We start from the raw sequence: 115,343 nt of genomic DNA, 5'->3' as shown, positions 1-115,343 counted from the left end.
TTCCCCAAATGATTCCCACATACGGGAGAACCTGGGGTCCATTCCTAAATCCAATACCGGCGAGAAATTCCATGGAATTCCGCTGGCCCGGGTCTCATAGGCGGTTATTTCAGCTCCCCTTTTTACCAATCCGGGATTTCGGCTGGCAGCCTGGGCAATTTGCTGTGGAAACATGGTAGCGCCTACGGTATAAGTGGCACCATGAATCTCATCTACTCCATAAATGATAGGAATATTCAATTCATTCTCTTCGGAATTAATTTCCTGAATTTCAGAGATGATCTCATACCATTTTTCCCTTGGAAGGGCTCTGTTATTAGCTGTGTTCAGAAAGGATCCCACTTTATAATGGGAAACTGCTTTCCTCACCAGTTCTTTATCGAGATTAAAAGGTTCAAAACTGGAGTATATGTCTTCCCCTTCTCCAATAACATCGAGGGTGACCTGGGTCATTTGGCCAACCTTTTCTTCCAGGGTCATTTTACCCAGTAATTCGGTGGCCTTTTTATCTATTTCTGCAGGAGTAGGCTGTTCCTGAGCATAGGAATTGAACCCGGCCAATAAAATTCCAGCAGTAAATATTATCTTATTTATTTTCATAGTTATTTTTCTTAAAAGTTTAGGCTAGCCACAGATTTTGCAGGGAGGGAAACATTATAGCTCCTTTCTCCAATTTCGATGACTATATTTTTTTGTTCTTCATTTTTATTCTGAAGAATCATCACCACTTTTCCTTCGGGGGAAAGAAAGGCAACGTTGGGTACATTCTCAGGTATATTTGAAGCTACACGAACAGCACCGGGACGAACAAATTTGGAAGCCTGGGCTATAATGTAGTATGCCGGTTCTCTGGTTACTTCGTCGCCGGTTATTGTGATAGCGCCAAGGCAGCGATCACAGCCTCCACGGTCGGTGTGAGGTTGCTGGTTTTCATCGGCTGCAAGGTTCCATTCCAGTACGTTTTTACTCCAATTCCTGGTTGCACCAATAATAAGGTTTTCGGTATGCCATTCCATCTCCTGTGCGAAATTGCCGGGAGCTCCCACCCATTGTTCGGTGAAATAAAGATTCTTGTCTGGATGAGCTTCGTGTACTTTAGAGAGAGCACTAATATCCCCACCGTAGAGGTGGAATGCAGAACCATCTACATACTGTGCAGCATCTGCATCATCCAGAATAGAAATTGGATAATCGGGGCGATCGGCGTTATGATCGTACAGGATGATCTTGGTCTCAATACCCTTTTCTTTAAAAAGAGGACCTAAGTGATCTTTAATGAATACGGCCTGATCTTTTGCCAGCATCAAAAGACTTGGATTATTCCCGGGGTGTAAAGGTTCATTCTGAATGGTGATGGCATCTATTGTGATTCCTTCCTGGGCCATCGCCTGAATGTATTTTACAAAATATAAGGCATAGGCCGGATAGTATTCCTCCTTAAGGCTGCCGCCACGGGTATCTCCATTATCTTTCATCCAAACCGGAGGAGACCAGGGGGACCCAAGGATTTTAATATCAGGGGCGATCTCCAGAATCTCTTTTAATACCGGAATGAGGTGAAGGCTGTCCTTAGCCAGAGAGAATTTTTCAAGTTGCGCATCGGTTTCTCCCTCTTCCAGGTCGTTATAGGAAAACGGAGCCTCATCAAGATCGGATGCCCCAATGCTTAGCCGAAGGTAACTTACCCCGATCTGATCATTGCCGGTACCAAAAAGTTCCTGTAAGAGTTCATTTCTGGCATCATCGCTCATTTGATTTATATGCAGGGCACTTCCGCCGGTTAGGGTATATCCGAATCCGTCTATCTTCTGAAATTTCCTGGAGGTGTCTACAGTAATAGTGGCCTGAGCTTTGAAATCATTTTCCTTGCTAGCTGTAAGCTCTCTTTTTTCAAGAAGCGATTTTTTATCAAGACTTGTGAGCCACATTTCCGGTTCATCCGGACTATTATTTTTTTCGTTCTTCTGATCACAGGCTAATAATGTAAAGAGCATTAGCACCAGAAGTATTGGTTTATTAAAGGGTTTGTGCATTTCAATAGGGGTAAAAAGATGCCGCCATAGTAGCGGCATCTGTCTAATTAATAGTATTGGCTAATTACTGTAAAATGAATTCGTAAGTTCCGGTTTCATAATCATTGGCCACTTCGATATTCACCTCGTAGGTTGCCGAGGTTGTTATATTGGTTAAGTTTGGACCGCCATTGGTCATGGTTCCGGACAGGGCATCGGGATCGTCCCCACCTAACTGAATATCCCAGGGGGAATTAAATTTAAGGTGGTAACCAGCTTCCAGAGCCTGGGTCGTCGTAAATTTATGCGGATGCACATAGGTCATAAGGAACTCGTCCCTACTATCCCAGCCGCCGCCTTCTTCGTCCCAATGGAATAATTTTATGTTATAATATTTCCAGTTTACCGCTCCCGTGGCAAAATTAAATTCCAGGGAATAGGCCTGATCTCTTGCCGGAGAAATATTTCCAGGGCTTTCCAAAAGACCAAGGCTGCCAAAAGCTGAATCTCCGTCAGGGTTGGAGGTTTCTCCAATAATTCCGTCAAGTGAGTAGGCTGTTCCTGTACCGTCTTCAGCGCTGTTAAGTTGATAGCTTACTTCCGCCTGTAACGGAATATAGGTACCTGACATAAACTTATCATCTTCTTTATTGAATTCAAATACTACTACGCCATCGGCAAGAAGGTAAAGCGCATCAGGGGTTTCAGAAGGAGGATTGCTTACCTGGTTGCTTTCAAGGGAATAGGTGTAGGTATCTCCTGAAAGGTTTACAGTAACGGTATAATCTCCCGGAGCACCTAATGGGATATCTTCAATTTCAATTCCGGCATCTCCTGCCTGGGATTCCATATAAAGTTCATTCTGGGTGCCGGCAATTCTTTTAAAGAGGTAACCCCAGTCGCCATTAAGCCTGAAAAGGAATCCTCCAGAATTCAGAGAAAGCTCAGCTTCCCAAACGCCATTGCCGATGTATTCCAAAGGTTCATCTCCACCCCAACCGGCAGCGATAACATCGCCAACAACACTTAAGTGTTCTATCTTCAGAAGGTTGTATGTTCCTTCTGCAAGGTCTACGGTTAATCTGTATTCCCCGGTTTCATCAACTATAATCGGATCCCCATTTTTAACCAGTTCTCCTTCGCTACCCCCATAGGTATGAGCGGGAAGGGAAGTTTCACTATAAATCATAAAGGCTGCTCCTGCTTCGAGATGGGTATAGATTTCGAAAACATCGGTGGCGTTATTTTCGGTATCTTTCAGGGATCTCATTGATAAAGCCTGTGAAAGATCAGTTCCTGCTTCGGTGGCCTCTCCAGAAAGGTACAATTGCCCGGGAAGGTATTCGGATTCAAAACGTTTTACACTTAATTCCGCAGCATCGGTAGTTTGTTTATCAATACTATTTGCGAGTACTACAACTTCCAGGTCAACTTCTGTTCCGGCATTATATCCAGCATAAGATAATGCAAGGTCGATTTCACTAGCAGTAAAACTTCCATTGGTATCGCGGCCTCCATTTTCGGAAGCTTTACTAAGTAGAGGGGCCTCATAATTTCCCGGAGTACTTAAAATCAGGGTATACCTTACCTGATATCTCTCGGTTGAGACTGCCGGATCCCAGGTGAATTCGAAGGTCTCGTTGGGTTGGTCTTCATCTAAGACCAGGCTTTCGTTCGTGCTAAGTAAAGAAGGCTCACTAAGATCCCATTCTCCAATAGGGTCAAGGTTATCTTCTTCGCAGGAAAAAATAAATGCAAGCACCAGAATTGTGCTAAGAAGTATTTTTATTTTTTTCATTTTATTGTTATTTAATAGTTTGTTTTTTTATTACCACACAAATGTTGATACTGAATTAGCTGTACTGTTTATTTTCAGGTATTTATCTCCGGCCTGTACGTTTATGCTTCTGTTAGAAGAAGTTTCATTAAGAACGACCAGCGCAATTGTACCATCAGGGTTTTGAAAGGCTACATTGTAGATTCCGCCACTTAGTTGATTGGAAGCAATTCTTCTGGCACCAGGCCTGACGAATTTTGAAAAATGAGCCAGGGCATAGAATTCTTCATTATAAATTATTTCTCCTGAAGATTCTATGGTAACTACCCCTCGACAGTTCTGGCATCCATTATTGGTGGGCCCAGAATTCTCATCGAGGGCAAGGTTCCATAATAAGGCTGTTTTTGACCAGTTTCGTGTGGTTCCTATAAAGATATTTTTGATATTCCATTTAAGATTATCACCAAAGTCTGTAGCCCATTCCCCTCCGGAGATCTCCGTGAAATAAACTCCTTTTTCCGGAAAAGCATTATGAACCTGTGACATAGCAGAGACATCTCCCGCATAGGCGTGAAAAGCTGATCCATCTACATAAGTATAGGCTTCTTCATCACTAAGGACCGCGATGGGGTATTGGGGTTCATCGAAATTATGATCATAAGCAATAATCTTCGTTTCGATACCTTCACTTTGGAAAAGCGGACCCAGATGGTCTTTTATAAAATCAATTTGTTGCCCGGCTTCCATTATCATAGTTGGATATTGGGCCTGATGTAAAGGTTCATTTTGTGGAGTTATCGCATCGATGTTTATCCCGTGGGCAGCATAGCCTTCGATATATTTCACAAAATAATTAGCATAGCTATTGTACCATTCCTGTTTTAAATTTCCACCATAAAGTGAATTGTTGGTTTTCATCCAGGCCGGAGCACTCCAGGGGCTTCCCATAATTTTAAGTTTAGGATAAACCTGAAGAATATCTTTAAATACCGGAATCACATCTTTTTCATCTTCCTTCAGGGAAAACTTATCCAAATTGGAATCTGTCTCCCCGGAAGGCAGATCATTATAGGTGAAATCCTGCAAGGAAAAGTCAGAGGCACCAATACTCATCCGCAGATAGGAAATTCCAATACCTGTTTTAGGATCAAAAAGATCCTTTATTAAGGCGCTTTTTTTTCCAGAAGACAGCTCATTAATGAGAAAGGCAGAGGAGCCGGTAAGGGCAGCTCCAAAGCCTTCGATCTCCTGATATTTTTCAGTACGATCGATAATAAGTTCAGCCTCTGTGCTTAAAGCTTCTTCATAGATATCCACTGTGGGCATTTCTTCCAGTAATTGGGTTCCTGCTGCATTGGTGGTCCAGAGCTGGGCTTTCCCAATCACCTCTCCTCCAGGTTTAAGTGGAGGAGGGGGTGGGGTTGCCGGATCGTCTTCTGAACATTGGATATTCAGAAGACTCACAGAAAAGGCCAATATTAATGCTATTAAACGCTTCATTGTTAGTATCCGGGGTTCTGTGTTAGGTTAGGATTCCGGTTGATCTCGTTTTGCGGAATAGGCAAAAGAAGGTCGGTTTCACTAACATTATAATCAACCGGTTGATTGGTTCGAAGATCGATATCGTCTACAGCGTTCATGATTTCGACCGCCATTCCAGAGCGAATAAGGTCATCCCAGCGATAAGCTTCCTGTGCAAGCTCCAGGCGTCTTTCTTTTAGAATTGCCATTTTCATGGTTTGGTAGGAAGCCTTATCTTCAGCAGTCAATTCAGGAAGATTCACCCTTGCTCTAACAATATTTACCTGTTCGGCAGCTTCTTCGATCCGGCCTAATTCATTAAGAGCTTCAGCTTTCATAAGGATGATATCGGCAAGGCGGAAAATATAATCGTTATCAGAACTTGCCCAACCGCCTGCGTTTCTCCATTTATAGGCGAAAGGAATCTCGCTGTTAACAGCATTCCCCCAATATTCGTCTACCCATGGCACTGCTTCAAAAATCATCGTGGCATTCTTCCTGATCTCATCCCCTTCGTTATCAAAAGCTGCTACGAGGTCTTTGGAGGGAGTAACAAATTTTCTCCAACTATCTCCACTTAGCGATGGTGGTAAATGCATTTGGGGTGCCCAGGTACCTTCATCACCACCTAAGTATTGAATTTCTAAAATAGACTCCTCGTTATTATAGTTATTGCCGTCAAAAAGTTTATCATAATCATCTAACAATCTATAACCTGCAGGACTGCTTATAACAGCATTGGCAGCTTCCAGTACGGCAGGATAATCTGGATTTGGCTTTTGTGCATTTACCTTGGCCAATAAGGCATTGGCAGCTCCAATAGTTGCCCGTGCTTTATTGACGCTGGCGTCATTCCCATAAGAATGCGGTAAAAGTTCCCTGGCATCGTTTAGGTCGGTTATGATTTGGTCATAAACCTCCTCTGCAGAACTCCTTGGAATTCTCACTTCAGAAGGATCTACCGATTTGATGGGTTCCAGGATTAGAGGAACTCCACCCCATTGTTTTACCAGGTTATAATAGTTGTAGGCTCGAAGGAAAAGCGCCTGCCCGATAATTTGGGTGCGTTCTTCCTCGGTAATTTCCTGATCGATCTCCGGGGCTCTTTCAAGCACCAGGTTTGCCTTGGAAATAGCATTATAAATTGCCGACCAGGCATTGAAAACCCTGTTGTTGGTAGTAGATACATCTACGTCATCAAATGCGAATATTTCAGGGTTGTCTCCACCGGCATAGTGATTATCAGATCGGACATCCTCAAAAATAATTTTGTCCCAAACGTAATAATCATTCGATTGAAAAGATTCATAAACTCCGGTCAAAGCCGCGTTAAGCTGAGTTCCGGTAGTGTATGCATTTTCTGTTGTTTCTTCCGAAATAGGCATCAGGTCTAATTCATCATCACAGGAGAAGAGACTTGCTGCTATAAACAGTCCGGAAAAATATTTTATAAAATGTTGTTTTTTCATAAGTATTTTAATTTAAAAAGTAACATTCAAGCCCAGGATAAGGTTCCTTGTTTGCGGATAGGTTCCAAAATCTACACCCATTGCGGTGTTACTGCCTCCAAAGGCGTTCACTTCAGGATCAAAACCGGAGTAGTCTGTAATAGTAAACAGGTTTTCTCCCGTTGCATATAATTTTACTGCATCCAGGCTAATGGTTTCAAGGAATGTTTTCGGTAAATTGTAGCTTAGAGTAAGCGCCTTCATTCTAAGATAAGAACCGTCTTCAACGAAGCGGGTTGATAATCTTGAATTATCGGTATTTCCTTCAGAAGCCCTTGGGATTTCTGTGATATCTCCCGGTTCTCTCCAGCGATCTAACACAGCTCTGGACTGGTTCTTAGAATCGGTCATTCCTTCAATTTCAATTCGGGTTGCATTAAAGATGTCATTGCCTTGTGATCCTTGCAGGAAAACCGATAATCCGAATCCTTTATAAGATAGATTATTAGTGAATCCGTATTGAAAATCGGGATTAGCGTCACCTATTATTGTTCTATCATCTGCAGAGGGAGAGAAAGTGGTTTCTCCTTCGCTATCCAGGTAGTAAGCCATCCCTGTTTCGGGATCAACTCCTCCCCAAATATAGCCGTAAAAAGTACCCAGAGGTTCACCTTCTCTCACAAGGCTAACCTCTCCACGACCGGCAACTCCTCCAGCAAACATCTGTTGGCCAACGATATCAATTACTTCATTACGGTTGAAGGAGATGTTGAAATCTGACTCCCAGCTGAATTCACCTTCGAAATTTCTGGTAGTTAACTGAAACTCCAGACCTTTATTTCTAAGTTGACCAATATTTTGAATGGCACTATTAAACCCGGTTGAACGGGGTAGTGGTGCATTAAGAAGCAGATCGCGCGTATCTTTCTGGTAAGCATCTGCACTGAATCTAATTCGACTATTAAAAAATGCCACATCAAGACCAACATTAATTTGTTCTGACTCTTCCCATTTCAAGGTTTCATTGGCGATTGACGCAGGATAAGTTCCCGGTAGTACGATACCTCCTATAGGGTAATTACCACCGCTTCCAACGCGGCCAAAGTAAGCGTAATTACCAACCTGATCATTTCCAACCAATCCCCATCCTGCACGTAATTTCAGGTCATTTACAGTTTCCTGATTTTGCATAAAGAATTCTTCTGAGATTCTCCATCCGGCAGAGAAGGAGGGAAAGTAACCCCAGCGTTCTTTTGGTCCGAAATTGCTGGAACCATCGGCTCGAAAGTTTGCTGTAAGCAAGTATCTTTCATCAAACTCATAGTTCACCCTTACCAGGTAGGAAGCATTAGCTTTTTCGGCTTTTGTTGCGGTGGCAGCAATAAGTTCAGCCCCGGCATTTGGAGTGGTGATCTTATCTCCTGCAAAATTTCTTCTTTCCATAGAACTGTCTTCCCATTTGTATTTTTGAAAAACAGAACCTACAAGAGCTTTCAGATTATGTTTACCGAATTCTTTCTCATAGCTTAAGGTATTATCAAAAATGTAGAAGTTGGTGAGATTAGTATTGTATCTACCTATCCCTTTCATGGCCCGACCATAGCTTGTTCTAAACGGATCAAGGAAATAATCATAGTTTGCACTGCTATAATCGGTACCGATATTAGTTTTGAAGCTAAAATCCTGGAGGAATGAAATTTCAGCATAAATATTCCCCAGTAGTCGTTGATTTACGTATTCTCTTTGAGAGCCATCGGTAGATGCTACAGGGTTTTCCCAATCCTGAAAAGGGTTGCTGGTAAAGGTGCCATCTGGGTTATAGATCCCAATATTCGGTGGGGTAGATAAAACGCCCAGTAACACACCGCCGCTATTGATACTTTGGTTGTCGGCAACATCTACATCGGAATAATGGGTATAGGCGATGTTGGTACCTATCTCCAACCAATCGGTAACTTCCTGAGAGAGGTTAACCTTAAAGTTATATCGTTCCATCTCAGCACTTCTAACTGCGCCTTCCTGTTTGGTATACCCGCCGGAAACATAGTAAGAAGTTCCGTTGGATTTTCCGGACATCCCTAACTGATAATTAGAGGAAAGTCCGTCTCCAAAAATTTCATTCTGCCAATCGGTATTTTCGGTGTAGCGAGACCAATCGGTATTCCTACCCATTTCAGTCATTAAATCTCTATACTGTTCACTATTCAATACCGGAAGCGTGTTCCAAACCTGGGAAACCCCAACGTAAGTGTCGAAGGTAAGTCTCGGTTTTTCAGAAGTACCTTTTTTAGTGGTTATCAAAACAACTCCATTTGCACCCTGAGCACCATAAATGGCTGCAGAAGAAGCATCCTTCAAAACAGAAATGCTTTCCACATCTGCAGGGTTAAGCGATCGGGTATCATTTGTGGGAACCCCATCTACAACATATAAAGGTTCACTACTTGCATTAATAGAGTTCGTTCCTCTAATTCGAATGTTTAATCCGGAGGATGGCTTTCCAGAACCAGATACTACCTGCACCCCGGGAGCTTTCCCCTGTAAGAGGGCACCAACCTGAGTATTTGGCCTGTCATCAAAGGCCTCATCATCTATAATGGAAACTGAGCCGGTAATATCTCTTTTGCTTTGTGTCCCATATCCCACAACTACTACCTGGTCTAGGGTTTCAGAGTCTTCCATAAGTGTAACCTGGATAGGGTTTTCGGTAGCTGTCACTTCCTGGGTTATATATCCAAGGAAGGAAACAACCAATATATCCCCGGGCGTGGCCTGCAAGGAAAAATTCCCATCAAAATCAGTTTGGGTTCCGTTAGTGGTGTTTTTTACAATTACATTGGCACCTGGTAGGGGAAGATTATTGCTTCCATCTACTACAGTTCCGGAGACCTCGATGGTCTGTGCCCAGGAAAATGCCGTGAAACTAAAAAACAATACCCATAAGTATTTTTTAATTTTCATTGATAAAAAGGATTTTTGTATAAATTAATTATGATAGTTTATTGTGAAATCTAATTCTGACGAAAACGATTTCACAGGCCTAAGTTAAAATTTGGATTCGGGGGTTAGGACAAGTCGATTACATTTGAATTACGCCAGGGTAAATAAAAAATACATCAGAACTACGTCAATTTTTATAAGCTTCTGAATTTGAAAATTTTAAAAAGCTAATTATTTCTTAAATATTCTAAAATTTTCATAAATTTGGGCGAGCAATCTGATGCGAAAATTGCCTTTATGAAACTATTCCAGGGTGTTTTTTTAGCTGCGTTTTTAATAGTCCTTCCCGGGCTATTAAATTGTCAGGAATCTTCCGAATTAAGTATAACTTTGAGAAAATCACCCCTGGTCTCTCATTATTCTCAGCAGGATTTTCAGGGGGATACCCAGTTCTGGACTACTACAGAAGACCATCGGGGAGTTTCTTATTTTGGAAACAATGATGGCGTGGTCATTTTTGACGGCGAACGATGGCATAAGGTGAGCCTGCCCAATCACTCCTCGGTAAGGAGTTTAATCACCTCTTCAGAAGGCAAGGTTTACGCCGGAGGCTTCAACGAATTAGGGATTATAGAGAAACAAGCTACCGGAGATTATATTTACCGATCCTTGCTTAAAGACCTTGATCTGGAAGGAATTGAACTTGAAAATCTATGGCAGGTTCACGAGTATAAAGATTACATTATCTTCAGGTCCTTTAATGAATTAATAGCTGTTTCGGGGAATACCGCTACCCACATAGCAGCAAACAATTCCTTTGTGCATTCCGGAATAGTAAACAACAGATTCTTTGTGCAGGATTCAGATTTTGGAATCATGGAATTTAATCCTGAGGAAATGCGATTAAGCCGTGTTTTCGATTTTCGGAGAGGTTCGGTAGTTGGCTTTCTGCCCTCAGGTTTGCAAAATGAAGTGATGGCCATAACCAAGGCGGGAAGCATCTTCAAGATGAATCTGAAAAATAATGAAGTCTACCTCTGGAAACAGGTTTTTGATAAGGAAAATCAGGGTCAGGTAATAAGTGCTATTAAATTTGAAAATGATTATTTACTGGGGACCTTAAGCTCTAAAATAATAGTTCTTAGTGAGAATGGCTACATAAACCGGAATCCACCGGCCTTTAAGGATATAAGTGATTCCTCGATACTTAATTTATTTAAAGCCGGAAGTGGGTTATGGGTCCTATTAAACAACGGGTTATCTTTCGTGGATTTTGATTCCCCGGTTTCTCAGCTATTTGATGTAGGGTCGGTTTATGATCTATATATAGATACAGATAGAATCTACCTTGCGACCAACAAAGGGGTGTATTATTCAAAACTTCAGGAGGGAGAAATAGATAAATCCATGTTACAATTCAAGAGTATTCCTCACCTGGAAGGTCAGGCCTGGTCAATTTCTAACCTAAATGGTTCCCTAATTGTAAGTCATGACAGGGGATTATTTCTATTAGATGGATTAAAGGCTTCGCAAATTGGGGAGGTATCTGGTTTTTGGAAGGTAGTAGGCATTCCGGATTCTCCATATACCTATATCGCTTCCAATTATAATGGTATCTATTTACTAAAAAATAACGGGAGTCAATGGGAGCTTCAAAGCAAGATCAAAGGTTTTGATGAATCGAGCAGGGATATTCTAATTAGCGATAATCCTAATACCTTTTGGGTCTGTCATGGATACCAGGGTGTTTATAAATTGAAACTGACCGAAGATTACTCCCGGGTTTATGCGGTAGACCATTTTACGGATAGAAATGGACTTATCTCGCCTTTTAATGTGAATGTGACCCGATGGAATGATGATTTGGTCTTTACCAGCAATACCGGAATCTATGAATTTGATGAAGCTTCCAATTCTTTTAAACCTTATGAGAAACTAAATGCTGTCCTGGACTCTACCGTTAATACCCGAAAGCTAATTCAGAATAAAGATACTGCCTGGATAGTACAGGATAACGAAGTAGGCTTTATAGATTTTTCTCAAGCAAAGCCAGAAGTACAAAAAAATCTTTTCTTAAACCTTAAAGGTAAATTGAACCGGGGGATGGAGTGTATTCTGCCAATGGAGAATGGGAAGGTTCTTATTGGTGCTACAACCGGACTTTTTCTTTATGACACTAGGAGAGGTAAACAAACTGATAATCTGGAGACAGAGATTACCGGGATTAAATATGTTAAAGATTCAAGGGAGATGGCTATCGCTAATAATCCAGAAATGAATTTTCCGGTAGATACAGAAATCATTCGTTTTGAATTTGCTACACCTCGTATGTCTCCATCTTCTGAAATTGAATTTAGTTATATCCTTGAAGGGATTGATGAGCATTGGTCCCCCTGGGAGAAAACTCCATTTAAAGAGTTTACACATTTAAGACCCGGGGATTATACATTTAAGGTGAAAAGCAGGAATCTTATGGGGGATAAAGGCCAAATATCGAGTGCTGGTTTTAGTATCCCTCCTATTTGGTATCAAACCGATCTGGCTTTATTCATTTATTTCCTTGGCATAATTGCTTTAATCACTTTAATGATCTACGTATTCAGGGCAAAGATTATTTCTGAAAGAAGGAAAGCCAGGTTAGCAGCAGAAAAAGCGCAACGCTTATTAAAGCTTGAAATAGAACAGCTTAAGCTTGAAAAGGATAAGGAATTAATTAAGCAGGATAAAAAACTTCTCGAAGAAGATAATATACGGAAAAGCAAAGAGTTGGCTAATTATACCATGATGCTGGTCAAGAAAAAGGATGTGTTTACCGAGACTTATGAAAACCTTCAGGATTTTCAAAAAACCCTGAAAACTCAGGGAGCCAGAAGAAATCTCCGGAATATCATTCAAAAATTAAATAATCACCGGATCGGGGAAGAGTATATGAAGGTATTCGATGTGAATTTTGAAAAAGTTCATAAAAACTTCTTCAGGACATTAAAAGAAATTAATCCCGATCTTACCAAAAGAGAGTTGCGACTCTGTGCCTTTGTGAAAATGGATCTTACCAATAAGGAAATCGCTCCTCTTCTTAATATTTCGGTGCGTGGAGTGGAAACAGCCAGATATCGGGTGAGAAAGAAATTAGACGTGCAGGAACCAAATTTCCTGCATTTTCTTGAAAACTTACCTGTTCACAATAAGGAAGAAATTTTATGATATAAGCCTAAAGCCTGGTTTGATATTTTGATAGGGCGAAAGTTAGATGGGATTTTTCGGATTTATTTCGACAAATTTGGCTTTTAATGGAAACTGCGAAAAACTTTTTTAGGAAGCTGGAATTTCCGGAGCAGTTGGAAAAATAACAGCCACCGAAAACGGTGGCTGTTGTACATTTCGATTCAGCTGGATCTAACAAATATTTATAGGTTATCACCTCTAAATTAAATAGTAAAAAGCCTATTCTATCTTAGAAAAATCCAGGTCCTGGAAATCATAACTGAAGTCGGTTAGGGGCGAAACGGGTTCCATAGTAAAGCCTTTAGCCTTTCCTTCCCTGTCCAGGTTGAATATCACAAAGGCATCGGCATTGAGCGTGCGATCATCCCATTTTACCACAAAGCTATTCCCTTTATAATAGCTCATATTCCCCTGTAGATCTGATACATTCTCAGCCTTAAAATGAAGTTTTTCATCTTTCATGGTGATTTCCACCTTCCCGAACCAGGGATCTCTGTAGGTGCCGGTATAGTTAGACAGAATGCTCTTATCCAGTTGGCTGTTTTTCTGGGCAGCATTAACGTTCTTCCAAACTTCGGCCACTACAGAATCTGCTTTTTTCTCTGCTTTCAACCTGCTGTCGTTGTACTGTTTAATCCGGTTTTTTCCTTCTATTCCAAAGTAAGCATCTTTAATCGAATTGGTAATAGACCGGAAAGCCGCTCCCGATTGCTGATTGGTGAAGACAATAATTCCCAGGTCCAGTTCAGGGATCATGGTTACCTGGCTAACTATCCCCAGGAGTCCGCCGGTATGGGTGACTTCCAGATAGCCGTTTACATCGCTTAAAAACCATCCCAGGCCATAGGCTTTGAAATGTGTATTATAGTCGCCTTTTCCGGTTCCGGTGAGAGTTTGGGGTGTCCACATCTCGCGATGTGCTTTGGTGCTAAAGAGGCTGTCCTGCAGGTTTTCTCCATATTTTCCTTCATCGAGCTGTGCCTGTACCCATTTGCTCCAGTCTTTCACCGAAGAATAGATCCCGGCAGCAGGGTTTCCTACCCTGGTAAAGCTAAGACCTGTTATTTTCAATTCTCCATCTACTGGGGCGTGTCCGTCAATGACATTGGAGTAATCGTCGATCCTGTGCCAGGACATCGCAGTGCGATCCATTCCTAATGGCTCCAGGAAATTTTTCTTCACATAAGTTTCATACTCTGTTCCTGAAACTCGTTCCACCACTTCGCCTGCAACGATGTACAGCAGGTTATCATAATCGTATTGAGAGCGGAAAGAAGAAACCGGTTTCAAATATCTCAGGTTGTAGATCAACTGATCTATATCGGTTATATTCGAAGCAGGAAATACCATGAGGTCTCCGGCTCCAAGCCCGAGGCCGCTTCGGTGAGTTAGCAGATCCCGTACAGTAAATTCGCTGGTCACATAGGGGGCATATAATTTAAATTCAGGGATAATCTCGGTCACCCTGGTGTCCCATTCCAGTTTGTCTTCATCGATGAGGCGGGCAAGGGCAGCGGCGGTCACCGCTTTGGTGTTGGAGGCTACCCCAAAGAGCGTATTTTCGTCTACGTCTCCGCCTTCCTGGAGCGAGCGGGTGCCATAACCTTTCATATGAGCTACCTCCCCATCCTTAAGCACTGCAACAGCAATGCCTGGAACATTAAAGGTATTCATGGTTTTTTGAACCAGACTGTCTATTTCGTTTGTGCTAAGTTGCTGAGCCGTTCCTGAAATTCCGAAGAAGAAAAAAGCTATCAGGAAGCTTGTAGAAAGTAATTTTGTTTTCATGTAGTAATTATTTAAGCCTAAAGATAGTAATTTCAAGGTATTTTCCTGAGTTGGGTTTTGGCTATAGCCGGTTTTTCTGAAGAAGCGGAAAGCAGGTGTTTGTTTCCAGCTCTGAGCTTTTATATTTCTTTTTACCCATTAAAGATTAGACCGATGCTTCTCAAAAAACATGTTAATTTTTGGGTTAGGTATATTGAGATAACTATTTTTTTGCCTTGAAAACCATTTTTTGGAAGGCTTCTATAGGAAAGAGAGGAAAAAATTGATGGAGGGAGCAGCCGTAATTTCGTCGTTTGTTTTTTAATTTAAAATACTATTTAGTTTTGATGAATTATACTGAATTTTCAGGGAGATCACAATTTTCGGGGGGCCGTCTGCGGGTTTTTATATGGCTCAATCTGTTTTTGGTGATTTTCTTAGGTTCAACCGAACTTCGTGGACAGTTTTTCAACCCCGAGGATTCTTTTATTGAAAATTCAGGAGATGGCACATTATTACTGATCCCGGCATCTGCAGTGGCTACCAGCTTGATTCTGAAAGATTATAAAGGCACCTGGCAGTACACTAAAAGTCTTGCCCTTAATCTGGTGGTGACCGGTGCTGCCAAAGTAATCATCAATAAAGAACGGCCATTGAACGATGGAGGAAAAGCCTTCCCCTCGGGACATACTTCTGTAGCCTTCCAGGGTGCTTCTTTCTTTCATCGCAGGTATGGTTTTAAATACAGTATTCCAGCATATTTGCTTGCGGGATACACCAGTTTTAGCCGGCTTCACGCCACTCGTCATGACAGCTGGGATATTTTGGCTGGGGCGGCAGTAGGAATTGGCAGTACCTGGATTTTTACTACACCCCGAAAAAACAAAAATATGGAGCTCACCTTCAGCAGTTCTGAAGATCATTACCTGTTGGGGTTTAGGTATATTTTTTAGTTGAGTTAAATAGATTGCCCGGGTAGGTTACAGGATTTTGGAAGGGCCTGATAGTTCAGGGAGAGGGAAATTCTGAACCTTGTGCTATAAACTTTTTTCAAGGCTTTCCGGCTTTCTTCTTTTCCTCCCTTTCTTTGGCTTTTCTCACCTGTTTCCGAAGTTTGATGATGGTATAGATCACCACTGCGAGGAGAACTGCACCAGTGATCATAGCGTAACCTAAGGCGGTATCGGAAAGCTAAGCGGGCATAGCTGATATTTTATTTCTATCAATTTACCGAAAAAATAAGCTTTTCTTAAGCTTCTTTCACAATACTTTCAGGATTTAAATTTTTCCCCTGCGGGCTTGAGGCGTATCTTTATTAGTGCAACAAAAAAATAGATTATGAAAAATTTACGAGCAAAAGGAAAGAAATGGGCTAAAAGAGCTTTGGCCTTAAAATTAGGAAAAACCGCGGTAAAAAAAGGAGGGATCCTGGGTGTTGGCTTAGGTGCGGCTGCCGGTGCAGTTTACCTTGCCTGGAACTATAATAAAAAGTGCAAGAAGCTAAAGGCAGAAGAAGATGCAGCTAATGAGATTACCGTAAAGAAAGAGAAAAAAATTGTAGTCTGAAAGCAATAATATTCGGGGTTTAATCCCGGATTTTTCTTTAGGTTTGTCTGTAAAACCTGTTCTTATGGATGATCTAAAGACCCGTATCCTGGCTCTGCAAAAGATATCTGCCGGCCTGGAACCTTCTTCCGACCAACGCGATACTTACTTTCAAAAAGTAAATGACTATTCCAACAGTTTTCTGAACGGGCTTTCCACTTTTGGGACTTATTCTCCGGAAAAACCCAGAAGGGAAGCCTTCGCCTTTGGGGAGAAGCTCAAACCAATGGAAGAAATCCTGAAGATCTTTGCTGAAGAGGTGGCTGCGAAAGGCATCAAGCCTGCCTCGGGAGGTTATATGGGCTATATTCCCGGCGGTGGTATTTACGCCTCGGCCCTGGGAGATTATCTGGCCGATATAACCAATGAATACGCCGGGATGTCTTTTGCCTCCCCGGGAGCGGTGGCTATTGAACATGAGCTCCTCAACTGGATGAAATCCCTGTTTGGTTTTCCTGAATCGGCCGTGGGTAATCTCACTTCCGGAGGCTCTATCGCTAACCTGATCGCTCTCACCTCGGCCAGGGATAAACATAAAATTAAGGGAGCAAGAATCGAAAAAAGTGTGGTGTATCTTAGTCCACAGCTACATCATTGTAACCTGAAGGCATTAAGAATAATCGGGTTGGAAGATGTGATCATCAGGGAACTGGAACTGGACGAAGGCTCCAGAATTGTTGCTGATGATCTTGAACAAAAACTGGAAGCCGATAAGGCAGCAGGCTTAAATCCTTTCCTGTTGATCGCTTCTGCCGGGACCACCGACACAGGAGCCATGGACCCTCTAAACGAATTGGCGGACATAGCCCAAACAAATAACTTATGGTATCACGTGGATGCCGCCTACGGTGGCTTCTTCATTCTTAGCGAAGAGCGAAAACATCTTTTTAAAGGCATAGAAAAAGCAGATTCGCTGGCGGTAGATCCGCATAAAGGACTTTTTCTGCCTTTCGGACTCGGGGCAGTACTGGTTAAAGACAGGGAAGCTGTTTTTCATTCCCATCATCACAGTGCCAACTATATGCAGGATGCCGTCAAAAATGTAGACCTGGTAGATCCCGCTGATGTCTCCCCTGAACTTACCAAACACTTTCGGGCCATGCGCTTATGGCTCCCTCTGCAGTTGCACGGGACAAAACCTTTTGTGGCCTGTTTGGAAGAGAAACTTTTGCTTACCACCTATTTCAGGAAGCGACTTAAAGAAAAAGGTTTTGCCCTGGGGCCTGAACCCGATCTTTCGGTGAGTTATTTCTGGTGGCCATTTTCAGAAAATGAAACCGATTTTAATAAAAAGCTGTTGGAGGAGATCCATAAGGATGGCACGGTATTCTTCAGCTCCACCAATATTAACGGGCGTTTCGTGATTAGAATGGCCCTTCTGGCTTTTCGAACAAAGATTGGACAAGTTGATAAGGCAGTGGAACTCCTGGATGAAGCCAGGATTAGATTATTGGGAAGGCTTTAGCCTGTGTTTCTTTGGGTTTACTCTTGTGAGTTCTCTGTTTTTGTTCTGAACTTTGAACCTGTATCCTGAACCATAAACATATTCTAAACCTGGCCGGGTTGTGATTCCATGATATAGTACTTATTGGGTAATTGAAAAAAGGCACCCGATCAATCATTGATCACCGGGGATGGGTCTTCGTCATATTTCCAATCCCGGTATTTTTGCAGGTCCAGGCGTACATATTTCAGGAGGGCGGCGAATACCGCGGCATCGTCGAGGTATCCAACAAAGGGCAGGAAATCGGGGATGAGGTCAATAGGAGAGAGCACATACAGAAGTGCTCCCCCTACCGAGGAGATCACCAGCCAGGGCACATCTTTGTACCGGCCTTTATACCAGTCCTGCAGCAGGGAGAACAGATCGACAAAATCCCGGTAATATTCGTTGAGGTTTTCAATGTTTAGAAACTTTGAGAATAAGGAATTTTTCTCTTTAAAGAGTTGCTTGAGTTTGTCCCTAGAAAAGGTCTTTTGTCTTTTTTTTAGTTCCTGATCTGCTTTCTGCTGAGAAAATTCTGCCATTTAAGTTAGGTGTTTTATTTCGGCTAAAATTAAGAATTAATGTCGAGTCTGGTAAATGCCGCAAGCCTTATAACAGAAGATTATGAAATTAGATCGCCAATGTGGAGATTACCTAAATTACAGGAAAGCCCCTGTATGAAATCCCGACTTTTTCGTCTTACTTGCAGGGGTAATCATTTCATAAAGCCTGCCTGTCTCAAAACACTTTAGCGAGAGGCGGGCTTTTTTAGAGAAATCCCGTTAGTTTGATGAAGCCTTCATTTTCCAGGAACAAATTCTGATTAATTCATCTTTAATTAAAACCCCATCTTTCATATCTTTCTTTAATTCAGGATTTCCTTAACTTAGCCTGAAATTTCTTTGCCTTGCGATCAATATTCTCTCTGCTTTTTACCCTGTTCCTCACTGTGCTTTCTGCTCAGGAACTTCCTCCTGTTATAAATTTCAATTCCAATCTCTATGCGGGGGGCAACCAGAACTGGATGGTCTCCCAGGCTGCCAACGGCAATATTTATGTGGCAAACAGCGCAGGCCTACTGGAATATAACGGAGCTGAATGGAAACTCTATCCGGTACCCAATGAAAGCGTGGTGAGATCGGTGAATGTTGTGGGCGAGCTTATCTTCACCGGAGCATATAAAGAACTGGGTTTCTGGAAGCGCGATGAGAAAGGCGTACTCGACTATACCAGTCTTATACCCCAGTTTCCCGGCGAACTGAGAGACGGGCAGCAGTTCTGGCATATTGAAAATGTGGGCGAGATAGTAGTTTTCCATAGTTTTGAAGGCCTCTACCTCTATGATATTCAAAGTGGAAAGCTCTCTGAATTTCCTGTGTCTGAGGGCGTGGTTACCAACCTCTTTGAAACAGGAGGGGAGATCTATTACCAGGTGGCGCAGGGCGGACTCTTCAGTATAAAAAATGGAAAACCGGAAATGATTATCCCTCCTGAAACCCTTGGGAACCTGGAATTAATGGGAATATTCAGAGAGGACGAGACCCTGGTGCTCATTAGTAGGGATGCTCGTTTTTATAAATGGCAACAAAACCGATTGGATCAGTATCAGCAGGAATTAAGCAGGCAGCTAAGAGGAAGAAGTATTTTTTCGGCCTTACCGGTTGAAAATAAGGGCATGTTTCTGGGGACGGTAGAAGACGGGATCTTTCACGTGAATGCCGGGGGGGAGATCCTGCATCATTTTAATCAGGAGAACGGTTTTCTTAACAATACGGTGCTAAGGCTTTTCAAAGACCGGAATAATAATATCTGGGCGGCCCTGGACAACGGACTTAGCGTGATAAACCTGGATTCTCCCTTTAAGATATATCAGGATCTCTACGGAAAGCTGGGAAGCGTATATACTTCTTTTCAAAATTCGGAATATTTATACCTGGGTACTAATCAGGGGCTTTATTATCGCCGAAATGGGGAGGAAGAGTTTAATTTTATTGAAGGTAGCAACGGGCAGGTCTGGAATCTTAGTTTTGTAGATGGCAATCTTTTTTTAGGCCATAACACCGGTACCTTTTTAGTGGAAGGCACCCAAATAAAGGAAATCGCTGAACGCTTTGGTACCTGGATTACTCTGGAGTTAAAGAGCCATCCCGGATATTTCATTCAGGGGCATTATAATGGGTTGAGCTTGCTTAAACGCACGGCCGGGGGTTTTGAGGAACTACCTATGCTGGAAGGTTTTCCGCATTCCTCTAAATTTATTGTTTCCGAAGAAAACGGGGAAATTTGGGTGGGAAATGAACACAAGGGAGTGTTCAGGTTGAAGTTGAATGAAGAAATGGATGGCTTCTCCGAAATCAGGAATTATCCTTTCGAGGGGGTATCGGGAATATCTTCCAGTCTTTTCAGCTTTAAAGATGAACTTTATTTTACGACCAAAGAGCATGTGTTCAAGTACCTCCCGGAAGAAGATGATTTTACTCCTGAAAATGATTTAGCTGAAATTCTTAGTGCTGAAAAGCGTATTTCAGGAAAATTCGTCAAGGAAGGGGAGGAAGAACTTTGGGCTTTTTCAGCCAATGCCTTGCTGAATATCACCCCCGATCCTTTAAGCTCCAAATTTAAGCTGAATTCGCTTTACCTTTCAGAAGAGATCCAGAATATCACTCCCGGGTACGAAAATATAACTCCGCTTTACGATGGATCCCGTCTTCTGGGAATCGCCAATGGCTATCTTAAAGTGGAAGAACCCGATTATGAACAAGGTAATTACAGTTTGCGCATAAGCAGCGTTTACAATGCAGCGCTTGATGAAGAACCGCGCCTTCTTAACTTAAGCGAGGAAGAGCCTTTTCATTACAAAACCAACAATGTAATTTTTAATTATAGTATTCCTGAATATAAGAAATTTCTCACTCCTGAATACAGTTACCGGCTTACCGGCTTTACTTCTGTATGGAGCCCATGGAGCGAAACTCCCTCGGCAGAATTTAAGAACCTGCCTTTTGGGAATTATGAATTTGAGGTGCGGGCAAGGATTGGAGATCAAACCGGGCCTTCGGCGACCTATGAATTCAGCATTTCCCGGCCCTGGTATTTTAGCTATTCAGCACTGGTGGTCTATCTCCTTCTTTTTGCTGCAATACTCTACGGGGTAAATATTATCTATAAACGACGGCATGAAAAGTTTGTAGAAGAAAGTGAAAAAGCCCTTAGAATGAAAAACCTGGAGGCTGAACAGGAGATCATAAAACTCCAGAACAGGGAGCTGGAACAAAATATGGTTAGCAAGAATAAGGAACTGGCGGTTTCCACCATGAGTTTGATCAAGAAAAATGAATTCTTAAACATCATAAAAGACCGGCTTAAGGATTCAGAGCAATCCACCGAAGTGCGCTCGGTAATAAAAACCATCGATAAAGAGATAAGTGAAGAAGATAACTGGAAGTTCTTTAAAAAAGCCTTTAGTAATGCCGATAAGGATTTCTTTAAAAAGATGAAGGCAAAACATCCTGAGCTAACCAGTAATGATCTTAAATTATGTGCCTACCTGCGTCTTAATCTTAGCTCTAAAGAAATTGCTCCACTTCTCAATATTTCGGTGAAAAGTGTCGAGATTAAACGATATCGATTGCGGAAAAAGATGGATTTACCACGTGAAGTGAATTTAACCGATTATATTCTCCAGGTTTAAGGCTATACAAAACCCCTTAAAAACTCTACATAAACTCTACAACAGGCATAATTCCCTGTTATTGTTTGCAATAAGCCGTCTGGCATTTGCTCTCGCATAAGCCCTGTATTTGCCATTTTCAAGGCTCTTTTTTTTCTATTTCTCAATTTTAACGGCTATAATTTTCCATGTATACTTTTTGTAAAGGTGACTTTTTACCTATCATAATAATTTGTTAATAGATTGCAGTAACAAATTCAAATAATTATTCCAATGAAGAAATTTTTATGTTCAATACTGCTCCTGTTCGGCGGATTTTTCTCGATGCAGGCACAGACCTTTACAGTAGAAGGTAATGTGACCGATGAGAACGGGATGCCCCTTTTAGGAGTTAATGTACTTGTAAAAGGAGAAAGCCGGGGAACTACAACCGATTTTGACGGTAACTTTTCCATAAGTGAGGTAAGTGAAGAGAACGTGCTTGTCGTATCTTATGTAGGTTTTCAAACGATGGAAGTTCCCGTAACCGGAGATTCCTTTCTAAATATCGTTCTTAACACCGACGCTGGTGCCCTCGAAGAGGTAGTGGTGATTGGGTATGGAACTCAGCAGCGAAAGGATATCACCGGCGCTGTATCAGTAGTATCAGGTGAAACCATTGAAGAGATGAAGCCTATCAGGCTGGAACAGGCCCTGCAGGGTACTGCCGCCGGGGTAAATGTTACTCCTTCTTCTGGTGCCCCGGGAGCCGGGATCAACATCAACATTCGTGGGGTGGCCTCAAACAGTGTTAACGGCCCCTTAGTTCTTATAGATGGATACCAGGGAGATTTGGGAACTCTTAACCCTAATGATGTGGAGTCTATCTCTATCCTTAAAGATGCCCAGGCTGCCATTTATGGTATTGCCGGTGCAAATGGGGTGGTGCTTATCACTACCAAAGGAGGTAAAAAAGAAATGGCACCTACCGTACAGTATGATTCTTATGTAGGGATGCAGGAAACTTCCCGTAAGCTTCCTTTGCTTAATGCTACCGAATATGCTTTGCTTTTAAATGAAAGCTACGCTAATAACGGGCAGGCACTGCCTTATCCAAATGTAAGTGAGCTGGGAGAAGGAACAGATTTCCAGGATGAAGTATTTGATACTGCGCCTATCATAAACCATAACGTGACCCTTAGTGGAGGCTCAGAAAAGGTAACCTACTCGGTAGGTGCTTCGCATCTGAACCAGGAGGGGATTATTGGCGCTGATAAGTCTGATTTTCAAAGAAATACTGCCAGGTTTAATTTAGGGATAGATATTTCAGATGAATTCAAATTACAAGCTAATTCCATTTACACCAGTATAGATCGTCGCTCTATCAATGAGAACGGACTCGGGTCTGTGTTGTTTAACGCTTTGAACATCGCGCCTACTTTTGCTATCGATCAGGAAGACCGCGACGGATTTTTGGGTAATGAAATCATTAACCCGCTTTCCCAAATAGAAAATACTTTTAACGATTATAACCTGAATAAATTTAACGGGTCATTCAGTCTGGAATTTACTCCAATAGAAGAGCTGACATTTACTTCGCGTATTGGTTACAATCTTAGTAACAGCAAAGGAAAAGATTTTGCGCCTATTGTAGATTACGGTTCAGGGAAAGTGTTTAATGTACCAAGAAGTACGGTAAACCAAAACAGGATCAACGACAACTCTTATACTTACGACCTTTTTGGTACTTACGAAAACACCTTTGACGAGGATCACCATGTTACCGGTACAGCCGGGATGACCGTGATTCGGGACTGGGGGGACGGCTTGTTTGCTACCGGTTTTGATGTACCCAACAATTTCTGGGAATTTGCCGATATCAGTCTTACTACCGGAACCAATGATGGAAAAAACAACGGTTCTTATAAGTATGATGTCCGCAAGCTTTCTTTCTTCGGAAGATTACAATATGACTATCAGGGAAAATACCTGGTCTCAGGGATGCTTCGTAGAGACTCTTCTACGAGATTCAGTCCTAAAAACCGTGTGGGTACTTTTCCATCCTTTACTGCCGGATGGATCCTTTCAGAGGAAGATTTCTTAGCTTCTTCAGAAGTGATCTCTTTCCTGAAACTAAGAGGAAGTTTTGGGGTGCTTGGTAATGATGAAGCAGGAGGCGCCGAGTTTTATCGTTCGCTCCTGGATGGAGAGGCCACTTATGTTCTTGACGGCAACCTTGTTAACGGAACAGCAATGGGAAGGATAGCCAACCCACTTTCAGGATGGGAGGAATCTGAAAAAACCAACATCGGGATGGATCTTCGCTTATGGGATGGCCAGGTAGAGATAGAAGCCGACGTTTTTAGGGAAGACCGTAAAGATCTTTTGGTTTCAGGAATACCTGTATCAGGAATTCATGGAGGAGGAGCGCCGGGTTCCGGCTCACCAACCATTAATGCCGGTACCACCCGGAATGAAGGTTTGGAATTCGCCATCAAATACCGCAATTATATAAGTGACGACTTCAACTTTAATTTGAGCTATAATGCCACTTTCCTTAAGAATGAGGTAACGGCTATAAACGGTGTGGATTTCATTCCCGGAGGACAGTTTGGTGTAGGGCAACCACAGCCTTCGCGTTTTGAACCTGGCTTCCCTATGGGATATTTCTACGGTTACAAAACCGACGGAATCTTCCAGAACCAGGCTGAGGTGGATGCACATCCTTCTCAAAAAGACCTGGGTGCTGATGCCGCTCCCGGTGATTTGAGATACGTAGACCTGGATGGAGACGGAGTAATTACTCCCGATGACCGAACTAATATTGGGGATCCTATACCGGACGCCACTATGGGATTAAATATAAATGTAAATTATAAGAATTTCGATTTCACGGCTTATACCTACGCTTCTTTAGGAAATGATATGGTAAGAAACTACGAAAGAAGTCAGCCGAATGTAAACCGACACGCCTATGTATTGGAAAGATGGAGAGGTGAGGGAACCAGCACAGAAGTGCCAAGACTTACTTCCGGGGCGACCTCAAACAGGGTGCTTTCAGAGTTTTACGTAGAGGATGCCTCTTATGTGAGAATTCAGAATGTACAGTTGGGATATACTTTGCCTGAAACTTTTGTTTCTTCAGTAGGGATTCAATCATTGAGATTTTATGCGGCGGTAAATAACCTGTATACGTTTACTGATTACAAGGGATTTGATCCTGCTGCTTCAACCGGAGCACCTATCGGCGGAGGAATCGATTTTGGTTTCTACCCTGTTCCACGTATTTATATGGCCGGACTAAACTTAAAATTCTAAAATATTGAGCGATGAAAATATATAGTTTAAAAATTAAATCCGTTCTTCTGCTGCTGGCCGTGATCACATTCACCGGCTGTAGTGAGGATTATCTGGATAAGACCGAGGAGTATACCATAGACTCGGAGAATTATTTCAATTCTGAAGATGATTATTATAACGCCCTTATAGGAGTTTATGATATCCTTCAATCTACTTATGTAAATGTGCTGCTGGGCGAGATCGCTTCAGATAATACTCTTAGCGGCGGAGAAAGTGCTACCGATGTTATTGGTTTCCAACAGGTAGATGAAATGTCACACACCCCCATTAATGACAACCTGGATGATATCTGGGATTGGAATTTTGCGGGAGTTCAACGTGCCAACTACATCCTGGAATTTCAGGATAAAACCGATTTTGAAGGTAAGGAAACAATAATAGCTGAAACCAAATTCCTGAGAGCTTATTTCACTTTTGAATTGATGAAATGGTTTGGTCCTATTCCAATCAAAGGAGATGAGCGTTTTGTGCTTGGTGATGAGCAATCTATCCCAAGGGCTTCAAGAGAAGAGGTTTATACCCAAATCGAAAACGATCTTCAGTTTGCTATAGATAACCTTGATTACATAGCTCCTGAAACTGGACGTGCAACCAAAGGCGCTGCAATGGCTCTTAAAGGTAAGGTGCACCTGTACCAGGAAGAATTTGATGCTGCTGCAAACGTGTTAACCACCTTGATCGATAACGGGCCTTATGCCCTTTCAGATTTTGAAACGCTTTTTGAACAAGAAGGTGAAAATAATGAAGAATCAGTTTTTGAAGTTCAATATAGTGGAGAAGAAGGTGCCGGGTTTGATTGTCTTCAGTGTAGTGAAGGGAACGTAGCAGTAGGATTCCAGGGAATAAGAAACTATAGTGGACCATTGTTTGAGTCAGGCTTTAGCTTTAATGTACCTACCCAGGAAGCTTATGATATGTTTTCTGATAACGATATCAGGAAAGATTTATCAATCCTGGATATAGAAGCCTGGGCCGATCAGTATGATGTTGCCTATACCGAAGGGTATAAGCATACCGGATATTTCAATAGGAAATATCTTCCGCGGAAAAATAACAATATGGGAGATGCAAACCTTACCCAGCCTAATAACTACCGTGCGATTCGCTATGCTGACGTGTTGTTAATGGCTGCCGAGGCACATAACCGTAAGCCTAACCCAAACGATCAGCTTGCTCAGGAATACCTGAATATGGTTAGAGAAAGAGCAGGTTTAAGAGAAGTAGAGAATTCAGGCGATCCCCTTACAGAAATTATCTATCAGGAGAGAAGAAAAGAATTAGTAGGAGAAGGACACCGTTTCTTTGACCTGGTAAGAACCGGCAGGGCGGCAGCTAATATAGAAGGATTTACTGTAGGAAAAAACGAAGTATTTCCTATTCCGCTGGAAGAAATAGAATTTTCTCAGGGTAACTGGGAGCAAAACCCCGGATACTAAAAAATAATGATTATGAAAAAATATTATAAAATAATTTTTGCCTTACTGCTCACCATGCCTTTTGTAAGCTGTGAGAGTGATGACGATTCCCTGGTAGACCTAAACCAGATTGAGGCCCCAGCCGAATTAGGAGCTACCTTCCAGATCACTCAAGACAATTCAGGTCTTGTGACTGTTACTCCTAAGGGGGAAAGTGCTAATATGTTTAGTGTTGATTTTGGAGATGAAAGTGATGTTGCTTCAGGAATCAGGCCGGGAGAAAGCGTAGATCATGTCTATGCTGAAGGGGATTATGAGGTAGAAATCACCGGAACCAATTTAAATGGAGTTTCGGCAACAGGAGTACAGCCTTTAACGGTTTCTTTCCGTCAACCTGAAAATCTGGAGGTCACTATTACCAAGGATCCTGATGGGTATTCTGTTTCTGTGTCTGCAGCAGCAGATTATGCCGCAATGTTTGAGGTCTACTTTGGTGAGGTAGAAGATGAGGAACCTACGCCTTTGATGGTTGGGGAAACTATTACTTACACTTATTCAGATACCGGTACTTATAATATACGGGTTGTCGCTTTAAGTGGTGGTGCAGAAACGGTTGAATACAAAGAAACTGTAGAAAGAACAGGTCCCGTTCCTGCTCCTACTCCCAATAAATTACCTGAAAGCGTTATCTCCTTATTCAGTGATGTTTATACTGATGTACCAGTAGATATGTGGATCACTGACTGGTCTGAAGCTGAACTTGAAGAAACAGATATTGATGGAAATGAAATCAAGGTATATTCTAATTTGAATTATGTTGGAGTTATAACTGAAAGTACTCAGATTGATGCAACCAGCATGACTCATTTCCGTACCGATATTTTCACTCTTGATGCAGAAACCTTCAGAGTAAAACTTGTAGACTTCGGGCCTGATGGAGAATATCAGGGTGGTGACGATGTTGAGCATGAAATAGAGATAGAGGCTCCCGCACAAGGTGAATGGGTGACTTTAGATATACCTTTAGAAGACTTCACAGGATTAACAACCAGAGCACATATCTCGCAAATAGTATATTCAGCAGCACCTGCGGGTGAAACCACTGTACTTGTTGATAATGTATTCTTCTATGATGAGAGTGTACAGGTACCAACTTCGCCGGTAATTGCTGCTCCAACCCCAATTCATGTAGATGAGGATGTAAAGTCGATATTTAGTGATAAGTTTTCAGATCCTGAAAGTGTGAATTATTATCCAGATTGGGGTCAATCAACAACCTATGAAGTGGTCTCTATAAATGGAAATGAAGCGATTAAATATGGCAATGCAAATTATCAGGGAATTGCTATTGGTGAGAATATAGATGTAACCGCATTTGAAACTGTTCACATTGATGTTTGGTCTGGAGATTATTCTTCAATTCCATTCTTCCTTATTTCTTCTGGTTCAGGAGAAAAAAGTGTAAACCTTAATGTAACTCCAAATCAATGGAACAGCATTGAAATTCCCTTATCTGAATTTACCAGTCAGGATCTTGATATAAGCGATATTTTTCAGTTCAAGTTTGACGTAGGAGCTGCGCCTGGTGGAACATTTTATATTGATAATCTTTACTTTTCTAAAGAGAGTAATGCAACTACCGTCACATTACCGGTAAGTTTTGAAAATTCGTCTTTGGCCTATTCTCTTATTCCTTTTGAAGGCGCAGAAACTGTAATAGAAGCGAATCCGGTCCCTGGAGGTATAAACCCTAGTAGTACGGTGGTTAAGTTCACTAAAACTGTTGATTCTCAACCTTGGGCAGGAGCCACACTCGAACTTGAGGAGTCTATAGACTTTTCATCTACTACGAAAATTAGTGTGAAAGTATATTCTCCTAAAGCCGGGATTCCTGTTTTGTTGAAGCTTGAAAACAGCGATGATAACAGTATCAAAAGTGAGGTGTCTGTAATGACCACAAAGGAAAATCAATGGGAAGAACTAGTCTTTGATTTCTCGACAGTAGGAATAGATACTACGCAGGAGTATGGAAAAGTTATCATATTCTTTGAATATCCTACAGATGAAGGTCTACGTGGAGATGGAACAGTTTACTATTACGATGATATTCAACTGAAAAATTAAAATAGATATATAATGAAAAATATAATTAACACAGGTCTTGTAGCATTGTCGCTGGTATTTGCCAGCGCATGCTCCAATGACGATTACGATATCGGCGAAATAAGCGCCCCAACCGATCTCCAGGTAGAAACTACTGTGGTGGGTCAATCTGAGGATATGCCCGAGGGAGATGGTAGTGGCCAGGTGATCTTCAACGCGAGTGCAGAGGGCGCTATGACCTATAAATACGTTTTTGAAAATGGAAGTACAGAAACTACTGCTAGTGGAGAATACACCCATCAGTTTTCTGAAACCGGTACAAAAACCTATATGGTTACCGTAATAGCTTATGGACCGGGTGGTACTGCTACTTCAACAATTGTAGATGTGGAGGTACTTGTTACTTATTCGCCACCAGCCGATCTTCTTGAGAAGTTAGTTGGAGATGGTGCGAAAGAATGGCGAATCAAAGCGGAAGCTGCCGGTCACTTTGGTCTTGGTCCTGTAGGTGGAAATATTCCTACCGAATGGTATGGTGCAGGTCCAAATGAAAAAGCCGGGGTTGGAATGTATGACGATCGGTATATCTTCGAGGAAGATGGAACTTTTGTTCATATCACCAATGCCACTAATGATGATGAGAACGTAGACCCATCAGGAACTGTATTCGGAAGAGCCCCATTGGTTGACCAATTAGGAGTTAGCTGTGATTGTGAAACGGAGGGTGCGGATGTCCTTAATATCCCTTACGATGATTATACTGAAAACTGGTCAATCTCGGCTCCTGGAGGTAAGGAAACTATTAATCTTACCGGATTAGGATTCATTGGCTATTACATTGGTGGGGATCACCGATATGAAATATTCGATCGTTCGGGTACCGATGAGTTAATCCTTAGATCTACCGATGGGAACGGAGAATTCGACTGGTGGTTTATCCTTACTTCTGGCGATGGAGCCGAAGAAGAACCTGAAGAGGAATTTCAGTCAGAGTACGATGAATTACTTTGGGAAGCCGATTTTGATACCGATGGCGATCTTGACACTTCCATCTGGAACTTCGAAACCGGAAACAATGATGGCTGGGGTAACCAGGAGGCTCAATACTACACCGAAGATAACGCGGTGATAAGTGGTGGTAATCTTGTGATTACCGCCAAGGCCGAAGATATCGAAGGTTTTGATTATTCTTCTTCAAGAATAACCACCAAAGATAATTTTGAATTTACCTACGGAAGGGTAGAAGCCAGAGCCAAATTGCCGGAAGGCGCTGGCACCTGGCCGGCGATCTGGATGCTGGGCTCCGACTTTGATGAAGTGGGATGGCCGCAAACCGGAGAAATCGATATTATGGAGCATGCAGGGAACGAGCAGGACCTTATTCACGGAACCCTTCACTATGAAGGAAGATCTGGTGGTGATGCCGATGGCAATACTATTATGGTCGATGGTGTGAGTGATGAATTCCACACCTATACTATGGAGTGGTCTGATAAGAGAATTGTCTTCCTTGTAGACGGTGAGGTTTATCACACCTATGAGAACACCCCCGATTCCCCCTTTAATAAAGATTTCTTCCTTATCCTGAACGTAGCGATGGGCGGAACTTTTGGAGGCGATATTGACCCTGATTTCGCAGAATCATCGATGGAGGTAGATTACATCAGGGTATTTCAATAAAATCTGGAGAATTAGCCAGTAAATCTGGTTGCCAAATGAACCTGGGCACCCCCGGGAAATTTCGGGGGTGATACCGGGCTCATAGTCAATTAACTGAAGGATTTCAAACTTTGAAATCTTTCAGGATGGGTAACCTATAAAATTTAACAAGATGAAAAATATTCACCTGATTGTCCTTTTCCTCTTCGGAAGCCTTATGGTTACGGGACAAAATTCAGAAATACCCAGCTCGGTGAAAAATGTAGAAACCAAAGTGGATTCTGTGTTGGCACTTATGACCCTGGAGGAAAAAGTGGGCCAGTTGGTACAATATAACGGGAGTTGGGACCTTACGGGACCTGCTTCAGAGATGAACAATAAAGAAAAAGAAGATAATATCAAAAATGGCCGCGTAGGCTCTATGCTGAATGTCCTTTCAGTGGAGGCCACCGCGGAAGCACAGCGGCTTGCGATGGAAAATTCGCGACTCAAGATTCCTATGATGTTTGGTTATGACGTGATTCATGGCTATAAGACCATGTTTCCGGTTCCTCTGGGAGAAACTGCCAGCTGGGACCTGGAGGCCATGGAAGAATCGGCCCGCATCGCCGCATTAGAATCTGTTGCCGATGGTGTAAACTGGACCTTTTCTCCAATGATAGATGTTTCCCGTGATGCCCGCTGGGGTAGAATTATGGAAAGCTCGGGGGAAGACCCATATTTAACCGCACAGGTTGCCGTAGCCAAAGTAAAAGGTTACCAGGGCAATGACCTTGCCGACGAAAAGACTATTGCCGCAACGGCAAAACATTTTGCAGGTTACGGTTTTGCCGAAGCCGGTAGAGATTATAATACGGTGCACGTAGGTGAAAATGAACTTCATAATACCATCCTTCCTCCTTTTAAAGCTGCGGCCAAAGCCGGGGTGGCAACTTTTATGAATGCCTTTAATGATCTTGATGGCACCCCTGCTACGGGGCATAAGGTACTTCAAAGAGATATATTAAAAGGAGACTGGAATTGGGATGGTCTTGTAGTTTCAGACTGGGGCTCTATTATTGAAATGGTAGACCACGGTTTTGCCAGAGATAAAAAACATGCCGCAGAAATTGCCTTAAATGCTGGAAGTGACGTAGACATGGAAGGCGGGGCTTATGAATCCAGCCTTGTTGACCTGGTAGAAGAAGGGAAAGTTAGCCTGGAAGATATTGATGACGCGGTAAGAAGAGTGCTTAGAGTTAAATTCAAAATGGGACTTTTTGAAGATCCTTACCGATATTCAAATCCTGATATGGCCACTAAGGTTCCCTATGAGGAACACAGAGCGGCAGCCCGGGATATTGCAAAGAAATCTATCGTTCTTTTAAAGAATGAAAATGAGCTATTGCCATTGAAATCTTCAGTTAAGAATATTGCGGTTATCGGCCCACTGGCAAACGATAAGGATACCCCAATAGGAAACTGGAGAGCACAGGGAGAAGCCAATTCGGCGGTTTCTGTTTTAGAAGGAATAAAAAATGCAGTTGGAGATGATGTAAAAGTCACTTATGCCAAAGGTGCAGACCTGGGGGTTGGGGAAAGAAGTTTCCTAATGCCTTTGAAGATTAATACTACTGACAGATCAGGTTTTGAAGAAGCTATAACTACTGCTGCTGAAGCCGACCTTGTTGTAATGGCTCTTGGAGAGGACGCATTCCAATCGGGGGAAGGCAGAAGCCAGGTGAATATTGGTCTTGCCGGACTTCAAGAGGAATTGCTTAAGGAGATCCACAAGGTGAATAAAAATATAGTGTTGGTTCTTATCAACGGTAGACCTTTGGAAATCAACTGGGCCTCACAAAATGTTCCTGCCATAGCCGTTGCCTGGCAACTGGGCTCTGAGAGCGGGAATGCAATCGCCGATGTTCTCTTCGGAAAATATAATCCTTCAGGAAAACTACCTGTATCCTTCCCAAGAGCGGTAGGGCAGGAGCCGCTGTATTACAATCAGAAGAATACCGGGCGCCCATCAAGTGAGGAGCACGTGACCTATTCGGCTTATACCGATGAGAGAAATGACGCGCTTTATCCTTTTGGCTTTGGACTTAGCTACACCGATTTTGAGTACGGAGCCCTGGAGCTTTCTTCTGAAGAAATGGAAATGAATGGAAGTATAAGAGCAAGTATTAATCTCACTAACACCGGCGATGTAGAAGGGAAGGAAATCGTGCAATTATATATTCGCGATCTTGTGGCCAGTACCACCCGGCCTGTAAAAGAACTTAAAGGTTTTGAGGCGGTGACACTTGCTCCAGGAGAAAGTAAACGCATTGACTTTACCATAGATGAAGAAATGCTGAAGTTCTATAATGCCAATGACAAGTGGGAAGCAGAAGCCGGAGATTTTGAAGTACTTATTGGCGGTAATTCCCGTGATCTGCAAAAAGCAGGTTTCACTTTAAAGGAAAGCAAGGTGGTTTTTGAAGATCATTTTGAGGGGGAAGAACTGAACATGGAAAACTGGAATTACGAAGAAGGTGATGGTTGTCCCAATCTTTGTGGATGGGGAAATAATGAACGCCAGGGCTATTACCGCGAATTTGTAAAAGTAGAAGATGGAAAACTTATTATTACGGCTGTAAAAGAAGGCGATAAGTATTTCTCTGGAAAGATCAATACCAAGGATAAGGTTGAGTTTAAGTATGGTAGCGTTGAAGTACGCGCCAAACTTCCTGCCGGCCATGGTCTTTGGCCGGCGATCTGGATGTTAGGCAATAACATTGAGGAAGTGGGCTGGCCTGCTTCGGGAGAGATAGATATTATGGAGTTTGTGGGCCGCCAGCCGGACACGCTGCATAATGCTTTGCACACCCCGGCGAGTCACGGAGAGACCGAGAATATTAAAAGCACTCCTGTTCCGGGAATCACAGAAGATTTCCAGGTTTTCAGAATGGACTGGAGTGAGGATGCCATCGAATTCTTTATCAACGATGAAAAAACCTATACCTTCTCTCCGGAAGTTAAGAATGAAGAAACTTACCCTTATAATCATCCGTTCTATTTGCTGCTAAACCTGGCTATAGGTGGGAATTTTGGAGGGCCCGAGGTGGATGATTCCATCTTCCCTGCAGAATTTATAATCGACTATGTGAAGGTTACTAAATAAAAACAGGTCAATAACTGAATTTTTTTGACTTTTACCCTGCAGACTCTGGTTTGCAGGGTTTTTTATTTTGGAAAAAGCTTTTTCTAAGCGGTGTCCTAAGGCCTGGAGCCATTATTTTTGTGTGGACAGACTATTATTTTTCCCCATACACCGGAGTTATAAAATCCCCGGCAAGAAAATTTTTCGGGTCAATCATACTCTGTAAAATCACCCCTTTTTTATTCGATTCCAGAATTATCTGTGCACATTGCAGCAAACCGGCTGCGGTAGTGGTTTGGATGGCTCTTAATTTATGTCTTCCTACCTGCAGGGGTAGGATGCGTTTGGATATCTCCCGTCTTTGCAGGATTCCCGTTTCATCTTTTCCCTCTACCGCGGCATAAAGGATAATCTGGTCGTCCTCTATGCTGGGAATCACTTTCTGCATTATTTTCTGTAAATCTTTTACCGCTTCAGGTCCTTTTCCGGTTTTCTCCAGTTGAGTCTCCACCCAGGCGTAATGCCCGGGATGCCTTAAGGTTTTATAATTAAGACTACCTACCTTACCGCCCAGGGTGTCGGGTAGATCTGCCGCACCACCCGAGGTGAGATCCTCTTCATAGGGGAGCCCGTCTATAATGATTTTTTTGCGTTCCGAGAGGGATGGGAGACTGGTCTTTTTATAATCACGGAGCACCAGGGCCTTGTTTAAATATTCGGTCGCTACCCCTACCGGGCTCCAGGTGAAGCCGTAATAATGCGGGGATACTGCATTTTTAGTGAGTGCACCTACTTTGAATTCCAGTTTGTCAACTTTCTCTACTTCAAAATCTTTGCAGAAATCATAAAAAAGATCCATCGCCAGGATATTGATATATCCCGGGGCAAGTCCGCTTTGCAGCACAAAACCGGAATTTGCATTGCTGGCCAGGTCTATAATCTGTTCGGTCTCGGCAACATATTCGGTTAGATTTACGTAATGAAGACCGTAATCCTTCGCGAGTCTGGCAATTCTTGGCGCCTGGCTACCGGGCAGGCAATCCAGGATGATCTCTGATTTTTTCAGAATGGCAATCATTCCTTCGGTTACTTTTTCTTCCGGAAGATGGAAGGCCTCTAATTCACAGTTTTTTGTGGTTCCCTCTTTAACCCATGTGACTAACTCCTGAGCCTTAACAAGCGTACGATTTCCTATGTAAATGGAGGGAGTAATCCCGCTCCATTCTGCCAGAAGTAGGGCTGCAGCTTCAGCAATTCCACCGGCCCCGGCTATAATGATGTTATAATGCTTTTTCATAGTCATAATTTACGAATTTTAATATTCGAGGATACATTCTGATGCCATATTATAAATTCGCACCTCTTTTTCGTCCTAAAAAATACTATATTCATCTAATGAAACTGAAGCCTGAAACCCTCGAAGATCTGATTTCGTTCCGGAAGTCGCTCCATGCGAATCCTGAAGTCTCGGGTGATGAAAGTTCAACCGCGGCAAGCTTAGCCACTCACCTACAGAATTTAAAGCCAACCCACATCCTAAGGGGGCGGGATTGCCATGGACTTATAGCGGTTTTCGACAGTGGAAACCCCGGAAAAACCATTGTATTCAGGGCAGAACTGGATGCTTTACCAATTACCGAGACCAGCGATTTTCAACATAAATCTCTGGTGGAAGGAGTTTCCCATAAATGCGGGCATGACGGGCATTCCACAATTCTGCTGGGGCTTGCGCACTGTCTAATGGAACATCCGCCTGAAAAGGGGAAAGTGGTCTTATTGTTCCAGCCCGCAGAAGAAACAGGAGAGGGTGCCGCGGCCATGCTAAAGGAAAGTTTTTTTCAGGAACTGAAGCCTGATCTTATTTTTGGTCTTCATAATTTGCCGGGTTACCCTATGCACCAACTGCTGATAAAAGATGGGGCCTTTACTGCCTCGGTGAGCAGCCTGGTTATTAAACTCAAAGGAAAAACTGCCCATGCCGCCGAGCCCGAAAACGGAATCAATCCGGCACAGGCTGTGGCAGAGATCCTATTGCAGATGCAACTTTGGTCTGATAACCGGCCCGAAGAAGATGAATTTCAACTCATTACTCCTGTTCACGTAGAACTTGGCAGTATAGCCTATGGAGTTTCGGCCGGGGCCGCAGAACTGCGTTTTACCCTACGCACCTGGACGCAGTCCCAAATGCAGGGATTGCAAGATCAGATAAAGGAATTTCTAAAGCGAATAAAAGATGCCCATCAGTTGGGTGTTGATTTTTATTATACCGAAGAGTTCAAGGCCACTCATAACCTTCCTGAAGCAGTGAATTCTATCAGATTAGCAGGGATGCAGCTGGGATTAAATCTAAAAGAGAGGGAGCAGCCCTTTAAATGGGGGGAAGATTTCGGGCTTTTTACTCAGCATTTCAAAGGTGCTTTCTTTGGTCTGGGAGCAGGTGAGAACCAACCGGCCCTTCATCATCCCGATTATGATTTCCCTGATGAGATTATCCCTACCGGAATTTCAATTTTCTATGAAATTTACCGGCAGCATTTGGGACCCTAAACAAAGCTACCTGCTTAAGAGCTTTCCGAAGAAGATTATAAAAAATCTGTGAATTTTTCAGTAAATTTAAGGGGAGTTCCTGATGTACTTACCTGGAAATTAATTAACAGCTTAGGACTATGGTGATGAAATGGTCTTTAAACCTTGGGCGCATTGCCGGGATAAAAGTCTCGGTACACTGGACCTTTTTAATCCTTCTGGTATGGATCTTTATTCTGCATTATCGGACTGAACAAAACCTGATGCAGGGGCTTCTGGGCGTGGTTTTTATTCTGGCCCTTTTCTTATGCGTCACGCTTCACGAATTTGGCCACGCTTTAACGGCCAAAAGATTCGGCATTAACACAAAAAGTATAAGCCTTTTGCCTATTGGTGGTCTAGCCCGACTTGAGAAATTCCCTGAAAAACCTATGCAGGAACTTTTGGTAGCCATTGCCGGGCCCCTGGTGAACCTAGTGATAGGTGTTTTTATCCTTCTGGCTCTTTTGGCCATTAATAGTTTTCCGTCATTTTCAGAACCGCTTGACCTTATGACTCTCAGTGGGGTGGGGTTCTGGTACAACCTGCTTTTTGCTAATATGGTCCTGGCGATTTTCAATCTTATTCCGGCTTTTCCTATGGATGGGGGCAGGATCCTGCGGGCCCTGTTGCTGTTTAAGTTTGAGCGTGGGAAGGCTACAAAGATCGCGGCTGGGATAGGACAGGTTTTAGCTATCGGGTTTGTCTTTTTGGGATTATACGCCAATATTTTCCTGGTATTTATAGGGATTTTCATCTATTTGGGCGCCGGGGCCGAAGCTGAAATGGAAATGACCAAAACTTCCCTTACGGGTTACAAAGTTAAGGATATACTCATGAAACAGTTTGCCAGCCTTAGTTCGCAGGACAATCTAGGAAAAGCCGTGGAACTTCTTCTTGACGGGCAAGCTCACGACTTTGTGATCGTGGAAGACGGAAAGGTGCTGGGAATACTAAGCCGGAATGACCTGATAAAAGGCTTATCAGAAAAAGGCAATTCTACTCTGGTCACTGAGGCGATGCAAACCGATTTCCTGATCCTGGATCCCGGAATGCCCCTGCAGGAGGTATATCAACAAATTTTGGTGCAAAAGGTTTCGGTTGCGCCGGTAGTTCAAAACGGTGAGCTGCTGGGAATAATAGACAAGGAAAATATCTATGAGTTTATCCTCGTTAATGAGGCGATAGGAAAGCAACTGGATATGAAAGAGCTTAAAGCGAGATATGAAATCCCTGAGAAGTTTTCCTGAATTCGTTTGCCAGTTGTCTAATGTGGGTCCCGATAGCTCCCTGGATTAATTCTCGCTTTAAGTGAGGTTTGTTTATTAGTGAATCTATATAATGCCCCTGCCTTCTAACTTTTTTTAGCCACTTCTTTTACTCTTTCTACAGAATCTGCCTTAGAAAGTGAAAGCCTTATGGTGCTGTCTTCGGTGGCTGTTAGGTCATGAGGTATACTGGCTTCTAAAGATACCAGGTCACCTTTTTCAAGATGATGGATTTTGCCATTAACCCCGAAAGAGACTTTGCCTTCGAAGATTTCTACCATGATCGGATAGGAGGTTTTATGTTCTTTCATTACCTGGCCTTTCTTCATCAGGATACGTATTTCTTTGCTGCTATCGGTGTCCAGCAGAATTTCTACGGCCGATTTGGAATCATTGTAATTAAGGTTTTTGGAAAGGGATGCGCTTTTCATTCTTCAGGTTTTAAATTGATTATACTTTTGAAGATACAAAAAAGCATCGGCAAAGAAAACGATAAGCTTTTCCAAATATGATTGTGCTCATATTTTAATGCCTGTTGATTGCTCACCTTTATCCGCTTAAAATTATTTGAGTTATGAATACATTATCCCCGCACCAGTTCCATATCCCTGTAATGGGTATTGCTTTTACTATCGATTCTCCCGTTAAGGTCGCCGCTTTTGGTATAAGCTCGGCGCTTTCCATTATTGAAGATAACCTTATCGAGACCATGCGAAAATATTATTACCAGAACACCGGGGAAACCTATGTGCCGATTTCGAATAAGGAAGAGAATTATCGCTCCCGTCGTATCACCGATTACCTGGATTTGGTTAACAGGAATGTTCAGAAACGCCTGGAAAAAATCAGAAACTCTGCCTTTGAGACGGGATCAGATTTGGTTAAATATTTTGAGATGTTGCCAGAAAACTCTGGTTTGAAGGAAAAATATCATGAGTTTATTAAAACAGGAGACGCAGAGTTGAAAAGGACTTTGGAGAAGCTACTGCGGAAAGAGGTTAAGGCAGGCGCTATTGAGGTGAATATAATGACCAAAGTAGATAAGAACAATTTTGATAAATCTGGGGAGCCTATCGCTAACGGTTCCGATGCACTTGAGGCTTTAAAGGCTTATGCACAAAGCAGTTTGGATAATTCGGCCGTGATCTTTTCGGCGGGGATGAATCCAAGACTTTACAATTATCTGGAAGATTTCAGGGAATTTGACGCTACGGCCTGGGGAAGCTTCAGCAAAAGGATTGTAATTAAGGTGAGCGATTACCGCTCAGCACTAATCCAGGGGAAATACCTGGCCAAAAAAGGCATTTGGGTGAGTGAATTCAGAATAGAATCAGGCCTGAATTGTGGTGGACACGCTTTCGCCACCCAGGGCTTATTGCTGGGACCTATCCTGGAAGAATTCAGCAGTAAAAGAGATGAATTGGCTGAGGAGCTTTTCAGTATTTATAATCCTGCCATCAGGGCGAAGGGACAGGCTGGTTTTGAGAAACCACATCCAATAAAAATTACCGTGCAGGGCGGGATAGGGACTGCTGAAGAGGCCAGGTTTCTGCAGAAAAACTACGGGGTGGACAGTACCGGATGGGGCACGCCATTTTTATTATGTCCCGAAGCGACCACTGTTGATGATAAGACCCTTGATCTCCTTAGCAAAGCAGGAGAGAAGGATGTGGTTTTGAGTAAGAATTCTCCTTTGGGGGTTCGTTTCAATTATCTTAAAGGAACCAGCGCCGAAAAGGAAAAGCTGGATCGAATAAAAAAGGCTAAGCCCGGAAGCCCCTGTACCGAAAAATACCTGGTTTCTAATACCGAATTCACCAGTGAACCTATTTGTACGGCATCTACGAAATATCAGAAGCTAAAGATAAAGCAGCTGGAGGGGGCGGGATTACCGGAGCAGGAATTGAAAAAACAACTCGACGAAGTGTTGACCAAAGAGTGTCTTTGTATTGGTTTGAGCAACGCTGCACCGGTGATTTATAAAGAACCTTTCCTGAAAAAACTGGAAGCGGTGACCATTTGTCCGGGACCAAATATCGCTAATTACTCAAAGATCGCTTCCCTACAGGAAATGACCGATCATATTTACGGAAGAAAAGACCTGCTTAGCAATAAAGACAGGCCACATATGTTTATCAAAGAGCTGGATCTGTACCTGGATTATTTTCAGGAAGAGCTAAACGAGACTAAAAATCCCGATAAGAAAAGTAAACGGAATCAGAATAATTTTTCTAAAAGTTTGCAGGAAGGTATCGCTTATTACCGGACATTGCTTGAGGACAATTCCTTCCCTAACGGATTTGAAGCTTCTCTGGATAAAGCTGAAAGCAGGCTGGAAGAAATGCTGGTCTCTTCGTAGTATGAGCTTAAGGCTTGTGGTACGTCGATGCCAATCTGAGTGTCTTTGATAAGACGATGGTATTTCCAAAGCTCTATTTTGAGTTAGGAGTCCCGGTGAAAACCGGGACCAATTTACTATGTTGAGAGAGTTTATTTTTTTTTAGCTATTTAAGTTTTTCCAAACTTTGCTAGCTCCTTTTAGGATTAGCAAAACGACAAATCCAACCACCAGGCCAATTAGAAACTCAACGAGAATCCCGGGGAGCGTTTCAAAAAGACCGTGAAAGAAATCGATATTATGTACAAAAATCCCTCCGGACACCAGGAGTAAGGCTATGGTCCCAATTACGGTAAGACTTTTAATAACCTTGGGCAGCGCATTAACCAGAAAATGACCCATTTTATTGGAAAAGCTTTTTTCATTTTCATTTAATTCGATAAGCTTAAGGCCGTAGTCATCCATTCTAACTATAAGAGCTACAATGCCGTAAACTCCTACGGTGGCAATAACAGCGATAATTGTAACTACAATAATTTTAGTAAGCAGGTCCTGGTTTTCAACGCTGCTAAGCGCTATGATCACAATTTCTACAGAAAGAATAAAGTCGGTGAGAATGGCAGATTTGATTTTCTCTTTTTCTCTACTTAGAATTTCCTCTTTAGAAAGTTTTTCGAGATTAGTTGTTTCGGCTTTAGGAGAATGTGGAAAAAAATATTCAAATATCTTTTCAGCGCCTTCGTAGGCCAGATAAAGTCCGCCGATTACTAAAATAAGCGTAATGATCACAGGAAAGAAAGCACTTAGTAAAAATGCCAGCGGCAGGATAATCAGTTTATTCAGGAAGGAGCCTTTGGTAATGGCCCAGAGCACCGGCAGTTCCCGGTTAGACATAAACCCGGAAGCTTTTTCAGCATTTACGGCGAGATCGTCACCTAAGAGTCCCGCGGTTTTCTTTCCCGCGACTTTACTCATCGTTGCCACATCGTCCATTAAAGTTGCAATATCATCCAGAAGGGCAAATAATCCTGAGGCCATAATTGATTAAGTTTTTAAAGGACAAGATAAGTTTTTTGCCCGAAGAATTTAGGTCTATTTTGAGTCTTGATTAGCGATCTTTACTCGTTGTTTCCCAGCGGCATTTTAAAGGTAAACCGGGTTTGTTTATCGGTAGAACTCACCAGCATTTCCCCGCCATGAGCGCGGGCGATTTCAGCGGTGATAAAAAGTCCAAGGCCCAGACCTTGTTTCCCCGGTTTAACATCCTCCCGGTAAAAGGGTCGAAAAAGATGTTTTTTAGCTGAATCAGGAATCTTTTCCCCAGCATTGGAAACAGATAGTGTGAATTCTCCGTTTTTCGAAGAGGCAATGGCCCGGATAGGATGCTCTTCAGATCCATGGAGAGCAGCATTGGCCAGCAGATTTGAAAACAATTGGGCAATCCTGTTTTCATCACAATCTACAGCTTCCTGCAAATCCATGTCTAATTCGATATTGCGGCCGGGAGAAATAACATCTACTTCTTTCACAATTTGCTCCAGGGTTTTTTGTAAAGTCTCCTGGCAGGGCTTACGTTCTATTTTAATCCCTTCACCCAGGCGGCCTCGCGCAAAATCTAAAATATTTTCTATAAGCCCGGCCATTCTAAAGCTGGTGCTTTTAATTATTCCGGCATGGCGCTTCACCATTTCACTATCTGAAACTTTAAGTAGTAGATCGGCACTCATACGGGTAGTAGCAATGGGGTTTTTAAGGTCGTGACCCAGGATGGCGATAAATTGCTCCCGCAGTTCTGAGTTATATTTTTCTTCAGCCAGTTCGTCAGCCGAATCCTGGATTTCTTCGATGGCATTTAAATGAAAAGAGATAAGATCGGAAAACAAGCGAAACATGCTTTCAACTTCCGGGGTTTCTACTTTTGCCGGGTTAGGATCTATAGCACATAAGGTCCCGAAAAAGCTACCATCCTCCCTGAAAATAGGGTAGGAAACATAACTCTGAAATCCGTATTTAATAGGGGTGGGGTGGCTGCAAAAACGCTGATTCTCGTCCACATGATCAATAAATACAGCCTTCTCGCTCAATCTAACTTCATGACAAATAGTGGTTTTAACATCCAATTCGTCTCCGGGCTTTAAACCAAAGGCAATTTCATCTTTTAGGGCGCAGGTGATCCAGGCATCATCGGTAACCCGGGCGATGGCTGCAAAACCCATTCCTGTGGTACTGCATATTAGATCCAGTAATTTAGATACAATTGGTGTCTGGTTTAAGTTTTCAATTTCGCTTAATTGATCTTTGCTGAGGTGCACTTTATTATTGATAGGACGCTTGCTTCAAGGTTAATTTTCAAAAATAATAAAAATAAACAAATTCGACTTATAACAACTGTTTTCCGCAGCTTAGCCTTTTATCTCCAGGCTGCTATAGCCCTGCCCGTTTCGCTGTAATTGTATTTGTGTTGCGATTCGTTCCTTAAGGGAGTCTACGTGACTAATAATCCCGATCATCTTTGAGGACTCGGCCTGGAGCTTCTCCAGGGTGTCTAGAGTTTGATCGAGTGTCTCCGGATCCAGCGTGCCAAAGCCTTCGTCTATGAATAGGGAGTTGATCTCTACATTTCGCGAAGCCAGATCTGACAAGGCCAGGGCCATAGATAAACTCAAAATAAAGGTCTCTCCTCCCGAAAGTGTTTTCACAGAGCGGCGTTGTCCTCCCATATGCTCGTCTATTGCCACCAATCCGTCATCTTCTTCCTCTTCCGGTTTATCTATGCGGTAGCGGTCGCTAAGGTCCTTGAGCCTGTGGTTAGCCAGATGAAGCAGCTGGCTTAAACTCAGGTCCTGTGCAAAATCGTTGAATTTTTTTCCTTTAGAATCCCCAATGAGTTCATCAAGCAGTCGCCATCGTCTTATTTGTTTTTCTTTTTCAACGATCAAGGCTTTAATCTCCTCCAGACGTTCCAGGTTGCTTTCGTGGTTTTTGATGCTGCTGTAAAGCTCCCTGCATTCTGCGGCAACCTCGTTCAGACGTTGCTTTAGATTACTTAGTTTTTCCTCTAAGCTCTCCCGGGACTCATCAATATCTTCGTCTTTAAGCTTCTCAAGCTGGGAATGAAGCAATTTAAGGGAAGAAGCTACCGCGGTTATGGTTTTCTTTATTTCCTCTCTTTGTACCCGCAAGGCGCGGCATTCTGCCTCGGGCATTAAGGCCTGCCGGGCTGAGCTTATATCTTCGAAGCCTTTTTCCTTAACCTCGGGAAATAGTTTTCTTTCCAGAGCCTCAAGCTTAGCCTTTTTTTGAGCTGATCGTTTTTCTGTTTCCTGAAGTCTTTCTTTTATATGTTTCTGCTCCTGCTGCAGGCTGGTCCATCGGGTTTTAAGTCTCCCGGTATCCTGTGAAATATCTTTACCCTGGTACAGGCTTTCCCGTTCCCGGCTAATTTTTTTACCCTCCTCCAGGACTTTCTGTAGCTTTTCCAGCAAAGGAAGCGCGGTTTTTATCGCTCTTAATCTGTGCTGCTCTTTTTCCCAGGCTTCGAGATCATTAAGTTTTTTCTGCCAGTTATTACAAAGCTCTTCCCAATCCCTGCTTTCTTCTTCCTGCAGATGTCCATATTTTTCTGTGAAATTCTTTTTCCCTTTAGCCAGTTTTGTTTGTGTTGCCTCGAGTTCCCGCTGCAATCCTTCCAGGCGTATTTTATGATGATTTAATTCAGCATCAAAAGTGCTGAGCTTCTTGCTCCATCCTGAGAGCTCCTGCCCGGTTTTTTTTATTTCTACTTCTAGCGTATCATCCTTTTTCGGAAGTTCTTCAGCATAGGGATGGTCCAGGGCACCGCATAGGGGGCAGGCTTTTCCGTCTTTCAGAATATGTCTTTGGTCTTCGAATTTCGCCTGAAGTAACTGATTTTGCTTTTTCAGTTCTAATTTTTCCTGTCGTTCCCCAAGCAATTCACACTTATCTTTTGCCTGTTGGATTTCCTGTGGAAGGATTTTTAATTTAGGCTGAATACCTTCAGCTTCGAGCTGTAACTTTTTTATTTCCGTAGAAAAATTTTTTAATTCCTCTTCTTTGCGCCAGGCTTCCCGAGCCTGCTCAAGGCGCTCATTTATCTGTTGCCTTTCTACGGTAGGATGGGAAAGGTCTATTCCAGTAAGACTATCCTGTAATTTATTCTTTTTTTCTTCTGAAGTACGACCTAGCACTAATAGCTCTTCCCTGCTTTTTCCGGGATTCTCTTCTTCTAATTTGAACTGAAGTTCCCTGGTCTCACTCCTAACCTGATTACAAAGCCCTCTGTATTCCTGGAGTCTTGCCCGGCGTTCTTCCTCCAGCCAGCTTATTTTTTTGTAGAAAGCGCCCAGGACTTCTTCGATGTTTTCGGGTTTTAATTCGGCACCGGTGAGTTGTTCTGCTTCTGAAAGGCAGTTGGTTCGGTTTTGATGATTAAGCTGCTCATTTTTTTGAATACTTTTAAGCTCAAGCTCCAGGTCTGTGAGTTCTTTCCTAAGTAGGGTCCAACTGCGTAGCTCCTCTGCACATTCTTCTATTTTTTCGTGTTCTTTAAGCGGGAGGCCGTGTTCCTGTTCAAATGTTTTGAGTTTATCTTCGGCTTGCGAGTTTTCGTTTTCCCGGTTTTTGATCTCCTTTTCCTGTAGCAGGATCTTTTGCTTTAATTCCAGGTTTTTATTCAGGTTTTCAATCTTCTTCTTCAACTCTTGTTCAAGCTCGTCTTTGGCTTTTAGTTCTCTGGTTTTTTTTGCATATTCTTCCTCACTAAGTAAGTCTTCTTTAATTGCTTCTATTCTGTTTTGTTGCGCTTGAATTTCCCGGTTTTCTTCCCTGTATTTCAGAAATGCTTTTATCCCTAATTGCCTGTAAATTCCTGTGCCCGTTATCTTTTCCAGCAATTCCCCACGCTCTTCTTTTTTAGCCTTCAGAAACTGAGCGAATTCTCCCTGGGCCAATAAAACCGATTTAATAAACTGGTTGTAATTGAGACCTATGAGCTCTTCGTTCTTCCCGGGTACCTCAGATTTCTTAAGATCTATCAGTTTTCCGGTTTCCGCATTGCTTAGCTCCATTTCATAATCCCGGAGATTTCCAGTTCTGGCGGTTGAAATGCTCCATTGAGACCTGTATTTTCCCGCTTTTCCCTGGTAGGTCACTGCTGCCATTGCTTCCTGTTGGTTTCGGGTGAGGATAGCGCCGGTCTTATTGATCTCTGAGGTGGAAACTTTGCCCATTCGGGGGATGTTATTGAAAAGGGCAAGTGAGATCACATCCAAAATAGTACTTTTCCCACTGCCTGTAGGTCCCGTAATGGCAAAAAGGGAACTGCCGGTAAAGGGCAGCCCGGTAAAATCTATTTCGTGTTCTCCCTTAAGGGAATTTATATTTTTGAATTCTATCCTGAGAATCTTCATAGCTTACAGGTTGTCGTTTTGATAGGTTTCACCGAGTAATTCTTCAAAAGCACTTAGGATCTCCTTTCTGGTTTTTTCATCGTATTCCTGTCGCTTAATAAGCTCGAGAAATACCTCTCTGGGCTTTAGATCTTCCAGTTTTTGTTCCTTGTAAATTTCTGATGCTCCTATAATTCGGTTTTTGAAATTTACTCTGTGTTTTACAATTCTGAAGCCCTCGAGCTCAAAATTGCTAACTAAATTGTCAAGTTGCAGGATTTTGTTAGCATCATAATTTTGCTCGGTGAGTTCCACTTCAATAAGCGATTCCAGTTCTTTTTGTTCTCCCGGCTCCCTCAGCTTCAGTTCCAGATCTTGCAGGCTTCCACTTAATTTCAGTAAACTGCGGAAGCTGGGCACCGGGATATTCTCCGGCTCCCAACCGGTTTCGGTGTTTAACAGCAATATGCGTTTAATGTCTCTTCTCTCGCTAAAGGAAAGTGGAAGTGGGGAACCACTGTAGTAAGTAGGTATCGCTGCGTTTAGCTTTTGGGGTTTATGGATATGTCCTAAAGCGATATAATTGAAATAGTCTCCAAACTGAAGTGCATTAAAAGCCGCCAGGTTTCCGATCTGTATTTCCCGCTCGCTTTCTGAAGTTTCAGCCCCGGCAGCAAAAAGATGCCCCATGGCTATGGCCGGGATTCCAGGATGTTTTTCCTGGCATAGTTCGGCAGCCTTCGCAAAACACTGCTGAATTCCCGCGCGAATAGCTTCCAGCCTGTCTTCATAAGTCTCAGCCTCGGCCGCACTACGGAGATCGGCGTCCCGGAGGTAAGGCATGGCAGCGATGACCAGTTCGGTTTCTCCTTGCTTATTTTTTAAGGGGATGATGAGTTCTTCCAGAGCTGACGGCAAGCCACCAATTACATGCATTTCCAGTTCCCGGAGGATTTCCTGCGGGGCGTCCAGCATCGCCGGCGAATCGTGGTTTCCTCCAGTAATCACGAGCTTACAGTCGAGCTTTCGAAGCCGCATCAGGGCCCGGTAGTATTGTTTTCTGGCCTCTGAAGAGGGGTTGGCCAGATCAAAGATATCGCCGGAGATTAGCAAAACATCTACCCTCTCTTTTTTAATAAAATCGCACAGCCAGCCTATAAAGAGCTCGAAATCCTTAGAAAGCTCATGTTTATGTAGCTTTTTCCCTATATGCCAATCGGCGGTGTGGACTATTTTCATGAATACGGAATTTGGGCTTTTGGATTACAAAATTAGGAATGCAAACGACAAAAGCTGACTTTTTTAGGGGTTAATTATGGGGTTCCAACAGCACTTTAGGGAAACTGGTTTTGCCTGTTGTATGGGCAATGAGATTTTGAATACACTACTTTTTGAAAATAATGGATTACTCTACCGGAAAATCGAAATAAGTTTCAGGATAGGGTTCGTTTCTTAGCGTATAGTGCCACCATTCTTCAGGGTAGGGGTGAAAGCCGTGCTTTTCCATCAGGCTTTTAAGGAGCTCGCGATTGGCTTTTTGTTCGCTGGTAACCTGTTCGGAGTCGTAATGGGAGATAATTCCGAAGAAATCATAAGGGCTGCCCATATCCAGCTCCTCTCCTGTATTTGCATTAATAATAGTTAGGTCTACAGTGCTTCCACGGGAATGCCCCGATTTGGAAGCAATATAACCCCGCTGAAAAAGCTCTGATTTTGGAACATCTGGGTAGAATTCTGGTTTTTCCAGAGTATCGGTTGCATCCCGGGCCCAACGTACAAAATGATCTACCGCCCTCTGTGGGCGATAGGCGTCAAATACCTTAAGGCAGTAGCCTTGTTGCCTGAGATCGTGCTGAACTTTTATTAGGGCTTCTGCTGCGGGCCTGCTAAGAATGGCAACAGGGCGGTGGTATCCATCCACCGGTTTGCCAAGGAAGTTATGTTCTCCCGCGTAACGAATCTCGAGTTCGAGACCGGGTATTATATGGTGGAGATAAACAAAGCCTTGAGGTAATGCCCTGTCCTGGGCCTGGCCCGAAAAGCAGAACAAAATGCTGAGTGTGATTAATAAGGATTTCATCAGGAAAATTTCCCTGCAATTTAAGTAAAATTTGCCTTCCTGAGTTTTCTCATAGTTTTTGAGCCTTTTCCGATTTATTTTTAAAGGTTTGAACTTTAATAAAGAATAATTATGGAACTAAAAGGAAAAGTAGCCCTTATTACTGGAGCAGCATCCGGGATAGGGAAAAGCACTGCCCTGCTTTTTGCGAAAAACGGGGCTTCGGTTCTCCTAACCGATATCGATGTGGAAAAAGGCGAAAAACTGGCTGAGGAAATTAAGGCTTCCGGAGGGAAGGCAGTGTTTGTGAAAGCAGACACCTCGCAACCGAAGGATTCAGAAAATAGTGTGAAGGAGGTATTATCCCATTTTGGTAAGCTGGACATTGCGGTTAACAATGCTGGTATTGGTGGAGAGCAACTACCAGTGGGTGAGTATGGTATTGAGTCCTGGAATAAGGTGATCGGGATCAATCTTTCGGGGGTTTTCTATGGAATGCGCTATCAGATTCCTGCTATGCTGAAGAATGGAAAGGCTTCGATAATAAATGTAGCTTCCATTCTTGGGAGCGTTGGTTTTTCTAATTCAGCAGCTTATGTGGCAGCCAAGCACGGCGTTGTTGGGCTCACTAAAACAGCTGCCCTGGAATATTCGGCAAAAGGGATACGGATAAATTCGGTAGGCCCGGCTTTTATCAGGACCCCCTTGCTGGATAACCTGGATAAGGATGTGTTGGAGCAGTTGGTTAGTGTTCATCCCATTGGACGCTTGGGAGAACCGGAGGAGGTAGCTGAACTTTTTATGTGGCTTGCCGGAGACCGGTCGTCTTTTGCTACCGGCGCCTATTATCCTGTAGACGGAGGGTATCTCGCACAATAATTTTTAAAAAAAATCAGAATTTTTAGTTGCTCTATCGGAATAAATCCAATAGATTTGGATTAGCACTGGGAATTATTCCAATAAATAATTTAATATGGGAACACCACCATCTATTGAGATCAAGCACTTTAAAGAAGTAAGAGAAGAAAATAATTTTACTCAATCTGAATTTGCAGAACTGCTGGGGATAAAGAATTCCACTGCTGATATTGAACGAGGACGAACGAAATTATCGGGTAAGGTGGTGGCCGGACTTTTGAGTCGCTTTGGAATTAACCCGCTCTGGTTATTTGGGGAAAGCGGGCAGAAATATTTGCAATTAAGCAAAGGGGATGTGAGTCCAAAAGTGGTGACTGTAGATAGTGCTGACAATGAGAATATTATAATGGTTAATCAGAAAGCTGCGGCGGGTTATCCGCATAATGTTCAGGATGTAGAATGGTATCACCAACTCCCGGCTTTCGATATTCCTCTCCCTGAATTCCGAAATGCTACCTATCGTGGCTTTCAGATAGAGGGCGACAGCATGCTTCCAAACTATTACCCAGGGGAATGGGTATTGGGGAAGGCCGTAGCCGATTTGGATCAGGCTTCTAACAATAAGGTCTATGTTGTGGTACTTTATGATTCTGTGCTTGTAAAAAAACTTCAGAAATTACCTGATCCCTCCAAGGTGTTGCTTATTTCCTTCAACGAAGAATACTTGCCTATAGAGGTTGATGTAAATGATATCCAGGAGATTTGGCAGGTTAACAGTAAATTGACCTTTAACCTGGATAATCCCTCGCAGAGCGGATTATTCCGGGAACTTCAGGAATCTATGGAGGAATTAAAAAGAGATTTGAAAGCTTTTAAAAAGGAAGCATAAAAAACCCTCCGGGTTGGAGGGTTTTTTATTAGTAGTTAATAGATTTTGTTACTAATCAGTAGCATCTTCTACGGCATCACCTACATCATCTGCTGCATCTTCAATATCGTCTGCAGCTTTTTCAACACCTGAGCGTTCATCCCTGCAGGATGTAAAAACAGCGGCACTGCTAAAGGTCAATGCGAGTATTAAAACTAACTTTTTCATACTTTAATAATTGGAAAATATATTAAAGGTCGTCGTTATCTTCTAGCTCATCTTCTACTTCCTGAGCACCTTCATCTATGGCTTCCCCAGTTTCGTCTGCGGCATTTTCAATCGCATCACCGGTATCATCGGCGGCTTCCTCGATATCATTTCCTACATCATCAAGGTCATCATTCATATCGTCCATGTCGTCCATGTCATCCATATCATCGCTTTGCATTTCCATTTCGTTCTCCTCTTCCTTAACTTCTCTACAGGAAGTTAAAGCGGTGGATAATGTAAATATCATTGCCAGTAATAAAATTGGTCGTTTCATAATTTGGTTGTTTTTTTAGTTTATATATTCAGCAAAATTAGAGATGTGACTTATTGTTAGGCTTATTTTACTGCTAAAATTTTCATAAAATTACAGTAATCATACATCAATTAAGATAAAATTATAAATTTTATCTAATTATCGTCTCCAATTTTATCAATTTCTTCATCGATTTCCTTGTTGACTTCTTTGTCAACTTTTTCGCCGGCTCTTTCCAGGATACCTTTTTGTTCTTCAGTTTCATCCGGGGTTTGTTTTTCTACCTCCACTTCCCGTTCTTTAACGATAACCTCTTTTTCTGTTTCTTCAGTTTCCCGACAGGAAACAAGGCTTAAGGTACTTACAAGGAATAGACTTCCTAAAACAAATGCACGTTTCATAAACTTGTAGTTTTTAGTTTTAACATTCGAAATTAAGTCGAAAATCTATCCTGGGATTCTTTTTTAAGAAATTTTAGCAAAAAATCTTAAAAAATAGAAAAATTAGATTGGTTTCTCTGAAAGATAGTCATTTATCACCCGGGTTGCACCGGTGTTGGAATTGATAAAATGCCCGGCGATCATCCCTGTTTGTGTTCTGAAATCTTTGTTTTTAACCAGTTTCTGAAAGATTTCGGTAAGTTCTGTCGCCGAAGCGACCGAATATAAACCGGCCAACTGCCGCAATTTTTTCGCTTCGGGGAATTTCTCGAAATTTTTGCCGATTACTATAGGGATCCCGAAAGTTGCGGGTTCGAGAATGTTGTGAAGCCCGGTAGTGCCGGCAGCCCCACCCACATAAGCGATATCGGCATAACTGTAAATCTTGCTAAGCAAGCCTATGTTGTCTATGATTAGGACCTTGAAGCTCCCGGATTTTTCTATAGCAAATTCTGAATAAAGAACCGAGGCAACCTTTAATTTTTTCCGGAGATCATTGATTTTTCCTGCCTTTATTTCGTGAGGAGCGATAATAAATTTCACCTGGGCAGGATCAGAATTAATATATTCCAGCAGTAATTCTTCGTCTTCGGGCCAGGTACTCCCGGCAACGATACAAAGTTCATCCTGAAGAAAAGTTTCCAGGACTTCGAGTTTGTTATCATAATTGAGTTGTCGGGAAACCCGGTCAAACCTCGTGTCCCCACTCAGGCTAACATTGTTGAAACCATTTTTCTCCAGCAGCTCCCTGGATTTCTGGTTTTGAACAAATATATGTTCAAAGCTATGAAGGGCTTTCTTCATCCATTTGCCCTGGCTCTTAAAGTAAATTTGTTCTTTTCTGAAGGCACCGGAAATAAGGAAACTGCGAATTTCTCTTTTTTTTATTTCCTGAAGAAAATTTGGCCATATGTCGTATTTCACAAAGAACACCAACTCTGGATTTACCAGTTCAAGAAACTTTCGGGCATTGCCCGGAGTGTCCAGAGGGAGATAGGTTATTATATCTGCGAGTGGATGTTTTTTCTTATTCTCATAACCTGACGGCGAAAAGAAGGTTACCAGTATCCTGTGGCCTGGATATTTTTCCTTGAGCAATTCCATAACCGGAACGGCCTGTTCGAACTCTCCCAGAGATGCAGCATGAATCCAAATGTATTTTTCTCCAGCCTGGATTTCCCTTTTCAGGCGTGGGAAAACCTCTTTTCTGCCTTTGATAAAGAGCTTCATTTTATGGCTAAAAAAACCGGTCAATGGCAGGAGAAACTGGGTTAAATGGATGAATAAATTGTATATAGTTTGCAAAACCTTCTTTTTCTTTTGCTAAAATAGGCCTTTCCTTAAAATAGATTGGCGGGGGTATCGATATTTCGTATTTTCGTGCATTATAAAAATAACTATGAAAAACTTACAAATGGTTGACCTTAAGGGTCAATACGCCGAAATAAAAGACGAAGTAGATGCCTCTTTTAAGGAGATTATAGAGTCAGCCGCATTTATAAATGGACCACAGGTTCAGGGGTTTCAAAAGGAACTTGAATCATATCTGGGAGCAAAACACGTAATCCCCTGTGCCAATGGTACTGACGCTCTTCAAATTGCAATGATGGGGCTGGGCCTTAAACCCGGAGATGAAGTAATTACCGCCGATTTCACCTTTGCTGCTACCGTAGAAGTTATTGCTTTGTTGCAACTAAGTCCGGTCCTGGTAGACGTAAAACCCGATACTTTTAATATAGATCCTGAAGCGATCAAAAAGGCTATCACCCCAAAAACCAGGGCTATAGTTCCTGTCCATCTTTTTGGCCAGTCTGCCGATATGGATGAGATAATGAAAATCGCCAAAGAACATGATCTATATGTGATTGAAGATAATGCTCAGGCCATAGGAGGGAATTTTCATTCGGAAGATGGAAAGACCTATAAAACCGGGGTAATTGGTGATGTGGGAGCGACTTCCTTTTTTCCGTCTAAAAACCTCGGTTGCTATGGAGATGGGGGAGCGATCTTCACAAATGATGAGGATCTGGCCCATACTATTCGCGGAATTGTAAACCATGGAATGTATGAGCGTTATCACCATGACGTAGTGGGGGTTAACTCCAGGTTGGATAGCTTGCAGGCAGCGGTTTTGAGGGCTAAACTACCACGGCTTGATAACTATAATAAGGCCAGAAAAGCGTTTGCCGAAAAATATAATAAGGCCTTTGCCGGCCAGGAAGAAATAGTTACCCCGGTGATTACCGGAAAACCCGATACCCACGTTTTTCACCAATATACTTTAAAGATCACTAACGGAAAACGAGATGCCCTGGCAAAACACCTACAGGAAAAAGGTATTCCTTTCGGTATCTATTACCCAATCCCTCTGCATAGCCAGAAGGCCTATGCCGAAGAAAAATATAACGAAGCAGATTTCCCTGTTACCAATCAACTGGTGAAGGAAGTGCTATCCCTGCCGATGCATACCGAACTTGATGACGAGCAGATTGCTTATATTGCTAAAACCATCAAAGACTTTTTGAATCAATAGAAAACTTTTGATCTTTTGCTTCGGAATTTTCTTTCTGGGGCAGTTCAGGCGCAGGATATTTACATCCGGGCCGGTAAGATTATAGAGACTAAGAACGGGAAGGTTTTAACCGATAAAACCATTATTGTTTCCGGAGAGAAAATCAAGAGCATAAGAAATGGATTTGTGTCTCGGGAAAATGAGACTGACAGCCTTCTCGATATGAAATGAAGATCCTACAGTAAATATTCAAAGCCTTCAAAACGTGAAAATCGTGATGAAGAAAGGAAAAGTTTATAAGGAATATAAAAATATCTTATTTAAAGAAAAACTCCCGGTAATTGCTTCCGGGAGTTTTTTATTGTCCATATTTCAGGAACTATTGCTTAAAAGAAAGAGGGTATTTTTATATTTCTGCTGAGGAAACATTCATACTGCGGTCTATTTTCTTTACAAGTCCCTGTAGAACCTTTCCGGGGCCTACTTCAATAAATTCAGTGGCACCGTCTTTTATCATATTCTGTACGCTTTGTGTCCATTTTACCGGGGCGGTAAGTTGAAAAACAAGATTTTTCTTGATCTCTTCAGGGTCGGTAACCGCAAAGGTGCTCACGTTTTGATATACGGGGCAGGAAGGTTTTCTGAAAGTCATATTTTCTATTGCGGCCGCCAGTTCTTTTCTTGCCGGTTCCATCAATGGGGAGTGAAATGCCCCGCCTACAGGAAGGATCATCGCCCTTCTGGCGCCACGTTCTTTTAAATTTTCACAGGCCTGTTCCACTGCTTTCACATCTCCCGAGATCACTAACTGACCGGGACAATTGTAGTTTGCGGCTACTACGATACCATCGGTTTCAGCACAAACAGCTTCCACAACTTCATCTTCCAGACCCAGTACGGCAGCCATAGTTGAAGCCTGAAGCTCACAAGCCTCCTGCATCGCCATGGCTCTTTTATACACCAACTGAAGCCCTTCTTCAAAACTCAATACTTTGTTGGCTACCAGTGCAGAAAATTCACCCAGAGAATGTCCGGCAACCATATCGGGTTGAAATTTTTCTCCCAACAACTTACTTAGGATCACCGAATGAATAAATATAGCCGGTTGGGTGACTTTAGTCTGTTTTAGGTCTTCGGCGCTGCCTTCAAACATGATATCGGTAATCGAATACCCTAAAATGCTGTTGGCGGCTTTGAACATATCCTGTGCTTCAACCGATTTTTCGAAAAGGTCCAGTCCCATTCCAGGAAACTGTGCTCCCTGTCCCGGGAAAATATATGCTTTCATTGTATTGAAGTTTATATACCGGCTTCTCTCAAAGAATTAAAACCGATAAAATTTTCGGCTAAAATAGAAAGAATAAAAAAGACCTCATAACCTGAGGTCTTTTTGAATACATTTTGGTCTATAACTGAAGTTTTCCTTTTTTACCCGTGCTAATTTTATTTTTTTCAGGGTTTTTATCCATCTTAAAAAGATCTGCATAGTTATTTTGTTTTTCATCCCAATAATAAGATTCCTTCGGCGTGATCTTTATAGCCGTGAGGTTAGGATCATCAAGTCCGGTGAACCAGGCATCATCACTTGTGTGATATAGATCTTGTAGTTTTTCAGGATCGAGGTGGATGGAAGCCATTCCATAGATACTGATAAATTCTTTATTGCCGGGAGCGCTGTAAAGCAATTGTACTTCAGGTTCCTGAGCGATATTACAATTTTGACTGCTATCCAGCCGGCTTAAAAACCAGATGTTGCCCTCGCCATCAATTTTTTTAGTGGTCATGGGTACGGCGTTAAGAGGACGATCGCTTAAACAGGTGACCAGCATCCCGGTTTTTATACTTTCTACAAGGGCGGTCATTTTTTCCAGGGCTTTTTTGTGATTAAGATGTTGGGTGCTCATACTGCATAAATCTTTAAATGAAAACTGAAGATAAAAAGCTATGAATTCCTTACCCGCCAACAAACTCCTAAAAATTAAGTAGTTGATGTTAATAAATGTGAAGTTAGCTGTACTTTTTTATGATGTTATTTACCGAAGCCAGATAGCTTTTCCCAAAGAGATTAAGGTGAACCAACAGGTAATATAGTTGCCAGAGCGGCACCCGTTCTCCCAAACCGGGAACAAGGGGGAACCGGGCATTATAGGCAGAAAAGATTTCTTCCGGGAAACCTCCAAAAAGCTTCATCATGGCGAGGTCCATTTCCCTGGGAGCGTAAGCCGTGGCGGGATCGATAAGACAAGGGAGACCTTTTTCGTTAACCAGGTAATTGCCGTTCCAGAGATCGCCGTGAATGAGTGCAGGTGGTTCTTTCGGAATTATTTCTGAAATATTTCTGAAGAAGTCTCCGGTAAGGTGAAGGGAATAGCCACGGTCTTTCGCCATACTGAGCTGAGGTTCGAGACGCTGACCTATATAGAAATCGGCTGCAGATTTTGATGCCTGGTTATACTGCGGAAGACTTCCGATATAATTATCTTCAGGAAACCCAAATTCTTTTGAAGTAGTTTTATGTAGTGCCGCCAGTTGTTGCCCAAATCTTTCGGCAAAATCTGGCGCCTTCGGCCTGGATTTCTTGTATTCCAGAAGGAGATAAGCGGTGTTTCCTAAACTTCCAACAGCAATAACTTTCGGGATATCTATTACGCCCGGTTGGCGAAGCTGTTCGAGTCCTAATTTTTCGGCCTCAAACATTCCCGGAAATTTGTGAGTATCGTTGAGTTTCACCACTAACTTTCCATCTTCTTCGGAAGTGAGCAAAAAAACTTCATTGATGTCTCCTCCTGAAAGTGGGGAATAAGTTTTAATCCTGAGATTATGTTGCTCTGCTATTTGGTCTAACAGCTTAGCGACGCTCATAGGTTAAGTAGGTAAAGGCGTATTTGTGTTTTTCGTCGGTGGGATGAAATTCTTCCTTCACGAGTTTCCATTTATTTTCATCGAGCTCGGGGAAGAAGGTGTCAGCTTCAAAATTAGAATGTATCCTGGTGAGTTCGATTTTTTCAGCAATAGGAAGCGCCAATTCATAGATCTCACCTCCGCCAATTATAAAAGGCTGGGGGTCATCTTGTGCAATTTCTATAGCTCTTTCCAGAGTGTGCACAACAACGGCTCCTTTAGCCGTGTAATCCCGGTTTCGGGTTACGATTATATGAGTGCGATTAGGAAGGGGCTGAGGGAAAGACTCGAAGGTCTTGCGGCCCATAATAATATGGTGCCCGGTGGTTAGTTGCTTAAAGCGTTTAAAATCATCGGGGAGGTGCCAAACCAGGTCATTTTCCTTTCCCAGGGCATTATTTTTGGCTGCTGCCGCAATCATCGTGAGCATATTTCAGGTGTTGTAAGGTTGGTCAAAATCTTCGAAATCATTCGGATTTTCAGGGCCGGGTTTTAGTTCTTCCCGGTGTTCTGTTGGTTTCTTAGGTTGCTCCGGCAAAGGATGCTGTTTTTCTACCTGTTTCTGCATTTCGGCGATCTTAGCTTTTTGCTTGCTTACCAGGCGCTCCATTTGCCTGTTTTTCCAGGCTTTACCCATAAAACTGTTGATCACAAAAACATTGATAAGATGTATAAAAAAGAGAAAAGCCCAAAACAAAATAGCGGTAACAAACCAGTCGTAGCCCAGGATTTTAAAGTCTTCTTTGTAACCGATGACCACATTAAGAACAATTAAAAAAATGGCACCGATAAGAAAGACCACGAAATGCTGAAAAAGCCGTCTTTTCTGAAGGATTCTATGACGGGCGTTGTCATAAAGTTCCCGTTGTTCAGTATCGAGTTTGGAGGTGTTTTTCTTTTTAGAAAACATAGTAGTACTTTAGTGTCTAATCAAATTTACAGGTTTTAGCAATAATTTACCACCGCTTATGGATAAATTTAGAAAAGGTTTCCCGGTTTTAGAACAATATACTTATCTCAATACGGCCGCTTCGGGATTACTTCCTGAAAAAGTTTGGGAATTCAGACAGGATCATGACCTGGATTTTCTTCTAAAAGCGGGGGTTTTAAAAGAAAAAATGGGGGAGGTCCTAACCGACGTGAGAGAGAGCGTAGGCAATTTTTTTAATTGCCCCGGAAACCAGGTGGCCCTGATTCCAAATTTCTCCTTCGGATTTAATACGCTGTTAGAAGGCCTTGATAAACCCCAAAAAGCTTTATTGTTGAAACAGGATTATCCCTCGATTAACTGGGCGGTGGAATCCCGGAATTTTGAAGTCTCCTATGCTGAAATTGATGAAAACCTGGAACAAAATATATCGGAAGCTTTCAAAAAGCAACAACCCGGGTTTTTTGCTTTTAGCATCGTACAGTATGTAAACGGGATCAAGTTGAGTATCGATTTTCTAAAAGAACTTAAGGAGAAATATCCAGAGACTATTTTTATCGCCGATGGTACCCAGTATTGTGGGACAGAGGAATTTGATTTTGAAGCTTCAGGCCTGGATGTCTTGATATGTAGTTCTTATAAATGGCTCAATGCGGGATATGGGAATGGCTTTATGCTTTTCGATGAAACTATACAGGGCAAAGTATCTCCAAAAGCTCTTGGTTTTGGATCTCTTCAGGGAAAATATAAAGAGCGGGAAGGCAATTTTATAGGAAAATTTGAACCCGGGCATTTAGACACTTTAAATTTTGGCAGCTTAAAAGTAGCGCTGGATTTAATAAAAAATATAGGACTTAAGGAAATTGAAGCACAGCTATTAAAATTACAGGAAAAAGCAAAAACAGCTTTTGAGGAACTTGATTTGCTGGAAGAGTCGGTGATAAAAAGAAATATTCATTCGTCTATTTTCAATATTAAAGGAGATGAAAAGCTGTATAATGCCCTACGTGCTGAGCATATTATCACCTCAAGAAGGGGTGATGGGATTAGGATTAGCTTCCATTATTTTAATACCGAAAAAGAAATAGATTTTCTTATAAAGCAATTAAAGAAATTTAGCCGCTAATTTCTATTTCTTTCTGAAGATATAATTCCTGTAACAGTCCTCTGAATCGGCGAAGCGGGTTTCGATTTTTAACCCTGCTTCCCCGGCCAGCCATTCAACAACCTTTTCATCATATTTCTGAGAGATCTCGGTATGAATGCTTTCCCAGGCATCGAAATGCACTTTTAAATTAAAGGCTTCAATGAAAACTTCCTGATCCAGCTTGCTTACCAGAAAGCTTTTTGCCGTTCCGGTTTCTGGATCGTAAGTTTCCCAGTGTTTGAAGGTATCAGGATTAAATTCCCCTCCCAATTCATAATTTATTCTAACCAACAAATTTTTGTTGAAAGCTTCGGTGATGCCGTGGGGATCGTTATAGGCATCAAGAATCTTCTGTGGATTTTTTTTCTGATCAAAACCCATAAACAACATATCTTCAGGAGCCATTGCCTGCTGAATATTCCGCAGAAATTCTATCGCGTTTTCATGTAAAAGGTTACCTATGTTGGAACCTAAGACCAGAATCACTTTTTTTCGTTTACTGAAATCTGCAAGGCTTTCAAGGGTTTTGAAGTAAGTGCCCTGCTGGGGTTTTATATCTATTCCCGGTATTTCTTTCCTGACTGAAGCCTCCAGGACCTTCAAAACGTGCTCACTAATATCAACAGGAAGATAACTGAAATCATAATTTTGTTCATTTAAATGCTCCAGAAGCACCTTGGTCTTTTTTCCGTCGCCGGCACCGAGCTCGATGAGGTCGAAGCCGCCTGCAGCATTAAAAGACTTGGCTATTGGAGCAGTATATTCCTGTAAAATGCCCAGCTCGCAATTGGTGAGGTAATACTCCGGCATATCCATAATTTGCTGAAAAAGCTTGTCGCCTTTTTCGTCGTAGATATACTTTGAAAGTAAATATTTTGGATGGCTGGTAAGTCCCTTATAGACATCTTCTTCAAATGCGGTCTTAAAACCGGTAGTGGGTATTGATTTCATATTTTTTTCAGTGGTTATTTTGCTAATCTTAAGCCGGTGAATTGCCATCTAAGGTGGGGATGGAAGAAGTTTCGGTAGGTGGGCCGGGTATGATTTTTTGAAGTGGCTACCGAGCCGCCTCTTAACACCTTTTGATTAACCATAAATTTACCGTTGTATTCGCCAAGGGCGCCCGGGGCTTTGGTGTAACCGGGATAGGGAGCATAAGCACTTTCAGTCCACTCCCAGCGGCTTCCCCATTTAAAATATTCGTTGGCGACTTCCCATTCAAATTCAGAGGGAAGGCGCAAGCCTCTCCATTGCGCAAAAGCAAAAGCTTCGTAATAGGAAATGTGTGTTACAGGGGCTTCAGGAATTACCGGATGCAGGCCGTTTAGATTAAAATTATGCCATTCTCCTTCTATTTTATGCCAATAGAGCGGGGAGTTTATATTCTGGGTATTTACCCAATCCCAGCCTTCGGCGTGCCATAACAAAACCTCTTTATAACCGCCTGATTCCATAAATTCCAGATATTCGGCATTGGTGACCAGTTTACTGGAGATCACAAAATCATCGAGAAAAACCTTGTGCTGTCCTAATTCGTTATCGTAACAAAAATCATTGGTGTTATGGCCAATTTCGTAAAGCCCTTCAGATAATTTTATCCAGTCTGCTTTAAAGTCCTGAATAGGATTTTCTTTGAATTGATCGTTATATTTTGGAAAAAGAGGGTTGTGGCCAAGGATATATTTTATATCGGAATAGAGCAGTTCCTGGTGTTGTTTCTCGTGATGGCAACCAATTTCTATGAGTTCCAGAATTTCTTCTGAAAGCTCTTTGGATTTCATAAATTCCTTGAGGGCTTTGGAAACATAGGTTCGGTAATCGTAAACCCAGGCTACGGTTGGCCTGGAAAGATTTCCGCGCTTGGTGCGAATTACCTTGTCGCCTACACTTTCGTAATAGGAGTTAAAGACATAGGCCGAATTTTCATCAAAGAGTTTGTAGTCGGGTTGATGCGGTTGGAGTACGAATTCTTCAAAGAACCAGGTAGTATGGCCCAAATGCCATTTGGGAGGGGAAACATACTCGATAGGTTGTACCACATAATCTTCGGTTTCAAGGAAGGAACAAATAAGTTCAGACCGGGCCCGGGTTTCGTTAAAAAATGAAATTAATTCCTGTTGTGACTGCATAAATTGAGAAAAATCTAATGGCTTCTTCTCAAATTTAATGAATTTTATAAAGGATGGGAATTATACCAAGTTAATGCCAAGTTAAAGTGATTAGTTTTTTCCGTAGGTCACAAAAAGTTTTAAGGGATAAGATGCTTTTTCTCCGGCTTTCGTTGCGGGATAAAAAGTAGGCAAGGTTTTCAAGGCTTTTTGGACAACTTCATTCAAAGATTCATTCTTTCCCTCTACTTTAAGCTCTACAATTTTCCCCTCTTTATTTATTACAAAAGAAAAATCTGTTTTTATTTTTTCTTTCTTTTTTGCCTTTATCCTAGACTTATGAAAGGTTTGGAATAAATGTTTCTGAATGAAAATTGAAAGACACTCTTTTTTATTCTCTGCATTTTTACACTCTTCAGGGTAAGGAGGGGTTTCAAAAAGATTAAGTTTCATAACAAAATCTATCATAACCCTGGTTTCAATCCCATCATGTTTGGCGGGAATTAGGAAAGGTAATTCATTTAAACTGCGGGTAGCTTCTTTTTTTATTTCCGGGGAATCTGTATCAACCCTATGCCAGGCCAGAGAACCTGTTTCATCAAGAATGAGCTTCACACTAATTTCAGAACCATTGAGACTGTCGGGAATGGTTTCCTGCTTAAATTCAGTTTCAAAAAATTGAGTGATTTTTTTAAGAGTACAGTCGCGATCTTCTATCTCACAACCTTCATAAACGGGAGGCTGCTCTACGGTATTAAAAGGCACAATTTTACCTGATGCCTTGTTTTCCTGTGAATTTGCTGTAGGAAAAACAAGCATCAGGAATAAAATTGCAAGGTATTTCATAAGATTTTTATAAGGTAAGCGGGATGGTGTAGCCAACCGCTGAAGGTTTACCATCGCGGGTTCCCGGTTTCATTTTTGGCATTTTTTCAATCATTTGAGTTGCAGCGGCGTTTACTTTAGGATCTGCCCCATCAACCGATTTCACCACCACGTCTCCTTCTTCATTCACTTCCATTTTAATGGTAACTTTTCCACGCAAGTATTCCCCTTCATCATTTTTTGGGTATTCATAATTTTCTCTAACATGGGTCATTAGTTGTTGATTAAAACAGGATTTTTTGTCTGCTTCATCTTCACAGCCGGGCCACACGGGAGCGGTTTGTTTTGAGGTTACGGTATTTCCTTCTACTGATGTTTCCTGGGCAAACCCAAAGCTGGTCGCAAAAAACAATACGATCACAAGTAAACTTCTCATAAATTTTTATTCTTTTAATTAGACATTAAACGGCTACCGGAGCTTTTATCCCCGGATGCGGATTATAATTTTCTAAGGTAAAATCTTCATAATCAAATCCAAAAATATCGGTGATTTTCTTATTGAGTTTCATTTGTGGCAGTGGTCTCGGCTCTCTGCTAAGTTGCAGTTTCACCTGTTCCATATGGTTGTTGTAGATATGAACATCGCCGAAAGTATGGATGAAATCTCCGGGTTCATAGCCGCATACCTGGGCCATCATCAAGGTAAGCAAGGCATAGGAAGCGATATTAAAAGGTACTCCCAGAAAGACATCGGCGCTACGCTGGTATAGCTGTAAGGATAATTTCCCATCGGCAACATAAAACTGGAAAAAGGCATGGCAGGGGGGGAGTGCTGCCTTGCCGTTGGCCACATTTTCTGAAAAGGATTTTGAAGTGTCTGGCAACACCGATGGATTCCAGGCTGAAACCAGCATCCTGCGGCTATTTGGGTTTTTCTTTAAAGTTTCTACGATCTCTTTGATCTGGTCTATATCTTCACTATTCCAGTTCCTCCATTGATGGCCGTATACGGGGCCAAGATCCCCATTTTCATCTGCCCATTCGTTCCAGATGCGCACTCCATTTTCCTGCAGGTATTTCACATTGGTATCTCCTTTTAGAAACCAAAGCAGTTCGTAAATAATAGATTTGAGGTGGAGTTTTTTGGTGGTAACCATAGGGAAACCTTCACTGAGGTCAAATCGCAACTGGTGACCAAAGACGCTACGGGTGCCGGTGCCTGTGCGGTCACCTTTGTCGGTTCCGTTTTCGAGGATGTGAGTTAGGAGATCGTGATATTGTTTCATTTTGCTATTTCTGAAGTGAAAAGAATACTTCAGCTAAAATAGCAAACCACATTTATTTTTGGCTTTTCTTGCGCACTATTTTATCCCCAGGTTGTTAACCTAAGATCATACCGGCGATCGTTGCTGAAAGTAAAGAAGCGAGGGTCCCGCCAATAAGGGCTTTCATTCCGAATTCGGAAAGGGTTTTTCGCTGTCCCGGTGCCAGGGAGCCAATTCCGCCAATTTGAATGCCTATTGAAGCAAAATTCGCAAATCCGCAGAGCATATAGGTAGCCATAATCACCGATTTCTCGTAAGTAAGGCTAAGGGCATTCGCAGGGTTTTTAAGTTCCGCAAGTTGCACGTAACCTACAAATTCACTTGCCGCCAGTTTAATTCCCAGGAGCTGCCCCATAAGCATCATATCTTCTTTGGCTACCCCGATAATCCACATAAGAGGTGCGAAAATTATACCCAGGATAGATTCGAGGGAAAAACCTCTGTAGGGAGTGTTTTCGGCTAAAATGGCGTTTAGTCCGGTTAAATTTCCGGTGTAATTAAGCACATAATTTATCATAGCGATGAAGGCGATAAATACGAGGAGCATAGCACCTACATTGGCGGCTAGCTTGAGACCTTCGGTGGTTCCATTGGCAATAGCATCAAGAATATTTGAACCTATTTTATCTGAGGAAACCTCTACATTTTCATTGATGGGTTCCAACTGAGGATAAAGGATCTTGGAAACTACTATAGCTCCCGGCGCGGCCATAACCGATGCGGCGAGCAGGTGTTTGGCGAACTGAAGCCTTAAGGCCGGGTCATCACCTCCGAGGAAACCTATGTAGGCTGCGAGTACTCCACCGGCCACGGTGGCCATTCCCCCAACCATTACCAGCAGGATCTCAGAGCGGGTCATGCGCTCGAGATAGGCTTTGATCATTAAAGGAGCTTCGGTTTGCCCCAGAAAAATATTGCCGGCCACGCTTAAACTCTCTGCACCGGAAATTCCCATAAGTTTAGTAAGTACCCAGGCCATACCTTTAACTACAATTTGTATTACCCCAAGGTAAAAAAGCACCGAAGTTAATGCTGAAAAGAAAATAATCGTCGGCAATACCTGGAAAAGAAAAATGAACCCGAAACTATCTACATCCATCATTCCACCGAGCAGAAATTCACTACCGGCGGCGGTAAAATCAAGGATAAGCACAAATATATTTCCAACAAATTCAAAAATACTTTGGATAAAGGGTACCTGTAAAACTCCAAAAGCCAACAGTAGCTGGGCGGCAAGCCCCATTCCCACAGTTCTCCAATTAATGGCCTTTCTTCTTGAACTGAAGATAAAAGCTATAAACAATAGGGCCAACATTCCAATGGCACCGCGCATTACACTTTCCAGACTTATTCCCTGATTTGGGATCATTTCTCTGGCCACCTGGGCAGGGACAATTTCTTCGGTAGATTTTAAGGTTTCAGTAAAACTAAATTCCCTTTTACTATCTGAGATTACCATAGAGGTATCGGTAAGAGAAGAAATGCGGTAGTTTATTATGCTATCATTAGGTTTATTGCTGAAAAATATCAATAAATTATTCTGATAGATGTAATCTCCTTCGGCAATGCTCTCTTCTGAAGTTTCACTGGTTATTTCAAAATGGCCCTCATCGATATCCAAAACAGCATTGGGGAAAAAGAGCGATTTTTGGATAGTATCCACATCAGATTGCAGTTGCCAGGTTTTTGAAATGCTTTGGGAAAAGGCTGTACTTATTCCGAAGATCATTAAAAACAGGCAGAACCAGGTCTTGTTCATAAAAAAAGGGGGAATTATTTACGTTTGGAGATTTCGTCTCTTATTCGCGCAGCTTTTTCGTAATCTTCGTTATTTACGGCCTGCGAAAGAAGGGTTTTTAATTCGTCCAGGGAAAGTTTTTTATAATTGGAGGAATCTGATTTAATGCTAATATCATCGGGAAGGACCTCTTCAGAAATTATTTCTTCCTGTTCTGTTTCCGGAGGAGCTGAAGTTTCATCTCCTTTAAGATAAATACCGGCTTTGTCCAGAATGTTCTTATAGGTAAAAATCGGTGCGTCAAACCTTAGCGCCAGAGCTATGGCATCACTGGTTCGCGCATCTATAATCTCCTCAATTTTATCGCGTTCACAAATTAGACTCGAATAAAAAACCCCGTCTACCAGCTTATGAATAATCACCTGCTTGACGTTTATATCAAACCTATCGGCGAAATTCTTAAATAAATCGTGGGTGAGGGGGCGGGGAGGTTTTATTTCCTTCTCCAGGGCGATGGCAATAGACTGTGCCTCAAAAGCGCCAATGACGATTGGGAGTTTTCGTTCCCCATCTACTTCGCTCAGGATTAAGGCATATGCCCCGTTTTGGGTTTGACTATAAGAGATTCCTTTAATATTAAGGCGCACTAAACTCATATTCCAAAAATTAAAAAAGGCTGTCTAAATAAGGACTTTGCACCAGATTTAGACAGCCCTTTTAAGGGGCACAAGTTATGAAAATTATGCGTTTTTCGCTTTAAATTCCTTCAATTTTTCGTTCAGCTTGGGCACTATTTCAAAAGCATCGCCTACCACACCGTAATCTGCGGCCTTAAAGAATGGGGCCTCAGGGTCGTTGTTGATCACCACCTTGGTTTTCGCAGCATTCACCCCGGCAAGGTGCTGGATAGCTCCTGAAATTCCTACTGCGATATACAGGTTGGAAGCTACCGGTTTACCGGTTTGTCCCACGTGTTCGCTGTGAGGTCTCCACCCCATATCACTTACGGGCTTAGAACAGGCTGTTGCCGCTCCAAGAATTTCAGCCATTTCTTCGATCATTCCCCAGTTTTCAGGGCCTTTCAATCCGCGTCCACCCGAAACAATAATCTCGGCATCGGCGATAGTTACCTTATCGGTCGCTTTATCTACCGAATCTACGTTTACACTAAAATCTTCCTCTGAAAGATTCGGGCTAAATTCTTCAACAGTAGCATCGGCCTGATTCTCTTTTAAACCAAAGGCATTTTGAGATACTCCTACGATCTTAACATCGGTATTGATTTGTAACAGGTTGAAAGCTTTGTTGGTAAAAACACTCCTTTTTACGGTAAAAGGCTCGGTGCTTTCGGGGAGCGCCACCACGTTTGGTGCGTAGCCCGCGTTAAGCTGAACGGCTAATAAGGGAGCAAGATATTTGCTGTTGGCACTTTGGCTAAGCACAACTATTTTACTGCCTTCTTTCTCGGCAGCTTGTTTAAGTGCATCGGCATAAGCTTCAGCGTTGAACTTACTTAATTTGTCGCTTTTGATGTTCAATATTTTATCTACACCATAATTACCTAACTCAGAGGTGTCTTCGGCATTAAAGGTTACGGCGGTTACACTGCCACCATCCTTAGAGGCCACTTCCCGGGCGTAAGAGGCTACTTCCAAAGCAGCCTTTTTGAATTTTCCTTCTTCGGATTCTGTATATACTAATACTGACATATTTATTTATTTTTTTGTCATTTCCGCAGCCTGTGCTGAATTTATTTCAGTAAAGGCGGAAATCTTATTTCTTATTAATACTTCACAGATTTTAAATGTGAGGTCTCTTTTTTTCTTTCTTTAAATAGCCTTGGCTTCGTTGTGAAGCAAATCGATAAGCTCATCCAGGTTGTCTGGATCTACAAGTTTAACTTCTCCTTTTGGTGCAGGTTTTTCAAACTTTTTAGCTTCAGTTTGTGCCGAAGCATCTTCAGCTGCTACCACATTAAGGGGTTTTTTACGCGCCTGCATGATACCACGCATATTTGGGATCTTCAGGTCTTTTTCTTCAACCAAACCTTTTTGACCTCCAATAACAAGCGGAAGCTTTGCGGTTAATGTTTCCTTACCACCATCTATTTCACGAATTGCCTTTGCGGTATCCCCTTCAACTTCAAGGCTAATACAGGTATTAATAAAATTGGCATCCATTAATGCGGCTAACATACCAGGGACCATTCCACCATTATAATCTATAGATTCACGGCCGGCAATGATAAGGTCGTAATTTCCTTCTTTGGCGACTTTGGCCAGTTGCTTTGCCACAAAAAATCCGTCGGTAGGAGTAGCATCAACTCTAATAGCTGAATCGGCTCCAATAGCCAGTGCTTTTCTCAGGGTGGGTTCGGTTTCTGTTCCGCCTACATTTACAACATCTACTGTAGCGCCTTGTTTTTCTTTAAACCACATGGCCCTGGTTAAACCAAACTCATCATTAGGGTTGATCACAAATTGAACTCCGGCGGTATCGAACTTCGAATCCCCGTCGGTAAAATTGATTTTTGAGGTAGTATCAGGTACGTGGCTGATACATACTAATATTTTCATATAAAAAGATGTTTAAATTAAAACGTTTTCGTTTACGAAGTTACATAATTTAAATCAAAAAAAGCTATGCGTGCATAGTAAATTTCAAGATGGTTTTTCCTGAGGGATTTAAATAATTATCAATAAATTGGGTTAATCGCTGATTTTATTTTCTAAAATGAATGTTTTTATTGGGGATTTCCTGTAAAAAAATTAAGCTAAAATTCGAAGAATTTCAGCTTTTAAAAATTTGTGGACTTAAAATGGTATAAACATTAGCTAATTACTATTTTTGTTCCGCAAGATTTACAATTAATACGATACAATATAATGAAGACAATTCAATTTAGGGAAGCAGTTGCCGAAGCGATGAGCGAAGAAATGCGCAGAGATGAGAGCATTTACCTGATGGGAGAGGAAGTTGCTGAATATAATGGAGCCTATAAAGCTTCCAAAGGGATGCTGGATGAATTTGGCCCCGATCGCGTAATAGATACCCCAATCGCAGAGCTGGGTTTTGCTGGAATTGGAGTAGGATCTGCAATGAATGGTAACAGGCCTATTGTTGAATTCATGACTTTCAATTTCTCTTTGGTAGGGATCGATCAGATCATAAATAATGCTGCGAAAATGCGCCAGATGAGCAGAGGGCAATTCAATATTCCTATTGTCTTTCGTGGGCCAACAGGTTCTGCGGGGCAATTGGGTGCAACTCACTCCCAGGCCTTTGAAAGCTGGTATGCCAATACTCCCGGTTTAAAGGTTATAGTGCCTTCAAACCCATATGATGCAAAAGGACTTCTGAAATCTGCAATTAGAGACGACGATCCTGTTATCTTTATGGAGAGCGAGCAGATGTATGGAGATAAAGGCGAAGTACCTGAAGAGGAATACACCATAGAGATTGGAAAAGCCGATATTAAACGTGAAGGAAAGGACGTAACTATCGTTTCTTTTGGGAAGATCATAAAGGAAGCTTACAAGGCTGCCGATGAACTTGAAAAGGAAGATATCTCCTGTGAAATTATTGATCTTAGAACGGTTCGGCCCATGGATCATGATGCGATTATTGAATCGGTTAAGAAAACCAACCGTTTGGTAATCCTGGAAGAATCCTGGCCTTTTGGAAGCGTTGCTACCGAGATCACTTATCAGGTTCAGGAAAAAGCATTCGATTACCTTGATGCATCTATCGTAAAGATTAATACTGCCGATACTCCGGCACCTTATTCTCCCGTTCTTTTAAAGGAATGGTTGCCTAATAGTGGTGATGTAGTAAAAGCTGTGAAAAAGGTAATGTATAAAGACTAAATAAAGAGAAAACCTCTTGATTTCAAGCTTCATCTTAACAAGGTGAAGCTTTTTTTATTTACGGTGTTGGGTGAAGTGTTTAGATTAACTCTTCGGAAATATTCTAAAATTTTAGCATCCGGAAGTTTTTCCGAAAGAAGATTTTTAAAATATGGTTCATAAAAGGAAATCTCTCCAGCCTAAACCTTGGTTTTCAGTTTTTATTGGGAGCAATTAAGTTGAAATTTACCTATATTTGCCGCCCTTAAATATGAAAATAAAAGAAAAATGTCAGAGACTTTCGATGTAATGATAGAGATCCCAAAAGGGAGCAGAAACAAATATGAGTACGATTTTAAACTGAAGCGCGTTCGTTACGACAGGATGATCTTCTCTTCTATGATGTATCCCGCCGATTATGGATTTATCCCCAATACCCTGGCCCAGGACGATGACCCTCTGGATGTTTTGGTGTTGGTTGCAGAACCGACCTTTCCCGGAGTAGTGATGGAAGTGAGACCAATTGGAGTTTTCCATATGGCCGATGAAAAAGGCCCTGATGAAAAAATAATTTGCGTACCGATTTCAGATCCTATCTGGAACCGGCTAAACGATCTAAAAGAATTGAATGGACACCTTATCATGGAAATCGAACATTTTTTTAAGGTTTATAAGGATCTTGAAAAGAAAAAAGTAGACGTTGATGGTTGGGGAGATGCCAGCGAAGCCAGGGAAATTATTAAACAATGCGTGGAGCGTTTTGAAAATTACGATGGGGATAAAGACCGTTTCGGAATATAGTAAAAACTGACCATCATCATTGAATATTAAAAAGCAATAACCTTAAAAAGTTATTGCTTTTTTAATTATCCTCAATTTACTACTTTAGCCGCATTAACTAAAACTTAACAGATTAACATGGAATCAATGATGATTTATATGCCTGCAATATTGGCAATAATAGGGCTCATTTATATGGGCATTAAAAGATCCTGGGTTTTAAAACAGGATGCCGGAGACGGCAAGATGAAAGAAATTTCATCCCATATCTATGAGGGAGCCCTCGCCTTTTTAAATGCGGAATATAAATTACTCAGCATATTCGTAGTTGGTGCGAGTATCGCCCTGGCCGGAATAGCCTATATAGTACCCACTACACATTATCTAATTATTGTGGCCTTTATCTTCGGTGCCTTTTTTTCTGCCCTGGCCGGAAATATGGGGATGAAGATTGCTACTAAAACGAATGTTCGCACCACCCAGGCAGCCAGAACCAGTTTACCTAAAGCCCTTAAGGTGTCTTTTGGTGGAGGAACCGTAATGGGATTAGGAGTTGCAGGGCTTGCAGTGCTGGGATTAACCACCTTTTTTATAATTTTCTTCCATTACTTTATGGGTGGTCAATGGACTGATACGTCACAAATGACCATAGTACTTGAAACTCTTGCCGGATTCTCTTTAGGAGCCGAATCTATCGCACTCTTTGCGCGTGTTGGTGGCGGGATATATACCAAGGCAGCCGATGTAGGTGCCGACCTGGTTGGAAAAGTGGAAGCCGGTATTCCTGAAGACGATCCTCGTAACCCGGCAACCATTGCCGATAATGTAGGAGATAACGTAGGGGATGTTGCCGGAATGGGTGCCGACCTCTTCGGAAGTTATGTGGCTACGGTACTGGCTGCTATGGTACTCGGTAATTATATTATTGAAGACATGGGCGGTAACATCGTAGATTCCGGGTTTGGAGGAATTGGTCCTATCTTACTGCCTATGGCTATTGCCGGGGTTGGAATTATTATGTCTGTAATTGGAACTATGCTGGTGAAGATAAGCAGTAACAGTGCAAAAGAAGCTGAAGTTCAGAAAGCCCTTAATATTGGGAACTGGGTATCTATTATTTTGGTAGCTGTAGCTACTTTCTTCCTTGTAACCTGGATGCTACCATCAGATACATTAACGATGGGCTTCTTTGTAGGGGGTGCTGAAGGATTTGAATATAAAAGTATAGATGCTATCAGGGTTTTCTATGCTTCTCTTGTGGGTATTGTTGTTGGAGGAGTGATTTCGGCAGTAACCGAATATTATACCGGACTTGGTAAGAAGCCTGTGCTTTCTATTGTACAGAATTCAAGCACAGGAGCTGGAACGAACATCATCGCCGGACTTGCTACCGGGATGATCTCTACTTTTCTTTCTGTTTTGTTATTTGCTATCGCAATTTGGGCTTCTTATGCTTTTGCAGGATTCTACGGTGTTGCTCTGGCAGCATCGGCGATGATGGCTACTACCGCCATGCAGCTTGCTATTGATGCCTTTGGACCTATTGCCGATAATGCCGGTGGAATTGCTGAGATGAGCGAACTTCCACCTGAAGTACGGGAGCGCACCGATATCCTTGATTCCGTAGGAAATACCACCGCAGCTACCGGAAAAGGTTTTGCGATTGCCTCTGCAGCATTAACTTCCCTGGCTCTTTTCGCCGCGTATGTGACCTTTACGGGAATTGACGGAATAAATATCTTTAAAGCTCCGGTTCTATCTATGCTGTTTATTGGTGGAATGGTTCCGGTTGTATTCTCGGCTCTCGCTATGAAATCGGTAGGTAAAGCTGCAATGAAAATGGTGCAGGAAGTGCGCAGGCAGTTTAAAGATATTCCCGGGATTATGGAAGGAACTGGGAAACCTCAATATGATAAATGTGTTGCTATTTCGACCCAGGCAGCTTTAAAAGAAATGCTATTGCCGGGAGTGATTACTATTGGTTTCCCGATTGTAATTGTACTGGTTCCTATGCTTTTTGGTTATGATAACCTTTTAATAGCTGAAATGCTGGGAGGATATATGGCCGGAGTTACTGTAAGTGGTGTACTTTGGGCAATCTTCCAGAACAATGCCGGGGGAGCATGGGATAACGCTAAGAAATCTTTTGAAGCTGGAGTGATGATCAACGGTGAGATGACTTATAAAGGCTCTGAAGCGCACAAAGCGGCGGTAACAGGTGATACGGTAGGAGACCCGTTTAAAGATACTTCCGGGCCCTCTATGAATATTCTCATTAAACTTACCTGTTTGATAGGCCTGGTAATGGCGCCAATTTTGGGAGGACACACCGAAGAGGATGTTCCTAATAATCCTGAAGAAACTCCACAGGTTGGAGAGGTTTCACAAACCAGAGACGTTTTTGAGATTAAAATAAAATAAGGTCAGGAAAGTTTTAAAACTTAAAATTAAAAAAGCCCGTTTGAAGTTTATCTTTAAACGGGCTTTTTATTGGCTAATTCAAACTTGTACATGGTCTGGTTTTTAGACTTAAAACAAGTTTTGTAAAAATTTCTCATAGATTCCTGGTTTATGTAATTAGTTACTTTTAAAGTTAAACATTACTAAGCTGTTAATTAGTTAAATAGCTTATAAACTATTTGGCGCCGGCTAACCTAAAACCGGGCCTCAGAAGGATTCTTTTAACACTTCTACAACTATACTGCTCTATTCTAAGCCTTAATTTTAATGTCAAAGGATTAAAAAATGAGGTCAATTTGGAATGGTTCAATAAGTTTTGGGCTGGTATCTATCCCTGTGAAACTTTATTCAGGTTCAGAAGATAGGCGTATCGAACTTGATATGCTCGACAGGCACGATAATGCCCGAATAAGGTATAAAAGGGTTAACGAAGAAACCGGGAAAGAAGTTGAGTGGAAGGATATTGTAAAAGGATATAAAAAGGACGATGCGTACGTCGTGCTGGAAAAGGAAGATTTCGATAATGCCAATTTAAAAAAGAGTAAGACCATAGATATTGAAGAATTTATCGGGGAAGACGAAGTAGCAGAGGTCCTTTACAAAAAACCTTATTTTCTCGAACCGCAAAAAGAAGGAGGAAAATCCTATAACTTACTCAGGGACGCCCTTAAGAAGTCCGAAAAACTCGGTGTTGCCACCTTTGTGATGAGGCAGAAAGAACATTTAGCTTTAATTGGTGTATATAAGAAAGCCCTGGTTTTACACGTGATAAGGTTTTCAGATGAGATTAGAGACACCGAAGATCTTAAATTACCAAAGACAAAGGTGACAAAAAAAGAGGTGGATATGGCTGTGTCCCTTATCGAGCAACACAGTACTAACTTTAAATTGGAGAAATTCAAAGATGTTTATAACGACCAGTTAATGAAGATCATCGAATCAAAAAGTACAGGTAAAAAGATTAAGACTGAAGACATTGACACTAAACCCACTCCTGCCAAAGATCTCATGGCGCAGTTAAAAGCCAGCCTGGAAAAGAAAAAGAAAAAAGCTTCATAGAATAATGAGCCTCGAAGATTATAAGAAAAAACGAAATTTTAAGGATACTCCAGAACCCGGCGCCGATTATAGCGATGAAAACCGGGGCAGGTTTGTAATCCAAAGACATCAGGCCTCGAGATTACATTATGATCTCAGGTTGGAAATGGAAGGCGTTCTTAAAAGCTGGGCGGTTCCCAAGGGGCCTTCAATGAATCCTAAAGATAAACGCCTTGCAATTCAAACAGAAGATCACCCTGTTAAATACCTGGATTTTGAAGGCCGTATTCCCAAAGGGAACTATGGGGCCGGGGTGATGAAGATCTGGGATAAGGGAACTTTTCGGGCTGCTGAAGGTACAGCCGATAATTTATTGGAACAGTTGGAAGAGGGTAATTTAAAAATCGAATTTAAAGGCCAAAAAATAAGAGGTGAATTCGCGTTGGTCCATACCCGTAGGGGGGAAAAGCAAAATCAGTGGTTATTGATTAAAAAGAAAGACGACTTTTCAACCGACCTGGATTATGATGCGGAAGTCTTCGCTGAAAAAGATACTTCTGAACCTGAGAAAAAACCGGGAAAAATTAAAAATATTGATCCTGATGATTTCCTGAAGCCTATGCTGGCCACCACAACTGATAAAATTTTCAACAACCCCGATTGGATTTATGAAATAAAATGGGATGGGTATCGCGTTGTAGCCAATATTCAGGAGGGGGAGGTGAATTTATATTCCCGCAACGGGCTTTCGTTTAATAAAAAGTTTCCGAAGCTAAGGAAGGAACTTGAACAGATTCCCCACGACACTATCCTGGATGGGGAGGTAGTTATCCTGGACGAGGATGGCGTACCCGATTTTCAGGCTTTGCAGAATTATAACCAAAATACCCCATGGGAGCTAAGGTATTATGTGTTTGATATGCTTTATCTCAATGATCATTCTATGCTGGAGTTGCCATTGCTGGAGCGAAAGAGCCTGCTTCCTGAGGTCCTTGAAGACCTGGAAACTGTGGTTTACTGCGATCATATCCAGGGAATGGGCAGTGCATTTTATAAAAAAGCAATCGACGCAGGGCTGGAGGGGGTAATTGCCAAAAAGGCCGATTCAACATACTCGCCGGGTTATCGCAGCGAAAGCTGGTTAAAGATAAAAGCGGTGCAAACCCGTGAAGCTATTATATGTGGCTATACAGATTCAGATGGATCTGTATTTGGTTCCCTCATCCTGGGAACTTTTAAGAACGGGGAACTAAGTTATATAGGAAATTGCGGAACGGGCTTTAGTAATGAGGAACAGAAAAACCTGCTGAAGAAGTTTAAAAAACACGAAATAAAGAAAAGCCCTTTTCCGAAGAAAATAAACCTTAAAGGTCGTAAGCCAACCTGGATGCAACCCGAACTTATCTGTGAAGTGAAATATTCAGAAATAACTAAAAACGGCTTTCTGCGACATCCTGTTTTTAAAGGGCTTAGAAAGGATAAAGAGCCTGAGGAGATCACCCGCGAAAAGCAAACCAAAGCCCCAAAGAAGAAAGGAAAATCCGGCAAAGCCGGGGCTTCGCTGGACGTGGGCGGAATTTCGGTAGATTTTACCAACCTTGAGAAAGTGTACTGGCCCGATTCAGGTTTTAGAAAATATGAGCTTATAGATTATTATATTAAGGTTTCAGAATACATTCTACCATATTTAAAGGATAGGCCGCAAAATTTACACAGGCATCCCAACGGGATTACCAAACCGGGATTTTTTCAAAAAGACACCGAAGGGCAAATGCCCGATTGGATTGAACGAATAAATATTTATTCAGAATCGGCCGAAAAAGAAATTGAATATATGTTGTGTCAAAATAGAGCCAGCCTGCTTTATATGGCGAATCTGGGATGTATAGAGATTAATCCCTGGAACTCCAGGAAAGATGATCTTGAGCATCCCGATTATACGGTTATCGATATAGACCCCTCTGATAAAAATACTTTTGAAGAGGTAATTGAAGTTGCTCAGGCTGCAAAAGAGGTGTTGGATCTCGCTAAAATTGATGGCTACTGTAAAACTTCGGGCTCCAGCGGTTTGCATATCTATATTCCCTTAGGCGCAAAATATACTTATGATGAAGCCCGGGATTTCACCAAGTTGCTGTGTTATTTCATTCAGGAAAAGTTGCCTGAACTCACCAGCATGGAGCGGGCGGTAAAAAGCCGAAAAGGAAAGATCTACCTGGATTACCTTCAGAATAGGAGAGGGCAAACCCTGGCGGCTCCTTATTGTGTGAGGCCTAAACCGGGAGCACCGGTCTCGGCTCCGATGGAATGGAAAGAAGTGAAATCGGGCCTGGAGATTCAGGATTTCACGATTGAAACTATGCCCATTCGCCTCAAAGAGAAAAAAGATTATTTTAAAAAAGTTCTGGGCAGGGGGATTTCTATAGAAAAGGCAATCCAGCGCCTTGAGAACTCCTAAAATTTAATTAAAGCCTGTTTTTTGCTACTTTAGAATTTATATCTTGGTTTAAACCCATAGAATTAATGAAGAAACGAATAAGGAAACTTGCCGGCAGATATAAAATATTAGACCAGATCCTTATTACGCTATACCGCAGTTATGGAACCCATTCTCACCTGTATATCCCCGGAAGGGTTTTAGACAATGAACCATTACAAATCGCCAAAGACCCTTCTTTTTTTAAAACGATAAGAAACACCTGGAAACAGTTTGATACTTTTGAGGTTCCTGATGCGGAGGTAGAGTTGGTATTACCCGGCAAAATTATGGCAACTACCAAATCGGGCCCGGAAGGTTACTTTTTATTTGACGATGTGTTGGATCAAAATCTTGCTGAACATGCCGATGAAGAAGGCTGGGTAGATTTTGAGGTTTATTATCGCGGTCCCCTGGGGAAAAAAACTAAAGTCCTGGAGAAACCCTTTACCGGCAGTTTTCTTATTCCCGATCCAGAGGCCGAATTTGGCGTGATTAGCGATATAGACGACACTATTTTGCACACGGGAGTTACTTCCTTTTTAAAATGGCGTTTATTAAAAAATTCTTTGCTGACTAATGCTTACCAGAGAATCCCATTAAAAGGTGCCCCCGATTTTTACAAAAAACTGCATTTGGGAGTTTCGGGGAAGGATAAGAATCCAATGTTTTATTTGAGTAACAGTCCCTGGAATCTTTATGAATATCTTAAACTTTTTTTAGACTATAACCAGTTTCCCAGGGGGCCAATACTGCTTCGAAATTTCAGAACTCCTTTTGATCGCAGCCTGAAACCCGAAAAACCTCATAAACAAAAAGAGATCGCAAATATCCTGAAAACCTATCCCGGTCTTAATTTTATTCTTATCGGTGATAGCGGAGAGCATGATGCCTCCATTTATACCGAAATTGCGGCCCAATATCCTAATAGAATTCTGTCAATTTATCTGAGAAGTGTGAAGCATAAGCGACAGATGCAACGGGTACAGAGTATTATAGATAATTTTGAAACTACTCCGGTTTTAATGGTAGAATCCTCGGGACAGGCGGTGGAGCATGCACGAGCAAATGGTTTTATTAAATAAAAAATCCCGCAAAAAGTCGGGATTAGTTTTTTAGTCATCTATACTGGCACCCACAGCTGTTCGTTGTGATTTGCCGGTTTTTCTTGGCATCGTGCCGAAGATATGATCCCAGAGTGGGGAGGACACTCCAAAAGCTCTGTCTGGTTCCCGGTAGTGATGAATACTGTGATGGTGCCACAAGGTTTTAATAAAGCTCTTAGGAACCTTAAAAGCGTGTACAGAATAATGCACAGCTAGATAGCCTGCATAACCGATTAAAAATCCGGCAAGGAATCCAAAAACATAATCCCCAAGCACTGCCCGGTAAATAATAAAAAGCACCGTAGCTATTATTAAACTCAGAACTGGCGGCATAGCCAGGCGGGATTTATCCTTAGGGTAGTCATGATGCACGCCATGCATAGTATAAGAGATTTTCTTTTTTCGGGGAGTGGTTGCAGGAATATGGTATAAATATCTATGCATTAAATATTCTACCAGGGTAAAGAATACTAAGCCGGCCACAAATAATAGTATCATCATGGGAGCTTCAAAGCCTTTTTCTACAATCCCGTAGTAAATTAAAACAGCAGCGATCACTCCAAAGATTATCAGGGGGAGTGAAATATGCGTATGGGTTAATTTCTCCAATATTGGATTATCAAATAATTTTGGAGAGCCCTTATGTTTTGGTCTTTTGAATTTAGTAGATTCCATTTTTTCAGTTTTTAAAATAAACCATGCAATTCTCCGTCAATGCGGTTAATAATATTTCCGAGATCTTCGGGATTATCTACAAAGTTGATGTTATCTACATCGATAATAAGTAGATTTCCTTTCTCGTAATTGTGTACCCAGGCCTCGTAACGTTCATTCAGCCTGCTTAAGTAATCAATTGAAATTGAATTTTCATAATCCCGCCCACGTTTGTGAATCTGGTTAACAAGGTTAGGAATGCTGCTGCGCAAATAAATTAAAAGATCGGGCCCTTGTACCACACTTTCCATTAAATCAAATAAAGACTTATAATTCTCGAAGTCACGGTTAGTCATAAGTCCCATCGCATGCAGGTTGGGAGCAAAAATATGGGCATCTTCATAAATGGTTCGGTCCTGGATGATTTTTTCTCCGCTTTCCCTAATCTGAAGAATTTGCCTGAACCTGCTGTTTAAAAAGTAAATCTGCAGGTTAAAAGACCATCGTTCCATTTTGTTGTAGAAATCTTCCAGGTAGGGGTTTTCCAGAACTTCCTCAAACTGTGCTTCCCAATTATAATGTTTTGCCAGAAGTTTTGTGAGGGTGGTTTTTCCGGCCCCAATATTTCCTGCAATAGCTACATGCATAAGTCTAAATTTTATTCGCTCGTTAGATTTGGTAATTGTTGGTGTAAAGATAAAAGATTTGAACAATACCCAATTTTTCGGTTTGTCAATTTATTTATAAAATTTAAAATAGGCTTTGCCATACTTCCCTATTTTCCTGTAATTGATTAACTTAAAAGGGGATTTCTTCATGAAATTTAAAAGATGAGAATACTGTTATTTTTTGTTGTTTTTAACGTTCTATTCCTGGGGCAGGGAAAAGCTCAGGAAGAGCAATGGGCTGCGGTGATGCAAGCCGAAAGTCGTTATGATTTTAAGGAAACCTATACCCGTCTTACAAAGCGACTTGCAGAAAATTCGGAGTTAAAGATATTTGCCGAGATTGATCATTCCCAAAATGGCCGGGAAGTAGGGCTGGAATTAGCACCTGCCAGGCTTATTATCTTCGGCAATGCCAAAGCAGGAACCCCGCTAATGCAAAACAGGCAGGTAGCAGGCCTTGATCTTCCCTTAAAAATCCTTCTTGGGGAAGATGAAAAAGGAAAAGTATTTCTGGCTTACAGCGATGTGGACCATCTAAGAACCCGTCATGCACTGAAATCCCGCAAGATTTTAAACAATATAAAAAAGAGCCTGAAAGATATAGCTAAAGATGTTACAGGCCGAAACCCTAATAAGACGGGCAGATATAAAATTCGGTATAAAGAGGGAATTGAAAGCTATAACAGCAGCCATAGTTTTAATGAAACCCTCACCCGACTAATTAATGAAATCACTGTTATGGACGGAATGAGGCTTTTTGCTAAAATAGATCACACCAAAAATGCCGAAAAGCTGGGAATGGGGCTTAGACCTGCTACGCTTCTGGTTTTTGGAAATCCCGTAGTAGGGACAGAGCTTATGCAGGAAGCCAGGCTTTCTGCCCTGGAGTTACCGGTTAAAATGCTGGTGTGGAGGGACGAGGCCGGGGCGGTAAAGATTTCATATAATTCTTCTGAATTTTTATCCACGCGCTTCAGGATAAATAAAAACCTGGAAGCTCTCCGCAAGATAGAGAAGGTTCAGGCAGAGCTGGTGCAAAAGGCAGCCGGGCATCCTTCAGAATAAATTCAGAAAATGTCTTTCCATTTATATATTTCAGAGGCGGTAAAGCATGCTTCACATTTAGAGAACATCCAAAGACAGTCTATGAAATCGGTGATCATATGAAAAAAAAGGCCAATAAATATTAATCTGATGTTTTTATGTTTCACAAAAATACTTCCGAAGAAATAAACTCCAATTGCCCAAAAGCTATGCAGGGGATGGTAGCCAATTCCGCAGCGCATAGGGTCAAAAAGAGGCGTCGCAAAAACGTGGTCGAGATCTACGGCCATGGTAGCCAGAAGGATGAGCCAGTTTCTTCGCCAGTTCTTTTTATCATAAAACCAGGCAATAGCGCCTATGGCTATAAAGTGAAGAAAGTAATGGGTGAAAGTTTGCACTTACAGATATCTTGTATTGAAGTCTTGGAGTAAACTTTTTATTATTTCACAGGTTTTTAAATGAATTCTCAAAACCGTGACCTTCGGCTAAGCTATAAATTATTCCTGGGAATCGTCCTGCTCCTCAGCTGATGACTCTACCTTTCCCTTCAGCAAATCCTTCATCTTATTCTTCAGAACTATAAACCTCCAGATGCCCACGGTGAGAAAAAGCACTGAAAATACCAGTGCAAGGTATCCAATGTAGTGCATCTCTTCGTATTCCTTTAATTGAATTAACGCGAGACCACCCAGGAGAAAATAAAGTGCCGCCTGAGTGTAGGACAAAAGAGTACGCTCATTGGCGAGTTTCGTTCGTTCCAGCGCCAGGTGTTCGCGGATGATGTTCTCATCTATTTTTCTGCCGGTAAAAAGTCTTCCGAATTTAACTTTCCTCATAAATATTAATCCTTATCAGGTTTAAAGATAAGTCTTTAGGGATCAAAAATTAAAAGTAGATTTTAATACTTTGCTAATCCTCATTATCCAGGTAGACCGCTGAGCACTAAACGCAAAATTCCAAAAATAACCGCAAGGATTATTCTTCGTTATTTCTCTTAACCAACAAAATTCCAGGACGAGGTATCTTTTTTCTAAAAATAACATTTATTACTGGCAGATGCAACCCGGGGCCGTAAAGCTTTGTGTATTCTCGTGCCAGGGAAAAGCTGCATTAAATTTATTGTTTTCCCAATAGAAATCACCGCGTTCTTTTGGCTCGTTACCAATTTCATTCATCGTTTTAGCATCATATAATCTTCCGTTCACCATTGTGTAAACAACAGTTTCAGAATTGCGAATATCTTCAAGCGGATTTTCCTCCAGCACGATCAAATCGGCCAGTTTTCCTTTTTGGAGAGAACCTATTTCGCTACCCATTCCGATGTATTCTGCCCCGTTTATAGTGGCTGCCTGTAGGGCTTCCATATTGGTCATTCCACCCATTTGAAGCAACCAAAGTTCCCAGTGTGCTCCAAGGCCCTGTAATTGACCATGAGCACCAAGGTTTACTTTTACACCAATATCGGTGAGTTCTTTTGCGCTTTCAGAAACCAGAATAGGACCATTTTCATATTCCTCTTCGGGTAATGTTGTGCGATGACGGGACCGGGAATCAACTATGTATCGCGGTGTAAAATTAAGCAAACGCTCGTTTTCCCATACATTATCCTTTTCGTAGAAATAATATTCCCCGTTAATTCCACCGTAATTTACAATAAGGGTAGGAGTGTAGCCGGCCTTGCTATTACCCCAAAGGGTTTTTATGTCTTTGTAAACCGGCGCCACAGGAATATTATGTTCTATTCCGGTATGGCCGTCTACGATCATATTCATATTATGGAGAAAGGTACTTCCGCCTTCCGGCACCACATTCATCTCTAATTCCTTTGCAGCCTGCATAATTTGCTGGCGCTGCTCCCGGCGGGGCTGATTGTAACTCTTTACTGAAGTCGCACCAAAAGCCTTTGTTCTTCTCAAGGCAGAGCGGGCATCTTCCAGGTTGTTAATCACCGCCTTGAAGTCCCCATCGGCACCGTAAAGAATCACTCCTGTCGAATAAATTCTGGGACCAATCATTTCCCCGGCTTTCACCATTTCAGCCATACTGAAGATGGTCTCACTTAAAGCGGAAGGATCGTGTACCGTAGTTACCCCAAAAGCAAGATTTGCATACAGAGGCCAGTGTTTTTCCGGAGTAAGTCCATAACGGAAAGCGCCAATATGGGCGTGAGCATCTACTATTCCAGGCATAATTGTTTTACCTTCCAGGTCATAAACCTTAGCACGGCCAGGAATATTCACTTCGGAAGCTTCGCCCACCGCAATAATTTTATTGCTTTCAATTAAGATACTTCCGTTCTCAATTACTTTGTCGCCGTTCATGGTAATGATGCGCGCATTGGTAAGGGCTATTTGCCCCGAAGGAACATCGGTTTCCAGCTTTAATCCTATTTTGGTGCCTTTTTCAGTAATTGGAGGGATGGAATCGGGCGAATTCTGTAAAAAGGTAAATCTTTCTGAAACTTTGTTGGTGAAATATTCGTCTCCCAGGGTCCAGTGAAGATTTTTACTGTCATTAGACCAATGCAGATTAAGTCCCGCATCTTTTGCGATCTGGCTTACCGGTACTGTTTTGGTTTTATTGTCCAGGTCTACCGGGCGACCGGTCAGGGGTAACGGAGCCACATAAGCCTTGTGCAAATGTGAGAAAACCACCCATTTATTGTCCGGACTCGGAACGAGACGGTTCGCGTATTTAGACTTGATGTGCGTCCGCTCCTCATGGCCGCTAAGGTCGATACTCTTTAGATTTTTCTCAATACTGCCCATCAGACTACCTCCGGTTTGGAAAAATATTCGTTTACCATCGGCGCTGTATTGGGGGAAATCTCCTGAGTCATGGATCTTTTTCAAATTATCTCCGGAAGTGCTTATCGTGTAGATCCCCGGGTTCTTGCTAAAAGTCTGTCCCTGATCTGAATTTCCTTTTTCTTTTACGAATACGATGCTTTTTCCATCGGGTGAGAAAGACGGATTTCGGAAGATCCCTTTTTCTGAAGTTAATTTCTGCGAATTTCTACCATTAAGGCTTACTTTCCTTAAAGCACCCATTCCCTCGTCTGTCCAGGTAACATAGGCGATCTCTTTTCCGTCGGGGGAAAAGGCCGGTTCAAATTCAAATTCCTCACTTTTTGTTATTCGCTGAGGTTTGCCGTTTGGCAGGTCTTTTTTCCAGAGATGACCCACAGCACTGAATACTAAGGTCTGACCATTGGGGGACGTTACCGCATGACGTATCACTTTAGCCTCAAATTCTTCTGAAAATACCTGATGTTCGCTGCGGTGGCTTTCGGCAATTTCAATGGTATTTTCAACCTCAAAAGGAATTACCTGGCTTTCGAAGGTCTCAATATTTACTTTGTTAATCTTGCCTTCGGCCCAAAAAACGATTTCCTTATTGTTGGGCATCCAGGAATAGCCGGGATAAACGCCAAAAATAGCCCAGGCTTCCTGCTGGTCTTTGCTAAGCTTATCATAAACCGGCCATTCTTCGCCGGTTTCCAGGTCGTGGATGTATAAAACAGATTTTGTCCTGATACGCTTTACAAAAGCCAGTTTCTTACCGTCGGGAGAAACCTGAGGTCTTGCAGCCCCGCCTGGACCACCCGTTATAGTAGTGTTCTCACCGGTTTCGAAATCGTAACGCTTGATCACGTAGATCTGTTTATTCGGGTCTTTATTATATTGAAAAGCACCACCGGGATACATATCCTCGCTGTAATAAAGGTATTTGCCATCGGGAGAAACGCTGGGTTCGTTTACATCCTGCTGGTCGTTTTTTCGCTCGGTTAGCTGAAGCCCCGCTTCTCCGCCAATATGATATTGCCACATTTCACCGGCACCAAGGGAACGGCCAGAGGTAAAATGTTTTCTGGCAATGATGGAATTTCCATCGGCAGTCCACACCCCGTTATTTAAAAGTCTGAAATCTTCTTTTGTAAGTTGTTTAGCGTTTTCGCCATTGCGCTCCATTATCCAGATATTATCGCCTCCGGCGGCATCGCTGGTAAAAGATATTTTGGAACCATCGGGGCTAAACCGGGGTTGCACCTCATAGGCCATCCCGCTGCGCAAGGCGGTAGCTTTTCCTCCGGAAATAGGCATAGAATAGATGTCGCCCAAAAGATCAAAAACGATGATTTTTCCATCGGGACTTACGTCCAGGTTCATCCAGGTTCCTTCATCGGTTTGGAGTTGGACCTTTTTTATATTCCAATCCTCAGAATAAGGATCGTTAACATCCCATTTATTTTTTTCTTTGTCTTCCTGTGCGATCAGGCTGGGGGCGACCAGAAGTAAAAATATGGCCGGAAGGAATTTTTTGAGCATTTTATAGATTTTAAGGCCCTAAATATACAGCTTCTTTTTTTTGAAAAAAGAGAAACAGAAAATCAGGTTAAAAAGGTAAATGGTCTAAATCCACATTTCCCCCCGAAATGATAATCCCTGTTTTCTTTCCCCTGAATTTTTCTTTTTCCCGAAGCACTGCCGCAAGAGCTACCGCACTTGAAGGTTCTACAATAATCTTCATCCGTTCCCAAATTAAGCGCATCGCTGAAATAATCTCGGCTTCCTCCACCCTGATGATCTCAGAGACATATTGCTGAATAATTGGGAAATTTTGGTCTCCAAGTTGGGTTTTAAGCCCATCGGCAATAGTGTTTGTTGATTTGTTAGTTTCTATTTTCCCGCTTTTAAGGGATCTGTAGGCGTCATCTACTTCAAAGGGTTCGGCGCCAATGCATGTGCAGTTTTTTCCGAAGTAATTCACTGCAAAAGCAGTTCCGGCCAGGAGTCCGCCACCACCCACGGGAGTGATAATTACCTCCAGATCGGGAAGTTCTTCCAGCAGTTCCATGGCCGAGGTTCCCTGCCCGTAAATTACATCCAGTTGGTTGGAAGGATGTAAAAAAGTAGCCCCGGTTTCATTTACGATTTTTTCGGCAGCAGCTTCCCGGTCTTCCAGGCTTGGAGGACAAATAGTGATTTGCCCGCCGTAACTTTTAACCGCAGCTTTTTTTACTTCTGGAGCTGAAGAAGGCATGACGATATAGGCCGGGATCCCCAGACTTTTTGCAGCCAATGAAACTGCCTGGGCAAAATTTCCCGACGAATGGGTAACTACTCCCTTTTTCCGGGCTTCTGCATCCAGGTTTAAAATGGCGGCCGTAGCGCCCCTTATCTTAAAGGCGCCACCCCGCTGCAAGTTCTCGCATTTAAAAAATATCTCCGTCCCGGCTATTTCGTTAAGCAGATGCGAACTCAATACCGGGGTGTGGTGAATATGAGGTTTTATATTTTCGTGAAGCTTTAGAAATTCTCTTTTGCTGATCATCTTATGAAATAGGGGAAATACCCAGGTTAAGGATTAAAAATTGTAATCCCTAAAGTTAAGGTTTCTAAGAAAAATCAAAAACTTTTCAAATATGGATTCTTACTTCTCTTCCTCAATGGGAATGGCCAAAAAAGGCACTTCGGCCTTCTTGAGTAATTCCAAAGAGACATTTTCTGAAAGGATATTGAAGAGAAATCCATGCTTGTGTGTGCCAACGATCAAAAGGTCGGCATTAAGTTTTTTTACTTCTTCGATAATAGTTTGTACCGTAGATCCCTGAATGAGCAAGGCCTCAGCTTCGATGTTTTGATCTAAAAAGAGTTTGCTCATTGCCTGCAGCTGTCGGTGCTCTTCCCGAAACTCTTCGGCTTTTAGATCCCGGATATATTGAGGGCCAACCTCGTATCCGGTAAAATCGGGGCTTGGTTCAGCCACATGAACTACCCATACTTTTGATCCGAATTTTTCGGCAATGCTTTCCGCATAACCCATAAGATCTCCAATAGTATCATTGAAATCTACGGCAACCAGAATGTTCTTAAATGCTTCCATTTTTTCATATTTTAATAACCTATATCACGTTTTACGAGATTTTTTAGAGGTTCATCCTCCATCATATGTTCATAATTTTCCACGATTTGTGGCACCACAGCTTCGGGGTGGGTGACACTGGCGATATGAGGGGTAATAAAAACCTGAGGATGCTCCCAAAACGGATGATCCTCGGGCAGAGGTTCCTGCCAGAATACATCTATAGCTGCTCCCGAGAGGTGATCCTGGTCTAACATTTCTATCAGGTCCAGTTCCACCAGGTGTTCTCCCCGGGCAACATTTATCACATAAGCCCCTTCGGGAAGTTTTTCAAATAATTCCTTATTAAGGATCTTCTCGGTTTTTGGAGTTAAGGGCAGTAAATTCACCAGGATATCAGACTGTCTCAAAAACTCTTCAAATTGATCTTCTCCTGAAAAACTTTCTACCCCATCGATTTCTTTAGAATTTCGGGAAAATCCGTGTACATCGAAATTATTATTTACCAGGATTTCGGCTGCTTTCTTACCCAGGGTTCCCAGGCCAAGAATTCCCACTCTTACGTCCTTGTTTCGTCTATAAGTTTTGGGTTGCCATTGCTTTTTGGCTTGCTGCCGGCTATAATCCAGTAAATTTCTCTGGTGCTGAAGAATTAGACTCAGAATAAAATTCCCCATATCGGCCGAGAGCATATCATCAACTACTTTGGTGACTTTAATATTTTCAGGCAATTCCTCGTCGCTGGTAATATGATCTACCCCGGCGCCCATTGAGGCAATTACTTTTAGATTCGGATAATTTTTGAAAAGTCCGCGCGGATGTTTCCATGAAAGCACAAATTCAACTTCTTCTTTATCGTGTTCTTCTGGATAGACATAAATATTTAAACCAGGGTGTTGGTTTTGTAAAGCTTCTACCCAGGGTTTCGGGTCTTTTCCCGGACTAACAATTAAAAATGACATTCGTTCTGTTTTAAAATGGTTTATATTTTAACTAACAAAGGCACTGTAACCAGTAATGGCACGGCCTACAATTAATGAATTTATTTCTTTGGTGCCTTCATAGCTGTAAATAGCTTCGGCATCGGCCACAAAACGGGCCACATCATATTCGAGTAAAATTCCGTTTCCTCCCAGTACTTCCCGGGCACGGCTCACCACATCCCGGGTGCGCATACTACAGAAGACTTTGGCTAAGGAGGCGTGTTCATCTGAAAGCATCCCGGCATCCTGCATTTCCGAAAGTCTAAATACCAGGGTTTGCATAGCCGTAAGGTTGGAAAGCATTTCTACCAGATGATTTTGAATAAGCTGATAAGAAGCTATTGGCCTTCCAAATTGTTCTCTTTTTCGGGTGTACTTAAGGGCGCTTTCATAGGCGCCACGGGCACAGCCTACAGCCTGCCATGCAACTCCGGCACGAGTCATCCTCAGTACCTTAGCCGTATCCTTAAAGCTGTTGGCATTTTGTAGCCTGTCGCTTTCAGGCACTCTGCAATTATCAAGGGTGATAAGGGCATTCTGTACAATTCGCAGTGCCATCTTATCTTCCATCTTTTCGGCCTTAAAACCGGGATTTTCCTTTTTTACCAGGAAACCTTTCACCTGATTGGAATCTTCATCTCTTGCCCAGATTACGATCACATCGGCAAAGGTGGCGTTACCAATCCATTTCTTCTGTCCGTTTAAAATCCAGTTTTCCCCATCAAATTTACAGCTTGTTTCCAGCCCTCCTGCCACTCCAGAACCTACATTTGGTTCGGTAAGCCCAAAGGCACCAATTTTTTCCAGTTTCTGCATTTTGGGCAGCCATTCCTGCTTTTGTTCCTCACTCCCGCAGAGGTAGATGGAACCCATTGCCAGCCCACTGTGTACCCCGAAAAATGTAGAGATAGAAACATCCACCCGGGCGATCTCCTGGGCAATGACACCTTCCATTAAAAAGGGGAGATTGGGACAGCCGTATCCTTTATATGGGACTCCTGTTATATTGAGTTTTTTGAATTTTTCAATGATCTCCATAGGAAATTTGGCGCGATTCCAATGGTCGTTAACCAGGGGGCGGATCTCATCTTCCATAAAATTTCGGACTTCCATTTGCAAATTGCGCTGTTCCCCGGTTAATTTGAGGTCCAGGTTATAGAAATCCCCATCGATGGGGGGGAGGTCACTCTGGCCTTTTTTCCGCTTCGTTTTTAACATTTTCATCAAACCTTTGAGTTGGCGTTCATCCAGCGCACCCAAAGTTTTCATAGCTTCTGAAAGGTCTATTTGCTGGTTTATTTTTGCCAGTTGATCCATGTCAACCGACTTCAGTAGCCTGAAGGTGTTACGAACTCTTTTGAAAACGGACATCTATTGTGGGATTGGTTGGATTTTAAAATTAGGAATAATTAGCCCTGCCCGCTGTTAAAGCTTTCCGAAGAAAACGTCAAAAAAAAGGCCGTGAGATAATCACGGCCTAAAAAATGGTTTTAATTAAAGATTTCTTATAAGCCGAAGGCTTCTTTTACCTTATCTACATAGTCTAACTTTTCCCAGGTAAAGAGTTCTACCTCTTTAGAGATCCTGCCATTATATGGACTTTCAAATACCTTGGTTAGGGTTTTTGGTTCCTTGCCCATATGGCCGTAAGCAGCTGTTTCGCGGTAAATAGGATTTCTTAGCTTCAGGCGGTCTTCTATAGCCGCCGGGCGCATATCAAAAATTTCGGCTACTTTTTTGGCGATTTCTCCATTTTTAAGATCCACTTTGGAAGTTCCATAGGTGTCAACAAAGATGGAGGTGGGTTCTACCACGCCAATAGCGTAGGATACCTGTACCAGGATTTCATCGGCCACCCCGGCTGCGACTAAATTCTTGGCAATATGTCGGGCAGCATAGGCCGCCGATCTGTCTACCTTGCTGGGGTCTTTTCCAGAAAATGCACCCCCGCCGTGAGCGCCTTTCCCGCCGTAGGTGTCAACGATGATCTTTCGGCCGGTTAATCCCGCATCCCCATGGGGCCCGCCAATCACGAATTTTCCGGTGGGGTTAATATGATAGATTATATCTTCATTAAAGAGTTTCTGTACATATTCAGGCAGTTGTTTTTTAACCCTTGGAATAAGAATCTCCCTAATATCTTTTTCAATTTGTTTTTGCATTGCTGCATCTTCATCAAACTCATCGTGCTGGGTAGAAACTACAATAGAAACTATTTTCTGCGGAATATTCTCATCGTTGTATTCTATGGTTACCTGGCTTTTGGAATCGGGACGCAGGTAAGTTATTTCCTTTTCCTCCCGTCTTATTTTTGCCAGTTCGATTAGAATCTTGTGGGAGATATCTAAAGCCAGAGGCATATAGTTGTGAGTTTCATTGGTAGCATAACCAAACATCATTCCCTGGTCACCAGCGCCTTGTTCTTCTTTGTTTCCGCGGTCCACTCCCTGATTGATCTCCTGGGACTGCTCGTGAATAAGCGAGATAACTCCACAGGAATCCCCGCTGAATTTATAGGCACCTTTGGTGTACCCAATATCGTTAATTACATCCCGTGCTATGGTTTGTACATCCAGGTAAGTATCGCTGCGAACTTCACCGGCAAGAACAACCTGTCCAGTTGTTACCAGGGTTTCGCATGCAACCTTTGAGTTTTCGTCAAAAGCAAGAAAATTGTCGAGTAGGGTATCGCTTATCTGGTCGGCGATCTTGTCGGGGTGTCCTTCAGAAACGCTTTCAGAAGTAAATAAATAAGCCATATTTCTTTAAAGTATTTATAGAATTATGGGCGGATTTTGACGTGCGAGGCTAACAGGAGTAGTATTACTGCTTTAGCATTTTTCAATACACTTTAGTGTATATAGGGTTGCAATCAGTCAAATCCTTCCCTTTAAATTATTCGATTACAAATGTATAAAAATAAGTGGGATCCAAAATTTCTTTTTTTAAGTTTAATTCTTAAATCCTTTCTGCCGGGAGTTTAATTGTTATTTCTGAAAGAATTTCAGGAAAGCTGTTTTTATTTTTTGTAAAAAAAAGTTTTTTTCGCTTAAAATAAATATTTCGTAAAAGTTAGGCCTGGGTTTGGATATTAAAAAAATGCGCCCTTATCTTTGTACCCAACAAAACAACGAAATGTACAAGTTTATTTGCAATATGATGCGTAAGATGATGTGGAAAGCCTCCGCAGCGCGTATTATTGCATAAAACTGAAAAGATATTTGCAAAAGCCGCTGCCACCGCAGCGGCTTTTTTTTTGTTTAAAAAGTGTCATTTCCTGGAAGACGGAAATCTATTAAAGGAATAAAATATAAAATTAGTTTCCCGCTCCCGATAGCTATCGGGACGGGAAAGACAAAAGAATTAATTATGAGTAATAATCTGTCAAAAGCAAAAAATATGATGATGAACATTATGATGATGTGTATGTCTATGCGCATGAAATGCTATTGCCAGAATCGAATGTAACTTAGTTTGTTTAGAGTTCAATTCAAGTCCCCCTGGTAATAGCGAATCCAGGGGGACTTTTTTTATGCCTCGCATAAATTCCCGCGAAGGCGGAAATCTTAAATCAAGAATCAAAACTTTAAAAAACTAATATTATGAGTACTCAAAAATTTTCAACCAACGCTCTTCATGCCGGGCACGATGTAACAGCCAACGGCGGAACCAGGGCAGTGCCACTATATCAATCTACTTCTTACGTATTTAAGGATTCCCAGCACGCTGCCGATCTTTTTTCTCTGGCAGAGCCTGGATTTATTTACACCCGAATTAACAATCCCACCAACGATATTCTGGAACAACGTCTTGCTGCCCTGGAAGGGGGCATCGCGGCGGTGGTTACCGCCTCGGGTACCGCGGCGATAAATACCACCTTGCTAACGCTGCTTAAGGCCGGAGATCATATTGTGGCTTCCAATAGTTTGTATGGTGGCACCTATAACTTGCTAAATGTAACCCTTCCCCGTCTTGGAATTACCACCACTTTTGTGGAACCTGGGAATCCTGAAAACTTTGCCAAAGCGGCCAGGGAGAATACCCGGGTCTTCTTTGTAGAATCCCTGGGTAATCCGAAGCTGGATGTGCTTGATCTTGAAGGTATCTCTGCGGAAGCCAAAGAATTTAAAGTGCCTTTAATTGTGGATAATACCGTAGCAACTCCATCCCTGTTGAAACCCATAGAGCACGGCGCTGATATTGTAATCGAATCTCTTACGAAATATATCAATGGAAATGGAACTGCTTTGGGCGGGGCGATAATCGATGCCGGGAAATTCGACTGGGCCAACGGAAAGTTCCCTGAATTTACCGAGCCTTCTCCCGGCTATCATGGCCTGGTTTATCACGAAGCTTTAAAGGAAGCTGCTTTTATCGCCAAGGTGCGAATTGAAGGATTGAGAGATCACGGGGCGGCCTTGAGTCCGTTTAATGCTTTTCAGATCATCCAGGGTCTGGAAACTTTGGAGATACGTATCAAACAGCATAGTGAAAATGCCCTGGAACTTGCTAAATGGCTTCAGGAACAACCGGAAGTAAAATGGGTGAACTACCCGGGATTGGAAAGCAGTAAATATTATAAGCTTGCCCAGAAATATCTTCCGAAGGGGCAAAGTGGAGTAGTAACCTTTGGGGTTGAAGGCGGCTTCGAATCGGCCAGAGTGGTGGCCGATGAGACCAAACTTTTCTCCCTCCTGGCCAATATTGGTGATACGAAATCTCTTATCATCCATCCGGCCAGTACCACTCATCAACAACTTAGCGAAGAACAACAGGCGACCACGGGGGTTACTCAAGACCTCATAAGGCTTTCAGTTGGATTGGAAGATGTGGAAGACCTGAAAAACGATCTAAAAGAAGCATTTTCCGCAATCGGAAAAAAAGCATTGGTATAATCATTTGTTGGTTGGAAGGCGCGGGGAAAAGCATCCAGGTTAAGACTTTTCCCTCACCGCCTTTCGAAAAAAAAGAAAATATGCTTCAGGAGATTTGTATAGAGAACTTTAAAAATTCTTCCGGTGGGATCCAGGATATTCATCTTAGTTTTCAGCATTTCGGGCAGCCTGTTGAATTGGCCCCGATAGTGCTGGTGAATCACGCCCTAACCGGAAATTCCCAGATCACCGGGGAAAATGGCTGGTGGAGTGGGATCGTAGGTGCGGGAAAAACTATAGATACCAATCAGTATGCAGTGTTGGCTTTCAATACCCCGGGAAATGGTTTCAACGGGAAAAAAGAGGACTTAATAGAGAATTATAAAGATTTCAGCTTAAAAGATATAGCCCGCATACAGGCTCTCGCCCTGAAAAAGCTGGAAATCAATAAACTTTTTGCCATAATAGGCGGGTCTATTGGAGGAGCACTTGCATGGGAGTTGGCGGCTTTACTACCGGAGCTTGCCGAAAACATCATTCCAATAGCAACCGATTATAAAGCGACCGACTGGGTGCTGGCAAACTGCAAGGTACAGGCTCAGATCTTAAACAATTCGGCCAGCCCTGTAAAAGATGCCCGCATGCACGCGATGACCTTTTACCGAACCCCGCAATCGCTCGCCAGAAAATTTAACCGCTCGCGGGAAGAAGTGCAAGCCTGCTACAAGGTGGAAGGCTGGTTGCAATATCACGGCGATAAGCTGGAGGAACGCTTTCAGTTGGCTTCCTACAAATTGATGAATCACCTGCTTACTACCATAGATATTAGCAACGGTAGCGGAAATTACCTGGCTGCTGCCAAAAAAATTAAGGGCCATATTCACATTATAACCGTGAATTCAGACTGGTTTTTCCTGGCCGATGAAAACTGGGAAACCTATGTAGACCTTTCGCTGGCCAAACCCAACGTGAGTATTAACGAGATTAAATCTATTCATGGACATGACGCTTTCCTTATTGAAGCCTCTCAGCTCGTCCGATTTTTAAAACCTGTTTTTAAAACCAACAAAATTGAAAATGAAAGAAGTGAACATCATCTTATTTGGAGTAGGTAATGTAGGTAATAGGCTTATAGACCAATTTTTAAAAATAAGGTCCCGCTGGGTAGAGGAATTTGAAATTAGCCTTAAGATCCCGGTGATTGCCAATTCGGAAAAAGCCATTTTTAAGCCTGAAGGGATCGGCGAGAACTGGGAGAAGGATTTTCAGTATAGTGCTGTATCCTATCAATTGGAATCTATATTGGAGTTTAACCGGGAACATCAACTTGAAAATCCTGTGGTTATTGATGCCACAGCCAGCAAGGAGCTGGTGTTGCACTACCCGGAACTGGTGAAGAAGGGTTTTCATTTAGTGGCAGCGAACAAGATAGCCAATACACTTTCCGGTGAATTTTATTATGGATTGAGAAGAGAACTCCAAAAACACAAAAAACATTTCTATTACGAGACTAATGTTGGTGCGGGCCTGCCTATTGTCCAAACCCTACAGGAGTTGCACCGGGCCGGGGAAAAAGTGACCCGCATTCGCGGGGTTTTTTCGGGCTCACTGAGCTTTATCTTCAATACTTTTTCTGAAAGTGATGCCGAATTTTCTGAGGTTCTGCAGCAAGCCGGTAAGCTTGGTTATACTGAACCCGATGCCCGCGAAGATCTTTCGGGAAATGATGTGGGGCGAAAATTACTGATCCTGGCGCGTGAACTTCAGCTGAAGAAGGAGTTTAAAGAAGTGAAGATCCAGTCGCTTATTCCTGAAAAATTAAACGGAAAAACTTCCACAGAAGATTTTCAGAAAAGGATTTCAGAACTGGATGAAATCTTTGAAAAGCACAAAAAAGAACAGCAGACCGATCACGTTTTACGCTATGTAGGAGAAATAAAGGTAGGAAAAGCAAGCCTGGAAGCCCGGCTGATTTCAGAACCAAGACAAACCGCGCTCGGCCAGATCAAGGGTGCCGATAATATTTTCGAAATCTATACTGAATCCTACGCCGAACAACCCATGGTGATTCAGGGAGCCGGTGCCGGTGCTGCGGTGACTGCTCGCGGTGTGGTGAGTGATGTGTTGAAATTGTCTAATAGACTCAATTGAAAATTATAAAAATATAGAATATGCATTTTGAAACCGAAGCCATAAGAACCCAAACCGAGAGAACACAGTTTCAGGAACATTCTACGCCGCTATACCTCACATCGAGTTATGTTTTTGAAGACGCTGAAGATATGCGGGCTTCTTTTGCTGAGGAAAAAGAACGCAATATTTACAGTCGTTTTACCAATCCCAATACTTCAGAATTTGTTGAGAAAATCACCAGGATGGAAGGGGCAGAAGCGGGATTTGCCTTTGCTACAGGAATGAGTGCAGTTTTTTCAAGCCTGGCAGCCTTGTTGAACAGTGGAAATCACATAATTTCGTCCAGGGCGGTTTTTGGTTCAACGCATAGTTTGTTTACCAAATTTTTTCCGAAGTGGAATATCTCGCACAGCTATTTTAAGGTGAACGAAGTCGAAAAGCTTGAAAGCCTTATCCGGCCCGAGACGAAGATTATTTTTGCGGAAAGCCCCACTAATCCCGGGGTAGATATCCTGGACCTGGAATTGTTAGGGCAAATTGCTAAAAAACACGATCTTATTCTAATAATCGATAATTGTTTCGCAACTCCATATTTACAAAATCCTATAAAATTCGGGGCGCATCTCGTTATTCATTCAGCTACCAAACTCATCGACGGGCAGGGGCGTGTTTTGGGAGGAGTTACAGTAGGAAATGCCGATTTGGTAAGGGATATCTATCTGTTTTCAAGAAATACCGGGCCGGCTTTGTCCCCGTTTAATGCCTGGGTATTGTCTAAAAGTTTAGAGACGCTGCCCGTACGTTTGGACAGGCACTGTAAAAACGCCCTAAAGCTTGCAGAATTTTTAGAAAAGCAAGCCAATGCTGAAAAGGTGAAATACCCCTTTTTAAAATCCCATCCCCAGTATCAAATCGCAAAAAAGCAGATGAAAGCCGGTGGAAATATTATTTCTTTCGAAATAAAAGGCGGTCTGGAGGCAGGACGAAAATTTATCAATGCCATTAAACTTTGTTCGAGGTCGGCCAATTTAGGAGATACCCGCAGTATCGTGACCCATCCGGCTTCCACTACCCATAGTAAACTAAGTGAGGAAGAGAGGCTGGAAGCAGGGATTTCGGTTGGGCTGGTGCGAATTTCGGTTGGATTGGAACATCCAAATGATGTGATTGCCGATTTAAAACAGGCTTTAAATAGTATTGAATGAAAAAGGCAAAATTCCAGAAAGCCAGATTGCAGCATGCAGCCTAATTTTTTTATTTAAGTATCTTCGTGGCATGCTTTCCAAAAAAACAAAATACGGGATCAAGGCTTTGGCCTTTATCGCCTCACGCGAGGATAAAAAACCTGTGCAAACCTCAGAGATCGCTAAAAGTGAGAATATCTCTTTGAAGTTTTTGGAAAGCATTTTATTAAGTCTACGGAAATCAGGCTTTCTGGGCTCTAAAAAAGGAAAGGGAGGCGGTTATTATCTCATTCAGGAACCGGAAAATATCAAAATGACCTCTGTAGTTCGGGTGCTCGAAGGCCCAATAGCTATGGTGCCATGCGTAAGCCTGAATTATTATGAAAAATGCAGCGATTGCCCAGATGAAGCAACCTGCTCGGTTCATGCCCTGATGATACAGGTTAGGGATAGCACCCTGAATGTCCTGGGCGGGAATACCCTATACGATTTAGCCAGGGTGAAGAAAAAAGCCTGATCTGATTAAATTTATTATGAATTAATTGGCATAACCGCAGCTTTAAGTTTATTTTTGCTTTTATAACCTACTAAACCGATAGGGTTTTAAAAAATGATTCCCGGATCGATAAAAGGCCTCGCCGAAAGAGTATTATCAATTCCTGGAATATTATAATATTTAAAGGGACGATATGAAGAAATTTACCCAAATTCAGATAGATGAACTTAATGAAAAGTTCCAGGCATTTAGTCCTGTGGAAATCATACAATGGATAATTACCAAAGCGGAAAAACCTGTAGTTACTACGAATTTCCGGCCGTATGAAGCAGCAATATTACATGCGGTAACCCGGGTGGACCCCAATCTTAAAGTAATTTGGTGTGACACAGGTTATAATACACCTCAAACCTATAAGCATGCTTCACAGGTAACTGAGCAGTTGAATTTGAATATAAAACTTTACATACCAAAACAAACAGCAGCATATAGAGATGCATATTTTGGTGGTATTCCTGAAATAAATTCTTCTCAACACGATGAATTTACCCGACAGGTTAAACTGGAACCCTTCCAGCGGGCGATGCATGAACAAGAACCTGATCTTTGGTTTACGAATTTGCGAAAAGGACAAACTTCATTTCGCGATAGTATTGGTATTCTAAGTTACAGCAAAGACGGAATTTTAAAAGTGAGTCCGTTCTATCATTGGAGTGATGAGCAACTTGATGAATATTTAAAGGAACACGATTTGCCAAATGAATTAAAATACTTTGACCCGACCAAGGTTTTGTCTAATCGGGAATGTGGTTTACATGCATAACAGCAAAGGGGATTTTAAAATTCCTTTAGGGATATAAAAATCCTAAGTAGATAATTTACTTGATTTCTATAGTAATTTCAAAAATTAAAAGCTCCTGATTTCGGGAGCTTTTTCTACATTTGCTGCTAAATTATTTGCTATGAAAATTCATCTGAAACGTATAAACAAGGATTACCGTTTTGAAACCACCAACGAGCGAGGAGATGTGGTTTATCTCGATAATAAATCTGTAGAAAACCCACAGGGAGCAAGCCCTATGGACCTTTTATTGCGTGGTCTTGCCGGTTGCAGCAGTATAGATGTGGTAATGATCCTTAAAAAACAAAAGCTGGAATTAGATGACCTTGAAGTTGAGGTTGAAGGTTTTAGAGAAGGTGGTGTACCAAATGTTTTTAAGGGTATGCAATTGCATTTTATACTTCAGGGAGATGTCCCGGCTGCCAAAGCGATTAGGGCGGTAGAACTCTCTATGGATAAATATTGTTCAGTTTCAAAAATGCTGGAAAAAGCAGCAGAAATCACCTATTCCATCAGCCTGAATGGGGAAAAATTAAAATAAACATAAAAAGATTTCAATTCTTTGGAATTGGATTAAGTATGACCGATATTTGGCGGTCCAAGTTCATTAATTTACATCGTTATCAAGAAAGGTTGAGGGAATAGACCCGATGAAACCTTAGCAACCCTCCTGTAATGGGAGAAGGTGCTACCTTCTACTTTGCATAAGCACAGATAGATAACAAAAGACTCTTTTCCCGCTTCTTTTTTTGATAGTGATTTATTACAAAATTATGTCAAAATTAGAAGAACAACTCAAACATAAAATATTAATCCTGGATGGTGCTATGGGCACTATGCTTCAGGAATATAAATTCACGGAGGAAGATTTCCGTGGAAAACGTTTTTCCCAATGGCCAGTGTCGTTGCAGGGTAATAATGATCTTTTGTCCTTAACACAGCCGGAGGCGATCGCCTCCATACACCGTAAATATTTTGAAGCGGGTGCCGATATCATAGAAACCAATACTTTTTCCGGAACTACTATAGCTATGGCCGATTACCAAATGGAAGATCTGGTCTATGAGATGAATTATGAATCGGCCAGAATAGCCAAAAAAGTAGCGGAAGAAATGACTGCGAAACAACCGGGGCAACCACGATTTGTAGCCGGTGCCATGGGACCCACCAATAAGACCGCCAGTATGAGTCCCGATGTGAACGATCCCGGCTTCAGAGCTATTTCTTTTGATGAACTTAGGCTCGCATATAAACAACAGGCGCGAGCTTTAATTGAAGGAGGGGTGGATATTTTGCTAATCGAAACGGTTTTTGACACCTTAAATGCCAAGGCAGCGCTTTTTGCTATAGATGAACTAAAAGAGGAGCTTGCTTTAGATATTCCGGTAATGGTGAGTGGTACGATTACCGATGCTTCGGGGAGAACCCTTTCCGGCCAAACGGCAGAAGCCTTTCTGATCTCCGTTTCACACATTCCTCTATTAAGTATAGGCTTTAATTGTGCTTTGGGGGCAAAGCAACTTACCCCGCACCTTGAAGTTTTAAACCGTTATGCTGAAACCGGCGTTTCTGCTTATCCAAATGCGGGTCTTCCCAATGCCTTTGGGGAATATGATCAGGATGCAGAAGAAATGGCAGATCAAATAAGAGAATATTTAGAAAAAGGACTTGTAAATATCCTGGGAGGGTGCTGTGGTACCACGCCAGATCATATCAGGGCAATCTCTGAAATCGCCAAAGATTTTAAACCCAGGCCAAGAGATAAATTCGAAAATCCGGAAAGCGTATAAATTATGGTAGAAGAAAGAATACTTCGTTTATCTGGGTTGGAAGCTTTGGTCATCACTCCTGAAAGCAATTTTGTAAATGTTGGGGAACGAACCAATGTGGCCGGATCGAAAAAATTTTTAAGGTTAATCAAAGAAGAGAAATTTGAGGAGGCCCTTGTAATAGCACGGGAACAGGTTGAAAATGGTGCTCAAATTATCGATGTAAATATGGACGATGGCCTCATTGAAGGGAAAGAGGCTATGGTGAAATTCCTTAATCTAATTGTCGCTGAACCCGATATTGCCCGCGTGCCCATTATGATAGATAGTTCTAAATGGGAGATCATTGAAGCCGGCTTGCAGGTAGTACAGGGGAAATGCGTAGTGAATTCCATCAGTTTAAAAGAAGGAGAAGCCGAATTTATTGAGCACGCCAAAAAAATTAAACGATACGGGGCTGCGGTAATCGTAATGGCCTTTGATGAGATTGGCCAGGCCGATAATTATGAACGCCGCATTGAAATTGCAAAACGTTCTTATGAGATATTGGTTGACAAAGTGAAATTTCCTCCCGAAGACATCATTTTCGATCTCAATATTTTTCCGGTAGGAACCGGGATGGAGGAACATAAAAGAAATGCGATAGATTATATTGAAGCCACTCGTTGGGTAAAGGCGAATCTGCCACACGTGAGTTTGAGTGGGGGAGTTAGCAATGTTTCGTTTTCCTTCCGCGGGAATAATCCGGTGCGGGAGGCGATGCATTCGGTGTTTCTATATCATGCGATTAGGGCCGGGATGAATTTGGGAATTGTGAATCCTTCACTTTTGGAGGTTTACGATGAAATCCCAAAAGACCTGCTGGAGCACGTGGAAGATGTTATCCTGGATCGGCGTGAAGATGCGACCGAACGTTTGCTCAATTTTGCTCAAAAGGTGGTAGGTTCAAAAAAGGAGAACAGAATTGATCATTCCTGGAGAAAAAACCCGCTGCAGGAACGAATTACCCACGCCCTGGTGAAAGGAATAGATACCTATATCCTTGAAGATATTGAAGAAGCCAGACAACAGGCCAATAAACCCATTGAAGTTATCGAAGGCCCCTTGATGATTGGGATGAACGTGGTAGGCGATCTTTTTGGTAGCGGGAAAATGTTTCTTCCGCAGGTGGTGAAATCGGCCAGAGTTATGAAAAAAGCCGTAGCATATCTTTTACCTTTTATAGAAGCAGATACCTCGGCTAAGCGACAGTCTGCCGGAAAAATTCTTATGGCTACCGTAAAAGGCGATGTGCACGATATTGGTAAAAATATCGTAAGCGTAGTGCTGGGATGCAATAATTATGAAATTATTGACCTGGGGGTGATGGTGCCACCTGAGAAGATCATCGAAACTGCAAAAGCAGAGAAGGTTGATGTGATAGGCCTTAGCGGACTTATAACCCCATCTCTTGATGAAATGGTTTTTCTGGCAAAAGAAATGCAACGGCAGAATTTTGAGGTACCGTTACTCATTGGGGGCGCAACAACATCAAAGGCGCATACGGCCGTAAAAATCGATCCGCAGTATGGGAATGCCGTGGCTCACGTTAACGATGCTTCCCGTGCGGTAACCATTGTGGGTGATCTACTTAAGGATAGTACCCGTTCAAAATATATGAGGGATCTTAAGGAGGAATACGATAAATTCAGAAAGAATTTTAAGAAACGCAGTAAGGTGAAATCTTTTTTGAGTATAGAAGAAGCCAGACAGAATAAGTTTAAAATAGACTGGGAATCCTCTGAAATTGTTGCGCCAAAAGAGCCAGGTATTCTGGTTATTGAAGATTTTGACCTCAAAAAACTAGAGTCTTTTATAGATTGGAGTCCTTTTTTCAGAAGCTGGGACCTACACGGGAAATATCCGGCTATTCTGGATGATGCAAAAGTAGGGGAGCAGGCCAAATCTTTGTTTTCTGATGCCCGACATTTATTGGAGCAAATCTTCGAGGAAAAGTTGTTGAAAGCTAAAGCGGTCTTTGGTTTGTTTCCTGCAAATACCGTGAAGGATGATGATATAGAAATTCGGTATGAAGAGCAATCCGAAGAAAAAACTTTCCTTTTCAGGACCCTCCGTCAGCAATTAAAAAAGCATGGGGAACAGCCCAATTTCGCCCTGGCCGATTTCATCGCCCCAAAAGAATCGGGAGTGGAGGATTATATGGGCTGCTTTTGCGTTACTACCGGTTTCGGGACTCAGGAAATGGCAAATAAATTTGAAAAAGATCATGACGATTATAATTCGATAATGATTAAAGCTCTTGCCGATAGATTGGCAGAGGCTTTTGCTGAATATCTTCATAAACAGGTAAGAATTAGGCATTGGGGTTACGCCCCTGAAGAAGATCTGGACAATGAACAGCTTATTAATGAAAGCTACAAAGGGATTCGCCCTGCTCCGGGTTATCCAGCCTGTCCTGATCATTTGGAAAAACTGAGTATTTGGAAGCTTTTAAAAGTAGAAGAAAGAATTGGGGTGAAACTCACCGAAAGCCTCGCGATGTGGCCGGCAGCAAGCGTTAGCGGATATTATTTCGCTAATCCGGAAGCCAGGTATTTTGGTCTTGGAAAGATTAGGGAAGACCAGGTGAAAGATTATGCAAAGCGGAAAGGGATTTCTATAGAAAAAGCAGAAAAATGGCTAAACCCAAACATTGCCGATTAAATTTATTGAACATTCCTTTCCCCAGAATTTACCTTTAATAGAATTAATGAAGTTTTAGAGAATTTATGAAAATAACCGAACATATAAACGCCGCTAAAGACAGAAGCTTATTTTCCTTTGAAATCTTACCGCCTTTAAAAGGCCAGAATATCCAGTCTATATATAATGGGATTGATCCTTTAATGGAGTTCAAACCTCCATTTATAGATGTCACTTATCACCGCGAGGAATATGTTTTTTCTGACCAGGGCAACGGGCTTTTGCAGAAGAAAATAGTGCGGAAAAGACCGGGGACAGTAGGTATGTGTGCTGCGATTCAGAGTAAATACGCAGTGGATGCGGTACCACATATTCTTTGTGGTGGTTTTAACAAAGAAGATACTGAGAATTTTTTAATCGATCTGGATTTTCTTGGAATTCAGAATGTGATGGCTCTAAGAGGGGATGCAGTAAAAAGCGAGACTTACTTCACTCCCGAAAAAGAGGGAAACCATTTTGCTAAAGACCTTGTAGAACAGATTGGAGATATGAACCGGGGAAAATACCTCGATGACGTAATGGAAAAAGGACATAATACCGATTTTTGTGTTGGCGTAGCAGGATATCCTGAAAAACATATGGAAGCCCCAAGCCTGGATAAGGATATTAAACGTCTTAAAGAAAAAGTGGAAGCCGGTGCTGAATATGTGGTCACCCAAATGTTCTTCGATAACCAGAAATATTTCGAATTTGTAGAGAAATGCCGGTTCCATGGGATTACTGTTCCCATTATTCCGGGATTAAAACCTATAGCAACCAAGCGCCAGCTTAGTGTAATCCCTCATCGCTTTCATGTAGATATGCCTGAAGAATTAATTCATGAGGTGGAAAAATGTAAGGATAACAAAGAGGTGAGGGAAGTTGGAGTAGAGTGGGGAATTTATCAAAGCAAGGAGCTTATTGCTGCCGGGGTACCAGTCCTGCATTATTATTCTATGGGAAAAAGCACCAATATTCAGAAAATAGCTCAGGCAGTTTTCTAAAATATTGGCATACATTTGCGTTTAATGAAGAAATTTACTGCCCTTATCTTTCTTTTTGCAGGTCTGAGCCTAATTGCGCAGGATTCCGGGGGAAATCATTATTCTGTTGATGCAAGTTATTTTTACGGAACTATCGTCGAGCATAATACTGATATCGCTCATTTAATTACAGGTCATCCCAGGGCTTTTATTCTCGGATTCAATAAAAAAAGCTTCGGATTTAAAGATTGGGAGAAGCGGTATAATTATCCCGATGTAGGCGTTTCCTTTACTTATCAGGATATGAAAGAACCTGCTTTAGGTAAGAATTACGGACTTTACGTTCATATGAATTTTTATCTGTTAAAACGCAGTCTGATGTTCAGGATAGGGCAGGGGTTGGCGTATGCAGGAAACCCTTATCATCCAGATGATAATTTCAGAAATAATGCCTATGGTTCGCGACTGCTCAGCACCACTTATTTGATGGCTAATCTCAAGAAGGAAAATATTATTAAAGGTTTTGGGCTTCAGGCAGGGCTCTCAGTAATCCATTACTCAAATGCCGATTTTAAATCGCCCAATACCAGTACCAATACGGTTGGATTGAATCTGGGATTAAATTATGTCCTGGATCACGATAATCTGCCGTCTTATTCTCCGAAAATAAAAGGAGAAAAATATACTGAGCCTGTTCATTTAAATCTTGTGCTTCGTGGGGGTGTTAATACGATGGGGGTTATTGGTTCTAAGCAATACCCGTTCCTTACTTTTTCGGCTTTTGCCGATAAGGTAATTAATCATAAAAGTACCCTACAAGCTGGGACTGAATTATTTCTCTCCAAAGCAATGGCAGAGCGAATCAGGTATCAATCTATCGCCTTTCCGCAGGGAGACACCAGTGGAGATGAAGATTCTAAACGGGTTGGGCTTTTTGCAGGTCATCAACTGGTTTTCGATAAATTATCGGTAATTACCCAATTAGGCTATTATGTGTATTTTCCTTACGAAAATTATGTGGGGCAGGTTTATAACAGGATAGGCCTTCAGCGAAAAATTACAGAAGATTTATGGGCTTCAATTACCGTACGCTCCCATTGGGCCAATGCAGAAGCCGTGGAACTTTCAATTGGATACAGGTTATGAAAAAATTTCCTTTTATCATATGGCTGATTTTTAGTTTTTTCAGTTGTGATTCTGAAGACGCTCCGGCTTGTATCCAGACCGCCGGGGAGATCGTTTCCGAAGAGATAGAGGTTGCAGCATTTGAGGAGATCAATGTCTTTGACGATGTAAAACTTTTTATTCAACAGGGATCTGAACATAAAGTAGTTGTAGAAACCGGCAAAAATATTTTAAGTGGCGTTTCAGTTGAGGTTTTGGACAACCGTCTTCATATTAGAAATGAAAAGTCCTGTAATTACCTTCGGGATTACGGACTTACAAAAGTAACCGTCACCACCCCAACTTTAAGCTGGTTGCAAAATAGCAGTCATCAACCCATTGAAAGTATGGGAGTGCTAAATTTTCCTGAGATCTGGCTAAGATCCCTTAATCAGGAAAGAGACCCTAATGTTTATACCAACGGAGATTTTATTCTGAAACTGGAAGTTAACTCACTGCGAATTACCAATGATAATGTATCTAATTATTTTCTATCCGGAAAAGCAGACAGGATGGATCTTTTCTTTGCCGCGGGTGATGGCAGGTTGGAGGCGGGCGACCTGGTAACCGGGCATATCGATTTGATGCATCGTGGTACCAACAAATTAATTGTCAATCCGCAGGAATCGATAAAGGGAGATATTTTTGGTTTCGGGGATGTGATCGCTAAAAACCGTCCGTCCGAGGTAAGGGTGAAGGAGCATTATACCGGCCGACTTATTTTTGAGTAAGTTCAGCAAACAAACTTTCCAGATTTTTTGTTTTTTGGTTTAGCTGAAGGGTTTTCAGGCCATTATCGTGAGCGAAATCGAAAACTACAGGGCGCATATCTTTTTTTGTGTCGAAAGTAAGCTCCCAGGCAAATCCGCCAATATTTTTTGACGAAACCAGATGTGGGATTTTTTGAATAGCCACCGGTTCTACCAGGTAATCAAATTCAACATGAATTGCCTGTTCTTTTTCTGCCCGTAAATCCTTGAGGTTCTTATCGGCGACAATTTTACCATTGTTTATAATAATTACCCGGTCGCAAACAGCTTCTACTTCCTGCATAATATGGGTTGATAGGAAAACGGTTTTGTCTTTACCAATATTTCTAATAAGGCTACGTATTTCAACCAGTTGATTGGGATCCAGGCCCGTTGTGGGTTCATCAAGAATCAAAACTTCGGGATCGTGAAGCAGGGCTGTAGCCAGGCCAACGCGTTGGCGATAACCTTTAGAGAGCTGTCCAATTTTTTTATTAGCTTCGGGCTTAAGACCGGTGAGTGCTATCACCTCTTCAATCCGGGATTTATCGGTTTTATAGATCTTCGCATTAAATTCTAAATATTCCCGAACGTACATTTCGGTATAAAGCGGATTGTGCTCGGGTAAATAACCAATGTTCTTCTGAATCTGGTGGAGGTTATTTTCCAGGGAAATGCCATTAACCGAGGCTTCACCTTCTGAAGGGGGAAGGTAACCGGTAAGGATTTTCATCAGGGTAGATTTTCCCGCTCCGTTTGGGCCTAAAAAACCTACAATCTCTCCTCGTGTGACCGAAAAGGAAACGCTGTCCAGGGCTTTTTGTTCCCCGTAAAATTTTGAGATTCCTTCTACCGAAATAGACATAGTTGTTCTTTTTTCAAAAATAGGTAATTATAAACAAAATCCACCTTTGTAAAAGTATAGGGGTGATTGCATAATTCGGAATTTAAAAGTGCAGGAATAACACGGTTTTTATGATTTAAGAACAAATCCGGCAAAATAAAAGCAACCCCATAAAAAGCATAAAAATTTTATGGAAAATGTTTTTCATTCTGAATTTATATTCTACTTTAGCCCCATAAGGAAGAAACAATGATCAACTTAATTCGCTGGAACACATTCTTTTATTTTTATTTCTATTTCAGAGATAGGAACGGGAGTGTTATGTAATTAAGTGAAGAAATTATATAGAAAAGTCCCGATAGAAATCGGGACTTTTTTTTATGCAAAATTTGAATGGAAAGAAAAATAGCAATACAGGGTATTCAGGGGTCATTTCACCATTTGGTGGCACAGCAATATTACCGGGAAGATGTGCCGGTGCTGGAATGTATGTCTTTTGCCGAATTATCAAAAAGCCTGGTAAATGGCGATGCTTCAGAAGGAGTGATGGCCATAGAAAACAGTATCGCGGGCTCTATACTCCCAAATTACGCACTTATTGATGAAAATAAATTACAGGTGGTGGGAGAGCATTATATTCCTATAGATATGAATTTAATGGTGCTGCCCGGGCAAAAGCTTGAGGATATCAAAAAAGTGTATTCACACCCTATGGCTTTATTGCAATGTAAAGAATTCTTCAAGCAATACCCGCATATAAAACTTATTGAAGATGCAGATACTGCTGAGGTTGCCAGAAGAATTAAAGAAAAGGAATCACACAAAATTGCAGCTGTGGCCAGCAAAGCAGCTGCGCAGATTTTTGGACTGGAAATTCTCGCAGAAAGTATTCATACCAAAAAAAGCAATGCCACCCGGTTTTTAATCCTCAGTACAAAAAAGAAAGAACCCAATGGTGATAAAATAGATAAGGCTTCGCTAAAATTTGAACTGGAAAGTAAACGCGGAAGTCTGGTTTCGGTATTAAATATTTTGAGGGATTTTAACCTGGATATGAGTAAGATACAAAGTATGCCGATTATTGAAAGCCCGTGGAAATATTCATTTTTTATCGATGTAACTTTTGAAAACTATGATGAATTTTTAAAAGCCGTTGGTATTCTTGAAGTGATGACCGAACAACTAACAATATTAGGAACCTATAAAAACAGCTTGATATGATAGCACAAGCCAACAGGTTAAACCAGGTAAAAGAGTACTACTTCTCTTCTAAGCTAAAGGAGGTACGTGCTATGCAGGAATCGGGAAAAGATATTATAAACCTGGGGATTGGCAGTCCTGACCTGCCTCCACCGCCACAGGTTATCACGGCTCTAAACGGAGCTTTGGTGAATTCAGCAGCGCACCAATATCAACCCTACAAAGGTACGGCCGATTTTAGAAAGGCAATTGCCGAATTTTATCAGAACCATTATGACGTTTCCCTCGATGCCGAAACGGAGATCTTGCCCTTAATGGGTAGTAAAGAGGGTATCACCCATATTACGATGGCTTTTTTGAATGAGGGTGACGAAGTGTTGATTCCCAATCCGGGTTACCCAACCTATGCTGCGGTTACTGAACTTGTTGGCGCAAAAGCGGTCTTTTACGATTTAAATGCTGAAGGAAACTGGTTGCCCAATCTGGCCCAGCTGGCAAAAAAGGATTTAAGCAAGGTGAAATTAATGTGGGTGAATTACCCACATATGCCCACCGGGGCTTCGGCTACAGATCAGGTATTCAGGGATCTCGTGGAATTTGGGAAAACCCATAATATCTTAATTGTAAATGATAATCCCTATAGTTTTATTCTGAATAATGAGCCGAAAAGCATTTTACAAACTGAAGACGCCAAAGAAGTGGTCCTGGAGCTTAACTCCCTAAGCAAATCTTTTAATATGGCGGGGTGGCGAATAGGGATGGTTTGTGGAAGCGAGAAAAACCTGAATACTATCTTAAAAGTAAAGACCAATATGGATAGTGGGATGTTTTATCCGCTCCAGGCTGGAGCAGCGGTGGCTTTGCGAATGAATGGGAATTGGTTTTCTGCTCTCAATGAAACTTATCAAAGTCGGAAAGAAAAAGTGCTGGAACTTGCAAAAGTATTGCAATGTGAACCGGAAAAAGACCAAAGCGGAATGTTTATTTGGGCTAAAGTTCCAAAGGGTTCTACTTCTGAAGCTTTTGTTGAAGGCCTGCTTCAAAAGCATAATATTTTTACCGCCCCGGGATTCATCTTTGGAACTATGGGCGAAGGCTACGTAAGGTTTTCGTTATGTGCTTCTGAAGAAAATATTAAAAGAGCTATTAAACGGGTAATGTAATGAAAGTACAAATTATTGGAGTAGGGCTCATAGGCGGGTCATTTGCGCTGGATATAAAATCGGCTTTTGCTGAGGCTCAAATTTATGGTTGTGATGCTAATAATGAGCATTTAACCAGAGCCAAAGATCTTGGGATTATAGATCACCAGGTAGACCTGGAAAATGTTCAGCAAGTAGATGTAGTCATCCTTGCGGTACCGGTAGATGTAGCGCCCGGCGTATTAAAACAGGTCCTGGATCTAGTAAATGAAAACACTCTTGTTTTTGATGCTGGTTCTACTAAAGAAGGGATTTGTAAAACCGTGGCAAATCACCCTGGAAGAAGAAATTATCTCGCAGCACATCCTATTGCGGGAACCGAATTTTCTGGTCCCGAGGCAGCGATTTCTAATTTGTACAGGAATAAAACCAATATTATTTGCGAAGTGGAAAAAACAGCTTTCAAACTGCAGGAAAGAGCGCTGGAAATCTTTCAAAGGCTTGGGATGCGTATAAGGTATATGGATCCAAAATCCCACGATAAACATATTGCTTATGTTTCCCATTTATCGCACATAAGCTCTTTTATGCTTGGCAAGACCGTCCTGGAAAAAGAAAAGAACGAACGGGATATTTTTGACCTCGCGGGAAGTGGTTTTGCTTCTACGGTGAGATTAGCTAAGAGTTCACCCGAAATGTGGACGCCTATTTTTCAGCAAAACAAAGAAAATGTACTGGAGACCCTAAATGAATATATCACTAATCTTAATCGCTTCAAAGATCTCATAGAAGAAGATGATTTTCAGGGGGTTTATAGTGAAATGCAACGTGCAAATCATATAAAATCGATTTTAAACGGAATAAACTAATACTCAAAGATTAATTTTACAATTATGGAAAACAAGAAGGAAATGAGAAAATGGCTGGACGATTTCGGGTTAGATCATCCCCTGGTAATCGCCGGGCCTTGCAGCGCTGAAACCGAAGAACAGGTTTTGAAGATCGCGCATCAATTAAAAGATACCGATGCTACCGTGCTTCGTGCGGGAATCTGGAAACCGCGAACCCGACCTGGAAACTTTGAGGGAGTTGGTTCTCTTGGATTAAAATGGATGAAGAAAGCCAAGGAAGAAACCGGGATGCTTACTACCACAGAGGTTGCTAACCCTGCTCACGTAGACCTGGCCCTTGAGTATGATGTAGATATTCTTTGGATTGGAGCCCGTACCACCGTATCTCCTTTTATTGTACAGGAGATCGCCGATGCCTTAAAGGGCACCGATAAAACAGTTTTGGTGAAAAACCCGGTTAATCCCGACCTTTCTCTTTGGCTGGGAGCGGTAGAAAGATTGCACACTGCTGATATTAAAAACCTGGGAGTGATTCATCGTGGATTTTCAGCCTATGAAAAGACGAAATACAGAAACAACCCGGAATGGCAAATCGCTATCGAGCTTCAGAATAAATTCCCAGACTTACCATTAATTCTTGATCCATCGCATATTGCAGGAAGAAGGGATATTATCTTTGATCTTTGCCAGACCGCTCTAGATCTGAACTATGACGGTCTGATGGTGGAAACTCATCATACACCCGATGATGCCTGGAGTGATGCGGCACAACAAATAACACCTGCAACCCTGGTGCAGATAATGAAAGATCTTAAGATTAGAAAAGAAGTTTCAGAAAGTGAGGAATTTCAGAATAAACTCAGCAACCTGAGAGCTCAAATCGACGTAGCCGATAACCAATTGATTGAGTTGCTCTCAAGAAGGATGAAAATTTCAGACGAAATTGGAAAGGTGAAAAAGGCACAGAATGTATCGGTGCTTCAAACTAAAAGATGGAATGAAATACTTGGGAATATGGTACTTGAAGGGGAGCAGTACGGTTTAAGTGAGGAGTTTATACTTAGGTTGTTCAAAGCGGTTCACCAGGAATCTATCAATCACCAGGAGAAGATCATGAAAGCTTAAAAACACCTGCTTGTTTTCCAAAAATAACTTTTACAGGATTCAGACCCGGAATCCTGTAAAAGTTTGATTTTTATTTGGTATAAGCCAGGCGCCGTGAGGCTTTCCTCATTAATTTATTGATCAAGGCATCGGTGGTGCTGCCCAGGCTACCAGCCACCCGCTTATTGTAATTCCATAAGAGTTCGCCATCTCCGGAATTATTTACACTCATATTCACTGTGGCCGAGTTGGTAGATCCCCAGAAGCCCACTAATAATCCAAGAGCTATAGAAGCTCCGTCAGACATAGGTTTGTCGGTTTCAAAGCTTCCTGAAATAACCGCATCTACCCCTAAAATTTCAGCGAGTTCTTCGGGGGTGTGTCTTGCAGGATCTGTAATATTGTTGTCCTGAAGAATAACCCTGGTACGTTTAGGGTCTTGTACATCCAAACTAAGTTTACCACGCTGCTGGCGGGTTAAGAACCAGGTGTACATGGAGTTTTGAATTGCCAGACTCTCACTTTGGGCCATTTCTTTAAGTTGAGCTGCAGTGATTTCCTTCATTTGCTTTGGTCTTAATTGTACACTGGTTTCAAAGGGAAGAATTGCCAAACTTTTATGATTTTTTGCAATCTCATCGAACTGCGGGTGTTCATATAACCGGGTTTGTGCACTAAGGGAAAAAGCAAAAAAGCATATCATGCCCGTAATAAATAATTTAAAAGTAAATTTGTTCATAATTAGATAGTTTTGATTTCTGAGTATCAAATATATGTTAAAATTTAACATATAATTAAAATTTTATTAAGAATTATTGGCAGATAAATGAAGGGAACTGTGTATAAATCTACCGGGAGCTGGTATTTGGTAAAAGGGGAAGATGGCAAAAATTACGATTGTCGCATCAAAGGGAAGTTCCGAATAAAAGGAATTAAAAGCACTAATCCCGTGGCTGTAGGGGACAGGGTGGGATTTGATGTTGAAGAAAAAGCCGAAGAGGTAATCGGGGTTATCAAGAAGATAGAAGAGCGGGAGAATTACATCATCAGGAAGTCGGTCAACCTATCGAAACAAACTCATATTATTGCTTCAAACATCGATCAGGTATTTTTGCTTATCACCCTAAACAACCCTCCTACCTTCACGACTTTTATCGATCGTTTCCTGGTTACTGCCGAAGCTTATGGCATTAAAGCGGTACTGCTTTTCAATAAGATTGATACCTATAATGAAGATGAATTGGTCGAAATAAAGTACCTGGCAGCCCTTTATCGCGAAGTAGGTTATGAATGCCTTGGCATTTCGGCAAAAACAGGAAAGAATGTAGAAAAAGTAAAGGAGATGATGCTCGGGAAAACCAGTATGTTCTCCGGCCATAGCGGTACCGGGAAGTCTACTTTGATAAATGCCCTGGAACCAGGTCTTAATTTAAAAACTTCAGAAATTTCCGACCAGCATAAACAAGGACAACATACCACTACTTTTGCTGAAATGTTTGACCTGAGTTTTGATGCCAGAATTATTGATACCCCGGGGATAAAAGGTTTTGGAGTGGTAGATATTGAGCGGGAAGAACTGGGTAATTATTTCCCTGAGTTTTTCAGAATAAAACAAAATTGTAAGTTTAATAACTGTATGCATCTCGAGGAACCACAATGCGCCGTAAAGGATGCTCTGGAAAAAGGGGAGATAGCCTGGAGCCGGTATAAAAGTTATTTGCAAATCCTGGAAGGCGAAGAGGATAATTACAGAACCGATATTTATAAAAAGGAATGAGAGTAGTACTTCAGCGGGTTACAAAAGCCTCGGTAAGAATAAACCACGAAATTAATGCAGTAATCAATGATGGGCTATTAATCCTTCTCGGGATTGAGAATGAAGATACGGGGGAAGACATTAAGTGGCTTTGTAATAAGATTGTGAAGCTGCGTATTTTTAATGATAGTGAGGGTGTTATGAATGATTCGCTCCTCGATATAGATGGAGACGCAATTGTTGTGAGCCAGTTTACTTTGCACGCGAGCACCAAAAAAGGCAATAGGCCGAGTTACATTCAGGCTGCAAAACCTGAGGTGGCTATTCCACTTTACGAAAAATTCATAAAAACTCTCGAAGAAAACTTAGGAAAGCCGGTTGGAACAGGAAAATTTGGCGCCGATATGAAAATAGAACTGATTAATGACGGACCGGTTACAATCTTAATGGATTCTAAAAACAAAAGTTAAAATAAGTTAAAATTTTATTATCTTGCTGTTTCTAAGTAATCCTTTTATTAGAAATGCGCAAGATTTTAGTAGCCTTGCAGCTAATTTTTGTTAGCCTGGCAACCCCGCTCCACGCACAGGACCTCCCTGTAAATACTTTTAAGCCTGAACTTTTGGCAAATGCTAACGCTATTTTGCGGGAAGAAATCACTGAGATCAATATTCTCTCGATAGATAAAATGCTGGTAAAGAACCGGCGAATGGTTACAGTGTTAAATGAAAAGGGGGATCAACACGTCCAGGCATACACTTTCCACAAAGACAATATTAAAATCCTGGACCAGCAGGCTCGTGTTTATAACTCCTCGGGAGAAGAGATCCAAAAATTTAAAAAGCGCCATTTTGAGGATAGAAGCTATCTAAGCAGTAGTGAGATGTATGGGGATTCCCGCATAAGCTATTTGAATTATACCCCTGTTGGCTATCCATATACCGTAGTTTTTGAGGAAGAATATGAAACCAATTCCACAGTTTTTCGAACCTCCTGGATTCCTTTAGATACTTATAATTTAAGTATAGAAAAGGCCAGGTATATTTTTAAAAACCCCCAGGCTATACCTTTTAGATTTGAGGAAAGGAACATGTATGGACTTGAGGTTGAACGGGAGGCTACTGCTACCGGGTTAAATTATGCAATTAGTAATGTTCCTGCCTTCACTTCGGAAAAGCAAAGTCCCAATTTAAGCCAGATTCAGCCACGATTACTGGTGGCGCTTGACGAGTTTTCACTGGTGGGGGTTCCAGGCTCTGGAAGTAACTGGAAGGATTTCGGGAAATGGCAGTATGAGCAATTGCTGGAACACGACGCCCAACTTCCGCAGGAAACAATAGAGAAGATCGAAAAACTTACTGCCAATGCTGAAAGTGACCGGGAAAAAGCGAAGATTATTTATCAGTATGTGCAGGATAATACCCGCTACATTAGCGTTCAACTAGGCATTGGAGGTTGGGTCCCTATGCCTGCAGCAAGTGTTGATGAGTTGGGGTATGGCGATTGCAAGGCACTTACCAATTACACCAGGGTTTTACTGGAATCCCAGAATATTCCTTCTTATTATACCATTGTATATGGGGGAGACCGGAAACATTTGGACCCAGAATTCCCATCTATGCAGGGAAATCACGTTATACTAAACATCCCGCAGGAAGACCAGGATATCTGGTTGGAATGCACCAGCCAGAGTATTCCGTTCGATTTTCTGGGTAGATTTACAGACGATCGTTATGTGCTGAAACTTACACCCGAAGGTGGGGAACTGGTAAAGACCCCAGCCTATGACGCCAACCAAAATCTAACCCGTACTGAGGCAGAGATCCGTTTGAATGAAAAGAATTTTACCGCTGATATCACTCGTAAAAAAAGCGGGATTGCCTATGATAAAATTTACGGGATAGCAAGTATTAAAGAAAAGGATCAAAAGGAATATTATAAAGAGCAATGGGGGTATTTGGGAGATTTTCAGATTCAAAAGCTTTCTTTCATTAATGATCGGGATTCAGTGAAATTCCAGGAAAAGCTTGAGATCGAGGGGAAAAGCTTTTCCCGAAAGGCAGGAAACCGATTGCTATTGCCGGTAAATTTTTTACGTCCAACGGTGTATAATCTTCCGCGGGACGAGGCTCGTACAACACCCATTGAAATTGCCAGGGGTGAAAGCTATTTTGATACTTACAGATATTATTTTCCGCAGGGTTTTGAAATTGAATCTATTCCCGAAAAGGTCGAACTTAAAAATGAATTTGGGAGTTTATTCATTCAAACCAGTCTGATCGAAGCCGAAGACGGCCCTGCCCTGGAAGTAGAAAGAAAACTAATTATAAACCAGGGGCTTTGGGAACCTGAAAATTATAAAGCCTATTATAATTTCTTAAATAGGATTAACTCCTATAATAACCAGAAAGCCGTGATACTCAAGACAACTAAAACCTAACCTATGAAAAATTCAGTTTTATTTATTCTAATCCTTTTGCTGGGCTTTCCCATAAATGCTCAGAATTATAAATTCGGAAAGGTTTCTGAAGAAGAGGTGGCTCAAACGGAGCACCCTACGCATAAAGAGGCCAATGCAGCAGTGCTATACAGAAAACAGGAGGTGTTTTATGAATTACATAAACAAACCGGTTTAACATTAATAACCCAGATACACGAACGTATAAAAATATATAACAAAGAGGGTTTTGATTGGGCTAATAAAGAAATAAAGGTTTATAAAAACTCATCAACCGAAGAAAAAGTAAGCTCCATTAAGGCCTATACCTATAACCTGGTTGATGGAAAATTACAGGAAGAGAAACTAAACAGGAGAGACATTTTTGAAGAGGAAACTTCCAGGTATCGTAAAACTACCAAATTTACTATGCCGGCGGTTACTGAGGGAAGTGTTATAGAATTAGAATATACTATCCGATCGCCTTTTATCACCTCAATAGATGCGGTGCCGCTTCAGGATATGATACCAATTGATAAGTTGGAAGTAAGTTTGAAAATTCCGGAATTTTTTGGGTTTAAGGTTCATTATAATCCCAGGTCTCCGCTTATCTTCCCAATAGAGCAAAGCCAGGGTAGTTTCAATTATAATTATACGCAAGCAAATAGACCCCGGTCATTAACAGGGAGTACCAAATTTGAAAGAAAAAAAATACAATATTTACTTAATGAATACAGTATTGAGCAGGAGGCTATTCCTCCTTTAAAAGACGAGAATTATGTAGATTACCTAAAAAATTATGCTGCTTACTTAAGGCTGGAGCTGCAATATACCAAATACCCCGACTCCCCGATCGAAAATTACTCTCAATCCTGGGAAGGGGTAGCTAAAAGCATCTTCGATGATTCTGATCTAAAAAAGGAAATAGGAATCACCAATTATTATGAAGAGGATCTTGATGCACTTCTGGAGGGGAAAAAAAAGGAAGACAAAGTTGATCTTATCTACAATTTTGTGCGGGATAAAATTAAGTGGAATGATTATGTAGGATTTCAGGCCGAAACGGGAACACGTAAAGCTTACAAGGAAGGACTGGGCAACACCGGGGATATCAACCTTATGTTGATTAGTATGCTTAGATATGCCGGTTTTAAAGCCAATCCGGTTTTGGTGAGTACCCGTTCTCATGGTATTCCTCTATATCCTACTCGCGAAGGTTTTAACTATGTGGTCGCAGGACTGGAATTACCCAATGGGGTGGTATTACTGGATGCAACCGATCAAAATGCAGGGTTAGGAGAATTGCCCAAGAGAGCAAGGAACTGGCAGGGTAGATTAATAAGGGAGGATGGCAGTTCGGGCTGGTTAGCTCTTTTACCACAGGTCAAATCTGTTAATGCCAATCGTTTGGATTTCCAGGTCCAGGATGATTTTAGTATTCACGGCCGCGTTTTGAATTCTTATTATGGTTTACATGCTAAAGCTTTCAGAGATAAACATGGGAAGACCAGTAAGGATAATTATGTGGAAATTCTGGAAAAAGATAAAGGTAATATTGTAATTTCGAACCTGGAGATTCATAATCGTGAAGATAAAGGTGAAAATCTGCGGCAGACCTATGAATTTAATCTTGAAAATGGGATAGAGGTTATAAATGGTAATATTTATTTAAAACCTTTAATGTTCGCAGGACTGGCTGAAAATCCCTTCAAGGAAAATGAGAGAAATTACCCGGTGATCTTTGATTTTCCCAGTGTGGAAAAAAATACTGTAAATCTTATGATTCCAAAGGGTTATGAAGTAAGCTCAATTCCAGAAGATTTTGAGAGTATTTTAGGCGAGGGTGCAGGACAATTTATCTTTAAAACCAGCCTTGCGGGTAATTTTTTAAGGATAGAAACCATAATGGATCTGAATAATATTGTGTATACTTCGGCCGAATATGAAATGTTGAAGGAATTTTTTGCACAAATGGTGGAGAAACAGACCGAAGCCATTGTGCTCACTAAAGTTTAAGGAATGAATATAGAAAACGCTCAAGAAGCGGTAGACGATTGGATAAAGGAACATGGGGTTCGTTATTTTAATGAGCTTACCAATATGGCTCAACTCACTGAAGAGGTAGGAGAAGTAGCCCGAATAATTGCTCGTCGTTATGGGGAACAAAGCGAAAAGGAAAGTGACAAAGCAAAAGACCTGGGAGAGGAGTTGGCAGACGTGATGTTCGTGGTGCTGTGTCTTGCTAATCAAACCGGGATTAATTTGCAGGAGGCTTTCGATAAAAAGCTGGACATTAAAACAAAAAGAGATAAAGACCGGCATAAGAATAATAAAAAACTTCAATAATGTCTTTTAAGAGTATAGTATCTCAGAAAAGTTTCTGGAAATCGGTAATATTGCTGGGAGTTTCCTTTCTTGTAATTTATAATTTTGTGAGTATGTTGTTTGAATATGGAGGAATTGAAATAGCCGCCTTTTTCAATGAACGTACCGAAGACGGGAAACTATTTAGGTTTATCCTCGGGCAATTTGTCGCGGCTCTTGCTTACGGGTTTATCATCGCTTTCGGACAGTTTAAGATGAAAGAAAAGGAAAATACCAGGAATAAGTAATATTAGGAGGAGATGAAAATCAAACTTTTTAACGACAAGAAGCAACTCTCGGGAGACCTTAAAATTACCGGTTCAAAAAGTGAATCGAACCGTCTTCTTATTCTTCAGGCTCTATATCCCGCCCTAAAGGTTGAGAATTTATCTAATAGTGATGACACCCAGTATCTCAAGAAAGCTTTGGCTTCTGACGAAGGGCTTATAGATATTCATCATGCGGGTACCGCAATGCGGTTCCTGGCAGCTTATTTTGCTACCCGAGAGGGCAGAGAAGTGGTTTTAACGGGAAGCCAGCGCATGCAGGAACGCCCCGTGAAATTATTGGTAGAAGCCCTAACAACTCTGGGTGCCGATATTAGTTATGAAAAGAAAGAAGGTTATCCTCCCTTACGGATTAAAGGGAAACGCCTTGACGTAAATGAAGTAAAAGTCCAGGCTAATATAAGCAGCCAGTACATCTCGGCTTTAATGCTTATCGCACCTTCTTTACCTAACGGACTGCAAATAAGTCTAATTGGCCAGGTGACTTCAGCGCCATACATCAAAATGACCCTCGGGATGATGAAAAATGCGGGGATAGAGGGAGAGTTTACAGGGAGAAAGATAATAATTGAACCTGCTAAAAACCTGGAGAGTAAAACCATCGCTGTAGAATCAGATTGGAGTTCAGCTTCTTATTTCTACAGCCTTGCGGCAATTAGTGAAACTGCAAATATAAGATTGGGAATCTATCGGGAAAAAAGTCTGCAGGGCGACTGCTGCATTTCTGAAATTTACCGCCAGTTTGGGGTAGAAACGCATTACGAAAAGGATACGATAATACTTAAAAAAACCTCCCAAAAGAAGCCACGCCATCTTTCAGAAAACCTTATAGACTCGCCCGATATTGCGCAAACAATAGCAGTGACCTGTCTTGCCCTTAATGTGCCCTGTACCTTAAAAGGTTTACATACCCTTAAAATAAAAGAAACCGATAGGCTCGCCGCATTAAAAACTGAAATCGAGAAATTTGGAAGTAGTGTAAAGATTTCAGATGATAGCCTGGAGTTGATTCCGCAGAAAGATTTCAGGAAACAAGTCTCGGTAGCTACCTACAACGATCATCGTATGGCCATGGCTTTCGCCCCGCTGGGTCTTAAAGTGCCCTTTGAAATTGAAGATGCTATGGTGGTTTCCAAGTCATATCCCGATTTCTGGAAGGATATGGAAAAGCTGGGCTTTAACGTAGACAGGGGCTGAACAAGGCCTTTGGCAAATAAACTGCTATTTACTTGACAACGCCTGTTTTGAGATTGTATATTTGCAGCTTTTAAAAGCACACTTATGGGAATGAAACTTTCACACTTCAATTTTGATCTTCCACCGGAACTATTGGCTGAGTACCCTGCCGAGAACAGGGACGAAGCGAGACTAATGGTTCTTAACAGGAAAGAACAAACTATTGAGCATAAACAATTTAAAGACATCCTCGATTATTTTGAACCCGAAGATGTTATGGTACTCAATAACACTAAGGTTTTTCCGGCCCGTCTCTACGGGAATAAGGAAAAAACCGGTGCAAGAATTGAAGTTTTTTTGCTCAGGGAACTAAATCCTGAAACTAAACTTTGGGATGTGTTGGTAGATCCTGCAAGAAAAATAAGAATCGGGAATAAACTTTACTTCGGCGAAGATGAGAGTCTGGTAGCTGAAGTTATTGATAATACAACCTCTCGTGGGAGAACCCTTAGATTTTTATATGATGGTTCTTACGAAGATTTCAGAAAGAAACTTCAGGAACTTGGGGAAACTCCACTTCCAAAATATATTAAGAGAGATGTGCAGCCAGAAGACTCGGAGCGTTATCAAACGATTTATGCTAAAGAAGAAGGCGCTGTTGCTGCTCCCACTGCGGGATTGCATTTTTCCAAACATTTGTTGAAACGATTGGAAATAAAAGGGATAGACTTTGCCGAAGTTACCCTTCACGTTGGTTTGGGAACTTTTAGTCCTGTTGAGGTAGAAGACCTTAGCAAACATAAAATGGATAGTGAAGAAGCTTTTATTACAAAAAAAGCCACCGAGACTATCAATAAGGCCAAGCTGGAAAACCGTAAGGTTTGTGCGGTAGGCACCACGGTTATGCGTGTTCTGGAAAGTGCGGTTTCTTCAAACCAAACTTTAAATGAATTCGGGGGCTGGACTAATAAATTTATCTTTCCTCCTTACGATTTTAGTATTGCCAATTGTATGGTGACCAATTTTCATACGCCAAAATCAACCTTGCTAATGATGGTATCAGCATTTGCGGGACACGATTTCATGAAAAGAGCCTATGAAGAAGCCGTAAAAGAGAAGTACCGTTTCTATACTTATGGAGATGCTATGTTGATAATCTAAGATTGTGAAATATAGAGTTAAAGCCACAAATTTAAAGTTTGTGGCTTTTTTTGTTTTTAGAAGGCTAAACACTTAAGCATCAAATAGTAATAAAATCCTTTAATTCTTCATACTTTTGCAGCGTGAAAAATAAGAAGAAAGACATAAGGGCGCTTACCAAGAAGCAATTGCAGGACTTTTTTGTTGCTGAAGGCGATAAGTCCTTCCGCGGAAGTCAGGTTTATGAATGGCTTTGGAATAAAGGGGCACACAGTTTCGAGGCCATGACCAACATTTCCAAGGAAAC

General features: G+C 41.9%; 95 protein-coding genes and 1 riboswitch (2 of these 96 cut by a window edge). Of the genes, 50 read left to right on the top strand and 45 right to left on the bottom strand.

Annotation, left to right across the window (positions count from 1 at the left end):
• The 6 genes in view from BUW93_RS12350 to BUW93_RS12325 are tightly spaced (at most 30 nt apart) and all read right to left on the bottom strand, a layout consistent with a single transcriptional unit that may run on beyond the window.
• Positions 1-600 carry the start of a glycoside hydrolase family 3 N-terminal domain-containing protein gene (locus BUW93_RS12350; RefSeq protein WP_081212033.1) on the bottom strand. It extends 1,716 nt beyond the left edge of the window, so only the first 600 of its 2,316 coding nucleotides appear in the window; the start codon lies at positions 598-600; its stop codon lies beyond the left edge, outside the window.
• A gap of 11 nt (positions 601-611) precedes the next feature.
• Positions 612-2,072 carry a glycoside hydrolase family 30 protein gene (locus tag BUW93_RS12345; RefSeq protein ID WP_232778357.1) on the bottom strand — a complete coding sequence of 487 codons (1,461 nt, stop codon included), beginning with the start codon at positions 2,070-2,072 and terminating at the stop codon, positions 612-614.
• Positions 2,073-2,097: 25 nt separating this feature from the next.
• Positions 2,098-3,810, bottom strand: coding sequence for a SusE domain-containing protein (locus BUW93_RS12340; protein ID WP_081212032.1), 1,713 nt, complete (start codon positions 3,808-3,810; stop codon positions 2,098-2,100).
• A gap of 30 nt (positions 3,811-3,840) precedes the next feature.
• Positions 3,841-5,289: a glycoside hydrolase family 30 protein gene (locus BUW93_RS12335; protein ID WP_081212031.1), complete on the bottom strand. Its 1,449-nt coding sequence runs from the start codon at positions 5,287-5,289 to the stop codon at positions 3,841-3,843.
• A gap of 2 nt (positions 5,290-5,291) precedes the next feature.
• Entirely contained in the window at positions 5,292-6,779 is a 1,488-nt protein-coding gene (locus BUW93_RS12330; protein ID WP_081212030.1) for a RagB/SusD family nutrient uptake outer membrane protein, read from the bottom strand.
• A gap of 12 nt (positions 6,780-6,791) precedes the next feature.
• Positions 6,792-9,719, bottom strand: coding sequence for a SusC/RagA family TonB-linked outer membrane protein (locus BUW93_RS12325; RefSeq protein ID WP_081212029.1), 2,928 nt, complete (start codon positions 9,717-9,719; stop codon positions 6,792-6,794).
• 369 nt (positions 9,720-10,088) lie between these two features.
• On the opposite strand from BUW93_RS12325, the gene BUW93_RS12320 reads away from it, so the two are divergent.
• Positions 10,089-12,902 carry a helix-turn-helix and ligand-binding sensor domain-containing protein gene (locus BUW93_RS12320; RefSeq protein ID WP_198537013.1) on the top strand — a complete coding sequence of 938 codons (2,814 nt, stop codon included), beginning with the start codon at positions 10,089-10,091 and terminating at the stop codon, positions 12,900-12,902.
• A gap of 240 nt (positions 12,903-13,142) precedes the next feature.
• Here the strand turns inward: BUW93_RS12320 and BUW93_RS12315 are convergent, their stop codons facing one another.
• On the bottom strand, positions 13,143-14,711 hold the full coding sequence (locus BUW93_RS12315; RefSeq protein WP_081212027.1) for a serine hydrolase: 1,569 nt from the start codon (positions 14,709-14,711) through the stop codon (positions 13,143-13,145).
• Positions 14,712-15,037: 326 nt separating this feature from the next.
• On the opposite strand from BUW93_RS12315, the gene BUW93_RS12310 reads away from it, so the two are divergent.
• From BUW93_RS12310 to BUW93_RS12300, 3 genes are all read left to right on the top strand, one after another.
• Positions 15,038-15,643 carry a phosphatase PAP2 family protein gene (locus BUW93_RS12310; RefSeq protein WP_081212026.1) on the top strand — a complete coding sequence of 202 codons (606 nt, stop codon included), beginning with the start codon at positions 15,038-15,040 and terminating at the stop codon, positions 15,641-15,643.
• 385 nt (positions 15,644-16,028) lie between these two features.
• Complete coding sequence (locus BUW93_RS12305) at positions 16,029-16,256, top strand: hypothetical protein (protein ID WP_081212025.1); 228 nt, start codon at positions 16,029-16,031, stop codon at positions 16,254-16,256.
• Between the two features lie 64 nt (positions 16,257-16,320).
• Positions 16,321-17,760, top strand: a complete 1,440-nt coding sequence (locus BUW93_RS12300; RefSeq protein ID WP_081212024.1) for a pyridoxal phosphate-dependent decarboxylase family protein — start codon at positions 16,321-16,323, stop codon at positions 17,758-17,760.
• Positions 17,761-17,909: 149 nt separating this feature from the next.
• Here the strand turns inward: BUW93_RS12300 and BUW93_RS12295 are convergent, their stop codons facing one another.
• Positions 17,910-18,323 carry a YkvA family protein gene (locus BUW93_RS12295; RefSeq protein WP_081212023.1) on the bottom strand — a complete coding sequence of 138 codons (414 nt, stop codon included), beginning with the start codon at positions 18,321-18,323 and terminating at the stop codon, positions 17,910-17,912.
• 365 nt (positions 18,324-18,688) lie between these two features.
• On the opposite strand from BUW93_RS12295, the gene BUW93_RS12290 reads away from it, so the two are divergent.
• The 6 genes from BUW93_RS12290 (at position 18,689) to bglX (ending at position 33,112) form a co-directional block, all read left to right on the top strand.
• Entirely contained in the window at positions 18,689-21,472 is a 2,784-nt protein-coding gene (locus BUW93_RS12290) for a helix-turn-helix and ligand-binding sensor domain-containing protein (protein WP_232778356.1), read from the top strand.
• A gap of 252 nt (positions 21,473-21,724) precedes the next feature.
• Positions 21,725-24,748 carry a SusC/RagA family TonB-linked outer membrane protein gene (locus tag BUW93_RS12285; RefSeq protein WP_081212022.1) on the top strand — a complete coding sequence of 1,008 codons (3,024 nt, stop codon included), beginning with the start codon at positions 21,725-21,727 and terminating at the stop codon, positions 24,746-24,748.
• Positions 24,749-24,759: 11 nt separating this feature from the next.
• Complete coding sequence (locus BUW93_RS12280; protein ID WP_081212021.1) at positions 24,760-26,226, top strand: RagB/SusD family nutrient uptake outer membrane protein; 1,467 nt, start codon at positions 24,760-24,762, stop codon at positions 26,224-26,226.
• A 12-nt stretch (positions 26,227-26,238) separates the two neighbouring features.
• Positions 26,239-28,329 carry a hypothetical protein gene (locus BUW93_RS12275; protein ID WP_157893320.1) on the top strand — a complete coding sequence of 697 codons (2,091 nt, stop codon included), beginning with the start codon at positions 26,239-26,241 and terminating at the stop codon, positions 28,327-28,329.
• Between the two features lie 12 nt (positions 28,330-28,341).
• A complete protein-coding gene (locus BUW93_RS12270) occupies positions 28,342-29,988 on the top strand; it encodes a glycoside hydrolase family 16 protein (protein ID WP_081212019.1) in 1,647 nt (548 codons plus the stop codon).
• A 151-nt stretch (positions 29,989-30,139) separates the two neighbouring features.
• Entirely contained in the window at positions 30,140-33,112 is a 2,973-nt protein-coding gene (bglX, locus tag BUW93_RS12265; RefSeq protein WP_081212018.1) for a beta-glucosidase BglX, read from the top strand.
• A 133-nt stretch (positions 33,113-33,245) separates the two neighbouring features.
• Here the strand turns inward: bglX and BUW93_RS12260 are convergent, their stop codons facing one another.
• Positions 33,246-34,394: a saccharopine dehydrogenase family protein gene (locus BUW93_RS12260; RefSeq protein ID WP_317042199.1), complete on the bottom strand. Its 1,149-nt coding sequence runs from the start codon at positions 34,392-34,394 to the stop codon at positions 33,246-33,248.
• 92 nt (positions 34,395-34,486) lie between these two features.
• On the opposite strand from BUW93_RS12260, the gene BUW93_RS12255 reads away from it, so the two are divergent.
• Together BUW93_RS12255 and BUW93_RS12250 are read left to right on the top strand one after the other, a co-directional pair.
• Positions 34,487-35,638, top strand: coding sequence for an amidohydrolase (locus BUW93_RS12255; protein WP_081212016.1), 1,152 nt, complete (start codon positions 34,487-34,489; stop codon positions 35,636-35,638).
• Positions 35,639-35,757: 119 nt separating this feature from the next.
• A complete protein-coding gene (locus BUW93_RS12250; protein WP_081212015.1) occupies positions 35,758-36,906 on the top strand; it encodes a site-2 protease family protein in 1,149 nt (382 codons plus the stop codon).
• A gap of 104 nt (positions 36,907-37,010) precedes the next feature.
• Here the strand turns inward: BUW93_RS12250 and BUW93_RS12245 are convergent, their stop codons facing one another.
• Positions 37,011-37,355 (bottom strand): cupin domain-containing protein, encoded by a 345-nt coding sequence (locus tag BUW93_RS12245; RefSeq protein ID WP_081212014.1) that lies wholly within the window; start codon positions 37,353-37,355, stop codon positions 37,011-37,013.
• A 143-nt stretch (positions 37,356-37,498) separates the two neighbouring features.
• Between BUW93_RS12245 and BUW93_RS12240 the strand changes: the two genes are divergently transcribed.
• Complete coding sequence (locus tag BUW93_RS12240; RefSeq protein WP_081212013.1) at positions 37,499-39,283, top strand: hypothetical protein; 1,785 nt, start codon at positions 37,499-37,501, stop codon at positions 39,281-39,283.
• Positions 39,284-39,424: 141 nt separating this feature from the next.
• Here BUW93_RS12240 and BUW93_RS12235 read toward each other — a convergent pair whose 3' ends face one another.
• From BUW93_RS12235 to BUW93_RS12215, 5 genes are all read right to left on the bottom strand, one after another.
• Positions 39,425-40,300 carry a DUF808 domain-containing protein gene (locus BUW93_RS12235; RefSeq protein ID WP_081212012.1) on the bottom strand — a complete coding sequence of 292 codons (876 nt, stop codon included), beginning with the start codon at positions 40,298-40,300 and terminating at the stop codon, positions 39,425-39,427.
• Positions 40,301-40,380: 80 nt separating this feature from the next.
• Positions 40,381-41,574, bottom strand: a complete 1,194-nt coding sequence (locus BUW93_RS12230; protein ID WP_198537012.1) for a sensor histidine kinase — start codon at positions 41,572-41,574, stop codon at positions 40,381-40,383.
• 90 nt (positions 41,575-41,664) lie between these two features.
• Complete coding sequence (locus BUW93_RS12225; RefSeq protein ID WP_081212011.1) at positions 41,665-44,691, bottom strand: AAA family ATPase; 3,027 nt, start codon at positions 44,689-44,691, stop codon at positions 41,665-41,667.
• 3 nt (positions 44,692-44,694) lie between these two features.
• Positions 44,695-45,909 carry an exonuclease SbcCD subunit D C-terminal domain-containing protein gene (locus BUW93_RS12220; protein WP_081212010.1) on the bottom strand — a complete coding sequence of 405 codons (1,215 nt, stop codon included), beginning with the start codon at positions 45,907-45,909 and terminating at the stop codon, positions 44,695-44,697.
• A gap of 166 nt (positions 45,910-46,075) precedes the next feature.
• The gene (locus tag BUW93_RS12215) at positions 46,076-46,750 is read right to left on the bottom strand and encodes a M15 family metallopeptidase (protein ID WP_081212009.1); all 675 of its coding nucleotides are present in this window, start codon (positions 46,748-46,750) and stop codon (positions 46,076-46,078) included.
• Positions 46,751-46,861: 111 nt separating this feature from the next.
• Between BUW93_RS12215 and BUW93_RS12210 the strand changes: the two genes are divergently transcribed.
• Together BUW93_RS12210 and BUW93_RS12205 are read left to right on the top strand one after the other, a co-directional pair.
• Positions 46,862-47,608, top strand: a complete 747-nt coding sequence (locus BUW93_RS12210; RefSeq protein WP_081212008.1) for an SDR family NAD(P)-dependent oxidoreductase — start codon at positions 46,862-46,864, stop codon at positions 47,606-47,608.
• 94 nt (positions 47,609-47,702) lie between these two features.
• Complete coding sequence (locus tag BUW93_RS12205) at positions 47,703-48,476, top strand: XRE family transcriptional regulator (RefSeq protein ID WP_081212007.1); 774 nt, start codon at positions 47,703-47,705, stop codon at positions 48,474-48,476.
• A 51-nt stretch (positions 48,477-48,527) separates the two neighbouring features.
• On the opposite strand, the gene BUW93_RS15050 is transcribed toward BUW93_RS12205, so the two are convergent.
• The 4 genes from BUW93_RS15050 to BUW93_RS12190 form a co-directional block, all read right to left on the bottom strand.
• Positions 48,528-48,683 carry a hypothetical protein gene (locus BUW93_RS15050; RefSeq protein WP_198537011.1) on the bottom strand — a complete coding sequence of 52 codons (156 nt, stop codon included), beginning with the start codon at positions 48,681-48,683 and terminating at the stop codon, positions 48,528-48,530.
• A gap of 22 nt (positions 48,684-48,705) precedes the next feature.
• The gene (locus tag BUW93_RS12200) at positions 48,706-48,999 is read right to left on the bottom strand and encodes a hypothetical protein (protein ID WP_081212006.1); all 294 of its coding nucleotides are present in this window, start codon (positions 48,997-48,999) and stop codon (positions 48,706-48,708) included.
• A 134-nt stretch (positions 49,000-49,133) separates the two neighbouring features.
• Positions 49,134-49,379 carry a hypothetical protein gene (locus BUW93_RS12195; RefSeq protein ID WP_081212005.1) on the bottom strand — a complete coding sequence of 82 codons (246 nt, stop codon included), beginning with the start codon at positions 49,377-49,379 and terminating at the stop codon, positions 49,134-49,136.
• Positions 49,380-49,481: 102 nt separating this feature from the next.
• The gene (locus BUW93_RS12190) at positions 49,482-50,648 is read right to left on the bottom strand and encodes a 3-deoxy-D-manno-octulosonic acid transferase (RefSeq protein ID WP_317042198.1); all 1,167 of its coding nucleotides are present in this window, start codon (positions 50,646-50,648) and stop codon (positions 49,482-49,484) included.
• Positions 50,649-50,817: 169 nt separating this feature from the next.
• On the opposite strand from BUW93_RS12190, the gene BUW93_RS12185 reads away from it, so the two are divergent.
• Together BUW93_RS12185 and BUW93_RS12180 are read left to right on the top strand one after the other, a co-directional pair.
• Entirely contained in the window at positions 50,818-51,951 is a 1,134-nt protein-coding gene (locus tag BUW93_RS12185) for a DegT/DnrJ/EryC1/StrS family aminotransferase (RefSeq protein WP_198537010.1), read from the top strand.
• 15 nt (positions 51,952-51,966) lie between these two features.
• A complete protein-coding gene (locus tag BUW93_RS12180; RefSeq protein ID WP_081212003.1) occupies positions 51,967-52,161 on the top strand; it encodes a hypothetical protein in 195 nt (64 codons plus the stop codon).
• 175 nt (positions 52,162-52,336) lie between these two features.
• On the opposite strand, the gene fabD is transcribed toward BUW93_RS12180, so the two are convergent.
• From fabD to BUW93_RS12155, 5 genes are all read right to left on the bottom strand, one after another.
• Positions 52,337-53,218, bottom strand: a complete 882-nt coding sequence (gene fabD, locus BUW93_RS12175; protein ID WP_081212002.1) for an ACP S-malonyltransferase — start codon at positions 53,216-53,218, stop codon at positions 52,337-52,339.
• A 118-nt stretch (positions 53,219-53,336) separates the two neighbouring features.
• Positions 53,337-53,834 carry a pyridoxamine 5'-phosphate oxidase family protein gene (locus tag BUW93_RS12170; protein ID WP_081212001.1) on the bottom strand — a complete coding sequence of 166 codons (498 nt, stop codon included), beginning with the start codon at positions 53,832-53,834 and terminating at the stop codon, positions 53,337-53,339.
• Between the two features lie 103 nt (positions 53,835-53,937).
• A complete protein-coding gene (locus tag BUW93_RS12165; RefSeq protein ID WP_081212000.1) occupies positions 53,938-54,792 on the bottom strand; it encodes a fructosamine kinase family protein in 855 nt (284 codons plus the stop codon).
• Positions 54,779-55,261: a dihydrofolate reductase gene (locus BUW93_RS12160; protein ID WP_081211999.1), complete on the bottom strand. Its 483-nt coding sequence runs from the start codon at positions 55,259-55,261 to the stop codon at positions 54,779-54,781. Before BUW93_RS12160 ends, BUW93_RS12165 begins: the two co-directional genes overlap by 14 nt.
• A 3-nt stretch (positions 55,262-55,264) precedes the next feature.
• The gene (locus BUW93_RS12155; protein ID WP_081211998.1) at positions 55,265-55,741 is read right to left on the bottom strand and encodes a 2TM domain-containing protein; all 477 of its coding nucleotides are present in this window, start codon (positions 55,739-55,741) and stop codon (positions 55,265-55,267) included.
• Between the two features lie 58 nt (positions 55,742-55,799).
• Here BUW93_RS12155 and BUW93_RS12150 point away from each other — a divergent pair, with 58 nt between their 5' ends.
• Positions 55,800-56,885 (top strand): aminotransferase class V-fold PLP-dependent enzyme, encoded by a 1,086-nt coding sequence (locus BUW93_RS12150; RefSeq protein WP_081211997.1) that lies wholly within the window; start codon positions 55,800-55,802, stop codon positions 56,883-56,885.
• A gap of 3 nt (positions 56,886-56,888) precedes the next feature.
• Here BUW93_RS12150 and BUW93_RS12145 read toward each other — a convergent pair whose 3' ends face one another.
• From BUW93_RS12145 to BUW93_RS12105, 9 genes are all read right to left on the bottom strand, one after another.
• Positions 56,889-57,857: an L-histidine N(alpha)-methyltransferase gene (locus tag BUW93_RS12145; protein WP_081212051.1), complete on the bottom strand. Its 969-nt coding sequence runs from the start codon at positions 57,855-57,857 to the stop codon at positions 56,889-56,891.
• Between the two features lie 14 nt (positions 57,858-57,871).
• Positions 57,872-59,035, bottom strand: coding sequence for an ergothioneine biosynthesis protein EgtB (gene egtB / locus BUW93_RS12140; RefSeq protein ID WP_081211996.1), 1,164 nt, complete (start codon positions 59,033-59,035; stop codon positions 57,872-57,874).
• Between the two features lie 90 nt (positions 59,036-59,125).
• Positions 59,126-59,860 carry a hypothetical protein gene (locus tag BUW93_RS12135; protein WP_081211995.1) on the bottom strand — a complete coding sequence of 245 codons (735 nt, stop codon included), beginning with the start codon at positions 59,858-59,860 and terminating at the stop codon, positions 59,126-59,128.
• Between the two features lie 7 nt (positions 59,861-59,867).
• Positions 59,868-60,275, bottom strand: a complete 408-nt coding sequence (locus BUW93_RS12130; RefSeq protein WP_081211994.1) for an energy transducer TonB — start codon at positions 60,273-60,275, stop codon at positions 59,868-59,870.
• Positions 60,276-60,300: 25 nt separating this feature from the next.
• Positions 60,301-61,125, bottom strand: a complete 825-nt coding sequence (locus tag BUW93_RS12125; RefSeq protein ID WP_081211993.1) for a thymidylate synthase — start codon at positions 61,123-61,125, stop codon at positions 60,301-60,303.
• 94 nt (positions 61,126-61,219) lie between these two features.
• Positions 61,220-62,923, bottom strand: a complete 1,704-nt coding sequence (locus tag BUW93_RS12120) for a NupC/NupG family nucleoside CNT transporter (RefSeq protein ID WP_081211992.1) — start codon at positions 62,921-62,923, stop codon at positions 61,220-61,222.
• Positions 62,924-62,937: 14 nt separating this feature from the next.
• Complete coding sequence (locus tag BUW93_RS12115; protein WP_081211991.1) at positions 62,938-63,558, bottom strand: bifunctional nuclease family protein; 621 nt, start codon at positions 63,556-63,558, stop codon at positions 62,938-62,940.
• 84 nt (positions 63,559-63,642) lie between these two features.
• Positions 63,643-64,611 carry an electron transfer flavoprotein subunit alpha/FixB family protein gene (locus tag BUW93_RS12110; RefSeq protein WP_081211990.1) on the bottom strand — a complete coding sequence of 323 codons (969 nt, stop codon included), beginning with the start codon at positions 64,609-64,611 and terminating at the stop codon, positions 63,643-63,645.
• A 120-nt stretch (positions 64,612-64,731) separates the two neighbouring features.
• Positions 64,732-65,478, bottom strand: a complete 747-nt coding sequence (locus BUW93_RS12105) for an electron transfer flavoprotein subunit beta/FixA family protein (RefSeq protein ID WP_081211989.1) — start codon at positions 65,476-65,478, stop codon at positions 64,732-64,734.
• Between the two features lie 294 nt (positions 65,479-65,772).
• On the opposite strand from BUW93_RS12105, the gene BUW93_RS12100 reads away from it, so the two are divergent.
• The 6 genes from BUW93_RS12100 to BUW93_RS12075 all read left to right on the top strand — a co-directional run bounded on the left by BUW93_RS12100 (position 65,773) and on the right by BUW93_RS12075 (position 74,586).
• Positions 65,773-66,768 (top strand): pyruvate dehydrogenase complex E1 component subunit beta, encoded by a 996-nt coding sequence (locus tag BUW93_RS12100; protein ID WP_262507211.1) that lies wholly within the window; start codon positions 65,773-65,775, stop codon positions 66,766-66,768.
• A 267-nt stretch (positions 66,769-67,035) separates the two neighbouring features.
• A complete protein-coding gene (locus BUW93_RS12095) occupies positions 67,036-67,548 on the top strand; it encodes an inorganic diphosphatase (protein WP_081211987.1) in 513 nt (170 codons plus the stop codon).
• A gap of 117 nt (positions 67,549-67,665) precedes the next feature.
• On the top strand, positions 67,666-69,948 hold the full coding sequence (locus BUW93_RS12090) for a sodium-translocating pyrophosphatase (protein ID WP_081211986.1): 2,283 nt from the start codon (positions 67,666-67,668) through the stop codon (positions 69,946-69,948).
• 324 nt (positions 69,949-70,272) lie between these two features.
• Positions 70,273-71,046, top strand: a complete 774-nt coding sequence (ku, locus tag BUW93_RS12085; protein ID WP_081211985.1) for a non-homologous end joining protein Ku — start codon at positions 70,273-70,275, stop codon at positions 71,044-71,046.
• Positions 71,047-71,050: 4 nt separating this feature from the next.
• Positions 71,051-73,483: a DNA ligase D gene (gene ligD / locus BUW93_RS12080; protein ID WP_081211984.1), complete on the top strand. Its 2,433-nt coding sequence runs from the start codon at positions 71,051-71,053 to the stop codon at positions 73,481-73,483.
• Between the two features lie 65 nt (positions 73,484-73,548).
• Positions 73,549-74,586, top strand: a complete 1,038-nt coding sequence (locus BUW93_RS12075) for an App1 family protein (protein WP_081211983.1) — start codon at positions 73,549-73,551, stop codon at positions 74,584-74,586.
• Between the two features lie 30 nt (positions 74,587-74,616).
• Here BUW93_RS12075 and BUW93_RS12070 read toward each other — a convergent pair whose 3' ends face one another.
• Both BUW93_RS12070 and BUW93_RS12065 read right to left on the bottom strand, forming a co-directional pair.
• Entirely contained in the window at positions 74,617-75,282 is a 666-nt protein-coding gene (locus tag BUW93_RS12070) for a sterol desaturase family protein (RefSeq protein WP_081211982.1), read from the bottom strand.
• A gap of 11 nt (positions 75,283-75,293) precedes the next feature.
• Positions 75,294-75,908 carry a deoxynucleoside kinase gene (locus BUW93_RS12065; protein WP_081211980.1) on the bottom strand — a complete coding sequence of 205 codons (615 nt, stop codon included), beginning with the start codon at positions 75,906-75,908 and terminating at the stop codon, positions 75,294-75,296.
• Positions 75,909-76,091: 183 nt separating this feature from the next.
• Here BUW93_RS12065 and BUW93_RS12060 point away from each other — a divergent pair, with 183 nt between their 5' ends.
• The gene (locus tag BUW93_RS12060; RefSeq protein ID WP_081211979.1) at positions 76,092-76,994 is read left to right on the top strand and encodes a DUF302 domain-containing protein; all 903 of its coding nucleotides are present in this window, start codon (positions 76,092-76,094) and stop codon (positions 76,992-76,994) included.
• 2 nt (positions 76,995-76,996) lie between these two features.
• Here BUW93_RS12060 and BUW93_RS12055 read toward each other — a convergent pair whose 3' ends face one another.
• From BUW93_RS12055 to metK, 8 genes are all read right to left on the bottom strand, one after another.
• Entirely contained in the window at positions 76,997-77,371 is a 375-nt protein-coding gene (locus BUW93_RS12055) for a DUF6122 family protein (RefSeq protein ID WP_081211978.1), read from the bottom strand.
• A gap of 99 nt (positions 77,372-77,470) precedes the next feature.
• Positions 77,471-77,809 carry a DUF202 domain-containing protein gene (locus tag BUW93_RS12050; RefSeq protein WP_081211977.1) on the bottom strand — a complete coding sequence of 113 codons (339 nt, stop codon included), beginning with the start codon at positions 77,807-77,809 and terminating at the stop codon, positions 77,471-77,473.
• 210 nt (positions 77,810-78,019) lie between these two features.
• Positions 78,020-81,301 carry an amidohydrolase family protein gene (locus BUW93_RS12045; RefSeq protein WP_081211976.1) on the bottom strand — a complete coding sequence of 1,094 codons (3,282 nt, stop codon included), beginning with the start codon at positions 81,299-81,301 and terminating at the stop codon, positions 78,020-78,022.
• Between the two features lie 67 nt (positions 81,302-81,368).
• Positions 81,369-82,307 (bottom strand): pyridoxal-phosphate dependent enzyme, encoded by a 939-nt coding sequence (locus tag BUW93_RS12040; RefSeq protein WP_081211975.1) that lies wholly within the window; start codon positions 82,305-82,307, stop codon positions 81,369-81,371.
• A gap of 99 nt (positions 82,308-82,406) precedes the next feature.
• Positions 82,407-82,859, bottom strand: a complete 453-nt coding sequence (locus tag BUW93_RS12035; protein WP_081211974.1) for a universal stress protein — start codon at positions 82,857-82,859, stop codon at positions 82,407-82,409.
• 11 nt (positions 82,860-82,870) lie between these two features.
• Positions 82,871-83,800 (bottom strand): 2-hydroxyacid dehydrogenase, encoded by a 930-nt coding sequence (locus tag BUW93_RS12030; protein WP_081211973.1) that lies wholly within the window; start codon positions 83,798-83,800, stop codon positions 82,871-82,873.
• A gap of 27 nt (positions 83,801-83,827) precedes the next feature.
• Positions 83,828-85,192, bottom strand: coding sequence for an acyl-CoA dehydrogenase family protein (locus tag BUW93_RS12025; RefSeq protein ID WP_081211972.1), 1,365 nt, complete (start codon positions 85,190-85,192; stop codon positions 83,828-83,830).
• A gap of 134 nt (positions 85,193-85,326) precedes the next feature.
• On the bottom strand, positions 85,327-86,580 hold the full coding sequence (gene metK, locus BUW93_RS12020; protein ID WP_081211970.1) for a methionine adenosyltransferase: 1,254 nt from the start codon (positions 86,578-86,580) through the stop codon (positions 85,327-85,329).
• Between the two features lie 843 nt (positions 86,581-87,423).
• On the opposite strand from metK, the gene BUW93_RS12015 reads away from it, so the two are divergent.
• From BUW93_RS12015 to BUW93_RS11960, 12 genes are all read left to right on the top strand, one after another.
• Entirely contained in the window at positions 87,424-88,716 is a 1,293-nt protein-coding gene (locus BUW93_RS12015; RefSeq protein WP_081211969.1) for an O-acetylhomoserine aminocarboxypropyltransferase/cysteine synthase family protein, read from the top strand.
• 80 nt (positions 88,717-88,796) lie between these two features.
• Positions 88,797-89,810, top strand: a complete 1,014-nt coding sequence (locus BUW93_RS15100) for an alpha/beta fold hydrolase (protein WP_081212050.1) — start codon at positions 88,797-88,799, stop codon at positions 89,808-89,810.
• Complete coding sequence (locus tag BUW93_RS15095; RefSeq protein ID WP_081211967.1) at positions 89,773-90,846, top strand: homoserine dehydrogenase family protein; 1,074 nt, start codon at positions 89,773-89,775, stop codon at positions 90,844-90,846. The genes BUW93_RS15100 and BUW93_RS15095 overlap by 38 nt, the downstream gene beginning before the upstream one ends.
• A gap of 20 nt (positions 90,847-90,866) precedes the next feature.
• On the top strand, positions 90,867-92,033 hold the full coding sequence (locus tag BUW93_RS12000; protein WP_081211966.1) for a trans-sulfuration enzyme family protein: 1,167 nt from the start codon (positions 90,867-90,869) through the stop codon (positions 92,031-92,033).
• Between the two features lie 70 nt (positions 92,034-92,103).
• Positions 92,104-92,529, top strand: a complete 426-nt coding sequence (locus BUW93_RS11995; RefSeq protein ID WP_081212049.1) for an RrF2 family transcriptional regulator — start codon at positions 92,104-92,106, stop codon at positions 92,527-92,529.
• 172 nt (positions 92,530-92,701) lie between these two features.
• Positions 92,702-93,331: a phosphoadenosine phosphosulfate reductase domain-containing protein gene (locus tag BUW93_RS11990; RefSeq protein ID WP_081211964.1), complete on the top strand. Its 630-nt coding sequence runs from the start codon at positions 92,702-92,704 to the stop codon at positions 93,329-93,331.
• A gap of 139 nt (positions 93,332-93,470) precedes the next feature.
• Positions 93,471-93,890 carry an OsmC family protein gene (locus tag BUW93_RS11985; RefSeq protein WP_081211962.1) on the top strand — a complete coding sequence of 140 codons (420 nt, stop codon included), beginning with the start codon at positions 93,471-93,473 and terminating at the stop codon, positions 93,888-93,890.
• Positions 93,891-93,966: 76 nt separating this feature from the next.
• A riboswitch (SAM riboswitch) is annotated at positions 93,967-94,074 on the top strand.
• 48 nt (positions 94,075-94,122) lie between these two features.
• Positions 94,123-95,139, top strand: coding sequence for a homocysteine S-methyltransferase family protein (locus BUW93_RS14965; protein WP_081211961.1), 1,017 nt, complete (start codon positions 94,123-94,125; stop codon positions 95,137-95,139).
• Between the two features lie 3 nt (positions 95,140-95,142).
• A complete protein-coding gene (gene metH, locus BUW93_RS11975) occupies positions 95,143-97,821 on the top strand; it encodes a methionine synthase (protein WP_081211960.1) in 2,679 nt (892 codons plus the stop codon).
• Positions 97,822-97,886: 65 nt separating this feature from the next.
• Positions 97,887-98,843 (top strand): methylenetetrahydrofolate reductase [NAD(P)H], encoded by a 957-nt coding sequence (metF, locus tag BUW93_RS11970; protein ID WP_081211959.1) that lies wholly within the window; start codon positions 97,887-97,889, stop codon positions 98,841-98,843.
• Between the two features lie 24 nt (positions 98,844-98,867).
• Positions 98,868-99,968: an acyloxyacyl hydrolase gene (locus BUW93_RS11965; RefSeq protein WP_081211957.1), complete on the top strand. Its 1,101-nt coding sequence runs from the start codon at positions 98,868-98,870 to the stop codon at positions 99,966-99,968.
• Positions 99,965-100,717: a head GIN domain-containing protein gene (locus tag BUW93_RS11960; RefSeq protein ID WP_081211956.1), complete on the top strand. Its 753-nt coding sequence runs from the start codon at positions 99,965-99,967 to the stop codon at positions 100,715-100,717. Before BUW93_RS11965 ends, BUW93_RS11960 begins: the two co-directional genes overlap by 4 nt.
• Here BUW93_RS11960 and gldA read toward each other — a convergent pair.
• Entirely contained in the window at positions 100,704-101,600 is an 897-nt protein-coding gene (gene gldA, locus BUW93_RS11955) for a gliding motility-associated ABC transporter ATP-binding subunit GldA (protein ID WP_081211954.1), read from the bottom strand. The two genes, BUW93_RS11960 and gldA, sit on opposite strands and share 14 nt — an antisense overlap.
• A 372-nt stretch (positions 101,601-101,972) precedes the next feature.
• Between gldA and BUW93_RS11950 the strand changes: the two genes are divergently transcribed.
• The 4 genes from BUW93_RS11950 to BUW93_RS11935 are packed head-to-tail and all read left to right on the top strand — an operon-like array spanning position 101,973 to position 105,897.
• Positions 101,973-102,800: a prephenate dehydratase gene (locus BUW93_RS11950; protein WP_081211952.1), complete on the top strand. Its 828-nt coding sequence runs from the start codon at positions 101,973-101,975 to the stop codon at positions 102,798-102,800.
• Entirely contained in the window at positions 102,797-103,942 is a 1,146-nt protein-coding gene (locus tag BUW93_RS11945; protein WP_081211951.1) for a pyridoxal phosphate-dependent aminotransferase, read from the top strand. Before BUW93_RS11950 ends, BUW93_RS11945 begins: the two co-directional genes overlap by 4 nt.
• The gene (locus BUW93_RS11940; protein ID WP_081211950.1) at positions 103,942-104,790 is read left to right on the top strand and encodes a prephenate dehydrogenase; all 849 of its coding nucleotides are present in this window, start codon (positions 103,942-103,944) and stop codon (positions 104,788-104,790) included. Before BUW93_RS11945 ends, BUW93_RS11940 begins: the two co-directional genes overlap by 1 nt.
• Before the next feature lie 24 nt (positions 104,791-104,814).
• The gene (locus tag BUW93_RS11935) at positions 104,815-105,897 is read left to right on the top strand and encodes a bifunctional 3-deoxy-7-phosphoheptulonate synthase/chorismate mutase type II (RefSeq protein WP_081211949.1); all 1,083 of its coding nucleotides are present in this window, start codon (positions 104,815-104,817) and stop codon (positions 105,895-105,897) included.
• A 70-nt stretch (positions 105,898-105,967) separates the two neighbouring features.
• Here BUW93_RS11935 and BUW93_RS11930 read toward each other — a convergent pair whose 3' ends face one another.
• Positions 105,968-106,615, bottom strand: coding sequence for a hypothetical protein (locus tag BUW93_RS11930; protein ID WP_081211948.1), 648 nt, complete (start codon positions 106,613-106,615; stop codon positions 105,968-105,970).
• Between the two features lie 87 nt (positions 106,616-106,702).
• On the opposite strand from BUW93_RS11930, the gene rsgA reads away from it, so the two are divergent.
• The 9 genes from rsgA to rlmN form a co-directional block, all read left to right on the top strand.
• A complete protein-coding gene (gene rsgA, locus BUW93_RS11925) occupies positions 106,703-107,653 on the top strand; it encodes a ribosome small subunit-dependent GTPase A (RefSeq protein ID WP_081211947.1) in 951 nt (316 codons plus the stop codon).
• Positions 107,650-108,102: a D-aminoacyl-tRNA deacylase gene (dtd, locus tag BUW93_RS11920; RefSeq protein WP_081211946.1), complete on the top strand. Its 453-nt coding sequence runs from the start codon at positions 107,650-107,652 to the stop codon at positions 108,100-108,102. Before rsgA ends, dtd begins: the two co-directional genes overlap by 4 nt.
• A gap of 53 nt (positions 108,103-108,155) precedes the next feature.
• Positions 108,156-110,072 (top strand): DUF3857 domain-containing protein, encoded by a 1,917-nt coding sequence (locus BUW93_RS11915; protein WP_081211945.1) that lies wholly within the window; start codon positions 108,156-108,158, stop codon positions 110,070-110,072.
• Between the two features lie 3 nt (positions 110,073-110,075).
• Positions 110,076-112,085 (top strand): DUF3857 domain-containing protein, encoded by a 2,010-nt coding sequence (locus tag BUW93_RS11910; RefSeq protein ID WP_081211944.1) that lies wholly within the window; start codon positions 110,076-110,078, stop codon positions 112,083-112,085.
• A 3-nt stretch (positions 112,086-112,088) separates the two neighbouring features.
• Positions 112,089-112,415 (top strand): nucleotide pyrophosphohydrolase, encoded by a 327-nt coding sequence (locus tag BUW93_RS11905; RefSeq protein ID WP_081211942.1) that lies wholly within the window; start codon positions 112,089-112,091, stop codon positions 112,413-112,415.
• On the top strand, positions 112,415-112,681 hold the full coding sequence (locus BUW93_RS11900) for a hypothetical protein (protein WP_081211941.1): 267 nt from the start codon (positions 112,415-112,417) through the stop codon (positions 112,679-112,681). The genes BUW93_RS11905 and BUW93_RS11900 overlap by 1 nt, the downstream gene beginning before the upstream one ends.
• A gap of 12 nt (positions 112,682-112,693) precedes the next feature.
• Entirely contained in the window at positions 112,694-113,917 is a 1,224-nt protein-coding gene (aroA, locus tag BUW93_RS11895; RefSeq protein WP_081211940.1) for a 3-phosphoshikimate 1-carboxyvinyltransferase, read from the top strand.
• A 90-nt stretch (positions 113,918-114,007) separates the two neighbouring features.
• Entirely contained in the window at positions 114,008-115,057 is a 1,050-nt protein-coding gene (gene queA, locus BUW93_RS11890) for a tRNA preQ1(34) S-adenosylmethionine ribosyltransferase-isomerase QueA (protein ID WP_081212048.1), read from the top strand.
• 122 nt (positions 115,058-115,179) lie between these two features.
• A protein-coding gene (gene rlmN / locus BUW93_RS11885; protein ID WP_081211939.1) for a 23S rRNA (adenine(2503)-C(2))-methyltransferase RlmN crosses the window boundary here: on the top strand, positions 115,180-115,343 show its beginning. 880 nt of this gene lie beyond the right edge of the window; only the first 164 of its 1,044 coding nucleotides appear in the window; the start codon lies at positions 115,180-115,182; its stop codon lies off the right edge, out of view.

The sequence above is a fragment of the Salegentibacter sediminis genome (genome assembly GCF_002078605.1).
GTDB lineage: Bacteria > Bacteroidota > Bacteroidia > Flavobacteriales > Flavobacteriaceae > Salegentibacter > Salegentibacter sediminis.
This window is presented reverse-complemented; position numbering and strand designations above follow the sequence as displayed.

What these genes read in the sequence shown, in the direction of transcription:
- BUW93_RS12190 (WP_317042198.1), bottom strand. Translation starts at nt 50,648, where the DNA reads ATGAAGCTCTTTATCAAAGGCAGAAAAGAGGTTTTCCCACGCCTGAAA.
- BUW93_RS15100 (WP_081212050.1), top strand. Translation starts at nt 88,797, where the DNA reads ATGCTTCAGGAGATTTGTATAGAGAACTTTAAAAATTCTTCCGGTGGG.
- BUW93_RS11945 (WP_081211951.1), top strand. Translation starts at nt 102,797, where the DNA reads ATGATAGCACAAGCCAACAGGTTAAACCAGGTAAAAGAGTACTACTTC.
- BUW93_RS12215 (WP_081212009.1), bottom strand. Translation starts at nt 46,750, where the DNA reads ATGAAATCCTTATTAATCACACTCAGCATTTTGTTCTGCTTTTCGGGC.
- fabD (WP_081212002.1), bottom strand. Translation starts at nt 53,218, where the DNA reads ATGAAAGCATATATTTTCCCGGGACAGGGAGCACAGTTTCCTGGAATG.
- BUW93_RS12025 (WP_081211972.1), bottom strand. Translation starts at nt 85,192, where the DNA reads ATGTCCGTTTTCAAAAGAGTTCGTAACACCTTCAGGCTACTGAAGTCG.
- queA (WP_081212048.1), top strand. Translation starts at nt 114,008, where the DNA reads ATGAAACTTTCACACTTCAATTTTGATCTTCCACCGGAACTATTGGCT.
- BUW93_RS12340 (WP_081212032.1), bottom strand. Translation starts at nt 3,810, where the DNA reads ATGAAAAAAATAAAAATACTTCTTAGCACAATTCTGGTGCTTGCATTT.
- BUW93_RS12205 (WP_081212007.1), top strand. Translation starts at nt 47,703, where the DNA reads ATGGGAACACCACCATCTATTGAGATCAAGCACTTTAAAGAAGTAAGA.
- BUW93_RS11940 (WP_081211950.1), top strand. Translation starts at nt 103,942, where the DNA reads ATGAAAGTACAAATTATTGGAGTAGGGCTCATAGGCGGGTCATTTGCG.
- BUW93_RS11960 (WP_081211956.1), top strand. Translation starts at nt 99,965, where the DNA reads ATGAAAAAATTTCCTTTTATCATATGGCTGATTTTTAGTTTTTTCAGT.
- BUW93_RS12045 (WP_081211976.1), bottom strand. Translation starts at nt 81,301, where the DNA reads ATGCTCAAAAAATTCCTTCCGGCCATATTTTTACTTCTGGTCGCCCCC.
- BUW93_RS12160 (WP_081211999.1), bottom strand. Translation starts at nt 55,261, where the DNA reads ATGCTCACGATGATTGCGGCAGCAGCCAAAAATAATGCCCTGGGAAAG.
- bglX (WP_081212018.1), top strand. Translation starts at nt 30,140, where the DNA reads ATGAAAAATATTCACCTGATTGTCCTTTTCCTCTTCGGAAGCCTTATG.
- BUW93_RS12075 (WP_081211983.1), top strand. Translation starts at nt 73,549, where the DNA reads ATGAAGAAACGAATAAGGAAACTTGCCGGCAGATATAAAATATTAGAC.
- BUW93_RS11985 (WP_081211962.1), top strand. Translation starts at nt 93,471, where the DNA reads ATGAAAATTCATCTGAAACGTATAAACAAGGATTACCGTTTTGAAACC.
- aroA (WP_081211940.1), top strand. Translation starts at nt 112,694, where the DNA reads ATGAAAATCAAACTTTTTAACGACAAGAAGCAACTCTCGGGAGACCTT.
- BUW93_RS12070 (WP_081211982.1), bottom strand. Translation starts at nt 75,282, where the DNA reads ATGGAATCTACTAAATTCAAAAGACCAAAACATAAGGGCTCTCCAAAA.
- BUW93_RS11965 (WP_081211957.1), top strand. Translation starts at nt 98,868, where the DNA reads ATGAAGAAATTTACTGCCCTTATCTTTCTTTTTGCAGGTCTGAGCCTA.
- BUW93_RS12195 (WP_081212005.1), bottom strand. Translation starts at nt 49,379, where the DNA reads ATGAAACGTGCATTTGTTTTAGGAAGTCTATTCCTTGTAAGTACCTTA.
- BUW93_RS11950 (WP_081211952.1), top strand. Translation starts at nt 101,973, where the DNA reads ATGGAAAGAAAAATAGCAATACAGGGTATTCAGGGGTCATTTCACCAT.
- BUW93_RS12305 (WP_081212025.1), top strand. Translation starts at nt 16,029, where the DNA reads ATGAAAAATTTACGAGCAAAAGGAAAGAAATGGGCTAAAAGAGCTTTG.
- metF (WP_081211959.1), top strand. Translation starts at nt 97,887, where the DNA reads ATGAAAATAACCGAACATATAAACGCCGCTAAAGACAGAAGCTTATTT.
- BUW93_RS12115 (WP_081211991.1), bottom strand. Translation starts at nt 63,558, where the DNA reads ATGAGTTTAGTGCGCCTTAATATTAAAGGAATCTCTTATAGTCAAACC.
- BUW93_RS12130 (WP_081211994.1), bottom strand. Translation starts at nt 60,275, where the DNA reads ATGAGAAGTTTACTTGTGATCGTATTGTTTTTTGCGACCAGCTTTGGG.
- BUW93_RS12200 (WP_081212006.1), bottom strand. Translation starts at nt 48,999, where the DNA reads ATGAAACGACCAATTTTATTACTGGCAATGATATTTACATTATCCACC.
- BUW93_RS12315 (WP_081212027.1), bottom strand. Translation starts at nt 14,711, where the DNA reads ATGAAAACAAAATTACTTTCTACAAGCTTCCTGATAGCTTTTTTCTTC.
- BUW93_RS12250 (WP_081212015.1), top strand. Translation starts at nt 35,758, where the DNA reads ATGGTGATGAAATGGTCTTTAAACCTTGGGCGCATTGCCGGGATAAAA.
- BUW93_RS12335 (WP_081212031.1), bottom strand. Translation starts at nt 5,289, where the DNA reads ATGAAGCGTTTAATAGCATTAATATTGGCCTTTTCTGTGAGTCTTCTG.
- BUW93_RS15095 (WP_081211967.1), top strand. Translation starts at nt 89,773, where the DNA reads ATGAAAGAAGTGAACATCATCTTATTTGGAGTAGGTAATGTAGGTAAT.
- BUW93_RS12110 (WP_081211990.1), bottom strand. Translation starts at nt 64,611, where the DNA reads ATGTCAGTATTAGTATATACAGAATCCGAAGAAGGAAAATTCAAAAAG.
- BUW93_RS12060 (WP_081211979.1), top strand. Translation starts at nt 76,092, where the DNA reads ATGAGAATACTGTTATTTTTTGTTGTTTTTAACGTTCTATTCCTGGGG.
- BUW93_RS12145 (WP_081212051.1), bottom strand. Translation starts at nt 57,857, where the DNA reads ATGAAATCAATACCCACTACCGGTTTTAAGACCGCATTTGAAGAAGAT.
- ku (WP_081211985.1), top strand. Translation starts at nt 70,273, where the DNA reads ATGAGGTCAATTTGGAATGGTTCAATAAGTTTTGGGCTGGTATCTATC.
- BUW93_RS12035 (WP_081211974.1), bottom strand. Translation starts at nt 82,859, where the DNA reads ATGGAAGCATTTAAGAACATTCTGGTTGCCGTAGATTTCAATGATACT.
- BUW93_RS12245 (WP_081212014.1), bottom strand. Translation starts at nt 37,355, where the DNA reads ATGAAAAGCGCATCCCTTTCCAAAAACCTTAATTACAATGATTCCAAA.
- BUW93_RS12050 (WP_081211977.1), bottom strand. Translation starts at nt 77,809, where the DNA reads ATGAGGAAAGTTAAATTCGGAAGACTTTTTACCGGCAGAAAAATAGAT.
- BUW93_RS12275 (WP_157893320.1), top strand. Translation starts at nt 26,239, where the DNA reads ATGAAAAAATATTATAAAATAATTTTTGCCTTACTGCTCACCATGCCT.
- BUW93_RS12120 (WP_081211992.1), bottom strand. Translation starts at nt 62,923, where the DNA reads ATGAACAAGACCTGGTTCTGCCTGTTTTTAATGATCTTCGGAATAAGT.
- BUW93_RS12090 (WP_081211986.1), top strand. Translation starts at nt 67,666, where the DNA reads ATGGAATCAATGATGATTTATATGCCTGCAATATTGGCAATAATAGGG.
- metK (WP_081211970.1), bottom strand. Translation starts at nt 86,580, where the DNA reads ATGGCTTATTTATTTACTTCTGAAAGCGTTTCTGAAGGACACCCCGAC.
- BUW93_RS11990 (WP_081211964.1), top strand. Translation starts at nt 92,702, where the DNA reads ATGAAGAAATTTACCCAAATTCAGATAGATGAACTTAATGAAAAGTTC.
- egtB (WP_081211996.1), bottom strand. Translation starts at nt 59,035, where the DNA reads ATGCAGTCACAACAGGAATTAATTTCATTTTTTAACGAAACCCGGGCC.
- BUW93_RS12260 (WP_317042199.1), bottom strand. Translation starts at nt 34,394, where the DNA reads ATGACTATGAAAAAGCATTATAACATCATTATAGCCGGGGCCGGTGGA.
- BUW93_RS11905 (WP_081211942.1), top strand. Translation starts at nt 112,089, where the DNA reads ATGAATATAGAAAACGCTCAAGAAGCGGTAGACGATTGGATAAAGGAA.
- BUW93_RS14965 (WP_081211961.1), top strand. Translation starts at nt 94,123, where the DNA reads ATGTCAAAATTAGAAGAACAACTCAAACATAAAATATTAATCCTGGAT.
- ligD (WP_081211984.1), top strand. Translation starts at nt 71,051, where the DNA reads ATGAGCCTCGAAGATTATAAGAAAAAACGAAATTTTAAGGATACTCCA.
- BUW93_RS12135 (WP_081211995.1), bottom strand. Translation starts at nt 59,860, where the DNA reads ATGAAATACCTTGCAATTTTATTCCTGATGCTTGTTTTTCCTACAGCA.
- dtd (WP_081211946.1), top strand. Translation starts at nt 107,650, where the DNA reads ATGAGAGTAGTACTTCAGCGGGTTACAAAAGCCTCGGTAAGAATAAAC.
- BUW93_RS12030 (WP_081211973.1), bottom strand. Translation starts at nt 83,800, where the DNA reads ATGTCATTTTTAATTGTTAGTCCGGGAAAAGACCCGAAACCCTGGGTA.
- BUW93_RS12105 (WP_081211989.1), bottom strand. Translation starts at nt 65,478, where the DNA reads ATGAAAATATTAGTATGTATCAGCCACGTACCTGATACTACCTCAAAA.
- BUW93_RS12240 (WP_081212013.1), top strand. Translation starts at nt 37,499, where the DNA reads ATGAATACATTATCCCCGCACCAGTTCCATATCCCTGTAATGGGTATT.
- BUW93_RS12040 (WP_081211975.1), bottom strand. Translation starts at nt 82,307, where the DNA reads ATGATCAGCAAAAGAGAATTTCTAAAGCTTCACGAAAATATAAAACCT.
- BUW93_RS12345 (WP_232778357.1), bottom strand. Translation starts at nt 2,072, where the DNA reads ATGCCGCTACTATGGCGGCATCTTTTTACCCCTATTGAAATGCACAAA.
- BUW93_RS15050 (WP_198537011.1), bottom strand. Translation starts at nt 48,683, where the DNA reads ATGAAAAAGTTAGTTTTAATACTCGCATTGACCTTTAGCAGTGCCGCT.
- BUW93_RS12000 (WP_081211966.1), top strand. Translation starts at nt 90,867, where the DNA reads ATGCATTTTGAAACCGAAGCCATAAGAACCCAAACCGAGAGAACACAG.
- BUW93_RS12270 (WP_081212019.1), top strand. Translation starts at nt 28,342, where the DNA reads ATGAAAAATATAATTAACACAGGTCTTGTAGCATTGTCGCTGGTATTT.
- rsgA (WP_081211947.1), top strand. Translation starts at nt 106,703, where the DNA reads ATGAAGGGAACTGTGTATAAATCTACCGGGAGCTGGTATTTGGTAAAA.
- BUW93_RS12295 (WP_081212023.1), bottom strand. Translation starts at nt 18,323, where the DNA reads ATGGCAGAATTTTCTCAGCAGAAAGCAGATCAGGAACTAAAAAAAAGA.
- BUW93_RS12165 (WP_081212000.1), bottom strand. Translation starts at nt 54,792, where the DNA reads ATGAGCGTCGCTAAGCTGTTAGACCAAATAGCAGAGCAACATAATCTC.
- BUW93_RS11935 (WP_081211949.1), top strand. Translation starts at nt 104,815, where the DNA reads ATGGAAAACAAGAAGGAAATGAGAAAATGGCTGGACGATTTCGGGTTA.
- BUW93_RS12185 (WP_198537010.1), top strand. Translation starts at nt 50,818, where the DNA reads ATGAAAAACTTACAAATGGTTGACCTTAAGGGTCAATACGCCGAAATA.
- BUW93_RS12210 (WP_081212008.1), top strand. Translation starts at nt 46,862, where the DNA reads ATGGAACTAAAAGGAAAAGTAGCCCTTATTACTGGAGCAGCATCCGGG.
- BUW93_RS12065 (WP_081211980.1), bottom strand. Translation starts at nt 75,908, where the DNA reads ATGCATGTAGCTATTGCAGGAAATATTGGGGCCGGAAAAACCACCCTC.
- BUW93_RS12125 (WP_081211993.1), bottom strand. Translation starts at nt 61,125, where the DNA reads ATGAAACAATATCACGATCTCCTAACTCACATCCTCGAAAACGGAACC.
- BUW93_RS12235 (WP_081212012.1), bottom strand. Translation starts at nt 40,300, where the DNA reads ATGGCCTCAGGATTATTTGCCCTTCTGGATGATATTGCAACTTTAATG.
- BUW93_RS11915 (WP_081211945.1), top strand. Translation starts at nt 108,156, where the DNA reads ATGCGCAAGATTTTAGTAGCCTTGCAGCTAATTTTTGTTAGCCTGGCA.
- BUW93_RS12150 (WP_081211997.1), top strand. Translation starts at nt 55,800, where the DNA reads ATGGATAAATTTAGAAAAGGTTTCCCGGTTTTAGAACAATATACTTAT.
- BUW93_RS12255 (WP_081212016.1), top strand. Translation starts at nt 34,487, where the DNA reads ATGAAACTGAAGCCTGAAACCCTCGAAGATCTGATTTCGTTCCGGAAG.
- BUW93_RS12225 (WP_081212011.1), bottom strand. Translation starts at nt 44,691, where the DNA reads ATGAAGATTCTCAGGATAGAATTCAAAAATATAAATTCCCTTAAGGGA.
- BUW93_RS12325 (WP_081212029.1), bottom strand. Translation starts at nt 9,719, where the DNA reads ATGAAAATTAAAAAATACTTATGGGTATTGTTTTTTAGTTTCACGGCA.
- BUW93_RS12310 (WP_081212026.1), top strand. Translation starts at nt 15,038, where the DNA reads ATGAATTATACTGAATTTTCAGGGAGATCACAATTTTCGGGGGGCCGT.
- BUW93_RS11910 (WP_081211944.1), top strand. Translation starts at nt 110,076, where the DNA reads ATGAAAAATTCAGTTTTATTTATTCTAATCCTTTTGCTGGGCTTTCCC.
- BUW93_RS12015 (WP_081211969.1), top strand. Translation starts at nt 87,424, where the DNA reads ATGAGTACTCAAAAATTTTCAACCAACGCTCTTCATGCCGGGCACGAT.
- BUW93_RS12285 (WP_081212022.1), top strand. Translation starts at nt 21,725, where the DNA reads ATGAAGAAATTTTTATGTTCAATACTGCTCCTGTTCGGCGGATTTTTC.
- BUW93_RS12300 (WP_081212024.1), top strand. Translation starts at nt 16,321, where the DNA reads ATGGATGATCTAAAGACCCGTATCCTGGCTCTGCAAAAGATATCTGCC.
- BUW93_RS12170 (WP_081212001.1), bottom strand. Translation starts at nt 53,834, where the DNA reads ATGAGCACCCAACATCTTAATCACAAAAAAGCCCTGGAAAAAATGACC.
- BUW93_RS12330 (WP_081212030.1), bottom strand. Translation starts at nt 6,779, where the DNA reads ATGAAAAAACAACATTTTATAAAATATTTTTCCGGACTGTTTATAGCA.
- BUW93_RS12280 (WP_081212021.1), top strand. Translation starts at nt 24,760, where the DNA reads ATGAAAATATATAGTTTAAAAATTAAATCCGTTCTTCTGCTGCTGGCC.
- BUW93_RS11930 (WP_081211948.1), bottom strand. Translation starts at nt 106,615, where the DNA reads ATGAACAAATTTACTTTTAAATTATTTATTACGGGCATGATATGCTTT.
- BUW93_RS12095 (WP_081211987.1), top strand. Translation starts at nt 67,036, where the DNA reads ATGTCAGAGACTTTCGATGTAATGATAGAGATCCCAAAAGGGAGCAGA.
- gldA (WP_081211954.1), bottom strand. Translation starts at nt 101,600, where the DNA reads ATGTCTATTTCGGTAGAAGGAATCTCAAAATTTTACGGGGAACAAAAA.
- BUW93_RS12155 (WP_081211998.1), bottom strand. Translation starts at nt 55,741, where the DNA reads ATGTTTTCTAAAAAGAAAAACACCTCCAAACTCGATACTGAACAACGG.
- BUW93_RS12220 (WP_081212010.1), bottom strand. Translation starts at nt 45,909, where the DNA reads ATGAAAATAGTCCACACCGCCGATTGGCATATAGGGAAAAAGCTACAT.
- BUW93_RS11900 (WP_081211941.1), top strand. Translation starts at nt 112,415, where the DNA reads ATGTCTTTTAAGAGTATAGTATCTCAGAAAAGTTTCTGGAAATCGGTA.
- metH (WP_081211960.1), top strand. Translation starts at nt 95,143, where the DNA reads ATGGTAGAAGAAAGAATACTTCGTTTATCTGGGTTGGAAGCTTTGGTC.
- BUW93_RS11995 (WP_081212049.1), top strand. Translation starts at nt 92,104, where the DNA reads ATGCTTTCCAAAAAAACAAAATACGGGATCAAGGCTTTGGCCTTTATC.